Source organism: Tamlana sp. 2_MG-2023, assembly GCF_030548465.1.
Lineage (GTDB): Bacteria > Bacteroidota > Bacteroidia > Flavobacteriales > Flavobacteriaceae > Pseudotamlana.
Genome location: NZ_JAUOSF010000002.1, coordinates 115343 through 230685 on the forward strand (window position 1 = coordinate 115343; position 115343 = coordinate 230685).

The following is a 115343-nucleotide window of genomic DNA, read 5'->3' on the forward strand; positions in this document are numbered from 1 at the left end:
ATTAAATAAATATATTGAAACCAGTAGTATCGTTAGTTTAGTAAGAGGCAAAGGCCTGCTAAATGCGATCGTGATTAATGATGATGAAGATAGTGATACCGCTTGGAATGTTTGCATGTCACTGAAGGAAAACGGCTTGTTAGCAAAACCAACACATGGTAACATTATCAGGTTTGCACCACCATTGGTGATGACTAAAGAACAATTGTTGGATTGTGTAAATATTATAACAACAACATTAAAGCAGTTTGAGGTTTAGTTTTTAAACACAACCTTAAATTGAGTAGGAACAAAAAATCCAGTGAATAGCGTTCACTGGATTTTTTTATGTTTATTGTCTAGTCAATGTAGCTACGATGTAGTTTCACTTTTAAACGAGTAACTTACCAATTAAGAGTCAAGACAACAAAGGAGGAGTAAGCCTCATACTTCAAAAAATAGAATAATTATTATTATTAATCAGTTATTATATTGAATCAGTATTAAAATTTAGCGCAACCTACTATTTGCATCTGTACTTACAAACATGGCATTTTTATCTTCAGAAATAATTTCAATAAAACGCTCGTAATGCTTTATAACATCGGAAATGAGTTCATTTTTAGTAAATAAGTATACATTATAACCATCTCGGCCATCATTAAAATAAGTCATAGGTATATAAGCGGTGTCATTTTCTATACCGCTAAAATTATCATCGTTTACTAAAAGTTCGGAAACAGATTTTGATTCCTTCTTTACACCATAAAGAAAATTGTTAACCATATCGTGTTGAATTTCAATTTCGACACGTGTAGGGTTTTCAAAAGCACTTACTTTGGCTTCAACATCATTGTTTTTAAACTCCTCTTGGAGTTCAACAAAGGCTTTGTGTACGGTGCTTTCAATAAATGTATTGGTAGATTTCTTGTCTTCATAGGTTATGACTTGCTGTAGCCTATTTTTCCATAAAGTACCAGACCATGACGTTGTGGCTATTGAATACTCCGTGTCGTAATAATTTTTGTCTAAAACAAGTGCTTTTACCAAGCAAATAATAAACAGTAAAACGATAATCGAAAAAGGTAGCGCTGTGATAAGCGTCATGCTTTGTAGGGCTTTAAGTCCACCCGCATTGAGTAAAACTAAAGCTAAAATAGCTAATAGAATACCCCAACTTGCGGTCTGCCATTTTGGAGAAATTTTAGCATTTTTTGTAGAAATACTATTCATAACAAACATGCCTGAATCTGCTGAAGTTACAAAAAAGATTATGATAATAGCAATAACTAAAAAGCTCATTAATTCGGTTAAGGGCAGGTAATCTAAAAACTCAAACATTAAAGCGTCTGGGTTTCCAGATAAAAGTCCAAGAGCACCATCAGCAATGTTCATATCTAGCCATATGGCACTGTTTCCAAAAACAGTCATCCAAATAAAATTGAATAGGGTAGGTACAATAAGTACAGCGGCTATAAATTCACGTATGGTTCTTCCTTTTGAAATTTTAGCTATAAATATACCAACGTAAGGAGACCAAGAAATCCACCAAGCCCAATATAAAATGGTCCAATCATAAAACCATTGTTGGGTAGATGCTTCATACACATGCGTATTAAAGGTGAGACTAAAGAAATTTGTGATATAATTACCTAAACCTTCGGTAAAACTTCCTATTAAATAAACCGTAGGTCCTAAGAATAAAACGAATAGAAGTAGTAAGACGACACCTATGATATTAATGCTGCTTAATAATTTTACACCTTTATCTAATCCTGATACAGCTGAAATAATGGAAAGTGATACTAAAACGGTCACTATTATTATTTGAATGGTAATATTATGGTCTTGAACAACATTTAAAGTTTGTAAACCTGAATTTATTTGTACTACACCAAAACCTAGTGTTGTTGTAATGCCGAAAAAAGTGCTGCATAATGCAAATACATCAATGGCGTTTCCCCATTTACCTTTTATTTTATCTTTTAAAAGCGGATATAAACAGCTTCGTAATGAAAGCGGGAGTTTGTAACGGTAGGTGAAATAGGCAAGAGATAAGCCTACCATACCGTAAATGGCCCAAGCGTGTATGCCCCAATGAAAAAAGGTGTAAAGTTGTGCGTCTTTAGCACGTTGTATTTCATCTTTAGCCGAAAACACTTCATTTGTAAAATGTTGCATGGGTTCAGCGACACTAAAATACATGAGTCCAATTCCCATACCAGCAGCAAAAAGCATAGAAATCCATGAGAAAAAAGTGTACTCAGGCTTACTGCTGTTACTGCCTAGTTTTATGTTTCCGTATTTGCTAAACATTAAATAAACTAAAAAGATTACAAATAATGTCACAGACCAGACATACACCCAGTTTAAATTTATGAAAATGAAAGATTTTATCTGATTTAAAAGATTTTCAGCAAGGGTAGGGTAAATGGCAGAAATTAAACAAATGACTAAAATGAATATTAAACTAGGAATTGTTATTCCTTTATTGAGGGTGGTTTTTATATACATAATCTATTGTTGGTTAACATGAAAATCTCATGAAAAGATACACATTCATAATGTTTATATAAATTATGAAGGGATAAAATTTCGTACTATGTTATAAATAAGTGGATTAATGATGGTTTTAATTGCAAAAAAAATCCAGTAAAAATAATTCACTGGATTTTTTATAAGATTTTTAATTTTGCTTTATCAACCATAATGCTGACGATGTTTCAGCAGTTTGAAGTGTTTATTTTAATTATCTTCCAAGCTAGCGGTAATGCTGCTAACAATTTCAAGCGTTTTTGTGAGTTCGTCGTTGTTTACAAAAATCTCCTGAAAACCAGGAAAAGTTCCTCCACCAAAGCCTGCAAGTCGTGCAGATTCTGTTTGATCTTTTACAATCGGACTAATATTTTCATTTTCCAATTCGGAAACAATACGTTTTACAATAATAAAATCGCCAGTATATACTTTTGTGAAATTTGAATCAGACATGATATTAGGTTTTTGTGTTCTATACTAAAGATACGAAATATTATTAATAGTGGATAGTAGCTAGTTGTATTGTTTTAAGTTGAAATTTGGGTAGAATATCTGGTCGAGACTCACTTCGAAAATTTTGAAAAACGTTGGAACTCATCGCTAAAGTTGATGAGAACCTGAATCGAGTTCAGGTTGACGAATAGCCTAAAAAGCAAAAAAGCCATATCAACATTAATGATACGGCTCTTTCTTTATAAATAGTTTTAATAGCAATCTATCTCAGTTCAGCTCCTAATTGTGTTTCAAAAGTAGTTTGAAGCTTCTTCATAATTTTATCAATTTGCTTATCGTTAAGCGTTTTGTTTTCATCTAAAAGTGTGAAACTAACCGCATAACTCTTTTTTCCTTCTGGTAAGTTTTTACCTTGATAAACATCAAACAAATTTACGTCTTTTAAAATTTGCTTTTCACTTTGTTTTGCAAGTTTGTAGATAGCTTCAAACGTAACGTTATCATCTAATAACAGGGCGAAATCGCGACGAACTGGTTGGAATTTAGGTATGGCCTTAAACTTAATGTTGTTATGTTTAACAACGTCTAAAATAGCATCCCAATTAAAGTCAGCATAAATAACCTCTTGTGATATATCGAAATGTTTCAGAATAGGTTTCTTTACAATTCCGAAATCAACTAATTTATTTTTCCCTAAGCTAATGGTTAATCCTTCAGAAAATAAATCGTTAGAAATAGGAGTTTCTTTAATTCTTGAAATACCTAAACGCTCTAAAACGGCGATGGTAAGGCCTTTCATTAAAAAGAAATCACTCTTTTTATTTTGATCATGCCACTTTTCAGCACTTTGATTACCAGTTACAAAAAGAGATAAATGCTTAAACTCTTCACGTTTATCTCCGTAACCATGGTAAGTTTTACCAAATTCAAAGAATTTTAAATCACCACGTTTTCTATTGATATTAAATGAAATCGATTCTAATCCAGAAAACAATAAAGATTGACGTAAAACAGATAAATCACCACTTAAAGGATTTAACATTGTAATATTATGTTCATCTTGTAATTGTTCGCTAAGCTTAACGTAATTAGGTGTGGTTAACGAGTTTGAAAGGATTTCATAAAAGCCTTGAGACGCTAATTGGTTCCCAATAATATTTTGAATTTTATAATCTTCAAAACGAGAGGTTGTCGCGATAGAAGCATTTAATTTCTTAGTGGTTTTTACGTTGTTATAACCGTAAACTCTAAGAATTTCTTCTATAATATCTGCTTCACGTTGCACATCATTTCTGTATGCAGGAACGGTTAAACCTAAACCAGTTTCGGTAACGTTATTTACTTTTATTTCTAATGAAGATAAAATACGTTTAATAATTTCCTTCGGAATTTCTTCACCGATTAATTTTTTTGCATTTTCGAAGCTTAAACGAACTTCAAAATCATTTATCTTTTTCGGATAAAAATCTATAATATCGCTTGTTATTTCGCCGCCAGCAATCTCTTGAATTAGCAAAGCTGCACGTTTTAAAGCATATTCTGTAATGTTCGGGTCGATACCACGTTCAAATCTAAAAGAAGCATCGGTGTTTAAAGCATGACGTTTGGCTGTTTTACGAACACTCACAGGATTAAAGTAAGCACTTTCTAAAAAGATGCTTGTAGTACCTTCGGTAACTCCTGAATGTGCGCCTCCAAAAACCCCTGCAATACACATTGGTTTTTCTGCATCACAAATCATTAAATCATCGGCGTGTAATTCGCGTTCAACACCGTCAAGTGTTATAAATTTAGTTCCAGCGTCTAAGGTCTTAACTTCAATTTTGTTGCCTTCAATTTTATTAGCATCAAAAGCGTGAAGCGGTTGCCCTAAATCATGTAAAACATAATTGGTAGCATCAACGATATTGTTTATTGGACTTAAACCTATAGCTTTTAAACGGTTTTGCAACCAAGCCGGTGATTCCTTTACTTTTAATCCAGAAATTGTTAGTCCGCAATAACGTGGTGCTAACTCTTTATCTTTGACATCAACATCAATTTTTAGGATACGACTTCCAACATTAAACGCACTTACCGATGGGGTAATTAATTCAACATTTATTTCTTTCTGAGCTAAACCTGCTTTTAAATCCCTGGCAGTACCATAATGACTCATGGCATCGGCACGGTTTGGTGTTAAACCAATTTCAAAAACTTGGTCATTTTCAACATCATATAAATCAGCAACAGGCGTTCCAACAGCAATTGCATCATCTAAAACTAGAATACCGTCATGAGATTTTCCTAAGCCTAATTCGTCTTCGGCGCAGATCATTCCAAAACTAACTTCACCTCTAATTTTTCCTTTTTTGATGGTCCAAGCTTCACCTTCTTCAGTATAAAGCGTAGTACCAATTGTAGCTACTGGTACTTTTTGTCCAGCAGCAACATTAGGAGCGCCACAAACAATTTGTAGCGGCGAATCTTCACCAATATTTACTGTTGTGATTTTAAGCTTGTCTGCATTAGGGTGTTTTTCGCAAGTTAATACCTCACCAACAACAACACCTTCTAAGCCTCCTTTTACTGATTGAAAGGCATCTAAACCTTCAACTTCAAGTCCTAAATCTGTAAGTAATTCGCTAGTTTGTTCTGGTGTCCAATCTGTTTTTATAAATTGTTTTAACCAGTTATATGAAATTTTCATAAATATCTATCCTAATTTAAAGGCTGCAAAGATAAAATATTGAGGCAAGCATTCAAACAATGCGCTGCGATTTGTGAATATTAATTTTATTGAACCAAACGGAAGTTTTAAGTGGGAATTAATCTGTTGGATTTTGGTGTTTAAATGTTCTAAATTTAGCTTATTAAACCTTAATAAATATCTTCTTTTGATACATCCAATACCCTAAATAGCCGTAAAAGAATACTACAACAAGTGCATAAACTAAGGAAGCTAATTTCGCACTCAATAAATCTGGAAAAAATAAAGTGTTGTAAAGCCATGAATGTATGTTATGATTTTCATTCACTTTGATGCTATACATACATTTTGAAATAAAACTCGATAAGAAATATACAGTTATGGCATTGGTGCCAATATATTTGAAAATAGAACCAAATTTATATCGTTTCACATCTCTTAAATAATAAATAATAGCTAAAATAAGAGTCCCCCAGCCACTAGTTACTAGTACAAAACTGCTGCTCCAAATGGCTTTGTTGATCGGGAATAGAATACTGAAATTATAGCCTATAATTAGTAAAACAGCTGCAATTAATAAAAGTGGTTTAAAAGGAGATAAAAGGTCTAAAACCTTACCTATTAAAACGCCAATAAGGCAGGAAGCTATACTGGGAATAGTGCTAATAAGACCTTCAGGGTCGTAATCTGGCTGCCACATGTGTTTCTTTAGAATTTTTAAATCTAAATAATTGGCCCAGTTGTTTGAGGCTCTATCAAACGTTGGCAGTTCTCCTGTGTTTGACAATGGCACAAAACCTAAGAACAAATAATAGCCAATTAGTAATGTTAAGCCTATACCAAAAAGTTGTTTCCAATTGCAGTTTAAATAAAGTATAGACACTATAAAAAATACAATCCCGATGCGCTGAAGTACTCCAGGAATGCGCCAAGTTTCAAGATCAACTACAAAGGGGAAAAGTGGCGTAAACAAGTTTAGAAATAAACCTAAACCGATAAGTTTTAAACTTCTAATCCCAACTTTTTTATAAGTGCTAAGTGTGTTCGGTTTACTCTTGTAGGCATAATAAATGGAGATGCCTACAATGTATAAAAAGAAAGGAAATATCAAGTCTGTAGGAGTTAACCCGTGCCATTCGGCATGCAGGAGTGGGGCGTAAACATGGCCCCAATCTCCAGGTGTATTTACCAAAATCATGGCAATAATAGTCATACCCCGTAGAATATCTACGGATTCAATGCGCTTATTTGTAGTCATATAGCTTTTTGTTTAAGCTTTTTTTAGTCCGAGTGTATGACCGAAAAAAGCATAATAAAGAATGAACGCGTAACATGGCAATAAAATCCAATACCCGTAAGAAGCAGCTTCCGCAGTAGCGGCAACGGTATCACTTCCTAAAGCAATTAAATCTTCTTTTTTGCTATCTACCAACGCCCCATAAAGCGGCGGAATAATAGCACCACCAGAAATAGCCATAATTAGTAGGGCAGAGGCTGTTTTTGTGAATTTCCCTAAGCCTGTTAGTGCTAAAGGCCAAATAGCAGGCCACACTAAAGCGTTTGCTATACCTAAGGCAGCAACAAACAATACAGAAGTAAACCCTGTTGTGAATACAATACAAAACGATAAAAGCACGCCTAAGATAGCACTAGCTTTTAAAGCAGTTGCTTGACTCACGTATTTTGGGATTAAAAATACACCCACGGCATAGGTAGCTACCATCGCCATTAAGGTAAATAGGGTAAAAAATTTGGCGTCTTCAACAGGGATATCTAATGAAATACCATAAGAAATAATAGTATCTCCAGCGATAACTTCTACGCCTACATAAAGGAATAAGGCTAACACGCCCAACCATAAATGTGGAAATTGAAAGATACTAGACTTTGCTTTTTCACCAGTTTCGGAAACTTCAATAGGGGCAGCTTCAACATTTGGTAGCGGTGCCTTTAATATTAATAGCCCTAAAACTACTAACACCACAGCCATAATGAGATATGGTGTCACCACGCTGTCTGCCATTGTGTTTAGTAACGTTGCTTTTTCAGAAGCATCAACCAGAGTTAATTTTTCTTTTATCTCATCGATTCCAGATAATAAAATGGCTCCGAAAATCACTGAACCTAAAGCACCTGCTACTTTATTCGCAATGCCCATTATGGCAATACGTTTTGCGGCACTTTCAATGGGACCTAAAATAGTGATGTAAGGATTGGAAGCCGTTTGAAGTAAGGTCATTCCAGCGCCTTGTATAAAAATAGCAGTTAAGAACATCCAATAGGTTCTTGCTGCTGCAGCAGGAATAAATAATAAAGCCCCAACAGCCATAATAATTAATCCTAAGGACATCCCTTTTTTGTATCCTATTTTATTGAGAATATAAGATGCAGGCAAGGCCATTACAACAAAGGAAATATAAGAGGCTGAAGCCACTAAATATGATTGGGCATCGGTAAGTTCGTTAATGGTTTTCATGAATGGAATTAGGGCGCCATTGATCCAGGTTACAAATCCGAATATGAAAAATAGTCCCGCTATAATCATTATAGGAACTAAAGTGTTTTTTTCTGATGTAGAAGTAGTTGTTTGGTTATTAGACATGGTTGTTTTTTAAAATTCTTAATATTTGAGTTAGTTATCTTTATCGTCGTTTATATTGAAAATGCGTTCTTTAGCCTGTTTGGTGTAGTTTCGGCCTATAGGGATTTTTCTACTTGAAATTTCTACAGTATTGCCTTCTAAAGCACTAATTTTATTGATGGAAACCGTATAAGATCTATGAATACGCATGAAGTTAGAGTGTGGCAATTCTTCAGTAATCGCTGAGAGCGATTTGTGTACCACATGATCCCCTAGTTTCGTGATGACTTTAATGTAATCTTTTAGGCTTTCTATGTATAATATGTCGTTTAAATTGATTTTTATAAGTTTCTTATTGACTTTCAGAAAAATATGAGGTTCTTGTTGTAAGCTAGCATCAACCGCCATATTACTTACAAAAACTTGTTGGTATATTTTATTTACTGTTTTTAAGAAGCGATTAAAAGGTATAGGCTTAACCAAATAATCTAAAATATTGAGTTCGTAACTTTTAATAGCATATTCACGATAGGCTGTGGTAATAACGATAAGTGGTTTATAGCTTAGGTTATCTATAAATGCAAATCCCGACATTTCTGGCATATTGATGTCTAGAAAAATAACATCAATCTTTTCCTGTTCCAAAACACGATATGCTTTTAATGGATTGTTAAAAGTTTCAACTATCTCAATATGATCGAAGTTTTTTAAATGACTCTCAATTACCGTAATAGCAAGAGGTTCGTCATCAATAATAATGCATTTAATTTTCATTGGGTAGGTATTTTTAAATACAGTTTATATAAATTATCTTCTACTGTAGAGTACAAAACATAATTATTTGCAAACAGTAGATTAAGTCGTCGTTTAGCGTTTTGATTTCCTATGCCGCCGTTTTCTACTTTTAAAACATTGGGGTTAAAGTTATTTATAATATTAATTTCAATAAAACCAGAGTTCAAAACTTCAAAGCTCATGTTAATTTTAAGTTTATCATTCTGTTTCATACCGTGTTTAAAACAGTTTTCAACAAAGGAAAGTAAGAGTAGTGGCGGCACGCATACATCTTCAATATCTCCTGTAATGTCCATTTCGGCTTCAACACTATCATTAAACCGAATGCGTTCAATATCTATAAAGTTGTTGATATGATTTATTTCTTGAAGCAAACTGGCTTTTGAGCTTTTTACTTCATATAAAATGTATTGCATCATATCCGATAGCTTTAAAACCAGATGTGGTGCTCTATCCGATTTACTTAATGTTAAAGCATACAAGTTGTTTAATGTATTGAAGAAGAAGTGTGGCTGAATTTGAGTGCGTAAATATTTAAGTTCGGTACTCATTTGTAGTTTCGCTAAATCTTCATTAAGTCGTTTTTCAATGGACCAATCAATAACAATTTTAATGGCTGTTGTGAAACCAATCACATAAAGTTCACCTAAAACTACGGCAATAATATGATTCAGCTCCATAAAATTACCAGGTGTTTCTGCTTCTGGCCAAATTTCTTCAGTAACTAAAACATAGTTCAAGCCTGTTCTAACTAAGTAAACCATAAATAACATACTGGCTAGTGATAAAATATAAATCAGGTATTTTTTCCGAAGAATATAGCGTGGTATTAAATAATAGATATTGATATATACTATTATAATATGAATAGGGAATTCTACTAAGTTTGATTTTAGTGAATACCAATAGTCATTAAAATAACTCCCCCATCTTACAAAATTGAAAAGGAAGTAGCTCAACCAGAATACGATATGATATTTGATTGGAATGTTAACAGTCGATTTGTTATTATGTGTTGAAATAATTTTAGCTTTATGTTGATTTTGTTATTAAAATCTTATTAAGATTCAACAATTTTAGTGATATATTTATTAATTAGCAATAAAAAGACGAATACTTTGAAAGCCAATATGCACTAATCGTTTACAAAATGTTGTCTGTGTGTTAAATCGTGTCGTTTATATAAAATTTTTTAAAAGAAATTTAATATTAGATAGTTTGGCTCAACTTAAAAAAACAAAACAATCAAATTATGAAACAAAACTTACAAACATTTTTCTTGTTTTCTTTTCTATTATTTGCTGTTCAATTTTCGTTTGGACAAGAGAAGGAAATAAAGGGAACAGTAACTTCAAAGGCGGATGGGATTCCGTTACCAGGAGTTAATGTTACGGTACAAGGTACTACTAACGGTGCCCAAACAGATTTTGATGGACATTATTCACTTACAGTGAATTCAGGTGACGTTTTAGCCTTTTCTTATTTAGGAATGACAACTAAATTAATTACAGTAGGGCAGCAAGACGTAATTAACGCACAGCTAGAAGAAGATGCGGAAGAGCTTAAAGCTGTTGTAGTTACGGCTTTAGGTATTAAAAAGGAGCGTAAAGCACTTACTTATTCGGCACAAGAAGTTGGTGGGGATGAGTTAACGCGTGTTAAGCAAACCAACCCTATTAATAGTTTATCTGGTAAGTCTGCCGGACTTACAATCTCAAGAAGTTCTTCTGGTTTAGGAGGTGCTACAAAAGTAGTATTAAGAGGTAATACGTCTACAACTAATAACGATCCGTTATATGTTATTGATGGTATTCCAATGCTAAACAGTGGTAATGGTTCTAACGGAAATGAGCCAGGTACTGATATTTTTGGTAGCCAAACTGGTAACCGTGATGGTGGTGATGCGATGTCGTTAATTAACCCGGATGATATTGAAAGTATGACTGTTTTAAAAGGAGCTTCGGCTTCAGCACTTTACGGAAGTCAAGGTGCTAATGGTGTAATTTTAATTACTACTAAAAAGGGTAAGGAAGGATCATTATCTGTAAACTTTAATTCTAGTTTTACTGTTGATAATGTGATGTCATTACCTGAATTACAATCGGAATACCAAAGTGCTTCAGTAGGTCAACCAATTGCTGAAAATGGTCGTGTTGCCGATGCTAAATCTTGGGGTGCTAAAGCTAGTAACTTAAGTAATGATGCTCACGATTTCTTTACTATGGGGTATACGGCGATTAATGCATTATCATTAACTGCAGGAAACCAGAAAGCTCAAACTTATTTCTCTTACGCAAATACTTTAGGAGAAGGGGTTATTCCAGGCAACAATTTAAAGCGTAACAACTTTACTTTACGTGAAACTGCTAAATTTTTAAAAGATAAAATTGATGTTTCTGCTAACATTAATTTATCAGATCAACGTATTAGTAACAGGCCAACAAATGGTTTGTACTCGAATCCATTAACTGCTGTTTATTTACAACCTGTTGGAATTGATAGAGATATTTATAAAAATAAATTTGAATATTTCAATGCGAATTTGAACCAAATGGATCAATATGCTTCATCTTTTGATGAGAATATTCAGCAAAATCCATACTGGTTAATTAACCGCAACCCTAGTGAAGATATCGTTCAACGTGTTTTGGCCAACGTATCGGTTAAATATCAAATTACAGATGCATTCTCTTTACAATCTAGAGGAAGTTATGATAAAACATTTTTCACTTTCGATAAAAGACAATATGCAGGAACAGATCCAGTAAACTCTGGAGATAACGGACGTTATGTTTTAGAAAAAACAGAAAACACACAACAATACATAGACTTTATTGCTTCTTATAATAAAGATTTCTCTGAAGCTGTTACATTCACTGGACTTTTAGGAACTAGTTTAACAAAGTATCAAATTGGAGATCAAACATATTTAGATTCAGGTCGTGATGGCGCTGGATTAAATTACCCGAATGTATTTAATATCGCAAACTTTGCAAATACAAATAACATAAGACAGTCTGTTGGTAATAGAGAAGTACAATCTGTTTTTGGATCTGCAAACTTCGGGTTTAAAGATATGCTTTTCTTAGATGTTACAGGACGTACCGATTGGTCTTCAACATTAGTGAACACAGATTCGAATTCGTTTTTCTACCCATCTGTTGGTTTAACTGGTGTTTTAACTGAAATGTTTGATATGGGTGAAGGTATTTCTTTTGCTAAAGTGAGAGGATCTTATGCTGAAGTTGGTAAAGATATTCCAGTGTATGCGACCATTCCATTAAACACAATAAATAATACAAATACAGGGATAGGTACTGCTCCTTTTGCTCCTATAGAAGGTGAAACGCTTCAGCCAGAACGTCAAAAAGGATTTGAAGTTGGTACAGAATGGCGCTTTTTTGGAAACCGTTTAGGTCTTGATTTTACATACTATAACACAAAAACTGAAAATCAAATATTTTACATTCAAGCAGCTCCTAATCCTAATGGGTATTCTCAAAACATTGTAAATGCTGGTGAGATTTCTAGTGATGGTATTGAATTAGTATTAAACGGTAAACCAATTGTTAGTGATAACTTTAAGTGGAATACCTTTATAAACTTTGCACAAAACAATAACAAAGTGGTGGCTGTACACCCTTCATTACAAGATGGAGAAGCTATTGTTACTGCACGTGGTGTTAATGGTTACGAATATGCACTTATTGAAGGAGAAGATTTTGGTAGTATTAAAGCGCGCTCACTAGTTAGAGATGAAAATGGTACTCCAGTTATTAGTTCTACAGGAACTTTAATGTCTACAGATTTTGAAACTGTTGCACATGCACAACCAGATTTTACACTAGGATGGAACAACAGTTTCGAAATAGGAGACTTCCATGTAAACTTCTTAATCGATGGTAAATTTGGCGGAGAAGTGATGAGTGTCACTGAAGCTGTAAATGATAAATACGGTGTGTCTCAAACTACTGCAAATGCAAGAAACACAAACGGAGGTATGGTAAATGTTGTTGACGAAAATGGTGCAAGTTCACAAATAACGGCACAGCAATATTACGCTGCTATTGGAGGTAGAGATGGTATGTTAGGAGAGTATGTTTACGATGCTTCGAATGTAAGTTTAAGAGAACTTTCAGTAGGGTATAAGTTAGAATTAGGTGAAAGTGATTTTATCGACAATATTAACTTTTCAGTAATAGCAAACAACCTTTTCTTTTTCTATAAAGATGCACCATTCGATCCAAACATTGCTGCTAGTACAGGAATGGGATTACAAGGAGTAGACATTTATAACCAACCTTCAACTAGAAGTGTAGGTTTAAACATTAACGTAAATTTCTAAAGAAATATGAAAAATATACTTAAATATACAATGGCTTCAGTTGTGGCCATGAGTTTAACCAACTGTACTGGAGATTTCGAAGACATTAATACAAATCCTTATGGGATTTCTCAAGAAAGCTTAACACAACAAAACAATCATATTGGATCTAGGTTTTCACCTTTATTTTCTAATATAATACGTGTAGAACCATCTTGGAACTACCAATTACAGCAAAATTTAAATGCTGATGTATTTTCAGGATATATGACGGCGCCTACAGATTTTGCAGGTAACATTAATAATCAAACTTATGCATTGGTTAATGGGTGGAACGGATTTATTTGGAGCGACGCTTATGATGCTAACGACGGTAATGGTATTATGCCTTACGCCAGAGAGATTAAAGAGCAAGTAGAATTATCTGGTGATCCTAGTGGAATGAAGTTTGTATACCTCTCGAATATCGTAAAAGTATTAGGTATGCAACGTATTTCTGATGTGTTCGGCCCAATTCGCTACTCAAAATTTGATGATTACGACACTACTGGTGAATACGATTCTCAAGAAGAAGCGTATAAAGCATTTTTCGCAGATCTAGATGAAGCAATAGCTGGCTTAGAAAGCGATGTTGATGCTGTACAGTTTATACCATTTGATCAATCAACTTTAGCTGGAGATATTTCAAAATGGAGAACTTTTGCAAACTCTATTCGTTTACGTTTAGCGATTCGTGTATCTAAAGTAGATCCTGCATTAGCTAAAATAGAAGGAGAAAAAGCCTTATCAAGCCCGGTTGGTTTAATGACGACTGAAGACATGAAGGTAGATATGAATGGCTTTGTTCACCCAATATTCACTATAAGTAACAGTTGGGGAGATATTTTAATGAGTGCAGAAATGGAGTCTATTTTAAAAGGTTTCAATGACAATAGAATTACAAAATTCTTCAACGCACCGGCAGATCCTACTTTAGGAGACTATAAAGGAATTCGTATGGGAATTGAATTAGATACAAAGGCGCAGTATGGTAGCCACTCTACTGTTGGTGAAGTTGTAGAGGGTACACACAAAACGTGGATGACCGCTGCAGAAGTTCTTTTCTTAAAAGCAGAAGCTGCTTTAAGAGGTTGGGCTGGAGCAGGTGATGCCAAGTCTAATTATGAAGCAGGTGTGCGTGCTTCTTTTGCAGAATTAGGAGCAAGTGGTGTAGACGCTTATTTAGCTGATGCAACAAGTACACCAGCCGATTTTGTTGATGCCAAAAACCCTACTAATAATTATGCATACCCTAGTGATGTAACCATTGCGTATAACGATGCAGGAACTAATGAAGAGCAATTAGAGCAAATTATCACTCAAAAATGGATTGCCATGTTCCCTGATGGCATGGAAGCATGGAGTGAGTTTAGACGTACTGGATATCCAAGAGTTTTTCCAGTAGTAATAAACAACAGTGGTGGAGCTATCGATACAGATATTCAGATTCGAAGAATCAATTTCGTTGATGTTGAGAAAAACACCAATGGTGCCAATGTAGATGCAGCGATTAGCACATTAAAAGGTCCTGATAACGGAGGGACAAGACTTTGGTGGGATACCGGAGCACCAAATTTTTAAGTTTAGGTTGATTAAACGTTTAGTTTAGTTTGTTGATGGTAAGCAAGCGGAGAATTTCGGTTTTCCGTTTGCTTTAATAAAAAGTATTTAAAAGAAAAACAGTATATCGTGAAAATTGCAAATCATAAAAATATAGCATACACAAAAGCAGGTATGTTTGAAGAAACTCGATTTGAAAAAATACACAATGTTATTTTTAATGATTCTACAGCCGCTTCGGTTCTTGTAGCCCATGAAATAGCAGATTTAATTCGAGAAAAAGAGAAACAAAATAAGCCTTGTGTATTAGGTTTAGCAACTGGTTCTTCACCAATAAAGGTTTATGAAGAGCTCGTAAGAATGCATAGGGAAGAAGGTTTAAGTTTTGCAAACGTTGTCACGTTTAACTTAGACGAATATTATCCTATGGATAAAGGTAACCTACAGAGTTACTTTTATTTTATGCATGAACATTTATTCAATCACATTGATATTTTAGATGAAAATATAAATATCCCAGACGGTCTTGTAAGCTCTGAAGATTTATATCAATTCTGTATTGACTATGAGATGAAAATAAAATCCTATGGTGGCTTAGATTTTCAGCTTTTAGGAATTGGTAGAACGGGGCATATTGGTTTTAACGAACCTGGTTCACACTACAATTCAGGAACAAGAAGTATTACTTTAGATCATATCACGCGTGTTGATGCAGCTCCGGCATTTTTAGGTATAGAAAATGTACCGAGAAAAGCGATAACCATGGGAATTGGTACTGTTTTAGGAGCTAAACGTATTGTTTTACTAGGATGGGGAGCTAATAAAGCCGAAATTCTTAAAGAAACCATTGAAGGTGAAATCACTGCTGAAGTTCCTGCAACATATTTACAAAATCACGAGAACACTACGTTTATCATTGATGAGGCAGCTGCGTCAGAATTAACACGAGTTAAAACACCTTGGTTGGTAACTACTTGTGTTTGGGATGACGATTTAAAGTTGAAAGCTGTGGTATGGCTTAGTGAGTTAACCGAAAAACCATTTTTAAAGTTAACCGATAAAGATTATAACAATAATGGGATGTCTGGCTTGCTTACCGAAGAAGGTACAGCCTACGATTTAAACATTAAAATGTTTAATAAATTACAGCACACCATTACAGGTTGGCCAGGTGGAAAACCGAATGCCGATGATACGAATAGGCCAGAGCGTGCTACTATACCCAAAAAACGTGTTATTATTTTTAGTCCGCATCCAGATGATGATGTGATTTCAATGGGAGGTACTTTTGATAGGCTAGTGGAACAAGGTCATGAGGTACATATCGCTTATCAAACATCTGGTAATATTGCAGTTTCTGATGAAGAAGCATTAAAATTTGCTGAAATTACGCAGTCAATATGCCCAGAATGTAAGGAAACAGAAGACGTTATTAATTTCCTTAAAAACAAAACGGCGAATGATATTGATTCTGTCGAGGTTCGTAAGTTAAAAGGATTAATTAGACGCAGTGAATCTTTAGGAGCGACACGTTATTTTGGTTTAAACGATGATCACGTTCATTTTCTTGATTTACCGTTTTATGAAACAGGAACCATTAAGAAAAACAATATATCGCAAGATGATATTGATATCATGTGTAGTTTAATTTCAGATATAAAGCCGCATCAAATATATGCCGCTGGCGATTTAGCCGATCCGCATGGCACACACAAAGTATGTTTAGATGCTTTGTTTGAAGCTCTAAAAGTAATTAAAACGGAATCTTATATGGATGATTGCTGGGTTTGGTTATACCGAGGTGCATGGCACGAGTGGGAATCTTACCAAATTGAAATGGCTGTTCCAATGAGCCCAGATCAGGTTTTAAGAAAAAGACATGCTATTTTTTATCACCAATCGCAAAAGGACGGTGTGATGTTTCAAGGTGGAGATTCTAGAGAATTCTGGGTTCGTGCTGAAGACAGAAACCGTTTAACAGCTAAAAAATATAACGATTTAGGCTTGTCGGAATACGCGGCTATTGAAGCTTTTAAACGTTATCATTTTTAGAAAATAATGAAGAAATCAATCTTGATAATTTCGGCATTGGCCTGTTTTAATTGTAATAACAGAACAACTGCTAATTGTATAAATGGAACATGGAAGTTGGTCTATGCTGAAATTGTTGAGAATGATTCAACTAAAATTAAAGATTTAAAGAACACGGAATTCATTAAAATTATTAATGATTCACATTTTGCTTTTTTCAATCAAGGTATCAACGATGATACAACTTTTTATAGCGGAGCAGGAACTTACCGACGAGAAGGAGAGACGTACGAAGAGATTTTAAGTTACACCTCAGCTAAAGAAATTAAAAACCACAAATTCTCTTTTCAAATTAAAATGAAAGGAGATACACTAATCCAAACAGGACAAGAGCTCATTAAAGCAGCAGGAATTAATAGAACGATTACCGAGAAGTATATCAAGATGAATTGAGTCCTAAAACTAATCAGATGAAAAAAATTATACTATTAATAATCATAAACTTAACAGGCGTTTTGGGGTTTGCTCAAGAAAATTTGTCTACTAAGTATGATTTAATGCCTTGGCCAAAGGACATTAAAGAGCATCCAAACAAATTTGTTATAGATAGTAGTCTCACTATTTCTATTACTTCAAATCAATCAGAGCGTGTTGAACACGCGGCCACACAGTTTTTAAGACGCTTAACCAATAGAACAGGCGTGTTTTTAAATGAAGGCTTTCCTTTAGAAAACAAAAAAGGAGACATTCAAATTCAATTTGATGAGGTTTCTAAACTTGATATAAAAAACAACGAATCTTATACTTTAACTGTAGAAGATTCTACAATAAAAATTTCAGCTAAAACAGATATTGGAGCCACTAGAGCGTTGGCTACTTTGTTACAATTAGTAGATCATAATGCTACTGAATACTTTATTCCTGGCGTTACTATTTCAGATGAACCACGATTTGTATGGAGAGGTTTAATGATTGATGTTTCTAGACATTTTCAGCCTATAGATGTTTTAAAACGTAATTTAGACGCCATGGCTTCCATGAAAATGAATGTGTTTCATTGGCATTTAACCGATGATCAAGGAATACGCATTGAGTCTAAAACGTATCCGAAGTTAACAGCATTAGCTTCCGACGGACTTTTCTACACTCATGAACAAATTAAAGATGTGGTTGCTTACGCGGATAGATTAGGTATTCGTGTAATACCAGAAATTGATGTTCCAGGTCATGCCACGGCATTTTTAACAGCTTATCCAGAGTTAGGGAGTAAAGATGATTATGATTATTCTATTGAACGTTTTTCGGGGGTTTTCGATCCTACATTAAATCCAACAATTGATATCACTTATACATTCCTTGAAAACTTATTTGCTGAAATAACGCCATTGTTTCCAGATGAATATTTTCATATTGGTGGCGATGAGAATGAAGGAAAACATTGGGATGAAAGTAAAAGTATTCAGAAGTTTAAGAAGAAACATGGCTTAAAAACAAATCATGATTTACAAACTTATTTCAATGTGAAACTTGAGAAAATATTGAATAAGCAAGGTAAAAAGTTAATGGGTTGGGATGAAATTATGACGCCCGATATGCCAACATCGGCAGTGATTCACTCATGGCGTGGCGAAAATGAAGGTTTAGCCAAAGGCGGTACTTTAATTGAAGCTGCTAAACAAGGCTATCAAACAGTATTATCCAACGGGTTTTACATCGATAGAATGCAGTCTGTAGCATACCATTACACCATTGAGCCTATTGGAGATGTAAAATTAACAAACGCCGAACGTGAAAGAATTTTGGGAGGCGAAGCCACTATGTGGTGTGAGTTAGCTACACCTTTAACTATAGATTCAAGAATTTGGCCTCGAACAGCTGCAATTGCAGAGCGTTTTTGGTCACCAAAAGAAATTAATAACGTTGATAATATGAGAACACGTTTAGAAGTCGTATCCTTTAATTTAGAAGAATTAGGTCTAGCCCATATTAAAAATCGTGCGGTTATTTTAAGAGGCATGACTAACCATCAAGACATTTCTTCATTATTAAGTTTGTCTAATCTTTGTGAACCGTTGAAAATTTATGCGAGAAACTTAGATGGTATTGAATATAAAACCTATTCGCCATTCAACTTATTTGCCGATGCTTGTGTGGCTGATGCTTCCGATGCTTTAAAATTTAATAAAGCTGTTTCAAAGTTTACAAAAGGAGGAGCAAGTACTTCTGTAGCAAACTATTTACAAAAATGGACAAATGATTATAAGGCTTTTAGTCAACTTCAAAAGAATCCTAAAATCACACCCTTAGAACCGTTATTTAAGAACTTAGCTTTGGTTTCAGAATTATTATCGGAAGCCATTCAAACGAAAAAAATCTCAAAAGAAAGTATACAAACCATCGGGAACACTATGATCTTACTAAGGGAACCTGTTGCTGATGTAGAATTAATGATTGTGGATGCGTTAAATGATTTATCTCAATATTGTGAATCAAATTACTCAAGTAAATAAGTCATGGTTTTAATAGCAGATAGCGGTTCTACAAAGTGTGATTGGATTTTATGTTCAAAGGAAAATAACGCACCTATTAGAATTAAAACAAAAGGTTTAAATCCTGCAATTTTATCTAAAAAGCAATTTGAAAAAATCATTTCGAGCAGTACCCATCTTGGTAATATTAAAGAGGTTGTTACCGATGTGAAATTTTTTGGAGCAGGTTGTGGTACCAAAAGAAATCAGAAAAAAGTAAATACCATTTTAGGTAATTATTTCCCAAATGCCATCGTGTATTCTAGTGAAGACACTATGGCCGCGGTTATGGCAACAACAAAGGAGCCTGCTGTGGTATGTATTTTAGGTACAGGATCAAACTGCTGTTATTTTGATGGTAGAAATATTCATTTAAAAGCGCCGTCTATGGGCTACATGCTTATGGATGAGGGTAGTGGAAACTACTTCGGAAAGGAACTTTTAAAGAGTTACTATTACGACACGATGCCAAGTGATTTAAAAACTGCATTTTCAGAAAGTTTTAATCTGAAAGAAAAGGACGTTATAAAAGGTTTGTATAAATCGGCAAGACCAAATAAATATTTAGCTTCTTTTGCGCCATTTATGTTTCAACATGAAGAACATCCCTTTATTAAGGATTTGCTACAAAACGGTATGAATGTTTTTGTAGAAAATCATGTATTACGTTACAGAGAAACATTAAAAAGTGTGCCTGTACATTTTGTTGGTTCTATTGCTTATTTCGGGCAAGATTACATAAAAAAAGCACTTAACGCTAGAGGTATAGAAGCTGGGGTTTTTGTTAAAAGCCCGATAGATAATATTATAAAAAATCAATTATAAAGTTCTTGCAATGCCGGTGTTAGTTATGAATTTAGAAAAGAAAACAGAAGATAGTAAATCGGACTTAGAAGCCTCAAAAATTGGTGTTGTGCCTAATCTTTTCATGTATAATAAGTACTTAAATTGGGTGAGTGGAGAGTTTGAATTGTATTTGCAGGACGATTCTAATGGTTTAAAAGTGTATTTCCCCTCTGGACATTTATCAGTTCGTTTAATACAGTCTAATAGGCAGGATATCTATTTTGAAATTTATGTAAAAAGTAAAAATAGAGCTTTTGGAACCCGTATTCATAACCAAGTGATTGAAGTTTTAAATCAGATCTATAAACTTCAGAGCGTTTAGACTTTAGAAGTTATAATCACTATTTTTTCATCATTGAAATTTGTGGTAAAGAATAAATAGCGGTTACCGCCATCTTTTATTTTGAACTTTTTACGGATGTTTTGAACGGTTTCAGGGAAATTGCGAGTGGTAATATTTGCTTTTGAAACACCTAATTTCTTAATCTCTTTTTTATTGAAAGGAAAAACCTGTTCAATTTTGAAGCGTCTTCCCGGAAATTCTATTAATCTATCGTTTGTATATAAATGGGAGTGCTTGTGGAGTTTATAAATATCTAGTTGTTCTGAAACACTTTCAAAGGCTCCCGCTTTTAATACAGAGACGTTAGGTTCGTATAGAAAGGATTGTGGTTTACTATAGTTGGAGTTAGCTCGTTTTTCATCACTTAAAACAAAATTAAACACTTCATTGCTGTCTTTTTTTAGGTTTACCGTTTTAATGCTTATTTCATCAGTAAAATCTCGGTCTAAAACCCATAATAATTCCTTTACTTCATTGTTAAAAGCAACAATATGAATGGTTTTTACAAGTTTCAACTCGTTTATACCAATGGTTAAATCGAGTAGTGGAGATGTTTTTATAAGAATGTTATTGGAATGACTAAAAAGCAAATCAAGATTTTCAGGTACGTTTGGCAAACAGTCGTTTAAAAAGAATACCTTACCCTTGCTATCATGGCGTCGAGAAGGATCGATGTAAATCCAGTCAAAACGGCTTTTTGAAGTCTTTAAATACGCAATACCATCACCTGTAATCGTTGATATGTTTTCTGCTTTTAATTGTTTGAAATTATGATTTACAATCGCAGAAAGTGACGAGTTTATTTCACAATGTGTAACACATTTAAATTGTTTTGAAAAATAATAACAATCTACGCCAAAGCCACCTGTTAAATCTATTATTGAGTCTCCAGAAATAAGCTGTGCTTTATATTGGGCTGTAATTTCAGAAGAGGTTTGTTCAATGTTTAATTTATTTGGAAAGTAAATATTTTCACATTTAAACCACGTTGATAGCTTGAATGTACAGCGGTTTTTAGCCTCAATCTGCTCAACGATTTCTTTGATATCGACATCTTGGAAATCAACACCTTTTAGTAAAAGTGAAGAAACATCAGATTTCAAATGTGATGTAATGAAACTCTGAATTTCAGTATTTAGAATCTTAGGGTTCAACGTTTTAATTAAATATTTTCGGTGAATTTCTTAACGATTCTATTCTCAGACAAATATTCTTTCAAAATCACTTTTATAGCCGTATAGGCCGGAATTGCAATGATTAAACCAACAACACCAAATAAAATTCCTGTAACTAAAATGATTAAGAATATTTCTAGAGGGTGTGATTTTACGCTTTTTGAGAAAATAATAGGCTGACTTACAAAATTATCAATAAGTTGTCCAATCATAAACACAACTAATACCCAGAAAGTTTTAGGTAAAATGTATGCGAAAAACTCATGACCAATGTTGCTCGTCATGGTAAGTGTCATCATTAATATGATACTTATAAACGGTCCTACGTATGGAATTAAATTTAGTAAGGCACATAAAAAGGCAATAACAATGGGATTTTGAACGCCTATAACGAGTAAACCAGTCATGTAAATGATAAACAAGATTGAAATCTGACAAATAAGTCCAACAAAATATCTTGAGAGTAAGTTTCTAATTTTTAAAAATGAATTTCTAAACTGATTTTCTCTATGCTCTGGAACCAAAATTAAAAGCGTATTTTCTAATAAAGTACGATCTTTTAAGAAAAAGAAGCTTATAAATAATACAGAAAAAAGACCAATACTAAAGCTTCCTAAACCGCTTACAATAGAGTTAAGAACATCTGGTATAAACGAGAAATCTAGTTTTTCTAAAAACTTAATACCTTTGAAAGATTCTGCAAGTTGATTTCCTTCGAGGTTGAAATTTGAAACAAAATCAGAATAGATATGTTCCACATTGGCTTCAAGTTTTTTAATATCTAATAAAGATAAGTTATGCCCCTGTTCTACAACCAATGGAACAAATAATCCGCCAAGACCAATCATTACTCCTAATAGCATGAAGATGGTAATGATAACTGCAATGTTTTTCTCAATTTTAAGCATGCGCTCCAAAAATTGCACTAATGGCCTGCAGATTAAAGCGGTAACCGCTGCAATAGCGATATAAGCGATTACAAAACGTACCTCGTACAGGAAAAATAAAAATATACCTAATGCAACTAAGGTTAGTACAGCTCTTACAATACCGCTCGAAATAGTTTTTGATTTCAAATTATGAATTTTGATAAGGAAGTAAAACTAATCAAATAAAATAACAATAGAAAATTGTTTATTGTAATTGCTTAGTAGCTTCGTATAAAGCAATGTTTGTAGCTTGCACAACATTCATACTGCTGTTTTGTCCAAACATATCTATATGAAGAATTTGGTTAGAAATCTTTAAAATAGCTTCTGAAACACCAAAGTTTTCATCACCAATAACAAAAGCGATAGGCTGTGCTTTTGAAAATTCAAATTGATGAATGGGAACACTTTCATTCGTAATTTCAATTGAGATAATTTGATAACCTTTATTTATTAAACCTTCAACAACCGCTGTAGCCGACTCGTTAATTTCGTAAGGAACAAATTTTTCCGTAGCTCTTGAGGTTTTTGCCATTTTGCGTCCTAACGTGATATTTTGTCCGCATAAAATTATTTTTTCAACACCAAAAGCATCGGCAACTCGAAATAAACTTCCAAGGTTTGGAGCATTAGTAACGTTGTCGCAAACCAATGTGATAGGAAAAGTACGTTTTTCGAAGTTTGTATTGTAGTGGTTGAGCTGCATTTAAATTATAACGGATCTTAAATTATTAATTTTCAAAAGCATATTTAACAATATTAGCACCCATTTTTAGTGCTTTTTCACGAACATTCTCTGTATCGTTATGTACGCCTTGATCTTCCCAACCATCCCCTAAATCACTTTCATAAGTAAAAAGAAGGATTAGGCGGTCGTCTTGAAAAATACCGAAAGCTTGCGGGCGCTTACCATCATGTTCATGGATTTTTGGCAGACCATTTGGGAATTTATATTCAATATTAAAAATAGCATGATTAGTAGGGATTTCAAGCAAATCTTTATTAGGAAATACCTTTTTTAACTCCTTTGAGATGTAGGGTTGCATGCCGTAATTATCGTCGATATGAAGAAAACCTCCAGAAATTAAATAATTGCGCAGGTTTTCAGCATCATTTTCATCAAAAAATACGTTTCCGTGTCCTGTCATATGTAAAAACGGATATTGGAAAATATCCAAACTTCCTGTTTCTACGGTTTGAGGTTTCGGGTTTATTTTAGTGTTTATATTGCTATTGCAAAACTGAATTAAGTTTGGTAAAGCTGTTGGGTTACCATACCAATCACCACCGCCTTTGTACTTTAAAATAGCCAAATCCTGAGCAAAAATCCCGAAAGAAAGTAAACAGAAACTAAAAATAAAAAATAACCTCATGTTTAATTATTCGTTTGTATAAGTTACAGAATGACAGGCAACAATAGCAGCAGTTTCTGTTCTTAACCTGGTTTCTCCTAAAGTTATAGGAATAAATTTGTTTTGTAATGCTAACTCAATTTCTTTAGTCGAAAAATCGCCTTCTGGCCCAATTAAAATAGTAACATCTGTATTGGGGTTTAGCAATTGCTTTAAGGATTTCTTATTGGTTTCTTCACAATGTGCAATAAAAAGCTCGCCTGAAAAGTCTTGTTCTATAAAATCTTTAAAGTTTATAGGCGCATTTAATTGCGGTAAATAGCAATTTAATGATTGCTTCATGGCCGATTGTAAAATACGATCAAAACGCTCTGTTTTTACTATTTTACGTTCGCTATGATCGCAAATAATAGGCGTGATGCTTTCAATACCAATTTCGGTAGCTTTTTCTAAAAACCATTCGTAACGATCGTTCATTTTTGTTGGAGCAACAGCCAGGTGTAATTTGAAATCTCGTGGTTTTTGCTGTGTTTTAGAAATGATGTTGGCTGCACATTTATTAATGTTTGGTAAAGCGATTTCTGCCGTAAACAACCAACCATTTCCGTTTGTTATGTGCAAAATGTCCCCAACAGTTTTACGTAACACTTTTACAATGTGTCTGCTCTCCGTTTTATCAAATAACAACTGAGTAGTTGTTTCGTTTATTTCTGGGTTATAGAAAAGTTGCATTTTTATTTTCTTTCAGTAACTTTTAAAACTTGTAATTCTGAAATTTCTTTAGGCTCATGTGTTTTTAAAACTACGTAATATCTATTTGTTTCTGGTAAATCTACCGTGTACAGTTCGTTTAATTCATGATTGTTACCTGTAAAACTTTGTTCTAAGGCAGTATCTAATTTACCTTTAGTAAACCAACCGGTATCACCACCTTTTTCAGCACGAGCATCCATGGAATACTGTTTAACTAAAAATTCAAAAGGCGCACCATCTTTATAGTTTGCCATAATTTTAGCCCTCACTGAATTTATTTCGCTTAAATCGTACTTAGCACCATTAAGGTAAATATATGACACGCGATTATAGGTGTTACTTGTTTTACTCATGATTTTATAATAAATCTTTTCGTATTCGCGATCAACAACTTCCGTGCTACCAACATTCTTTTTAAAAAGTTTGGTGGCTAGTTCCGTTTTATGTTTTTCTTCATTAAAAGTAATTAATTTATTCTTCTTCGATTTTTTAGATTTTAAATATTCATCGGCTTGCTCAGGGTTTTCAATGTTTTTTAATTCTTTTTTAACCGATGTCTGCGCATGAAAAGATGAAATAGTAATAAAAAATAAAAGAGTAAGTAGTTTTTTAATCATAGGTTTGGGGTTTTGGGGCTAGGTTATATTATTTTTTTTTAAAGGTTTAAATTTTAAGTCTTGCTGAAGCTACAACATCTTGTTTGGCAAAGTCACTTTCTAAATATTTTAAGTAACCCACGATGGCTATCATAGCTGCATTATCGGTTGTGAATTCAAATTTTGGTACGTAGGTAGTCCAGCCAAATTTTTGTTCACCATCTTTTAAAGCTTGACGAATACCTGAATTTGCAGAAACACCACCGCCAATCGCAATATGCTTTATACCTGTTTCTTTTGATGCTAGTTTAAGCTTGTCTATTAAAATACCAATGATCGTGTGTTGAATGGAAGCGCAAATATCATTCAAGTGCTCTTCAATAAAATTCGGATTTTCTTTTACTTCACGTTGAATGAAATATAAAACAGCCGTTTTAAACCCAGAAAAACTAAAATTGAGTCCGTCAACCTTAGGCTTAGTAAATTTAAATGCTTTTGGGTTACCTAATTTAGCACGTTTATCAATTTCGGGTCCTGCGGGATAGCCTAATCCTAGAATTTTGCCGCTTTTATCGAAGGCTTCACCTACAGCATCGTCTATAGTTTCGCCTATAACGGTCATGTCAAAGTGGTTATCAACCCTAACAATTTGCGTGTGTCCTCCAGAAATCGTCATCGCTAAAAACGGGAATGGTGGTTTTTCAAAACCTTCTTCATCTATAAAATGTGCTAAAATGTGACCCTGCATGTGGTTCACATCTATTAGTGGAATATTTAAACCATAAGCCAAAGATTTTGCAAAAGAGGTTCCTACAAGTAAACTGCCCATAAGCCCTGGGCCTTTTGTAAAAGCCACAGCATGAAGTTGTTCCTTTGTAATATTTGCTTTTTTTAAAGCTTGATGTATTACAGGAACTATATTTTGTTGATGTGCTCGTGAGGCCAATTCTGGTACCACACCACCGTATTCTTCATGTATTTTTTGACTAGCAATAACGTTGCTTAAAATCTTACCGTTAACTAATACCGAGGCCGCTGTATCATCGCAGGAAGACTCAATTCCTAGTATATATATATTTTCTGAAGCCATTAATTTCTATTGGGCACAATAATTGTTAATTTTACATCGAATAAACGTTTTATTCGCAAGCACAAAACTACTCATTTATTTTTTTAATAAAAACGTAAAGAAGTATATATCGATTTGCTTAAAATTGATGTTTGCATCTGTATCTTTAGTAAGTAAAAGAGTTTATCGTTAATAAAGTTGTAATTTTATCAGTTATCAAGAAGTTTCTTAAAATACTATCTAAAATAGCAGGCATTTTTTTAATGCTATTCATCATTTTGGTGCTTATTTTATCCATTCCATATGTGCAAACACGCTTGGGGAAATATGCGACTGAACGCCTAAATGAAGAGTACAATACACATATTTATGTTAATCGGCTAAGCATGCAAATTAATGGAGATATTGAATTAAAAGATATTTATATTGAAGATTATAAGAAAAATACACTTTTTAGTGCTGCAGAATTAAACACCTCCATTTTAAGTGTTAGAAATTTATTCAATGGAAATTTAGTTTTTGGCGATGTTGATATTGAAAACCTCCACTTTAATGTTAAAACTTATGAGGGTGAAAGAGAAACGAATCTAGATATTTTTGTAAAACGATTTGAAAGAGATAATCCTGAAAAAGTACGTAGTGAATTTTTGCTTTCTTCTAGTGATGTTTCTATTTATAACTCGGTTTTTAGTTTAGCAGATGAAAACAGAGAGACTTCAAAAATGCTTTATTTAAATGATCTAAATATTAATGGTACCAATTTATTGATTGATGGTAGCAATGTAAGTACCAGAATAAACACATTATCTTTTGTAGATAGTAGAGGGGTTGTTGTAAAAAACATGATGACCAATTTCGCTTACACTTTAAGCGATATGACCTTTGCAAATCTTCAAATAAAAACAGAAAATTCAGTTCTAAATGGTGATTTGAAGTTTTTATATAAGCGTGAGGATTTACAGTATTTTACAGATAAAGTAAATATTGAGGCTAGTTTTAAAGGTTCTAATGTGCTTTTGGATGAATTGAATCGTTTTTATGATGAATTCGGACAAAACATACACGCTAAATTCGATGTTGATCTTTCAGGTACCTTGAATAATTTAAAGATGACCGGTTTAAGACTTTCTACAAGCGATAGAACACATGTAGATGGCGATATTCTATTTCGAAATTTATTTAATGCAAAGGATGATAATTTCTATATGAATGGTAAATTTAGAAGTTTATCATCAACCTACTCAGATTTAACACATTTACTTCCAGGTATTTTAGGACGCTCTATTCCGTCATCGTTCGATAGAGTAGGGATGTTTAATATTATGGGAAACACGGTAATTACTTCGAAAAAAGTGGTCGCCGATATTAAGATTTTTACAGATATCGGTTTTGTAGATTCTAACCTAGAAATAGATAAAATTAACGATATCGATAATGGTTCTTATAAAGGAAACATTATTGTAAATGAATTTGATTTTGGTTCTTTTCTGAATGCACCTAAAGTAGGGAAAGGCTCCTTAAATATTGATGTAAACGGAAAAGGTTTTACCGCCGAAAAAATTGATACACAAATAAAAGGTGATATTTTTCAATTAGAATATAACAACTACAACTACGAAGGGATTAAAATTGCAGGAAATGTTATGAATAATATTTTCGATGGTAATTTAATGATTAACGATTCTAATTTAAAAATGAATTTTTTAGGGCTTGTAGATTTTTCAGAAGAAGTAAAAAAATACGATTTCGAAGCCGTTGTAGATTATGCAGATTTACAAACGCTAAATTTTATAAAAAGAGATAGCATTTCCATATTGAAAAGTAAAGTAAATATGAATATGAATGCCGGTAGTGTAGATGATGCTTTTGGTAAAATCATTTTTAGTAATACCGTTTATGAGAATGAAAACGATACTTATGCTTTTGATAAATTTGTAGTAACCTCTAGGTTTGAAGGCGAAAAGCGCTATTTGTCTTTTAATTCTCCAGACATCATTCAAGGCGATTTAAATGGGCGTTTTGTATTAAGAGATTTGCAAAAATTATTTAAAAATGCCATTGGATACGATTATTCCAACTATACACGAGACAAGGTGGTAGAGAAGCAGTATATTGATTTTAATTTCAAGATATATAATAAAATTGTAGAAGTGCTTTATCCAGAAGTTAAACTTGCTAAAAACACCTTTATTCGTGGTCGGGTTGAGAGTGATGAAAGCAAATTTAAACTCATGTTTAAATCACCAAAAATAGAATATGATGATTATTTTGTAGATAATGTTGAACTACAAGTAGATAATGACAATCCGTTATTTGATACCTATATAGAGGCTGATAGTTTAAATACAAAATTTTATAATTTATCAAAATTTAATTTGATAAACGTGACCTTAAATGATACGCTTTTTATGCGTGCTGAAATTGTTGGAGGCAAGCGTAACGACGATAATTTCAACTTAAACTTTTACCATACTATTAATGATAAAAACGAATCGGTTGTAGGGTTTAAGAAATCAAATTTCACTATTAAAAACCATAAATGGCATATCAATGAAATAGACGATAATTTTCATAAAATAGTTTTCGATAAGAAGCTAGCCCATTTACGCTTAGAAAAATTTAAGGTAAATCACGAAGATGAAATTATTAATCTATCCGGGTTTATAAAAGATTCAACTCAGAAGGACATAAAACTAGATTTTGTAAATATAGATTTAGATAAGATTTTACCTGAATTAGACAGTTTAAAGTTTGAAGGTAGAGTTAACGGGCAACTTGAAGTTTTACAGGAAAATGGTAGTTATTTACCATCCTCAGAGATTGTTGTAAACGGTTTGAAGATTAATGAATTTGATCTTGGCTCCTTTGATGCAAAAATCAAAGGGAATGAGTCACTTACTAATTATCAAGTAGATGCCTCTATAAAAAATGATTTAGCCAAATCTTTTCACGCTCAAGGCGAAATTAGCGTGGTTAAAAAACAAGCAGCTATCGATGTTAACCTAGACTTCGATGATTTTAAATTAGACCCCTTGAATGCTTTGTTGCAAGGTGTTTTGTCAAATATTCGTGGTGAAGCTACAGGACGTGTTCAAGTGGTGGGCAATTTAAAAGAACCAGAAATTAACGGTAAATTACTATTAAATAAAGCAGGTTTAGGCATACCATATTTAAACGTGGATTACGCTTTCGCGGAAAATTCATCGGTTGGCCTTAACAATCAAACTTTTCAATTTAATAATATAAAAATTACAGATACGAAATACCAATCTAAAGGGGTGTTCAAAGGGACTATTAGTCATGAGAATTTTTCTAAGTGGAATTTAGGCCTAGATATTACGACAGATAATTTAGTAGTTTTAGATACCAAAGAGGAAGAAGAGTCCCTTTATTTCGGAACAGGGTTTCTTGGAGGTCGTGCGAGTATTTACGGGCCAACCGAACAACTGGTAATAAATGTTATAGGAGAAACAAAAAAAGGAACGGTTTTTAATATTCCTTTGAGCGATTCAGAATCTTTTGGAGATAATTCCTATATGCGTTTTATTACCAAAGAAGAGAAAATGGCAAAGGAACAGGGTGTGGAGATCGTTTTTAAAGAAATTAAAGGTTTGGAGCTTGATTTTGATTTAGACGTTACTGAAGATGCTGAAGTACAACTTATTATTGATAAAAGTACAGGACACTCTTTAAAAGGTCGTGGAAGCGGCGGTTTACTTGTCGAAATTAATACCAATGGTAAATTTAATATGTGGGGAGATTTCTCAGTGTTTGAAGGGGTTTATAATTTTGCGTATGGCGGTTTAGTTCAAAAAGAATTCATTGTACAACCTGGTGGTACCATTGCTTGGGAAGGCGACCCCTTAAAAGCTCAAATTGATATGTTGGCTACTTATAAAACAAGGGCGAACCCGTCTCCATTATTAGATACACCTATTAATAGAAGCATTCCTGTTGAATTGAATATAGCCTTAGTAGGAGACTTAGAACAACCTGAGCCAGAATTTAGTTTTGAGTTTCCTAATGTGAATTCAACGGTTAAATCGGAGTTGAACTATAGATTGCAGTCTAAAGAAGATAAACAAAATCAAGCCTTATATTTATTGTCTACAGCATCATTTTCTAGTGGTTTAAGTGATCTTAATTTCTCTGGAACCATTGCTGAAAGGTTAAATGGTATAATTAATGGTTTTTTTACAGGTGAAGACAGTAAATTAAATATTGGATTAAATTACGAATCTGGACAAAACAGACCCGATTATCAAACAGATGATCGTTTTGGGGTAACCTTACAAACTCAAATTAGTGATCGTGTTATAATAAATGGAAAAGTAGGAGTGCCTGTTGGAGGTAGTGGTGCTACACAATCTGTTGTTGCTGGTGATGTTGAAATCGCTTTTCTTCTTAATGAAGATGGAAATTTAACTGCAAATGTGTTTAATCGAGAAAATAGTATTCGAAATTTTGGAGAAAAAATTGGATATACTCAAGGTATTGGTGTAGCTTATAGCGTAGATTTTGATACCTTTAGGGAGCTCATTCAGGAAATATTAAAAAAATCGGAGTCAGTAGAGGTTGATATTGAAGCTGAAAAAGCAGAAGATAAAAAAGAAAAAGTTCTGCCAAATTACATTTCGATTAAGGAAGAATAAGACAACTAAAGTGAGTCATTTTTGGTCGTTTTGAGATTCTTATATTTTTAGTTGTCAACTAAAACGTTGTAGTTTTAATTGTATGCTAAAATGTGATTTATGTTATAGAGATATGGTTTTTGTTTCTTAATTTTACAAGAACAAATAAGAAAATGAATGCCAAATACAATTAAAAAAGTAGCCGTTCTTACCTCTGGAGGAGATTCTCCAGGAATGAATGCAGCTATACGTTCTGTAGTTAGAACGTGTGCTTACCACCATATAGAATGTTTTGGTGTATATCGTGGCTATGAAGGTCTTATTGAAGGAGACTTTTTAGAACTAGATGCTAGAAGCGTTAAAGGGATTATCAATAAGGGAGGAACGATGTTGAAATCTGCACGATCTAAAAATTTTAGAACAAAAGAAGGTCGTGAGCAGGCTTATAAAAGTTTAAAAGATAAAGGTATTGATGGTTTAGTGGTTATTGGAGGAGATGGATCTTTTACAGGAGCACTAATTTTTAATCAAGAATTTAATTTCCCAGTAATGGGAATACCAGGAACTATCGATAATGATATTTTTGGAACAACACATACTTTAGGTTTCGATACGGCTCTAAATACGGTAGTTGATGCCATAGATAAAATTAGAGATACAGCGAGTTCACACAACCGATTGTTTTTTGTAGAGGTTATGGGGCGTGATGTTGGTCATATTGCATTAAATTGTGGTATTGCTGGTGGTGCTGAGGAGATTTTAATTCCTGAAGAAGATTTAGGACTAGAACGTTTAGTCGAATCTTTAAATAAAAGTAGAAAGTCTGGGAAATCTTCCAGTATTGTGATCGTTGCTGAAGGTGATAAAATAGGTAAAAATATTTTTGAACTTAAAGACTACGTTGATGAAAATATGGAAGGTTACGATGTAAGAGTTTCTGTTCTGGGTCATATGCAACGTGGAGGCGCACCTTCGTGTTTCGATCGTGTATTAGCGAGTCGAATGGGAGTAAAAGCTGTAGAAGCCATGCTAGACGGACAGAGTAATTACATGGTAGGTCTTAAAAATGGTAAAATGGAATTAACACCATTAGATAGTGCCATTAAGGGTAAAACAAAAATAAATTTAGAATTATTGCGTGTCTCAGATATCATGAGCACTTAACATTTATATATACGATTATGTCAAAATTAAAAATTGGAATTAACGGATTTGGTAGAATAGGTAGAATTGCTTTTAGAGTTGCAGTTTCTAGACCTGATATTCAAATAGTAGGTATTAATGATTTGTTAGATGTTGATCATTTAGCTTATTTATTAAAATATGATTCTGTACACGGGCAATTTGATGGAACTATTGAAACTAAAAACGGAAATTTAGTAGTAAATGGAAATGAAATTAGAATTACTGCAGAACGTAACCCAGAAGATTTAAAATGGGATGCTGTTGAAGCAGAAGTTGTTTTAGATTGTACAGGTATCTTCACAACTTTAGAAGGCGCACAAAAGCACATTACTGCTGGAGCTAAAAAAGTAGCTATTTCTGCACCATCTGCAGATGCACCAATGTTTGTAATGGGAGTGAACCATAAGCAAATTACTGCAGCAGATACTATCGTATCTAACGCATCATGTACAACAAACTGTTTAGCTCCTTTAGCTAAAGTAATTAATGATAAATTTGGAATTGTAGAAGGTTTAATGACTACAGTTCACGCTGCAACGGCAACACAATTTACTGTTGATGGACCATCTAAGAAAGATTTCAGATTAGGTCGTGCATCTTTAAACAACATCGTGCCAGCTTCAACTGGAGCTGCTAAAGCTGTAGGTAAAGTAATTCCTGAATTAAACGGAAAATTAACAGGTATGGCTTTTAGAGTACCAACTGTTGATGTATCTGTAGTAGATTTAACTTGTCGTATCGAGAAGAGTGCTTCTTGGGATGAGATTAAAGCAGCTTTAAAAGAAGCTTCTGAAAATGAATTAGATGGTGTTTTAGGATATACTGAAGAAGGTGTAGTTTCTCAAGATTTCGTATCTGAACCAAAAACAAGTACATTCGATGTTAATGCAAGTATGGCATTAAATGATAACTTTATTAAATTAGTATCTTGGTATGATAATGAGTTTGGTTACTCAACTAAATTAGTTGATTTAGCACAACACATTGCATCAGTAAAATAATTTATATTTATTAATAATAACTCCACAGAGTTGTTGTGTGTTAGCACAGTATTCTGTGGAGTTTTTTTATCTCTAAACTTATGATTTTAATTGTTGATAGTGGTTCTACAAAATCTGATTGGATAGCTGTAGATAGTAATGGAAACCAATTGTTAGAAAAGATTCGTACGAAGGGTCTGAATCCAGCTATTTTACCCGAAAAGAAACTCTTTAAAATTATTAAAGGAAGTAAGGAGTTAAAAAAGCATAGAGAGGAAGTTACTCATGTGTTTTTCTACGGTGCCGGTTGTGGTACTGAAAATCCGAAACTTTTATTAAAAGGCGTATTGCAAGAAATGTTTACTAATGCCCAGGTAGAAGTAAATGAAGATACTTTAGCAGCGGTTTACGCGACTATTAATACACCCACAGAAGCAGCCGTGGTTTGTATTATGGGAACAGGGTCTAATTGTAGTTATTATGATGGCGAACACCTTCATCAACGTGTTAACTCATTAGGTTACATTCTAATGGATGATGCCTCTGGAAATTATTACGGTAAGCAATTAATTAGAGATTATTATTTTAATCATATGCCAGTTACTGTAAAGCATGCCTTCGATACCAAGTTTAATTTGGAGTCAGATTATATTAAATACAACATTTATAAACAACCTAATGCGAACGCTTATCTAGCAAACTTCGCAGAGTTTATGTTCTTAAATAAAGATTCAGAATACATCATTAATTTGATTAAAGATGGTATCCGATTGTTTGCAAAAAACATGATTTTTCAATTTGAAGAAGAGCTTAAAACAGTACCTGTTCACTTTGCAGGGTCAATAGCCTTTTTTGCTCAAGATGAAATTAGAGCAGTTGCAGAAGAAATGGGCTTTACAGTTGGTAACTTTGAGCGTAGACCAATTGAAGGTTTAGTACCTTTTCACACCAAAGATTTATAGGGTTATTTCATTCTTTAAAAGTAGCCTTTCAATATGTTGATACCTCATGTCTCTTTTTATATTTCTAATAAAGAAGATAAAGGTCAAGTTATTGAAAGTATTCAAAAAGGTAATTTTGATATTAATTTCAGTAACCTTAAAGGTGCGCTATTCTCTGAAATTACCTTAAATAAATTCATTCAAGAAGAAATTCGTCATGAACAGTTTGACGTTGAAACCATTCATAAAAATAGTTTAAAACAAGCTTCTGAAGGAGAACGAAAAAAAGCGCTTCTTAAACATATTATTGCGCTAAATCCCGAATATATTATTGTAGATAATGTGTTTGATAGTTTAGATGTTGAATCTCAATCGGCTATTGTACAAACGTTGCTTCAACTTAGTAAGACAATTACCATTGTTCAAATTTTAACCCGTAAACGGGACTTGCTACCCTTTATTGAAAACATTTTTCAGTTAAAGAACAAGATTTTTAAAAAGATTGAAAGTATTGAAACCGCTTCTACGAATAAAATTCTAATACAAGACTTACCAAACCCTGAAAAATTAGTAACTAAAGTTTTTAAATCTTTAGTGAAATTTAATGAGGTTACCATTAAATATGGCGAACGTGTTATTGTAAAAGACATTTGTTGGGAAATTAAATCTGGAGAGTTCTGGCAGTTAATAGGTCCTAATGGCTCAGGAAAAAGTACATTAATCACGTTAATTACAGGAGATAACCCAAAAGCATATGGACAGGATATTGTTCTATTTGGAATGCAGAAGGGGAGTGGTGAACGGGTTTGGGATATCAAAAATAATATTGGTCATTTTTCTGCAGAAATCTTGCGTGGATTTCGTCGTTTAGACTCTATAGAAAAAATGATACTTTCAGGATTTTATGATTCTATTGGTTTGTATAGGTTTCCAACAGAAAGACAAAAATTTATCGCTCATGATTGGCTTAAATTGTTAGGATTATTTGAAGTGAAACATAAAGATTTTCTTTCTTTATCAGTAGGGCAGCAACGCTTAGTTTTAATAGCACGTGCTATGGTGAAACATCCACCATTACTTATCTTAGATGAACCCACCAATGGTTTAGATGATGCTGATGCACAAATATTTTCTGAGTTAGTAAATAAAATAGCTTCAGAAAGTAAAACAGCCATTTTGTATGTTTCACACCGAAAAGAAGAATCCCTTTTAAACCCTGATTATGTTTTTGAATTAACAGCAAGTAAATTTGGATCCACGGGTAAAGTGCTGTAAATTGACTATTGACTATTGACTATTGACTATTGACTATTGACTATTGACTATTGACTATTGACTATTGACTATTGACTGTTGACTGTTGACCAAAAAAAACAAATTTCCTTAAATAGTGTTGATTATTTTTAATTCAAGAAAAGTTTAGCTGAAAACTGCGACTGCGACTGAAAAATATAAACTAAACTATAAAAAGGACTATTAACCATCACCCACCGTAAACCCTATTTTCTTGCTCATTTACTCTAATAAAAGTAGTACGTTTAGTAAGCTCTTTTAATCGAGAAGCACCAACATAGGTACAAGTACTTCTTAACCCCCCTAAAATATCTTGAATGGTGTTTTCAACTGGACCCTTATATGGAACTTCTACTGTTTTTCCTTCGCTTGCCCGGTATTCAGCTACACCACCAACATGCTTTTCCATGGCAGTAGCCGAGCTCATACCATAAAACTTTTTAAAGACTTCTCCGTTTTTTTCAATAATCTCTCCGCCACTTTCGTCATGTCCAGCTAACATGCCTCCCAGCATCACAAAATCGGCTCCAGCACCAAAGGCTTTTGCAATATCACCAGGTGTGGTACAACCACCGTCACTAATAATTTGACCTCCTAATCCGTGAGCAGCATCAGCACATTCAATAATTGCAGAAAGTTGCGGGTAACCAACCCCTGTTTTTACACGTGTTGTACACACAGAGCCTGGTCCAATACCTACTTTTACAATGTCTGCTCCCGAGATTAATAACTCTTCCACCATTTCACCAGTAACCACATTACCAGCTATAATTATCTTATTAGGAAATTGAGCTCTTGTTTTACGAACGAATGCTGTGAAATGTTCTGAATAACCATTGGCAACATCGATACAAATAAATTTTAACTCAGGTAGAACTTCAAACACTTTAGATAGCATTTCAGTGTCCTTTTCACTCGTTCCAGTGCTTACAGCAATATAGTTTTCAATACCAATTGGGGCATTTTCAGTAAAAATTTTCCAATCTTCTATTGAATAATGCTTATGAATAGCTGTGAATATGTGTTTTTCAGATAAAGCTAAGGCCATTTCAAAAGTACCTACTGTATCCATATTAGCAGACATTATTGGAATTCCAGACCAAGTTAAAGTGCTATGCAGAAATTTAAATTCGCGTTCTAGACTTACTTCCGATCGACTCTTCAAAGTTGACCTTTTAGGTCTTATCATAACATCTTTAAACCCTAATTTAATATCGTATTCAATTCTCATTCGTTAATATGTATGAAGTTTTTTACCAAAACTAAAATTAACAAATTTTAGCATACATAGTCGATTTAATAGCCATAAATCGTTTTGTTAATTTGTAAATTATAGATATGTTTGTTAAAAGCCATGTTCTATGAGGGTAGCTCCAAAATTCTTGAAATCAATTAAAATTAGGTACAAACTATCGTTTATGATTTCATTAAGTATATTGTCTATTCTTATTATTGGATTTCTTTTTCTTGAGAAAAAAATATACATAGAAAGTGCTGCTGGAATTTTATTCGTAATTGCTGTTTTTCAAGTGTTCGGACTACAATATTTTTTTAAAAATCAATTAAAAAATGATGTTGTTAAATCTAACTTAGAATTTCGTGTTGATGAGTTAAAACGAAATTTAGATATTGCAGAAACAGTCGCCGATCAAAAATCTATTTATTTGGCTAATATGAGTTACGAAATTCGTACGCCATTAAGCACAGTTTTGGGGATGTTAAACATGTTGAAGGAGGCCAATTTAGAGTCTGACCAATTAGCCGAAGTTGAAATTGCTGAATACTCTTCCCTGCATATCTCTCAGTTGGTTAACATGATTGCCGATAATGCCGTAGTTGAACGTGGGAAATTTAAGTTAAACCTTAATGCAATCGATTTAAAAGCAGATTTGTTGAAGCTTTTAAAAGTATTCGAATTTCAAGCTTTAGAAAAGGGATTGGCTTTTGAATATAAATTTCTTTCGGAAAATGACGACAAGTTTTTGGTGGTAGCCGATTCTGCTAAAATTCAACAGGTATTAATTAACCTCATTAATAATGCCATTAAGTTTACGAATTCGGGAAAGGTTACTGTTACTATTGATCAAACTATCGGAGCAGACGATAGTCTTTTTTTAACGTTTTATATTAAAGACACAGGTGTTGGTATGAGTCACGACGAAGTGAAATTCTTATTCAATAACAAAAACGATTTATCAAAATCTAATTTATTACGTGATTATAGAGGTGGGGGCATCGGACTTTCAGTTTCGCATAAGCTTGTGGAGCTTATGGGAGGAGAATTAAAAATAGAAAGTAAAGAGAATGAAGGTTCTACATTTTATTTTAGTTTACAGCTAAAAAAGACTTTAAACATTAAAAGTGACTTGGCAGAACCTAAGCCTATTATTTTAAACAAGCTAAATGTTCTAGTAGCTGAAGATAATAGAACAAATCAAAAGGTTATAAAAGCGCTTTTGGAACGACAAGGTGCCGATTGTACTTTTGTTAAAAATGGTTTAGAGGCGGTAGAGTTGTATAAAATTTTAGATTTCGATTTAATCTTCATGGATATTTACATGCCTGATATGGATGGTTATGAAGCAACAAGGCTCATAAAATCTACGAACAAATATGCCCAAAAAAACACACCTATCATCGCGGTTTCCGCAAGTGCTTTTGAGGAGGACATTATAAAGGCTAAGGAAGCCGGTATAGATGATTTTTTGGCCAAACCTATTGAAGTTATTAAACTAAAAGAATTATTAATCAGTTATTCAAATCTAAATTAGATAACTCAATTTATTGCACTACTGCTATTTGACTGCAATAACGCTAATTTCGACGTTAACGTCTTTTGGTAAACGAGCCACCTGTACTGTTTCACGGGCTGGAGCAATTTGATCATCAAAATAACTTCCGTAAACTTCATTTATTTTTTGAAAGTCATTCATATTACTTATAAATATTGAAGACTTAATGACGTTTGAAAAATTCATGTCAGCGGCTTTTAAAATAGCAGCAACATTTTTCATAACCTGTTCTGTTTCAGATTTTATATCATCTAATACAAGTGCTCCAGAAGTTGGGTTAATAGCAATTTGACCAGAAGTATATAATGTATTTCCCGTTAAAATAGCTTGATTATAAGGGCCTATAGGAGCAGGTGCGTTTGGAGTTGTAATAATAGTTTTCATATAGATGTTTTTAAAACAGTTAGGGAACGAATTCAAACAATATAATTTAACGTATTATAGGTTGATATCCGGTTGTCTACGTTTTTCGTATTTAAGATCTTGTAAGATACTCGATTTAATTCCAATAAAGAAATTCCATGATTTATAATCCCCAAAAGGTGTCCAGCTAAAATTCATACGCCAGCTTAATAAATCACGTTCAAAACGCAGTTGCGTTGGAGTGAATCCTAAGTTTTTGAAATCATAACCAGAAGATGCCCCAATAGTCCATTTGTCTGTTAACTGAATATCTCCAGAAAACATTAAGGAATGTGATGATATTTCATTTTGCCTTTGCGAATTGGAGTAGTTTACTGCGTATGCAAGCCTTAAGCTCCAAGGTATTTTATGACGATAAAATTCTGAGGGTTCCTTTTCTTCATCTTCATTATCATTAGACTTTTGTTTAGTAGCAAAATCTTCAGAAACACCGAATAAATCATCATCACGACCGCCGCCACGTAAATTTTCATCTATATTTTTATCCGTTAAACCATCTTCAGCGGCGCTTCTGCCTTTGTTGGAAAGCGACCAGCTAGCAGTTAAATTACCGCTTGTTAGTCTAAATAAGCTGCCTCCATTATCAATATTGAATTTTTCAATTCTTTTATTGTTGTTATCTAAAGCATAAGGGTCTAAAGTTGCGCCAAAGTTAATGCTAAGTTGATTTTTAAAGAGTTGCGTACCACCACTCATACGTACTGGACTCCATTTTAGAGAATCTCCTGCAACATTATAGGAGGTTGAGAAGTTTAAGTTATTTAGTAATACAACCTTTTTCGCTTCAGTAGCCGTACTGTCTTTATCACGTACCTTAGCTTCTAAATTATTAGAAAGCGTTAACCCTACAGCACTTGAAAAGGTTTTATTGGGCTGTCCAAAAATACTGTTTTCAAATCGGGTATATTCAACGTCTGCACTTGTGTTTCCATCGGCATCAACAACTTCATAAGTATCATAATATTGGTCAAAAGATGGGTTAATGTTATAGCTTATCGATGGTCTCATTACATGCCTAATAGCCTTAATTTTGCGATCTTCGCCTTCCTTTTCAAAATTAAACATACCATAAACAGTTGTTCCCATACTGGTGCTAAAGTTATAGGTTCTAAACGAGTCAAACCCATTTACATCTTCTTCAACTTCCTCTTCATTAACTGAATCGTAGTATTTGTTTACGGTTTTAAAAGTCCAAACCTCATTATAACTAGAACCAGCACTTAAACTAAAATATTTAAATAGTTTGAAATTGGTTGTTAAAGGTATGGTATGTTGAAAACCAGCTCTTGCTTCATCCCACATTTCTTTTTTGAAGAATAAAGAATCTGTTGTTTCAATTCTATTTTCACCTCGTAAATTGTACTGTAAGTTAATGTTTTGAATGATACCTTTCTTTGATCCTGATTTTGAGGCAAACGGATACATTCTACCTACACTTCCTTGAAAGGTTGGTAAAGTCATATTTATAACTTCTGTTTGCGAATTTTGGGAATGCGTGGCAGTTACACTATAATTTACTTGCGGCTCACCTTGGAAGGTTTTTGAATATGAAACTGAAGAGGATAATGTGTTGTTTAAACGATTACTTACGTTAACTTGATTATTTGATATTTGGTAATACTGACTACTACCTAAGTTAACAGAAGCTGAAAATCGAGAGCTAGGGTTGGCTTTAGAGTCTTGACTGTGCGACCAACGTAAGTTATAAATTGTACTACTTGCGTAATCAGGAAAACCACGTTCGCTTGAAATTATATTTTCATATCGAAAGCCAAAATTACCTCTATATCTATAGCGTTTCGCATAACTGCTTTCTAACCGAACCGCATAACTTCCATTCGTATAATAATCTCCTAAAACAGTTAAATCGATATAATCACTCACTGCGAAATAGTACCCCCCGTTTTGTAAAAAGTACCCTCGATCACTTTGTTCACCAAAAGTAGGAATGATAACACCAGAAGTTTGCTTGTTACTTTGAGGAAAGAAACCAAATGGTAAGCCTACAGGGGTTGGTACATCATATATAAAGATATTGGCTAAGCCAGTAATGATCTTTTTTCCAGGTACTATTTTAGCCTTTCTTAATTTAATGTAATAATCTGGATCTTCAAGATCTTGAGCTGTTGTGTATTTAGCGTCTTTCACAAAATAAACAGAATCGTTTTCCTTTTTTGTGATTTTAGAGATAACGGTTCCTTCACCTTGTTCGGTCTTGGAGTTATAAATAAGCGCTTTTTTCGATTTAGTGTTAAAAAGAATAGAATCTGGTTCAACAACATTACTACCCTGAGTAAACACTGGTTTTTGTGTATAACCACCTAGAGAATCGGTAATACCTTTAGCGTAAACGGTGTTTTTTACATAGTCGATTGTGATATCGCCTGCCGTAATGTTCATGTCTCCATAAACAATTTTAGCATCATTATACAGATATAATTTATGCTCTTTTTGGTTGAATTTAGAGTAATCTTCAGCGTGATAATTTACGATGTGTTCTAAAAAATCTTTTTTAGGTTTAATAGAATCTGTAAAGGTAGAGTCTTGGGCTTTTTCAGAAAGTTCGGTTGTAGCAAGGCTATCAATAGACACGACGGTGGTATCTCTTTCAGCAGGATCGATAACTTTACGGTCAATTTTTTGTTCCTTTTTAGGGATGTCTTGAGCGAAGCTAAACGTGTTGATAAACACTGTAAAACTTAGTGCAAAAAGTATTTTAAAGTTGTTTGTACGCAACGCTTTTAAATGTATTTTTGTAACGGAATGGCTCGGTTTTTGAAAAGCCAAAATTACATATATTTTTTTGGGATTGATTTAATTATCAATAAAAATTAAAAATTAAAAAAGGTTCTCAATTCGATTGAGCAATAAATTTAGATTTTTAATTGTTTAAGTCTAAATAAAAGACCTTGTATTTGAGTTTATTAGATATTAAATTATTATTCATTTATATGTTGTTGCCAGTTAGTAAAAATAGGATTTATCAGATGAAAACGCATAAAATATTACATTTCGTATTAATTATAATGGGATTAACATGTGCATCGTTTGTACGTGCAGATAACGAACAACCTAATAAAAAGTTTGTCGTTGTTCTAGATGCAGGACATGGTGGTCATGACCCTGGTAATATGGGGAATGGATTTAAAGAAAAAGAGATTGCTTTAAAGGTGGTACTTAGGGTAGGCGAGTTATTAGAGAAGAATCCAAATATTAAGGTTATTTACACAAGAAAGAGCGATAAATTTATCGATTTGTTTGTTCGCGGAAAAATAGCAAACGAAGCCAATGCCGATTTATTTGTATCGGTACACTGTAATGCTCATGGATCTTCAGCGCATGGAACGGAAACTTTTGTGTTAGGAACACACAGGAATAACACAAATTTTGAAGTAGCGAAGAAGGAAAACTCTGTGATTTTTATGGAGGAGGATTATGAAAAAAATTATGCTGGATTTGATCCAAATTCTCCAGAATCGGTGATGAGTATTTTATTAAGTCAAGAGGAGTATTTAGACCAAAGCATCATGCTGGCTAGTCTTATTCAAAAGGCCTTCACTAATACTTTACAAAGAAAAGATCGCGGGGTGAAGCAAGCTGGATTCATTGTATTACATCAAACAGTGATGCCTAGTGTATTGGTTGAAACCGGTTTTTTGAGTTATAAAAAAGAAGGCGCCTATTTGAATTCATCTAAAGGACAACAACAAATTTCGGAAGCAATATTTAATGCTATATTAGAATATAAAAAAGGTCTAGATAAAAGTGTACATGGTTATTTGCCGGTAGAAAATGTAATTGAAGAAGTATCTTCGCAAACCATAGAAAATAAAGAAATACCTATAATTGATTCAAGTATTGTATTTAAAGTACAAATTGCGGCGAGTTCTAAGTTTATTGAAAATCAGCCCTATAATTTTAATGGTCTGCATTCAGTTTCAAGTATAAAAACAGCAGGTTTATATAAGTATTATTATGGTAACACATCTAGTTACGAGGAAGTTAAAGGTTTTGAATCTGAAGCGAAGAAAAACGGATACCCATCTAGTTTTATTGTAGCATTTAAAGATGGAAACAAAATACCCTTAGGAGATGCTTTAAAATCAATAGGTAATTAGAGCTGTTCTTCATAAATATATACTAAATTTGTTGCACCAAATACATTAATTTTGAAGATATCAAGAGAAGTAAAAACAGCCATACTGGTAATCGTAGGAATCATCCTTTTCATTTTTGGATTCAACTTTTTAAAAGGAAATAATCTACTCGATTCCTCAAAAACTTATTATACCGAGTTTAAAAACGTTGAAGGTTTAGCCCCGTCAACTCCAGTAACCATTAGTGGTTTAAATGTTGGTAAAGTTTCAGATATCACTTTCAAAAATGATGGATCAGGAAAACTGGTTACAGAAATTTTAATTGAAAGCGATTTTGAGTTTTCAAAAAATAGTACTGCCGAACTTTATGATACAGGACTTCTTGGAGGAAAAGCCGTTGCTATAATTCCAGCCTTTGATGGTGCTGAAACTGCCGAAAGCGGTACTTTTCTAAAAAGCCGTGTAAAAGAGGGTATGATTGATTTGGTGGGCGAAAAGTTAGAACCTATTCAAGAACAAGCGAAAAAGATGATTACCAATATGAATGTATTAATTGGTAGTTTAAATGAAGTTTTGAATCCTGAAGCTAAAGAAAGTCTTAAAACAAGTATCGCAGAGCTAAGTCAAACGATGAACGCTTTAAAAAAGACTTCACAATCTTTAAATCAAATCGTATCTGGTAACCAAGAACATCTAGATAACGTTTTAAGTAACGCTGATGAAATCACGACTAATTTGTCTGGTGTAAGTAAATCGCTTGCAGATTCTGATATTGTAGGTAGTCTAGAATCTACTTTAGGGAATTTCAATTTGTTGGTGATGAATTTGCAAAACGGACAAGGTACAATGGGGAAATTATTAAAAGATGAGACCTTATATAATAACCTTGAAGCAGCAACAAGTGAGTTAGAGGACCTTATTAGGGATATTAAACTACACCCAAACAGGTATACTAGAATCTTATCTAAAAAAGAAATTCCATACGAAGAAAACGAAGAATCTAACTAATTTCATATGCAGTATTTGCCAAATATAATATTCGCGATTGCCCTTATTTTGGGGTTTGGATATTTTGCGAAAAATGTAAAAAAGCTCATCCGCAATATAAAATTAGGCCAGGATGTAGATGTTAGCGATAACAAGTCCGAACGTTTTAAAAACATGGCGCGCATTGCTTTAGGGCAAAGTAAAATGGTGCGTCGTCCAGTTTCCGGTTTTCTACATGTTATTGTTTACGTAGGTTTTATTATCATAAATATTGAAGTTTTAGAAATTATTATCGATGGCCTTTTTGGTACACATCGTATATTTTCATCTTTAGGAGCAACTTATGGCTTTTTAATTGGCTTTTTTGAAATTCTAGCGGTGTTGGTTTTTGTTTCTGTTACCATTTTTTGGATTCGAAGAAACGTTATAAAAGTGGCACGCTTCTGGAAAAGCGAAATGACCAGTTGGCCAAAAAACGACGGGAATTTTATCTTGTATTTTGAAATGGTACTTATGACTTTATTCTTGGTCATGAATGCTACCGATGTGCATTTTCAAGCCATGAATTCAGGAAATGTTATTAGTCAATTTATAGCGCCATTATTCAACGGGCTCCCAGAAACAACTTTACACTTTATCGAAAGAGGTGCCTGGTGGTTGCATATTTTAGGAATATTAGTATTCTTAAACTACCTATATTTTTCAAAGCATCTGCATATTTTACTAGCGTTTCCAAATACCTATTACGGAAAAATAAAACCTAAAGGTCAATTTAATAACCTTGAAGCGGTTACTAAGGAAGTGAAAATGATGATGGATCCAAATGCCGATCCGTTTGCTGCCCCAGAAGAAGGTGCCGACGACGAAGAACCTGCTAAATTTGGAGCCAGCGATGTTCAAGATTTGAATTGGGTACAATTATTAAGTGCTTATACCTGTACTGAATGCGGTCGTTGTACATCGGCATGTCCTGCAAATTTAACAGGAAAAAAATTGTCGCCTCGAAAAATCATGATGGATACCAGAGACCGTCTAGAAGAAGTTGGTAAAAATATCGATGCCAATAATGGTGAATTTAAAGATGACGGTAAACAGTTATTAGGCGATTACATCACTAATGAAGAGCTTTGGGCATGTACCACATGTAACGCTTGTGTAGAAGAGTGTCCTGTAAGTATCGATCCGTTGTCAATTATTTTAGAAATGCGTCGTTACTTGGTTATGGAGCAATCGGCAGCCCCAACAGAACTCAATAATATGATGACAAATATTGAGAACAATGGAGCGCCTTGGCCATATAATCAAATGGATCGATTAAATTGGACGAAAGAATAAATAAAAAATTGTTTAGGGCGCCTGCCTGACGGTAGGCAGGTTACCCGAAAAGGGTCGGGCTTTCCGCTATATCTTTTTTGCTTCTCATGGCAAAAAAGGATGCCGCTACAATCCCTAACGCAAAAGCCAACATAAAATAATATTCCTACAAAGTTTTAAAAATAGTAGGTGTTAAACTTTTAAAATCAAGAAGATGAGCGATTTACTCAAAGTGCCAACCATGGAAGAATACATGGCTCAAGGAAAACAACCAGAAATATTATTTTGGGTGGGTTCTGCGGGTAGTTTTGATGATAGAGCTAAAAAAATAACAAAAGCCTTTGTTAAAATTCTAAATACAGCCAATGTAGATTTTGCTGTACTCGGAACAGAGGAGAGTAGTACAGGCGATATCGCTAAACGTGCTGGGAATGAGTTTTTATTCCAAATGCAAGCCGTTACCAATATTGAGATTTTAAATGCTTACGAGGTTAAGAAAATAGTAACCTGCGATCCGCATTCATTCAACTGTTTAAAAAATGAATATCCAGAGTTGGGCGGACAATATGAAGTCATACATCACACACAGTTTATAAATGATCTTATAGCCTCTGGACGCTTAAAAGTAGATGGTGATTTATACAAAGGAAAGAAAATCACATTTCATGATCCCTGTTATTTAGGTCGTGCGAATAACGAATATGATGCGCCAAGAAACGTTTTAAAGGAAACGAAGGCAGATATTGTAGAAATGAAAAGGCACAAACGTACAGCCCTATGCTGTGGAGCCGGCGGAGCACAAATGTTCAAAGAACCCGAAAAAGGAGATATGGATGTTAATGTGCTTAGAACTGAAGATGCTTTGGAAACCAAACCAAACATTATAGCAACCGGTTGTCCATATTGTAATACCATGATGACCGATGGTGTTAAGGCAAAAGAAAAAGAAAATGACGTACAAGTTTTGGATATTGCAGAACTTATCGCAAATGCCCAAGGTTTGTAGTTTCAGAAGTTAAAAAAATAGTAAACGTAATTATTCATATACCATGTTAGTAGATTTCAACACATTACCAGAAGAATCTCGAGTTTGGATTTATCAAGCCAACCGTTCGTTTTCAGAGCAAGAACTTGAAGAAATTCAAGAAAAATTAAATACGTTTATCGAAAATTGGACGGCTCACGGAAGTGATCTACACGCTGGTTATACTATTAAATATAAACGTTTTATCGTATTAGGACTTGATCAGGGAGTCGCTAAAGCAACAGGTTGTTCTGTTGATAGTTCTGTGCATTTTATTCAGCAACTGGAAAAAGATTACAATGTGGATCTTATGGATAAAATGAACGTATCCTATAAGCAAGGGGAGTACGTAGCTTATAAAACACTTACCGATTTTAGAAAAATGGCCAAAGATAAAGCGGTTTCAAAAAACACTATTGTTTTCAATAATTTAGTAGCCACAGTTGCAGAATTTAATGAAAACTGGGAAGTTCCGGCTAGCGAAAGCTGGCATGCGCGCTTTGTGAAATAGTGAGATCTTCTCCTTCTGCCATTTTCAACAAGTCATTTTAACTTTTTATTAAGATTTATTCTAAATAAGTTTTGTTTTCTCACAAAAGAAAATATATTTGCACCTCTATTTATAAGAAGTCTAAATAAAAACAAACAAATGAAACTTATTTCAACCAAACTATTTTACATTTTAATTCTAGTTCTTTTTGTATCGTCATGTTCTAGTGATGATGATATGTCTGATAGTTCAGATAATGCTAAGAAATCAGAATTTATAGAAACTTACGCCAAAATTGCTTCTGCTAATTATGCAGATACTTACAATACCGCAGTAACTATGAAGGCTAAAATTGATGCCTTCCTTGCTGCACCAAGTGCTTCAACTTTAGAAGAAGCTAGAGATTCATGGTTATATGCTAGAGATTTTTATGGTCAAACAGAAGCTTATAGAGAAGCTGATGGCCCTATTGATAATGAAGATTTATTAGGAACAGAAGGACAAATTAACGCATGGCCATTAGACGAAAGTTTTATTGATTATGTTTCTGATGGTGCAGGAGGAACTGTGCAAAATGGCTTAATTGGTGATACTAGCTTTGAGTTGACCGAAGAAAACATCATTAATAAAAACGAATCTGGAAAAGACGATAACATTTCAACAGGGTGGCACGCCATTGAGTTCTTACTTTGGGGACAAGATTTAAACTACGATCCAGTTAGTGATAGTTATGATAACTATTCAGTTTCTGGAGACAGACCATTTACAGATTACACCACTGATACTTTTTCTGAAAGAAGAAAAACTTACTTACAAATTGTAACAGATTTATTAGTAAAGGATTTAAAAGATTTAAACGAAACATGGGAAACAGGTGGTTCTTACCGCGTTGCTTTTGAAAACTTAAACGAAGATGAAGCGCTAACAAATATATTAAATGGTATCGGGTTTATTTCTAACGGCGAAGTGGCGGCAGAAAGAATTTACCCTGCTATTGATGAAGGGCAAGAGAATGAGCATTCTTGTTTTTCAGATAACACCAACCAAGATATGTGGGCTAATGTTAACGGTATTAATAACATTATCGTTGGAAGTTATACTACAGAAAGTGGCTCTAAAGTATCAGGTGTATCTTTAATCGATCTTACTTATGAAGAAAACACTGAGGTGGCTACTGATTTAGAAAATAAAGCAAAAGAAACAATTTCTAAATTGAATACTTTACTTGGTTTAGATAAGAATTTCGATGAAATTATTAGTGAAGAAAGCTTAGGTTCTTCTGGGCCTGCAGGTCAATTAGCAGAAGCTTTAATAGCACAAAGTAAAGAAATTGCTGAAGCCGCTAATACTTTAGGTGTTTCTATTACTATAAACTAGAAATTATACAATCAAATTTTTTTATAAAATTTAAAAAACTGAAGTCAACATGTGTGGCTTCAGTTTTTAGGTTTAAATATTTTACCAAAAAAAACTTATGAAATACGCACTTTGTATTTTATTTCTAACCGTATTTTCTTGTCAATCAGATGAGTTTTCGGAACAAGATTATATTGATGCTACATACGAATTAGATGAAGAAAATTTAGTTTCTCATTTATCAATAGAAGGTTATACGGCGGATAAAGCTTTTGGAAGAGGAATTCCAGGCTTATCAGATTTAGAACTTTCTTTTTTCGGCATTGGAAACGCCATGTTCGATCAAAGTTGGGTGTCTTCACCTGCTACAACAACTTCCAGGGATGGCTTAGGGCCGATTTTTAACGCAAGAGCCTGTAGTGGCTGTCATTTAAGAGATGGTAGAGGTAAACCACTTCTAGAAAATGGTGCAGATTCCGAAGGATTTTTAATTCGGTTAAGTCATGGAAATAATCAAATTACAGGACCAATTTCATTGTTTAATTATGGCGGACAATTACAAGATGATGCTAACTTAGGTATAAATAATGAAGGTCAAATACAGGTTGATTTTAAAATTATTACTGGTGAATATCCAGATGGCACTACTTATGAATTAAGAGCACCTAAATACAGCATTGTTAATGAAAATTACGGAAGTCTTGGTAATGTAGAACAATCACCAAGAGTTGGTCAGCAAGTGATTGGTTTGGGGTTTATTGATGCTTTAAGTGAAGCTAGTATTTTGGCAAATGAAGACATTAATGATGCTGATGGCGATGGCATTTCAGGGAAAGCTAATTATGTTTTTAATGTAAAGCAAAATAAAAATACGATAGGGAAATTTGGATGGAAAGCAAATCAACCAACGCTCGAGCAGCAAGTGGCAGGAGCACTTCATGGTGATATGGGGCTTACAACAAGCATTTTTCCTGATGAAAATTGTCCTGATGGCATAGATTGTTCCACCTTATATAATGGTGTAAATGATGGTGACACGGTAGAGGTTCCAGACGAACAGTTTAGTAGACTTATGCTATATCAAGCAGCGATATCTGTACCTAAACGTAGAGATTTTAAAAATGCAGATGTTTTAAAAGGAAAGGAATTATTTTCTGATTTAGCCTGTGTATCCTGTCACGTCAATAACTTCACAACCAGTGAATATCCTTTATTACCACAAATAGACGATGTGAAAATTCGTCCGTATTCAGACTTTTTATTACATGATATGGGGGATGCTTTAGCTGATAATCGTAGTGATTTCTTAGCAAACGGAAATGAATGGCGTACACAACCACTTTGGGGATTAGGTATGATTGAACTCGTAAATGGTCATACTTTTCTATTACACGATGGTAGAGCGCGAACTATTGAAGAAGCTATTTTATGGCATGGAGGAGAGGCCGAACAGTCGAAGAAGGACTTCATTAATTTATCTAAAGAAGAACGTCAGCAAATATTAAGTTTTTTAAATTCTTTATAGTATGAGAAAGTGTATTTTAAGTTTATTGTTATTAGCCGTAGCCTTTACATCTTGTGATAAAGACGATTCAGTTACGAAACCTATCGAAACACTGCATGAAGATTATTATAGTAAAAATATTGAACCCGCTATAAGTAATTTTAAAATTGAAATTGAAAAACAAATTGAACTTTCAGAAGCCTTTAAAACAGACCCTTCTGATTCAAATTTCAATAAATTACAAAAGCAATGGTTTATTAGTGCCAAAGCTTTTTCAAAAACACGTGCTTATAATGTAGTGGCTGTTAAAGCTAAATATTTTGATCTTCACATTCATAATTTCCCAATAAACCCAGATCAAATTGAAAGTAATATTGAAGAAAATGGAGTTTATGATACCGCTTATTTATCTTCAAAAAGTACGGTTTCTAAAGGTTTAGGAGCTATTGAGTATCTTTTGTATAATAATCAAGATTCAGATGCAGCCTTGTTGTTACTTCAAAATGATGCTTTCAGAATAGATTATATGTTAGGGGTTTCTAAAGAAATTTTGAGACAAGCAGATTTATTAATCAGTTTTTGGGAAGATGGTTATAAAGAGACTTTTTTAAATGCCCGAAATGTGTCATGTGTAGAAAATGCACGCTGTCTTGCTTTTAATCAGTTGATAAACGTAATAGATGTAATACGCGTTACAAAGGTTGGTAAACCTTCAGGACTTGAAAATAGTAATAATGCCTCATTAGAATCTTTGGAAGCCTATAGAAGCGGAAGTTCATTGGCACTTTTACGAAGCGCTTTAAAAGAAGTGCAGTATGCTTATACGTTGAGTGATGCTAATTTCGCTAATATTATTGAGGATATTTCAGATTCTAATGCATTGACAAACGAAACAAATAATGCTTTTCAAGCTGTTTTTATGAATATCGACTCAATAGATACAAGTTTGTATGTAGCTATTTCAAATGATAATCCAAACGTTGAGTTACTTTATAATTCTCTATTCGATTTGGTGAAATATTTCTCTGTAGATGCAGCCAGTATCTTGTCTGTAACCGTTTTACCAACTGATAACGACGGTGATTAATTAATCCGTTATATTCTTATACTTTAAAATTCTATATAAAGAAGTTTGTATTGATAGGTCATGCTTTACAAACTTCTTTATAAATCTATCTTAAAGTCTTTTTATCTTCCTTTTAAAAGTGGTATTTTGGCATGGTTTTTTGTGACTACTAATCCCTTATAATTATCTCTTTTATGCGTCATATATTTTTATTCAGTATTTTTTGTTTGGTAACAGTTTTTAGTTTCGGACAAAATACTACAAATCCATTATTGTCTAAGGATGTTCAGTCTCAGAAAAAGTGGGTTGATAGTATTTATAATTCAATGACTTTAGCAGAAAAAGTGGGGCAGTTATATATGGTTCAGGTCATGTCTAATCAGAGTGAAGCTTCCAAGGATAAAGTGATTAATGATATAAAAAAGCATCATATTGGTGGGATTATTTATTCCTTAGGAGGGCCTTACAGACAGGCAAAACTAAATAATGAATTGCAGGCCATGTCTAAAGTACCGATGTTGATAGGTATGGATGCTGAATGGGGTTTAAGTATGCGATTAGATTCTACTTATGCTTTTCCATGGAATATGACTTTAGGAGCTATAAAGGACAATGAATTAGTAGAGCGTGCAGGTAAACATATAGGTGAACATTGTAAACGTTTGGGGGTGCATTTTAACTTCGCACCAGATGTAGATATTAATACCAATCCTAAAAACCCGATTATTGGTAACCGCTCTTTTGGAGAAGACCGTGATAATGTTACCGAAAAAGCAGAAGCGTTCATGAAAGGTATGCAAGGTGCAGGTGTGTTAGCAAGTGCGAAGCATTTCCCAGGTCATGGAGATACCTCTCAAGATTCACATAAAACCTTACCGACTATTGATTTCAGTGAAAAACGTATCGATTCTGTAGAGTTATATCCGTATAAAAAATTAATAAAAGAAGGATTGGCTAGTGTTATGGTGGCGCATTTAAGTGTACCAAGTTTAGAGCCAAGAGCGGATTATCCTTCTTCGCTTTCAAAGCGCATAGTTACCGATATTTTAAAAGAACGCTTAGGGTTTAAAGGCTTGATTTTTACCGATGCCCTAACCATGAAAGGAGCGGCAAACTTTAGTGAAACCGGCGATATTGATTTAGCTGCGTTTCAAGCAGGGAACGATGTGATGTTAATGTCTGAAGATGTTGGAATCGGTGTTTCTAAAATTATTGAAGCTTATAATAGAGGCGACATTACTGAAGCGCGTTTAGAACTTTCGGTTAAGAAAATACTTCAAGCAAAATATAAAGTAGGTTTAAATAATTATGAGCCCATTTCATTAACAAACTTATCAAAAGATTTAAACCGTTTAGAAGACGATATGCTTTATGAGGAGTTGATGGAAAACGCGATTACTATTGTAAAAAATGATGCTAATTTATTACCACTTCAAGAACTTGAAACAAAATCTATCGCTTATGTGAAATTAGGTGACGATTCGGGTCATGTGTTTTTTGATGAACTTAAAAAATATACTAAGGTTCACGCCATATCGGCAGATAATATTGGTGATTTATTAGGGAAACTACAGGCTTACAATACTGTTATTATTGGTTTTCATCGATCTAATGATAATCCTTGGAAATCCTATGAATTTAGTGAGGTAGAATCCATTTGGATAGACGAAATCGCAAAAAGACATACCGTTATTTTAGATGCTTTTGTAAAGCCTTATGCGCTTGCAGACTTAAAAAGCATTAATAATATTGAAGGTATCGTTGTGAGTTATCAAAATAGTGACATTGCCCAGCAAAAATCTGCGCAATTGATTTTTGGTGCCTTGGCTTCAAAAGGAAAGCTTCCGGTAAGTATTGGAAACTATTTTCCCGTAGATTTTGGTTTTCAAACACCAAATATAAAAAGGTTAGGGTACACCATTCCTGAGCGCGTTGGAATGAATTCCAAAAAATTAATGAAAATTGATTCCGTTGCCGAGTATGCAGTAAAAAAAAAAATGACGCCGGGAATACAGCTGTTAGTCGCTAGAAAAGGAAAAGTTATTTACAATAAAAATTTTGGTAAACACACCTATGAAGGTAAAGAAGAAGTAGGTTTCGATGATATTTATGATGTGGCTTCGCTAACTAAAATATTAGCAACCTTACCTTTGGTTATGGAACTTGAAGAAGAAGGTTTAATTACTTTAGACACCAAACTTTCAGAGGTTTTACCCGATTATAAAACTTCTAATAAAAAAGATGTAACCTTTAAAAGCATGCTGTCTCATTATGCACGTTTAAAACCTTGGGAGCCTTTTTATTACCATACTTTAGACGATACAAAACATCCAAGTGAAAAGTATTATAGAAAAATAAAGAGTGATAGTTTTAGAGTAGAAGTTGCTAAAAATCTTTTTATGCGTACTGATTATCAGGACTCTATTCCTGATATAATTAGAGATTCTGAGCTGTTAGACCGACTGAGATACCGTTATAGCGACTTTCCTTATTATATTTTAAAGAAATTTATTGAAGATCATTACGACAGAACATTAGAGCAATTAACGAATGCACATTTTTATGGACCTCTAGGAGCTAATTATACGATGTATAATCCCTACCATAGTATAAGTAGTAAAAAAATTGTACCTACAGAAATTGATGACTATTACAGGTACCAAACGGTACACGGTTATGTTCATGATATGGGTGCGGCTATGCAGAATGGTATAGGTGGGCATGCAGGTGTTTTTAGTAATGCTAATGATGTCGCGAAAATTATGCAGATGTATTTGCAAAAAGGTTTTTATGGTAATAAACGGTTCTTCAAAGAAGAAACCTTTGATAAATTTAATACACGATATTATTTAAATAAAGATAACAGACGTGCTATTGGTTTTGATAAACCACAATTATCTGGCAGCGGCCCAACTTGTGGTTGTGTGCCTATGAGTAGTTTTGGACATTCTGGATTTACAGGAACTTACGCATGGGCTGATCCTGAAGAAGAAATCGTTTATGTGTTTTTAGCCAATAGAACGTATCCGAAATCTGATTCGAACTTATTGTTAAGAGCGAATATAAGAACCGATATACAGCAATTGATTTACGAAGCAATTGAAGATTAATATTTAAAATTTAGGCGCTTTTCGGCAAGCTAAGCGGCTTAAAATTGAAAACATGAAAATAGGTATAGTTTGTTATCCAACTTTTGGAGGTAGTGGTGTAGTAGCTACAGAATTAGGTATTGAGTTGTCTAAACGCGGACATGAAATTCATTTTATAACTTATAATCAGCCTGTTCGCTTAGACCTACTAAGTAACAATGTACATTACCATGAGGTTAACGTTCCTGAGTATCCTCTATTTCATTATCAACCTTATGAGTTGGCGCTATCAAGTAAGTTGGTAGACATGGTTAAGCTTCATAAAATTGAAATTCTACATGTGCATTACGCTATCCCACATGCATATGCTGCATATATGGCTAAAAAAATGTTACAAGAAGAAGGTGTTAACGTGCCTATTGTAACAACTTTACATGGTACAGATATTACCCTAGTTGGGAGTCACCCTTTTTACAAGCCCGCGGTAACCTTTAGTATTAATAAATCAGATGCGGTTACAGCAGTGTCGCAGAGCCTTAAAGAAGATACCTTACGTTTGTTTGATATAAAAAACGAAATCAACGTGGTACCTAATTTTATAGACTTAGAGAAATATAAAGTACATGGTATGCCGGATTGCCAACGTGGTATGATGGCCAAAGAAAATGAAAAAATAATTACGCATATTAGTAACTTAAGGCCAGTAAAACGAGTTCATGATGTTATAAGCGTATTTAATAATATTCAGAAAGAAATGCCCGCGAGGCTCATGTTTATTGGTGAAGGCCCTGAAAAAGAAAGTATAGAGCAACAATGCAGAGAGTTAGCCATTGCTGATAAGGTGGTGTTTTTTGGAAAGAGTAACGAAATCGATAAGATTTTATGCTTCAGTGATTTATTCCTTTTACCATCGCAAACCGAAAGTTTTGGTTTAGCGGCATTAGAAGCCATGGCTTCCGGAGTGCCAGTGATTTCCAGTAATTCAGGAGGAATTCCTGAAGTTAATATTCACGGGAAATCAGGTTATTTAAGTGATGTTGGAGATGTAGCCGATATGACGAAAAATGCCATTCATGTATTAAAAGATGAAAAGCGCTTAAAAACATTTAAAGAAAATGCTAGAATAGAATCTTTAAAGTTTGACTTGCATACTATTGTACCTAAGTATGAGGCTATTTATCAGGATACTTTAGCTAAATTTTTGGTGCAATAGACTTGAATAATACTATTGAATAGGTTGTTGTGTCTTATAATAATTTAACAGCTTTTTCAATAAGTACATCATAAACATAACCTGCTCCAAAGTCTTTATTTAAAATAACGGTGCCTTTTATAGTGACAACTTCTCCTATTTTGAATTCATCATTAGTAGTAATCGTAATATCGTATTGACCATTTCCTATTGAGCCATCTTGTAAATGCACAAAATTAACTTGCATGATGCCGTTGTTTACTTTTACAACTTCCCCTTTGATAATAATTTCTTTGTTAGAGTAAGCTTCAGGGTTTTCAAAAAGTTCAGCAATTCGGATGCCATTAGGTGCTTTTTCTATATTATCTACGCTTAGCTTTCCTTTTTGAATATTTCTATTTTCAACTTGCTTAACCTTATTAATTTGATCTCGAATACCTTCAGCAAAAATAACGTTCTCAAAAGTTCGGTTTAATGTTTTGCTTTCAAAATTTTTCATCACCATGCCTCCATCATAATAATATGTAGCACCTATTTCTATTTGTCTATCTGGTATGGACATCCAATATTCTTCTTCATTTTCCTTAACTTTAAGATATATATAGCCTCCAGATGAAATCTTTTCAGTTACAATAATTTTATGTGTGTTTTCAGAAGCTAAGTCCTCTGTTTTATTTGTTTTAATAACATCTTCATATGAATTTTGTTCTTTCTTTGGTGTTGTTTTTTCTGAATCTTTACAACTTACTAAAAGGCATATTGTGGTTAAAGAAAGTGCAATAAATTTTTTCATTATGATGATGTTTGATTAAGTGTAAATTTAATTAAATCATTTAACGTACACGTTGTGAAATATACTTTTCTAGTACTTTTTATATTGAAGTATTTATAAAGAAAACTAGCTGTTGCCTCGTTTAGGATTAGCTGATTTTTTAAGCCTTAAAGTTGCCGAGTAGAGCAAACGTTTCTTATGAAGGTGCTTAGCATCTAAATATGCTGGTCAATTAAAATAGTATTACCATCAGGATCGGTTAAAATGATGTTTGCGGGTCCTGTTGTGTTTACATCAGCTTCACTATTTAAAGCAATGTTATTCTTTTTCAAATGGTCTTGAATGGTTCTAATGTCATCAAAATCGTCTAAAGTATTTGTGTTTTCATCCCACCCAGGGTTAAAGGTCAAAATATTATTTTCGAACATGCCTTGGAATAACCCTATTAAAGCATTGCCATTTTTCATTATAAGGTAATTCATTTCTAGACGACCAGCAAAGACAGAAAACCCAAGGTTTTCATAAAAGGCCTGTGATATTTTGAGATCTTTTACGTTTAAACTTATAGAGAATGCGCCTAGTTTCATGGTGTTTAGATTTTTATGAGTTATAAAGGTAATTATTTAAAGTTAAATTTAGAACACAAAAAAAGCGCCAGTAATTTGGCGCTTTTTTTGTGTTAAGTGTTCTTTATTAGAATTCTGAAACGTTAGTCATTTCAAAGTTTTTACCAGCTTCACCATTTACTAACCTGTAGATCACTTGTTTAGAGCCTCTATCTGTAGGGAAACGTTGTGCTAGAGTGTTTTCAACTAAAGAAAATTCATCTTGCCCTTTATATCCTTCATTGATTTTAGTGTTTTCGCTAGTAGGAGGAAAGTACACTGGGATTATCGAGTTCTTTTTAAGAGTAGAAAAGGCTAAAACATTACCGTAACCATTAGATTCGGTATAGACAACCAGTTCTGGAGAACCGTCTGAATCTAAATCTTCCACTTCGGCATCAACAACATCGCCTTTAAAAGTTACAACCTGTGGGTTACCATGGTTTTCTTTTAAACCAAAAGCATTTACGGTTAATTCAGTTTTGCCTTTTTTATCAATTGCAGAAATATTAAAACCAATATCCTGTAAAATTAATACTTTCGAATATAAAGTTTTGTCGATTTGAGAAGCATCAAGATCTCCATTCAATTTAGAATAATCTCCGGCAAAAGTTGCTCCTCCAGAACAGTAGAAGAAAAGCGCAGCTTCATCGGCTGGATTTTCAGTAGTGATATTTATAATACCTTTTTTAAAAGTAAATAGCACCGTTTTTCCACTAATATTTGCGGCATAGGCTGTATCATCTTTTTTATTAGCTCTTGTATCGAAAGTACATGTGCCTCTTTTTTTGTCTGCTCGAGATCGAACTTTCACACTAATCGCATTATCACTAATTTGATTAACTATTATAGCCACCCAATCGTGGCCTTCACTTCGTTTATTATAGTCGTCTGTAACGTAGTTTCCGGAGACATCAATGTTGCTTGCCGTTTCTGTAGGTTCTGTTTTAGTAACGGTGCTTGCTTCTTCTGCTACTTGATTTTGTCCTTTATTATCTTTACAACACGTTAAAGTTATAACGGCTAATAATAGAATCAAAAATTTGTTTGCATTCATTGTTTTTATATTTAGAATAGTAATTAAATATAGAAATATTTAACAATATGGTAGGTTATTGGACTGTAGTTTTTAGAATTTTGTTTTATTAAAAAGTATTTTTTTAGGGTATAAAGGAAAATATAGCACAAAAAAAAAGACTACATTAAAAATGTAATCTTTTTATTCGATTGTTATCAAATTATAGTTTCATGGTGACCCCAATAGCAGGTAGAACACCTACAATGTTACCACCACTTAATTCTGCGTAAACACCCCATTTTTCGTTCCAGAACCATCGTCCTCCAACTTGTAAACCAACATCAAAATTGCTGTGGTCATGGTCATGATCATGACCAGTGTAAAAAGCATAACCGGCATTAGCTCCAGCATATACATCCCAAGCATCATCAGTGATCCCAAAAAGGTTGTCAAAATAGTAATTACCTCTAACCCCGAGGTTTATCCAGTCTAAATCAAAATCGGTAGCTACCGCGGGTGCAATTGTGATGTCTTTATGTACAGGGATCTCATAATTAACGCCAATTAAGCCAAAGTTTAATTCTTTTCTCGCTTGTCCAAATACGCTTGATGCGGTTAGCACCAGGGTAAAAACAAATAGTAATGTAAATTTTTTCATAAGTTCTTAAGTTTAATTAATTAAGATAAATATACTTAATTTCAGTATATTTCTTAACTGTTATACGTAATTCCTTGCCTATATAGCTTTGAGTTTCTCGTTGTAATGACACTATATTTTATATCTATATGACATTAAGTACTTTAAAAGCGGAATTATCCGGAGAATTGTTTTTTGATGATTTAATTAAGGCCATTTATGCTACCGATGCTTCTGTATATAGACGATTGCCCCAAGCGGTCGCTTACCCTAAAAATGCTAATGATATTAAAAAACTCATTGCTTTTGCAAAAGAAACAGGTACTACTTTAATTCCTAGAACAGCAGGAACATCTTTGGCCGGACAATGTGTTGGTGATGGTATCGTGGTTGATGTCTCAAAACACTTTACTAAAATTATAAGTGTTAATGAAAAAGAAAAAACGGTAACTGTCCAACCTGGAGTGGTTAGAGATGAATTAAACTTGTTTTTAAAATCTTACGGATTATTCTTTTCTCCAGATACATCTACCTCAAATCGATGCATGATTGGTGGTATGGTTGGAAATAATTCATCGGGAACAACCTCCATACAATTTGGTGTTACGCGCGATAAAGTTTTAGAATTAAAAACCATTTTAAGTAATGGAGATGATGCCATTTTTGGAGAATTAACAGCTCGAGAGTTCAAAGAAAAACAAGCATTAAAATCTTTAGAAGGAACCATTTATAAAACAATTTATAAGGAATTATCAGGGGAAGCCGTTCAAAAGCAAATACATGACAATTTTCCAAAACCAGAAATACACCGAAGAAATACAGGCTATGCTTTAGATATGTTGATTGATTCTGAAGTTTTTGAAGCTTCTAATGAACCATTCAACTTCTGCAAACTACTATCAGGAAGTGAAGGCACGCTTGCTTTTACAACCGAAATCACTTTAAAATTAGACGTTTTACCACCAAGTGAACGCATTATGGTGGCAGCACATTTCAAGTCTATTGAAGATTCTTTAACCGCTGTGACTACCTGTATGAAGCATCATTTATACATGTGTGAAATGATGGATAAAACCATTTTAGATTGCACAAAAAACAATTTGAAGCAGCAAGAAAACAGGCAGTTTATAGTTGATGACCCCGAAGCCATTTTAATGTGCGAGCTTAAAGCTAATAACCGAGAAGATGTTTTGGAAGCCGCAAATCGTTTAATGGGTGATTTGACTAAGGAAGGCTTAAGTTATGCGAACGTCATTCTTTTTGACGAAGACATCGATAAAGCCATTGAACTTAGAAAAGCAGGCTTAGGATTACTCGGAAATATTATTGGAGATACAAAATCTGCTGCCTGTATTGAAGATACCGCAGTGACTTTACCTGATTTTGCCAATTATATTAATGATTTCACGGCCATCATGGATGGTTATAATCAAAAGGCGATTTACTATGCCCATGCCGGAGCAGGGGAGCTGCATTTACGACCTGTTCTGAATTTGAAAGTGAGTGAAGATGTAAAACTCTTCAGGAAAATTACTACCGATGTGGCACATTTAGTAAAAAAATACGGCGGTTCCATGTCTGGAGAGCATGGTGATGGCATTGTTCGTGCTGAATTTATTCCCTTAATTATAGGTGAGGAAAATTATAACATTGTAAAACGTATAAAAACCGTTTTCGATCCTGAGAATATATTTAACCAAGGTAAAATAGTAGATGCTTTTCCTATGGATGAAGCTTTACGATACGAAACCGATCGCAAAGAACCAGAAATTGAAACCCTTTTAGATTTTTCACATTCAGAAGGTATTTTACGCCAAGCGGAAAAATGTAACGGAAGTGGTGATTGCCGAAAATCTCCAGAAATGGGAGGAACCATGTGTCCGAGTTACAGAGCTACTCTAAATGAAAAAGACAGTACCCGTGCACGTGCCAATGCCTTGCGGGAGTTTTTAACGAACACCGAAGCTGGTAAAAACCCTTTCAATCATGAGGAGTTAAAAGAGGTTCTCGATTTATGTTTGAGCTGTAAAGCGTGTTTGAATGAATGTCCGAGTACGGTGGATATTTCAGTGATGAAAGCAGAGTTTTTATACCAATATCAAAAAGAAAACGGCACAGATTTACGTACCAAATTGTTTGCATATAACAATAGAGTGAATCAATATGCTTCTCGATTACCAAGTTTAACCAATTTCTTTTTTAAAAATAAGTTCACGTCAGGTTTAATAAAAAAGACTTTAGGAATTGCAGCAGATAGAAGCATGCCTTTATTAGCGTCTAAAAGTTTAAACAACCATATTAAAAACCTTGAACCAGCGTCATCAACAAAAAAATATATCAAAACGGTTTACTTATTTGTTGATGAGTTTACCAATTTTTTAGAATCTTCAATTGGTGTAGATGCTATTGCTTTATTAGAAGCATTAAACTATAAAGTTCAATTTGTAAAACATGACGAATCTGGTCGTGCTTTCATTTCAAAAGGATTTTTAGATCAAGCAAAACAATGTGCTATCAATAATGTTGCTGCATTTAAAGATTTAATATCAGAAGAAACGCCTTTACTAGGTGTAGAACCTTCAGCTATTTATACCTTTAAGGATGAATATTTAATGCTGGCCAACGATGTTGAATCAGCAAAAAAGATAGCTAAACACACTTATATTATTGAAGATTTTCTACTTCAAGAACTTGAAAAAGGTCATTTTTCAGTAAAACAATTTAAATCAGATTCTAAAACAGTTAAAATTCATTCACATTGTCATCAAAAAGCGTTGAGTAATCAATTGTCAACCTTCAAATTATTAAATCTTCCAGTAAATTATAAAGCAACAATAATTCCAAGTGGTTGTTGTGGTATGGCTGGTAGTTTTGGTTTCGAGAAAGAGCATTACGAGGTAAGCATGAATGTAGCCGAACAAACCTTGCTTCCAGCAGTTCGAAAGGCTTCAGCAGATACTATTATTGCGGCAAATGGTACCAGTTGCAGACATCAAATTAAAGATGGCGCCCAACGCGAAGCCAAACACCCAATAACGATTTTAAAAGAAGCTTTGATTTAAAGTTACAATTTTACCTTTTGTTCTTGACCAACAATAGTAATGGCTGCAATGAGGTCTTTAACTTCCATTTCAGCAAAATCATCGTGAACAATAAACGGGGCCAGTTTATCTTGACTAAAATTGTAAATTTTCCAACGTTTAAATTGATATTCTAAAGCTGTGAAGTTTTCTACCCAATCACCAGAATTTAAATAGGTAGTGTTTCCAAGTTTTGTTTCTATGTAAGACATTTTTGGCTGGTGTATATGTCCGCAAATCACGTAGTCATAACCATTTTCAATAGCAATTTCGGCAATCACTTTTTCGTAATCATTAACATATTTAATGGCGCCTTTTACGCCGTTTTTCACTTTTTTAGATAACGAATAACGTTCCTTGCCACGTTTTTCTAAATACCAGTTTACCATTTTGTTAAGTAAGGTGAGTAGGTCGTAACCGTACCCGCCAAGTTTAGCGAGCCATTTGGCGTTCTGGATTGAAATATCAAACACATCACCATGAAAAAACCAAGCTTTTTTTCCGTCAAGCTCTAATACCAATTTATCAACAATAGAGATGTTTCCAATCGTGGTATCGCTAAATTTTCTAAGCATTTCATCATGATTTCCAGTAATATAAATCACTTCAACACCGTTAGCGGCCATAGACATGATTTTTTTAATTACCTTTAGATGTGGTTTAGGAAAGTAACGTTTACTAAACTGCCAAATATCAATAATATCACCATTAAGAATAAGTTTCTTAGGTGCTATACTGTTCAGGTAAGTCAATAAGTGTTTGGCGTGACAACCATAGGTGCCTAAATGGACATCTGAAATAACTGCAATCTCTATTTTTCTTTTAATAACCAAGGAGTTTAATTTATTTACATAAATAAAACACTTTAGTGTTACTTAGGTATTACCTCACAATTACCTAATTATGAGAATATTGTTAAATTATCGTTATGTGAATTTTTACTACTAATGCTTATCCAATTGCTTTTTAGTTTTCGTATTTCTAAGAATAGATTTACTTTAGCAAAAAATATTTATTATGGCTGGAAATTCCTTCGGAAAACTATTTAACCTAACCACTTACGGTGAATCTCACGGACCTGCATTAGGCGGTGTTATTGATGGCTGTCCTTCTGGAATCGAATTAGATTTAGAAGCGATACAAAATGAGTTAAATAGACGTAAACCAGGGCAATCTGCCATTGTTACACAACGTAAAGAGCCTGATACGGTAAAATTTCATTCAGGAATTTTTGAAGGCGTTACCACAGGAACTTCAATTGGTTTTGTGATTGAGAATACCAATCAGAAATCTCACGATTATTCACATATAAAGGACAGTTACCGTCCGAGTCACGCCGATTATACATACGATAAAAAGTACGGTATTCGTGATTACCGTGGTGGCGGACGCAGTTCTGCGCGAGAAACTGCATGTCGCGTCGTTGCTGGTGCCATTGCCAAACAAATGCTAAAAAACATTGAGTTTACAGCCTATGTTTCTGGTGTTGGTGCTATGAAATTAGACAAGCCATACAACGCGTTAGACCTTACAAAAGTAGAATCCAATATCGTGCGTTGTCCAGACCAAGATATGGCTGCTAAAATGGAAGGTTATATCAAGGAAGTTCGCGGAAAAGGGGATACCGTTGGTGGTATTGTAAGCTGTGTGATTAAAAATGTTCCTGCAGGTCTTGGCGAGCCTGTTTTCGATAAATTACACGCCGAATTAGGAAAAGCTATGCTTTCAATCAATGCGGTAAAAGGTTTTGAGTACGGAAGCGGATTTGAAGGAAGCACCATGTACGGAAGCGACCATAACGATAAATTCAACAACGACGGTTCCACAAAAACGAACTTTTCTGGTGGTATTCAAGGTGGGATAAGCAACGGTATGGATATTTATTTCAACGTAGCATTTAAACCCGTTGCGACACTTATTCAGAAATACGAAACCATCGATAAAGAAGGAAACACTGTTGAAATGCAAGGTAAAGGACGTCATGACCCATGTGTTGTACCACGCGCCGTGCCTATTGTTGAAGCTATGGCAGCCTTAGTGATAGCCGATTTCTTCTTAATTAATAAGATGTATCATTAGAAGCTATTTCCCGCTTTACACTATATCTTTTTTGTGCTGATTTTGTTTATTACTAGACTTCATGTGTCTGCTAATATCTAAAATCAGTACTTCATTCGAGTTTCGGAATAGGCACAAAAAAGGATGCCGTTTCAATCGGGGCTAGGCTTGTTTGCGAATTTTGAGCCTTAAGCCACGTTTTTGCTATCGTGCTGTTTGATGTCGTTTAATACCACTTGTTTTTTAAGCTGTTCTTCTTCAATATCATAATCATCTTGAAGTCCGAGCCAGAATTTAGCTGAATTACCAAAATATTTACTCAGGCGCAATGCTGTATCGGCGGTAATTCTTCGTTTTCCTTTTATAATTTCCGAAATCCTGGTTTGCGGTATTTTTAAATCTTTTGATAGGCGGTAAGCCGAAATTTCAAGAGGTTCAAGAAATTCAAAGTTCAAAATCTCGCCAGGATGTATGTTATTTAGTTTTTCCATGTTTTTTTTAGAGATTGATAGTTTTTGTACGCTTTAAGTTAAAAAAAATCTATAAATATTAGGTTGTTGATTAATAGATAATTATATCATTTTTGTGTGACCCTGAAACGAGTTCAGGGTGACGTTTGTACTGATAACAAGACTTAGCGATTATTCTTTACGTTTAATTACTTTTTGTTTTTATAATTAATAGGTAAATTAAACCTAATTCTTCTTTCAATTTAAAATCAATTCAACCCAAATTCATAGATTTATAAGGTTTAGAATTCTAAAATTTTCAAAAATACTTATCTTGGCAGTTGATAAACCACCAAAATAGCATATGAAAAAATTAGCACTGCACTGGAAGATTATAATTGGAATGTTTTTAGGAGTCATTTTTGGCTTTATCATGAATTCCATTGATGGCGGTAAAGGTTTTGTAACCGACTGGGTTGCGCCTTTCGGGACCATATTTATAAATCTTCTTAAACTCATCGCAGTACCTTTAATTTTGGCGTCTTTGATTAAAGGGATTTCAGATTTAAAGGATATTTCCAAAATAAGATCAATGGGTTTACGCACCCTCGGAATTTATATAGCAACCACTTTAGTGGCTATTGTTATCGGTTTGAGTATCGTAAACCTGGTAAAACCAGGAGAAGGTATGCCACAAGACACCATTGAAAAAATTAAGCTGAAATACGAAAATGATGCAGGTGTTACCGATAAGTTAATGAAAGCCAATGCTCAAAAAGATGCTGGTCCATTACAAGCGCTAGTTGATATTTTTCCAAGTAATATTTTTCAATCTTTTGCAGAAGCTTCTATGCTTCAAATTATATTTTTCGCATTATTTGTGGGTGTTTGCTTGTTGTTAATTGGAGAAAAGAAAGCCAAGCCTTTGGTAGATTTCTTTGAATCGCTAAACGATGTGGTCATGAAAATGGTTGATTTAATCATGCTTTTTGCGCCTTATGCCGTATTTGCATTATTAGCAAACGTTATTATTGCTTTCGACGACGTGGAAATCCTGATTAAACTTGTTTTATATTCTCTTTGTGTTATTGGCGGATTATTACTTATGATTTGTTTCTACCTCCTTTTAATTGGTGTTTACGTAAAAAAATCGCCAATGTGGTTTTTAAAACAAATAAGTCCGGCGCAATTATTAGCCTTTTCTACAAGTAGTAGCGCAGCAACCTTACCTGTAACTATGGAACGTGTTGAAGAGCATTTGGGTGTAGATAAAGAGGTGTCTGGGTTTGTTCTGCCTGTTGGCGCAACAGTAAATATGGATGGTACGAGTTTGTATCAAGGGATTGCTGCAGTTTTTATTATGCAGGTTATTTGGCCTGATGGTTTAACTTTTTCTAATCAATTGGTGATTATCGCAACGGCGTTATTAGCTTCTATTGGAAGTGCTGCAGTACCAAGCGCAGGTTTAGTAATGTTAGTGATTGTGTTGGAATCTATAGGCTTTCCTGCAGAATTATTACCAATTGGAATCGCATTAATTTTTGCCGTCGATAGACCTCTAGATATGCTAAGAACGGTGGTGAATGTTACTGGTGATGCTACAGTGTCTATGTTGGTAGCGAAATCTTTAGGGAAATTACATGACCCGAAGCCTGAAAATTGGGATGATGGGTATGAGGCTGTTAAGTAGTGGAGTAGCTGTGTGGAGAGAAGTGGTTAAGTAGTGAGGTGGCTGTATATAAAAGTAGAATAGTAGTTAAGTAGAGCGGAGTGAAAAAGTAGCTAAGTGTTAATACGTTAAATTATGTCTGATAAAATAAATATTGTAGAACCTGTTGTTTCTGTAGAATGGTTATTTCAAAATAGGGATGCTTCTAATCTTATTATTTTAGATGGTACCATTGCCAAGGTTTTTGATGAAACTTCAGAACAAATTCCAAAAGCTCGATTTTTTGATATTAAACAGAAGTTCAGCAATGTGGCTGATCCTTTTCCTAGTGCGTTTCCTTCTGAAGCTCAATTTCAAGAGGAGGCGTGTCAGTTGGGCATCAATAATGACTCGGCTATTATAGTTTATGATGATAAAGGGATTTATTCAAGCGCCCGTGTTTGGTGGTTGTTTAAAGCTTTTGGATATGAAAATATAGCGATTTTAAATGGTGGATTCCCTGAATGGAAAAAAGCCAATTATGTTTTGGAAAAAGCAACTGCATACAAAGGAGGGTTAGGTGATTTTAATGCAGAATTACAACCTGGTTTTATGCAGTTTTTTAAGAATGTTAAAACGGCTTCAGAAAACAAATCGCATACCATTATTGACGCTCGGGCTTCCGAAAGATACCAATGTAAAGTTCCTGAACCTAAAGAGGGTTTACGTATGGGTACCATTCCTAATTCGGTGAATTTACCATTTACAGATTTACTTTCCGAAGGGAAATTAAAATCTAAGGCAGACATAGAAAAAGCATTCCAAAAACTAGCTAAAAAAGATGAGCCTATTATTTTCTCATGTGGCTCGGGTATTACGGCCTGTGTTTTGGCATTAGGAGCTACTATTTCAGGGTATAATAATATTTCGGTTTACGACGGCTCATGGACCGAGTGGGGGAGCTTGGTAAGAGAATAAGTTACTCTAAGAATTTACTTTTTAATTTTGGCGTAGGAATCATACAAGCCTCCTTTTTATCATACCACTTATAACGGTTTTTGGCTATAAAGTCATAAACCCAATTTCTGACAAATGCGGGAACGATTAAAAATACACCCATTAAATTTCTAGGAAAACCAAGTTGTGTAGCGATTTTTAAGGCTGCCGTAGATTTATATTTAATACCATTTTCGGGAGAATACAGTAAAATGGAATCGGTTTTATTCACATCGATATTATAGGCTTCAATAATTTCTTTACCAACAGCGCTTTGTAACGCGGTAAACAAAAACTTGTTTTGATGGTCGTGTTTTATAACATATTGCACTGAACTGTCGCAAAGGTTGCAAACCCCATCAAAAAGTATCAGTTGTTTATGTTTTGGTAAATCGATCATTTTTTTGCTTCAACCAGTTCGAGTTGATCCATGCTTACATTAGTCGTAAACATACCGTAATTCACAACAGCTTTGTTTTTTTCAATCTTATCTATAGTACCAATGGCGCGGCCGTCTTCCATGCGAACACGGTCTCCAAGCTTTAAAGTAGGCTTAGGTTTAGGAGCGGCAATAGCTTTTTGTTTCGCTACTTTTTTCTTTTCACGAATCACTTCAACCTTCTTTTCAGCTTCTTGTTTTACCTTTTGTTCTTTGGCTTTAATAACCTTTTTCTGCTTAGCTGTAACCTTTTTGCGTTTTGAGTTTTCTATCTGAACCACTTTAAAAAGCTCCGACATGAGTTCACGCTTTTGTTTGTTTTCGAAATACTTTTCAGCAATATCATTAACTTTTTGTCCGAGATAAATCAAGCGCTGATTACTATCATACAATTCTTGATAGCTTTCAAGTTTCTTCTGAATTTTAGCGTTTATTTCTTCTAACTTATCGGCTTCTTCAAGTTTCTTCTTTTCGTTTTGCTTTAAAGATTGTCCTGTTTTTTCAAGTTTAGAGCGTTCTTTCTGAAGTTTAGCAATGGTAGCGTCAAAACGGACTTTACTACGTTCAATCTTCTTTTTAGCACGGTTTATTAAGCCGTAAGGAATGCCGTTTTTCTGAGCAACTTCAAAGGTAAAACTACTTCCGGCTTGACCGATAACCAATTTAAAAAGTGGTTCTAGGGTACGTTCATCAAAAAGCATGTTCGCGTTGAGCATGTGCGGCATTTCATTAGCCAGAATCTTCAAATTGGAGTAGTGGGTTGTAATAATTCCAAAAGCTTCACGATGATAAAATTCTTCTAAAAAAGTCTCCGCTAAAGCACCACCAAGTTCAGGATCAGATCCTGTTCCGAATTCATCAATTAAGAAAAGAGTGTTCTTGTTACATTTTCTTAAGAAATAATTCATCTGTTTTAAACGGTAGCTGTAGGTACTTAAATGATTTTCAATGGATTGATTATCACCAATATCACTTAAAACTCTGTCGAACAAACAAACCTTACTGCGTTCATGCACAGGAATTAACATGCCACTTTGAAGCATCACTTGCAATAAACCTACCGTTTTTAAGGTGATACTTTTTCCTCCGGCATTTGGACCAGAAATAACAATAATTCTACTGTTTTCCTTTAATTCAACCGTTTGTGGAAATGTTTTTTGTCCTTTTTCTAAGTTGTTCAAATATAGAATAGGATGATAGGCATCTCGTAAATACATGCTTTTTTCTTCAGACAATTCAGGAAGAATAGCATTCATGGATTGTGCGTATTTCGCTTTCGCGGAAACCACATCAATATTAATTAAAAAGTTTTGATAGTCTTCTAATAAAGGTAAAAACGGACGAATATAATCGGTTACCTCCTTTAAAATACGAACAATCTCTTCATGCTCTTCGTATTCTAAATTATTGAGTTCACGGGTATGCTGTAAAGTGGTTTCAGGTTCAATATAAACGATGCTCCCTGTTTTACTGCCTCCCATAATAGCACCTCTAACTTTACGGCGATACATGGCTTTTACGGCTAATACACGTTTGTTGTCTACTACAGATTCTCTAATATCATCAAGATATTCTAGACTGTGATAGGTGTTTAAAGCGGTGCTGAAACTCGCATTAATTTTACCTTTTACTTTATTAAGAGACTGGCGTAATTCAAATAATAGAGCCGATGCGTTGTCTTTAATATCTCCAAAACGATCAACAATAGCGTCTACTTTTTCAATTAGAAGTTTAGTAACTTCAATGTGTGAAGCAAACTGATATAGATTCGGGTAATATTCTTCAAATTTCTTTAAGAAAATCGCAATGTCATTCACAGTTGTAGACATAGCAACTATTTTCTTTAAACCATGAACTTCTAAAAAAGTGTTTTCAATGTTTAAAAGCTGTAGTTCTTTGGTAATCGCATCAAAACCATGGTTTGGTATACGGTTATCATTATAAAAAGAAGCCACATATTCGTGGGTCAATTGCAATGCAAAAAGAAGTTCTTCTTTCTTTTTATATGGTGAGATTTCAAGGGTTTTTTGATGGCCAAGTGGCGTAATGCAGTGCTCGCTAACTTGTTGTAAAACCGTTTGAAATTCTAAATCTTGTAATGTTTTTTGATGAATATGAATCATGCTTTAATATAGCCTCTAGGATTTGAGAATTGCAAAGTTAATCATTCTCTTTGAGATGGATTGGAAGAAAAGAATGCGTTGTTAGCTATATTTATTTACCACAGCATTTTTTGAATTTTTTACCACTATTACAGGGGCAGGGGCTATTTCGTTGTGTTTGATACACTTTCTTTTGTAAGTTTCTGGATGCCATATCTTGATTGAATATTTTTTCCAAAAGGGCATATAATTCCGGGTGTTTTCTTTTAAGTAGTTTAGGTCGTTCAAAAAAGTATTCACTAGTTACAGAAAAAAATTCGGCTCTATTGGTGCCGCCGTAAGGGTTTATATCTGATGTACCTTTATAAATCTCTTCAATTTCTTTGTTGATTAAGTCAATCCACGGGATGGCAAACTGTTTTTCCATAAGTACCGATGGAACACCATCAATTGGGCCTCCTGTTTTATCAATTAAATGGACAAACTCGTGGATGGCCGTGTTTTTCTTGTCTGTATCGTTTTTAAAACCAAGATGTAAGGCTTGTTTTGAAAGAATCATTATGCCGTTCATAGAGCCTGTGCCAACCATGCCTAAAACAAATCTATTTTCACCTTCTATTTTATAATCTTTATTAAAGGAATTCGGATAAATAAGTACTTCATTTATATTGGTATAGGTCCAATGGTCAAAGCCGAAAACAGGAATAACAGCACTTGAAGCTACAAGTATTTTATCGGTGATATTAACTGTTGTTTTTATACCGGTTACTTTGCAGTTTAGTAAGAATTCTTGAACTTGGTATTCAAATTTTGTTTGCTCAGTAGTGCTTAGTGTGTTGTAAAAATTTACTTTTTCAATTAATATAAATCGCCATGCTTCAGGAAATGATTTTGTTGGTTTTTTCCATTTATTATTGTTTTTATGTTTCCAGATAAAAAACAGGAGGGTAGAAATCAAAACAATAGAAGTTAGTAGAATCATATAAAACGAACTGTTTTTAATAGGTTAAAAAGATATAATTACCCATGAATCGTTTCGCTTTTGCCATAATTCTGAATCACCTTGGCTTCAAAATCAATAAGTTCCTTCCAACGTGTATCAACATCCACATCTTGACCGTATTGACGCGCAAATTTTAAAAACGTGGTGTAATGTCCAGCTTCACTAATCATTAAATCATGATAAAATTTAGAAAGTTCAGGGTCTTTAATTCTTTTCGAAAGTAGTTTAAAGCGTTCGCAACTTCTGGCTTCAATCATGGCGGAAAATAATAGCCTGTCAACCATACTTTGTACGCGGTTTCCACCTTTATTCATGAATTTATAGAGCTCGTTAACGTAGCTGTCTTTGCGTTCTCGACCTAAGGTGTAACCACGTTTTTTAATGATATCATGTACCATCTGAAAATGCTCCAATTCCTCTTTGGCTAGTTCAAGGAGCTCCGTAACTAAATCGGTGTGTTCAGAGTTTAAGGTAATTATGGTTATCGCGTTGGTGGCTGCTTTTTGTTCGCACCACGCATGATCTGTAAGGATTTCTTCAATGTTAGATTCTACAATATTTACCCATCTTGGGTCTGTAGCTAATTTTAAACCGAGCATGTGTTTTTATTTTTTTGTAAAAGTAGTTATAAACGCTGTATTTGAGGAATTAGCTAATGTAATTCCAAATGTTTTTAAACTTGGTAAGTTGTTTATAGGTGTTTAAAACAACCTGATGATCTGCTTGTACTAGCTTAGGATCTATTTTTAGTATGTTTTTAGCATGATATCTAGCGTGTTGGAGTATATCATTATCCTTTATAATATCAGCTATTTTAAGGTTTAATACACCGCTTTGTTGGGTCCCCATAATGTCACCCGGACCACGTAATCGCAGGTCAACTTCAGCAATTTCAAAACCGTCGTTTGTTTTGGTCATGGTTTCTAAGCGGGTTTTACTATCAGTACTTAATTTATGGCTAGTCATTAAAATGCAATAACTTTGTTCGGCACCACGACCCACACGGCCTCTTAATTGGTGTAGTTGCGATAAGCCAAAGCGTTCGGCGCTTTCAATAATCATGACTGAAGCATTTGGGACATTCACGCCCACTTCTATAACGGTAGTGGCGACCATAATTTGAGTTTCACCTTTTATGAAACGCTGCATCTCAAATTCTTTGTCTGCTGGTTTCATTTGTCCGTGTACAATTGAAATTTGATATTCAGGCATAGGGAAGTCTCTAGAAATGCTTTCGTAGCCATCCATTAAATCTTTATAATCCATTTTTTCGCTTTCCTGAATTAACGGATAAACGATATACACTTGACGGTCTTTTGAAATTTCATCGCGAATAAATCGGAAAACATTTAAGCGGTTTTTATCATAGCGATGCACCGTTTTTATAGACTTCCTTCCGGGGGGTAATTCATCGATTATTGAGATGTCTAAATCACCATAAACCGACATGGCTAAAGTACGCGGAATTGGTGTTGCCGTCATCACGAGAATGTGGGGTGGGATGGAAGCCCCTCCGTTGGAGGATTGAGGAGGGCCTTTCTTCCACAATTTACTTCTTTGGGCAACCCCAAAACGATGCTGCTCATCGATAATAGCGAGGCCTAAATTTTTAAATTTCACCTTGTCTTCAAGGATGGCATGTGTACCAATTAATATCTGTAATTCACCATTTTCGAGTGCTTCGTGAATTTTTCGTCTTTCTGAAGTTTTACTTGAACCAGTTAATATTGAAATACTGATACTCAATTTATTACACATATCAAGTAATCCGTTATAGTGCTGGACTGACAAAATTTCAGTAGGCGCCATTAAACAGGCTTGAAAACCGTTGTCAAGCGCCATGAGCATTGACATGAATCCTACAATGGTCTTTCCAGAACCCACATCACCTTGCAAAAGGCGATTCATTTGGGCATTGCTTCCTAAATCGGCACGAATTTCTTTTAAAACACGTTTTTGTGCACCTGTTAAATTGAAGGGTAATTGCTCTTTAAAAAAGGTGTTAAAATAGTTTCCCACTTTATTAAAAGGCAGTCCTTTTATCTTCGATTTATGAACTAAATTTTTAATAATTAATTGCAGCTGAATATAAAATAATTCTTCAAATTTTAATCGAAATTGTGCTCTGGAAAGCAGCTCCGGACTCTTCGGAAAATGCACGTTAAAAAGTGCCGAAGATTTGCTAATTAATTTCAATTCTGAACGTAAACTTTCAGGCAAAGTTTCAGCAAAATTTCCACCAGAATCTATAAATAATTGCTGCATGATTTTACTTAAAACTCGATTGCTAATTCCTCGGTTTGCTAATTTTTCAGTAGAAGGATAAATAGCTTGTAAAGCCGATCGTAAATTCTTTTCATGGTCCTCTAGCAATTCTACATCAGGGTGTGCGATGTTAAATTTTCCGCCAAAGGAGCTAGCTTTTCCAAAAACCACATAGGGTGTATTTCCTTTTAAGCGCTCTCGAATCCATTTTTGACCTCGAAACCATACCAATTCCATGGTGCCAGTGTCATCTTGAAAAGTAGCAACCAAACGTTTACCGCGTTTTTGAGCCACTTCTTTAAACCCTGTAATTTTACCAATAATTTGAACATCAGCATTATTAGGCTGCAATTCGTTGATTTTGTAATAACGCGTACGGTCTATATATCTGTTTGGAAATAAATTGATTAAATCTTGATAAGTGTGAATGCCCAGCTCCTTGCGTAATAAATCCGCTCGACTTGAGCCTACGCCTTTTAGATAATCTATGGGAGTTTGTAGGTTAATAGACATAATGGGCGAATTTAATCATTTTCATTAAAAATAAAACGTTTATTGAATTCTTAATATCTCCTTTGGTTTTGAAAATTATTAACGATAATTGGCAAGTCTTTATAAAATTTAGCTAAAAGCATTAAGTTTTAGTTAATAATTATATTGCAATGGTTAAATTTGTTGTTCTTAAAAATAGACGATTTTAAAGTTATATTGATTGATGAGAAAACTCAACGAATTTATATGGGAAACGCATGGTATTCATGCTGGTACCGAACAAGATCATGTTAAGCATGGTATCGATAAGTTAGAAGATATTATTGATAAAGCCATAGAAGCGAATAATCCGAGTATTACTTTTATTATTCACTCGCCACGTTTAACAAATTTTAGATATACTGCTGAAAAGGATACGAATGTAAAATTTATTCGCGGTAACAGATCGTATTTAAATTACCCAAAGCGTATTGCTAATTTGCGCAAAAAATATGCAGGGAAGATTAACATTAAATTTGGTGTTGAGCTAGAATGGATGGGGCCTGAAATAGGTTTACAATGGAGTCGCTCTAAGATTTTTCAAGCTGAAGATGCCGATTATGTTATTGGTTCAGTACATTTTGCTCCTGAAGGATTACCATATGACGGCTCTAAGGAGGAAGCGCAAGAATTACTGAAATTAAGAGGTAGTTTGGAAGCGTATTGGGATGGTTATTTCAACGAAATGATCCAAATGATTGAAAGTTTTGGAGATATGATTCAAATTATTGGTCATATTGATTTACCAAAACTAAATGTTGATATGCCTGAAGCTTTGGTGAATTTTGAAACGAGTTCACACCCATTGGCTAATAAATTCAGAACACTTTTAGAGCTTATTGCCGATAGAAACTTGTCTTTAGATGTTAATATGGCTGGGAAGTTTAAAGGTGTTGGCGTGTATCCGGTGCAGAGTATTTTACGTCGCGCGCATCAGCTTCAAATTCCAGTTTGTGTTGGAACAGATACGCATCACGTGCGTTATTATGGATTAAACTACAAGGAAAGTTTAGAGTATATTCAGGAAGCTGGTTATGAAAGCTATGTGAGTTATTCGAAATTAATTCCTGAAAACCGTACCATTTATGACGATCATGAATTAAAAGTAAAATATACGGTTTTAAATAAAGGGATTGAGTTGTTAAATCAGCGTTTAGATGAAACTGAAAGACGTATTATTCCAGACTTTTCGTTTGGAGGATCTTTTTTAGAGTTTGTTGATTTATATAAGAATTCTACCGGAATGGGTGATTATAACGCCATTCGTATCAGAAAATGGGGTAAATCGATAACGGTAACGGATGAAATTCCTAAAATGTCAGGAAGAAAGGTGAATGGGTTATTTTCTGAGCATTTAGATCAGCCAGGAGTGATTTCTTCGCTGTTTAATACATTAGCTTCGGAAGGGATTAATGTGGAAACGGCCCGTTTAAGATCAAATAAAAACGGTACTGCAGAAGCTTTTTTATCACTTAGCGAAGACAACGGAAATGTTAAAAGCGCTATTGATTTTATTAATGGAACCGATTCAGGAGTCTTTAGTAAACTTATATACCAAGAGAATGCTGAATTGCCAAACTATTACAGTCAAGGTGTTTATTTATTAGAAATGGATGGCGTTGCTTTAAACTTGGCTTTAAGTGAAAAAGTGATTCTTACTAAGCATAGAAATTCACCTGGAGTTTTACTGATTTTACTTTCAGCATTAGCTTCTAAAAACATCAATATCGCCGATTTAAGATTAGGGAAACTTAATGATATTGGGTATTCAGCTATAGCGGTAAAAGGAGATAGTAACGTGATTAAAAACTTGTTAACCAGGCTTGGTGATCAATACTTTGAAGCGAATTTAATTGAGTTTCATAGTTTTTAAGGCTTGTTCAATATATTTTAGAGGACATCTAACACTTCTACAAAAACACTTTCATCAAATTGAAAAATGAGATGGAAGTGTTTTTTTTTTTTTTGTTTTAATAGGTTTCTATGTTATTTAAGTTAACGTAATGAAACCCTTCAGGTTTTCAAAACCTGAAGGGTCTGACTAAACGTTCTAAAGTTTTTTTAAGGAGGTATCAGCTGTTTAATACATCTCCTTAATATTCCTAAATTTTATGTATTTTGGTATTTCTTTCAGCCTTCAAATTTATGAACAGAATCCTACTTATTATTGTTTTGTTAAGCACGGGCTTGACTTTTTCTCAGCAAACAAGTGTTGTTGACTTTAAAAGGGCTCAGGCTGAAATTTCTTTTGGAGATTTATTAGCTAAAGAAGTAAAAGGTGTGGTTGCTTACGAATTTGACGTTTTAAAAGATGTTGATTCTGTGTTTTTAGATGCTCAAAATTTTGAAAACATAACGGCTATTTTAGATGAAAATTTAGAAGTAGGCGATTACAATGGAAAACAACTAATTATCAAGAATGCTTTTAAAGCAAATACTTCTCATAAATTAGAAATCACTTGGGAGACAAGTCCGAAAAAAGCCCTTTATTTTATAGACTGGGAATATCTTGGGGGTAATCGTCAGATTTGGACACAGGGTCAAGGGAAATACACTAGTAATTGGCTGCCTAGTTTCGATGATATGACCGAGAAGGTGGAGTTTGATCTAAGCATCACTTTCGATAAAGCTTATGAGGTTATCGCTAACGGAAAACTAATAAATAAAATCATTTCTGGAGAAAAGGCTACTTGGGAATTTGATATGCGAAAACCCATGTCTAGCTATTTGGTCGCTTTTGCAATTGGTAAATATGTAAAAAAAACAACGCTTTCTCGTAACGGGGTGCCTTTAGATATGTATTATTATCCTAATGAAGATGGTAAATTCGAGCCAACATACAGGCATACGCAACGCATTTTTGATTTTCTTCAGAAAGAGATAGGAGTGCCTTATCCATGGCAAAATTATAAACAAGTGCCTGTAAAAGATTTTCTTTATGCTGGGATGGAAAACACGAGTGCAACTATTTTTTCAGATGCCTTTTTAATTGATGAAACTGCTTTTATTGATAAAAACTATGTAAACGTGAATGCGCATGAATTGGCGCATCAGTGGTTTGGTGATTTGGTTACTGAAACTTCAGGAACACACCATTGGCTTCAAGAAGGATTTGCGACTTATTATGCATTGTTAGCGGAGCGCGAAGTATTTGGTGAGGATTATTATCAATACAAGCTTTACGAGTATGCTCAAGAGTTGCTAGATCAAGATAAAGCAGGAAGAAGCACAGCGCTTTTAGATCCGAAATCGAGTAGTACCACATTTTATAAAAAAGGCGCTTGGGTGCTCACGTTGTTGTATGATAAAGTAGGGGAGAAAGACTTTAAAAAGGGTGTGAAAAACTATTTGGATAAATACCAGTTTAAAAATGTTGAAACAAACGATTTTATTAGTGAAATTGAAGCCTCTAGCGGCAAGAATTTGTCTGATTTTGTTGATGTTTGGCTTAAATCTGAAAAATTTCATTATGAAATTATTGAAACCTATTTAAGAAAGAACTTTAAGGGCTATAAAGCATTTTTAAAATTAGATTGTCAAGCTTCGAAGGTGAACTGTCAAGAATTTTTAGAATCTTCGGAAAACCCATATATCAATACAGAAGTAATTAGGCAGTTAGAAGGAAATGTTCCTAAATCGGTTTTTAACTTAAAATCAATTAAGGAACGACAGGCAATAGCGCAGTCTGTATCAACGATACCTTCAGGAATGAGAATAGATTACGAATCTTTACTTCAAGATAAATCCTATGCTACAATTGAAGCGGCATTGTATAATTTATGGAGTAATTTTCCGAATGATAATAAATTGTATTTAAAACAAACCAAAGGTGTTGAGGGGTTTAATGATAAAAATGTGCGCATTCTTTGGTTAACACTTGCTTTAATTACCGAAGATTTTGAACCTGAAAACAACACACGTTATTTTGAAGAACTCACTGAATATACGAGTCCGAAATACGGTTTTGAAATTCGTCAGAATGCGTTTGCTTATTTAAATCAAATTCGAGCTTGCAAGGCTGCGTGTCAGAAAAACTTAAAACAAGCTGAAACGCATCACAACTGGCAGTTTTCTAAGTTTGCAAAACAGCTGTTACAGGCAGAATAAGTTTCTTTATTTCAATCATAATTTTATATTTACAAATAAATAGTTCAATTTGAAAGCATTAGTAATTTCTGGAGGAGGTAGTAAAGGCGCATACGCGGGTGGTGTGGCAGAGTATTTAATTAAGGAAGAAAAGCGTAATTACGATTTATATCTTGGTACATCTACGGGTAGTATGCTTATTCCGCATTTAGCCGCTGGCAAAATTGATGAAATTCATGAGGTATTTACTAACGTTAATCAGAGCAATATATTTAGTGTAAACCCTTTTGTAGTGCGTAAAAAAGGCGATCGTGAGTTTGTATCTATAGATTTTATAAACTCCTTATGGCAATTTATTAAAATGAAGCGCACCTTTGGGGAAAGTAAAGCTCTAAGACGTTATTTCAGAAAGCATTTCACGGAAGCGTATTACGACCAAATTAGAGCAACTAAGGAAGATGTTGTTGTAACAGTTTCAAATTTATCTAAAAATATAGTTGAGTATAAGTCGATAAAAGATTTCACTTATGAAGAGTTTTGCGATTGGGTTTGGATTTCCTGTAACTATATTCCGTTCATGTCCTTGGTGAAAAAAGACGGCTTTGAATATGCCGATGGTGCCTTTGGCTGTGTAGTGCCTATTCGTGAAGCGATTTTAAGAGGCGCCACAGAGATTGATGCGATTATACTAGAATCGGAAAACATGCAATACAATAAAGTTCTGGGTAAAAACCCGTATTCATTGATGTTGAATCTGTTTGGGCATTTGCTAGACCAAGTAGAACGCAGTGACATCCTAATTGGTAAATTAGCTGCTAGAAATAAAGATGTTAAACTTAATTTGTATTATACACCTTCAAGACTTACTGAAAACTCACTAATTTTTAATAAAAAACTAATGACCGACTGGTGGGATAAAGGGTATAACTATGCTAAGGAAAAGTGTAAAGAAGCAAGATCCAACGAACTTCGAATGGATAAGTAGTTTTTTTATTTTGACTATTGGGGTTTATGTTAAGGTTTGGCCTCTAATTTGTTAACTGTTTATTTGTTTAACCGTGTAACTGAGACTGAAAACTGCGACTCAATTTGAAACTTTAACTAATTTCTAACCTTTAATATTTAACTTTTTCAACCATCAACTAACAACCAAAATAAACCAATATCTACCACAAATCAGAAACTTCACTTTTTATAAATGAAAGCGCAGCATCACTAGGCGATGGACGTTCCATCATTTCAGTTAAAATAACTTCTCTTAGCTTGTTTGCAGAATCTACTTTTTCAGACATATTCGCTTTTCTAATCAGTTGAATCGTCGCATTTTTAGCTGTTGAAATGATATTCCAGCATTTGTCACTAATATAAATTTGTTGCGATAAGTTGTGCTCAAACTCCTGTTCAATACTTTTTATAAGTAACGATTCGTAATCTTCTTTACTAGTGGTTATTGGTGTTGTTCTAACTAATAAATTAGAAGGTGAAATACGTTCTAAAAAGAGTGCCATACGCTCATAAGCTTGTAAACGTAAAGGCATAGTTTCTATCTGTAAATCTTTTTTTAGCAGAAAACGCCTTCTTCCATCTTCGTTTTTTGTGTGTTCTTTAAAAAAGTAATACGCAATACATCCTGTAATAATTGAAGGAATAGCAAATAAAAATAGGTCGATAATTCTTGAGACTTCCATAAGATGTGGTTAGTTTTTATGTTGTGATTTAGGATGATTGCCCAAATATAAACAATCTTTTAAATTTTGCATCCCTAAAAAAGGAACAGTGGTTTTTTCATAGGCAAATGTAGAGTGCAGCTTATTGGAAAGACTGTGGTCATCTATATTCATTTCAATATCACTCATAGTAAATTGGCAAGGATGCTCATACCCTGCGGCATGTGAAATTTCTATCAGTTCCTTTCTAAAAGTTTTAAAATACTGCGCCAGACGTTCTGATTTTAAAGGTGGATTGATGCCACTTTGCAGCCATTTACTTTGTGTTGCTACACCACTAGGGCAGCGATTTGTGTGGCATACTTGTGCTTGAATACAACCAATACTCATCATAGCTTCTCTTGCAACGTTAATACAATCAGCCCCCATAGCGAAGGCCATAGCGGCTTTGGCAGGAAACCCTAATTTCCCACTGCCAATAAATACAAGTCCTTCAGAAAGTCCTTTGTTTTGAAATAATTTATATAAGTCGCTAAAACCATAAACCCATGGTAATGAAACGTGATCGGCAAAACTAGGAGGTGCTGCACCAGTGCCACCTTCACCACCGTCTACAGTAATAAAATCTGGGCCCTTTCCGGTGGTAATCATTACGTCGGCTAATTCTTCCCATTGTTCTAGTTTTCCAATAGCCGCTTTTATACCTACTGGTAACCCTGTGGCTTCAGCAATTTTTTCAATAAAATCAACCATTTCAGGGATGTTAGAAAATGCTTTATGGTTTGGAGGAGATAGCACATCTTTTCCAACAGGTACGCCACGAATATCCGAAATCTCTTGGGTGATTTTAGCACCTGGTAAAACACCGCCTTTTCCGGGTTTAGCACCTTGAGAAAGTTTCACTTCAATGGCACGAATAAACGGATTGCTCTCAACCAGCTTTATCATTTTTTCCATAGAAAATCCGCCATGTTCATCACGAACGCCAAAATAACCAGTTCCAAAATGAAAAATCACATCACCTCCATGGCTGTGATGTGGCGATAAACCACCTTCACCGGTGTTGTGGTAAGCGCCCGCGATTTTAACGCCTTTGTTTAAGGATTCTATCGCTTTCGCGGAAAGAGAGCCAAAACTCATTGCAGATACGTTAATCACAGAAGCAGGTCGAAAAGGTTTACGTCTTTTATGAAATTCTCCTATGACTTTAGCACATGGTAAAAAAGTTTTATCTACATGGTTAGGGTGGTCTTCAGGAAGTTTAAACGCCATCATGGCATTATTGATGAAAATATGCTGATGCTTATAAATATCACGATCGGTACCAAAACCTTCATAGTTGTTTTCTTTTTTAGCTGAAGCATAAATCCAACTGCGTTCAATGCGGTTAAAAGGTAGTTCTTCACGGTTGTTGGCAACAAAATATTGACGCATTTCGGGGCCAATACTTTCCAGAAGATAGCGTAAATGACCAAAAATAGGGTAGTTGTGACTTATGGTGTGTTTCTTTTGAAAAAAGACATCGCGTATGGCAACTAGAGCAAGAATTATAAATAACCAGCCCCACCAGCTTAGGTTTGAAAAAAAATCTAAAAATGAATTCATTGTAAAAATACTATTTAAATCGTGTAAAATTTGTCTAAAAAGCTGTTCTCAAAGTTGTTTTTTATAATAGACTAATAATGAGAACTATAAATATATTTAGTGTATTTATCATGTTTTTTGTTTTTAAAGGTATTTAAAATTATTGTTTTTCATATGAATTGAATATATATCTTTATATCATGAAATTTAAATATATCGTACTCTTAGTGTTTGTCGTTATTTTAGTTATTATAGCGATACCTGTTTCTAATTACATAGTAAAAGGAAAAATAGAAAAGGGATTAGCTAATTTACCAGATCATGTGAGTGTTGAAACGGAAACGATTTCTGTAGATGTGACTTCGGGGACTGTTGAATTTAAGGATATTACTATTTCGGTAAATAATAAAGTTTCAAAGAAAACAGACTTAACGCTTAGCCTAAATTCAGTTTTAATAGAAGATATTGATTATATAGATTTTGTTTTTAGTAATAAGCTTAACATTGATGAGGTGGCTTTAGACGGACCACAAGTTACTTATTACAAAGCTGGTAAGAAAAAGAAACCGGAAGGGGAATACAGCATATCTGAAACACCAGAAGTTAACATAAAGGTCGTTAAAATTTTAAATGGACGTGCCCAAGTATTGGATCAGAACAATGACTCACTTTTGTTTGCAGTGAAACATTTTAAACTCAATATAACAGATGTTACGCATAAACCAAACATAAAGCATAGAATACCAGTAACGTTTCATGATTTTGATGTTATAGCTGATTCTATACAGCTTAATGTAGGGGAGTTTGATCGTTTATACATAGCAGATGTACACTTTAAAGAGCATGCTGCGCATTTCAAAGACTTGCATTTCAAAACGAAATACACCAAAAAGGAACTGTCTAAACGCCTTAAAAAGGAAAAGGATTATTTCGATTTAAAACTCGATTCGTTAAGGCTGGAACAAATTGATTTTGGTTATAAAAATGATTCTGTTTTTTATTTTCACACCGAAAAAACAAAACTACACAAGCTCGACTTAGTAGTTTATAGAGATAAATTGGTAGCTGATGATCTTACTACAAAACCTCTGTTTAGTAAAGTTATACGTGACTTAAATTTTGACCTTAATTTGGTTGATGTTGTTATTTTGGATGCCAAGATAAAGTATGAAGAACGTGTAAATCATGAAGGTGTTCCAGGAGAAATTTATTTTACAGATTTTAATGCCAATTTGACTAATGTTAGTAATACCTACTCAGAAGGAGAAAAAACGGTTATTAAAACAACTTCAAAGTTTATGGATGAAGCGCCGTTAGAAACCGATTGGGAATTTGATGTCAACAATATTTATGATCGTTTTCTGTTTAAAGCAGATTTAGGACCTTTCCATGCTGTAAATATAAATCAGTTTTTAGTGCCTAATTTAAACGTGAAGTTTGAAGGTGTTTTACATCAGACTTATTTTACGATTGATGGAACAGCATCTCATTCGTCTGTAGATTTAAAAACTAAATTTGATGGACTTCGTGTGGAGGTACTCAGAAAGGATAAGCACGAGAAGAATAAATTCTTATCGGCTATTGCTAATGTTTTCGTGCCAAAAACAACAAATAAAGGTGAGAGTTCTTTTTCTGAAGCGGTAAGACATGATATAGAGCGAGATAAAACAAAATCTATTTTCAATTTTATTTGGCTTAATATAAAAGAAGGTTTAATACACGCTAAAAATTAATTTGTTCATAATTATTCATTATTTCAGCCTATAAAAAGCCTAACAATGGTTAATTTCACGGCGTAAAATTGATGATGATTTGGAAAAATATTTAAGCCAGTTAAACGAAGCTCAATTAGAGCCTACAATACAGATTGACGGACCCATGATTGTGATTGCAGGCGCTGGTTCTGGAAAAACAAGAGTGCTTACTTACCGTATTGCTTATATGATGAGTAAAGGTATAGATCCTTTTAATATTCTATCGCTAACCTTTACCAATAAGGCAGCCAAAGAGATGAAAGAGCGTATCGCCTCTATTGTAGGGGCAAGCGAAGCAAAGAACTTGTGGATGGGAACATTTCACTCCATTTTCGCTAAAATATTACGTATTGAAGCTGATAAAATTGGTTTTCCGAGTAACTTCACAATCTATGATTCTCAAGATTCCGATAAGTTAATTGGTGCAATTATTAGAGAAATGCAGCTTGATAAAGATGTATATAAGGCCAAACAAGTGCGTTCTCGAATTTCTTCTTACAAAAATAGTTTAATCACGGTTCGTGCTTATTTTCAAAATGCAGAACTTAAGGAAGCCGATGCTATGGCTAGGCGACCAAGATTAGGAGATATTTATAAGGAGTATGTAGACCGTTGTTTTAAAGCGGGGGCAATGGATTTTGATGATTTATTGTTAAGAACCAATGAATTGCTAACGCGTTTTCCAGAGGTTTTAGCAAAATATCAGAACCGATTTAAATACATTTTGGTAGATGAGTATCAGGATACCAACCATTCGCAGTATTTAATTGTACGCGCTTTATCTGATAAGTTTCAAAACATTTGTGTGGTTGGTGATGATGCCCAAAGTATTTATGCCTTCCGTGGAGCAAATATTAATAACATTCTGAATTTCCAAAAAGATTATGACGATGTGAAAATGTTCCGTTTAGAGCAAAATTACCGTTCTACAAAAAACATTGTAAATGCGGCAAACTCTATTATTGACAAAAACCAAACGAAGCTTGAAAAAATTGTTTGGACAGCCAATGATGAGGGCGGAAAAATAAAAGTACACCGTTCTTTAACAGATGGTGATGAAGGGCGTTACGTAGCAAGTACCATTTTAGAGAATAAAACGAGTCAGAATTTAAATAACAGTGATTTTGCGATTTTATACCGTACCAATTCACAATCACGTGCCATGGAGGAAGCCTTGCGTAAACGCGGTATCCCTTATCGCATATACGGTGGTTTATCATTTTACCAACGTAAAGAAATTAAAGACGTCTTGTCTTATTTGCGTTTAATTGTAAACCCTGCTGATGAAGAAGCTTTAAAACGTGTGATTAATTTTCCGCCTAGAGGAATTGGTCAAACCACATTAGATCGTTTAGTGGTCGCAGCAAATGGTTATAAACGGACTATTTTTGAAGTGATGAAAAACATCGATAAAGTCGATATTAAAATCAATTCAGGAACAAAAAATAAACTTCAAGACTTCGTCACCTTAATAGAAAGTTATCAGGTTTTAAACCAAACAGCCGATGTTTTTGAACTGGCTGAGTATGTCACTAGAACCAGTGGCGTACTTAAAGAGTTTGGTAAGGATACCACCCCAGAAGGTGTAACACGCGTAGAGAACATCGAAGAACTCATTAATGGTATGAAGGATTTCGTGGAAGGTCAAATTGAAATTGCTGATGCCACAGGTTCTTTATCTGAATTTTTAGAAGATGTAGCGTTATCAAGTGATTTGGATAATGAAACCGAAGATGATGATGAGGTCGCTTTAATGACCATTCACTTAGCAAAAGGTCTTGAGTTTTCTAATGTATTTATTGTGGGCTTGGAGGAAGATTTATTCCCAAGTGCTATGAGTATGAACACTCGAAGTGAACTAGAGGAGGAGCGTCGTTTATTTTATGTAGCTTTAACACGTGCTGAAAAACAAGCTTATTTAACCTATGCGTTATCCCGTTACCGTTGGGGAAAACTCGTAGATTCAGACCCGAGTCGTTTTATAGAAGAAATAGACGAGAAGTATTTGGAAGTTTTAACCCCTATTGAAGAACGTCGTATTAACCCAATGCTTTCTGCTGATATTTTTGGAGATACCGAACCAAATAAAATTCGTTACAAACCAGCTAAGCAGCCAACTTTTGCTAAAAACAAAACGCCTAAAAAGGAACCTGAAAAATATGTAGCACCAACATCTAAAAACTTAAAGCCCGTAGCCAAAACGGCAGGGAGTGCTGCAAATTTATTTGATAGTAAATTAACCGTAGGTAATACGGTAAAACATATTAGATTTGGTACAGGTGAAGTTTTAAAAATAGAGGGTACAGGCGCCGATGTTAAAGCAGAAATAAAATTTCAACATGGCGGAACTAAAAAACTATTATTACGCTTTGCAAAACTTGAAGTTGTAGGTTAGAAACGAGGTTTTGAATGCATCGTCTTTCATAATTAGAAATTTAACGTTTAATTTGTATTACGAAGCATTACCTAAGTGACTATGGCTGATTTTATTAGAATATACGAAGAAAACCCCAATCCTAGAGAAATTGACAAGGTTGTAAAGGTTTTAAAACGTGGCGGACTCATAATCTACCCAACCGATACCGTTTATGGTTTAGGTTGTGATATTACGAACGTAAAAGCCTTAGAGCGTATTGCTAGAATTAAAGGGGTGAAACTAGAAAAGGCTAACTTTTCTTTTGTTTGTCATGATTTAAGCCATTTAAGCGATTATGTTAAGCAAATTGACACCGCTACATTTAAAATTTTAAAGCGTGCTTTACCTGGGCCTTATACGTTTGTATTACCTGGTTCAAAGAATTTGCCAAACCCATTTAAGAAAAGAAAAACCGTTGGTATTCGTGTGCCTGATAATGCCATAGCTTCAGAAATAGTTAGGCAATTAGGAAACCCAATCATTTCAACGTCTATTCGAGATGAAGATGAGGTGTTAGAATACACCACAGATCCAGAACTTATTTTAGAAAAATGGGATAACCTTGTTGATTTAGTGATTGATGGTGGTTATGGTGATAATGAAGCTTCTACGGTTATCGATTTATCTGAAGATGAGCCGCTCATTATAAGAGAGGGGAAAGGGAGTTTGGAGATATTCTAAATAGTTGTTAGTTGCTGGTTTTTGGTGCTTACTCGTGCGGGGTTGTTACATAGGAGCTACGCTGAGGTTTCACTGAGATGCACATAGAGGTTTTTAGACACAGATTTTTACAGATTATACGTATTAACAAAAAAAAGAGGCTGTCTTTTTCAGACAGCCTCTTTGAAATTTTATAAAACGTGCTACTTAATTACCAGCAGAAAGGTTTTTCATTTCTTTTTCAATCATGTCATAAAACTGATCGATTTTTGGTAATACCACGATACGTGTACGACGGTTTTTAGCTCTGTTTTCAGCAGTATCATTATCTACTAATGGAACATAGTCAGCACGTCCAGCAGCTATTAATTGAGCAGGGTTTACATCAAGTGTTTGTAATACTCTAATAATTGAAGTAGAACGTTTAACACTTAAATCCCAGTTGTCTAATAAAACACCGTTACCTTTATAAGGTACACTATCTGTGTGACCTTCAACCATACATTCGAAATCTGGTTTGCTGTTTACTACTTTTGCAACTTTCGCTAAAACTTCTTTAGCTTGAGCTGTTACATTGTAGCTACCGCTTTTGAATAATAATTTATCAGCAATAGAAATAAATACAACACCCTTTTCTACATTGATTTCAATGTCTGGATCGTTAATTCCAACTTCACGTTTTAAACTTGTTACTAAAGCTAGCGTTACACTGTCTTTTTGAGTTAAAGCATCTTGTAAGCGGTTAATTTTAAGCTCTTTTTCTTTAATGCTTTCTAATGTTTTTTCAATATTACTAGCACCCTTTGAAGATAACATAGTTAAATTATCATTGTTTTTACGCAAATCTGCTACTTGTTCTTCTAAGGCTTTTGCTCGCGCTGTAGATGTTGCTCTATCTTCTAAACAAGAGTTTAACTTAACGGTTGCAGAATTAAGCAAATCCTGAGTTTCCTTTTGTTTTGCTTGTAAGTCTGTAAATTGTTTTTTTGATACACATGAGCTTAGTATAAGCATTGCAGATGCACTAAGTAATAAGATTTTCTTCATAATAATGTTAGGATTAACTTTCTAAATTGTTAAACAAAAATATATAAAATTCGGCTGACATATACAATTTAACAAAACTTTTACTAAACACCTATAAACTAGTATAATTCTTTTTTTTACGTATGTAATAGTCAAAAACAATTGATGTTCTTGTGAAATATTTCATACGATGTTTAGTGGTCTTTCGCTGTTTTAACAACCGATTCAATTGCTTGTAATAACTAAAATGTGCTTTAATTATTGCAAGAGTGTGTTTTGGTTTTAATTCAGCAAGAAATTTTATGCCTGCTATGCCATCCAGACACATTCGAACAAGTATTATGCCAAACAAAAAGCCTTTTGCGTTTTTTGTTAACATGAATAGACTGTTTCTAAAATTAAGATAAGTTTTTTTAGGGTTTTGGTTGTTCAAAGTAGCTCCACCTACATGATAAACTTCAGAAGCTCCTACGTATTTAATTGAGTATCCTTGATTTTTTGCACGCCAACATAGGTCAATCTCCTCCATATGAGCAAAAAAATGTTCATCTAAACCATTAAGTTTGTTAAAAACACTAGACCTTATAAATAAACAAGCTCCTGTGGCCCAAAATATATTTGAATTATCATTATATTGACCTAGATCTTTTTCTATGCTTTCGAAAATTCGGCCTCTGCAATAAGGGTAGCCATATTTATCAATAAATCCACCAGCGGCACCCGCATATTCAAAATATGCTTTATTCTTAAAATCTAATATTTTGGGTTGTATAATTGCTGTAAACTCATCTTGAGAGAAAGCTTTCATTATAGGAGGTAGCCAGTTCTTAGTCACCTCAATATCACTGTTTAATAAACAAAAAACATCGGCCTTAATATGTTTTAAAGCATCATTATACCCTTTTGCATAGCCCCCATTCTCTGTATTCACAATTATTTTAATACTAGGGAAGTTGTTTTTTACAAAAGAAATAGAATCATCTGTTGATGCATTATCTGCAACATAAATCTGGGCTTCTTCAGAATATGCAATGATTGAAGGTAGGAATTGTTCTAGCAATGACTTTCCGTTCCAATTTAATATAACAACAGCTATTTTCATGAGATGTAATTAGGGATGTCTTCTAAAAAATTATAACATTCATTTTTAAAATCCATTTGACAATAATAATGATTAAGTCCGTTTGTAACCATTAAATAAGTGGCGTTTAATTCTAAATTATAACGTGAAATTTGATCGAATGTAGTTTGGTTTATAGTAATTTTTGGTGCTTTGCACTCTACAATAAGGTGAATACTTCCATCGGCATTAAAAACGACAATATCATAGCGTTTTTTTAAAGTATTGATGGTGAGCTCTTTTTCAACATTAATAAGCGATTTCGGGAATTTTTTAACGACAATTAGATATTGAACACAGTGTTGTCGCACCCATTCTTCAGGTTGTAAAATCACAAATTTTTTACGAATAGGATCAAAAATAGATACTTTATTTTCTTTATTTTTGAATCGAAACGAATATTCTGGAAAATTAAGTGCTTGCACAGTGTTTTGTTTGTTTTCAAAGTTAAGCTACAATATAGAAATACCAAATATCCAATCGTAATTGTTGTATTTGGTTATTTTTTAATCTGAAATTTTATTGATTTGGACGAAGTCAAACAATTAGTAACTGATATAAAAAAGGGGAATTTAAAACCTATCTATTTTTTAATGGGTGAGGAGCCTTATTATATTGATAGAATCTCCGATTATATAGAACAAACGATTCTGTCGGAAGAAGAGCGTGGTTTCAATCAAATGGTATTATACGGAAGGGATGTGAGCGTTGAAGATGTCGTTGGAAATGCAAAACGTTTCCCAATGATGGCTGAACATCAAGTGGTTATTGTAAAAGAAGCTCAAGATTTATCTCGAACCATTGAAAAATTTGCTACTTATGCTGCTAACCCACAGCCAACCACAATTTTAGTAATTAATTATAAATATAAAAAGTTAGATAAGCGAAAAGCACTTTATAAGGTCATTAATAAAGTAGGTGTGGTTTTCGAGAGTAAAAAACTTTATGAAAATCAAGTTTCAGATTGGATTAGACGTGTGTTAGCTTCTAAAAAGTATACCATTACGCCAAAAGCAGCACAGATGTTAGTTGAGTTTTTAGGAACCGATTTGAGTAAAATAAATAATGAATTAGAAAAACTTCAAATCATTCTGCCCAAAGAAACTGAAATCACGCCAGAACATATTGAAGAAAATATAGGTATTAGTAAAGATTATAACAATTTTGAATTGCGTAAAGCTGTAGGCGAGCGTAACACCATTAAAATTTATAAAATTGTGAAATACTTTGCCGAAAACCCAAAGGATAACCCCATGGTTGTTACCGTGTCTTTGATGTTTAACTTTTTCTCTCAACTTCTACATTTTCATGGTTTAAATGATAAATCACCACGTCATGTAGCTCAAGCCCTTAAAGTAAACCCGTACTTTGTGAATGAATATATTACTGCTGCAAAAAACTACCCGATGAGAAAAGTTAGTGCTGTTGTTGCGACTTTAAGGGAGTTTGATGTAAAAAGTAAGGGGGTAGGTTCCAATGCGGTTCCCCAAGGAGATTTGTTGAAAGAACTCATGGTTAGAATTCTAAATTAATTTTTAAAAGTTTATGATTGCAGAAATTCATGAAAGCTGGAAACCGTATTTAGAGAACGAATTTGAAAAGCCGTATTTCAAAGATTTAATGACTTTTGTAACTTCTGAATATGAAAATAATCAATGTTTTCCGCCAAAAGATCAAATTTTTAGTGCTTTTGACTATTGTACTTTTGAAGATTTAAAAGTGGTAATTATCGGTCAAGACCCTTATCATGGTTTCGGACAAGCAAATGGTTTGTGTTTTTCTGTAAATGATGGGGTTAAACATCCACCGTCATTAGTTAATATATTTAAAGAAATTGAAACTGACTTAAGCGAAGCTTATCCAATAACAGGTAATTTAGAACGCTGGGCGGAACAAGGGGTATTACTTTTAAACGCGACCTTAACTGTGAGAGCCCATGAGGCTGGAAGTCATCAAAAACAAGGTTGGGAAACTTTTACCGATGCTGTAATAAAAATAGTAAGCGAAAAAAAGAAAAATACAGTATTCTTACTTTGGGGAGGTTATGCTAAGAAGAAAGTCAAATTGATAGATGTTGCTAAACACAAGGTATTTGCTTCAGGACATCCGTCACCTTTAAGTGCTAATAGGGGGTATTGGTTTGGGAATAAGAATTTCAGTAAAACAAATCAATATTTAAACGAAGTAGAAAAAAAATCTATTCAATGGTAATTATTGCATTTTAAATATTTTGTGAATTGTTATTTTTTTCTGTTCTTTAAGCAAAAAAGAACATTATACCAGAACAAACGATATCAGTTAGAATTAACTTCCCGTAGCGGCTAACCTAGGAGCAAGTGTATTTATAGATCGCTCTGTCCTTAGAATGATAGGTTTTCTGTTTTTATGAGATGCTTTCTTAACTTTGTTGCAGCTAAATTTTAATAGTAAAAAATTAATGGCTACTAAACTAGAAATAATGATTGTCGTTGTAAGTATCATAGATAACTGAATTTAAACTTATTACAAAGCGCTGAAATTTACTATTTTGGGGCAGTAGTTGTTATAAGTTTTTGTCTGATGCAAAATTAATCAATAAAAGACTACACAGCAATACGTAGTTATACCTATTTATTTTTTTTGGGAAGTATTTAAAATTAAAGTTAAATATTTAGCATAATCTTAGAATATTAATTTTTTTTTGAGAATAGATATTTACTTTAAACCTGATTATTGCACTATGTATGTCAGAAAAAAAGTATTCTTTTGTGAAAACGTTAACAATTCCCCTCCTCCTCAGTGCTATTTAGTCTTATTTTCTTCTAGTTCTTAAATTAAATTTGTTGATTTCTAGCTTTTCTTCAGTTATAGGGTTTACAGTAAATACTAATTTGTATGTTCAATTTATTCATTCTGAATCAGAAAGCATTTACGCGTAATAAAAGTCATTTTTATTTCTGAAATATGTGTTTTAAGGAAATAAAAATTATTTTTGAACAAAATTAATGACATGGAAGAACCTAAATGGGTTACAGTTAAAGAATATGAAGACATTACTTATAAAAAATGTCATGGCGTTGCTAGAATCGCCTTTAATAGACCGAATGTTCGAAATGCTTTCCGTCCTAAAACAACAAGTGAGTTATACGATGCATTTTATGATGCTAATGAAGACGTAAATATTGGTGTTGTTTTACTTTCTGCAGAAGGACCTTCTACAAAAGATGGTGTTTATTCATTTTGTAGCGGAGGAGATCAAAAAGCACGTGGCCATCAAGGTTACGTTGGTGAAGATGGCTATCACCGTTTAAATATATTAGAAGTTCAACGTTTAATTCGCTTCATGCCAAAAGCAGTTATTGCAGTAGTTCCTGGATGGGCTGTTGGTGGCGGACATAGTTTACACGTGGTTTGCGATCTAACTTTAGCTAGTAAGGAACATGCTATATTTAAGCAAACAGATGCAGATGTTACAAGTTTTGACGGAGGTTACGGTTCAGCATATTTAGCTAAAATGGTCGGACAGAAAAAGGCTAGAGAAATCTTTTTCTTAGGTAGAAATTATTCAGCGCAAGAAGCATTCGAGATGGGTATGGTGAATGCTGTGATTCCTCATGATGAATTAGAAAGTACTGCTTACGAATGGGCGCAAGAAATCTTAGCAAAATCACCTACCTCAATTAAGATGTTGAAATTCGCAATGAATTTAACCGACGATGGTATGGTTGGTCAGCAAGTTTTTGCTGGTGAAGCTACACGATTAGCTTATATGACTGAAGAAGCAAAAGAAGGGCGTAACGCATTTCTTGAAAAGCGAAAGCCTAATTTTGATAAAAAATGGATTCCATAATGGAGAATGTTTCTACGTGGATTTCCGCGATGCGTTTAAGAACACTTCCTTTATCTGTTTCAGGAATTATTTTGGCTTCTTGTTTAGCGCAATACCATCAAGTTTTTAGCTGGAGTATTTGCATTATCGCCATTTTAACTACTTTAAGTTTACAGATTTTGTCAAATTTAGCGAATGATTATGGTGATGGCATAAAGGGTACCGATAATGACGATCGTATTGGTCCGCAACGTGCTATTCAATCGGGTAAAATATCACCCAAACAGCTTTTAAATGCGATTATAATTAATGTGATAATTGCTCTATTTTTAGCAGTATTGTTAATTTTTACGGCATTTGGCTCTGATAATTTTCTGCTTTCATCACTTTTTTTAGTTATAGGAATAGCCTCAGTCGTTGCAGCTATTAAATATACTGTAGGTAGCAGTGCTTTTGGTTATAAAGGCTTAGGAGATATCTTTGTTTTTATTTTTTTCGGACTCGTTAGTGTTATGGGGTGTTATGTGCTATATGCCAAAAACATAAGTGTTATAACGGTTTTACCAGCCATTACAGTGGGGCTTTTAAGCACAGGGGTTTTGAATCTTAATAATATGAGAGACAGGATTTCAGATAAAAAATCAAATAAAATTACTCTTGCTGTTAAATTAGGAGAAAAAAAAGTAAAAGTTTACCACAACATTTTAATTGTATCAGCTATTATTTTATCGGCCTTATTTGGTGTTTTATATTATACATCTATTTTTAATTTAATCTATTTTATAGCATATATTCCTTTAATTATTCATTTAAAAACGGTAAATAATAATAAAGATTTAGCGTTATTGGATCCAGAATTAAAGAAATTGGCATTAACGACTGTTTTATTAGCATTGTTAATGGGAATAGGACAATTGTTATAGAATTTTTGTAATTTAATCTTCTAATTTTAATAAGATGAAAATAACATTTTACGGTCATGCAAGTTTAGGAATTGAAGTAGACGATGTTCATATTCTTGTTGATCCATTTATTTCAGCAAACCCTAATGCTTCAGAAGTTGATATTGAAAACCTTAAAGCAGATTATATCCTTGTAACGCATGCGCACCAAGATCATATTGTTGATGTCGAAGCCATAGCAAAGCGCACGGGAGCTGTAATTGTTTCAAATTTTGAAATTGTTTCATATTATGAGAAATTAGGTATTGAAGGACATCCAATGAATCATGGCGGTAAATGGGATTTTGAATTTGGTACCGTAAAATATGTAAATGCCATTCATACATCTTCCTTCCCTGATGGCACTTATGGAGGTCAACCAGGAGGGTTTGTTATTGAAGGCGAACGTAAAAATATTTACATCGCTGGAGATACAGCTCTAACTTACGATATGAAATTAATTCCGCTTCAAACCAAATTAGATTTAGCGATTTTACCAATTGGTGATAATTTCACCATGGGTGTTGAAGATGCTATTTTAGCTAGTGATTTTATTGAATGTGATAAAGTTTTAGGTTATCATTATGATACTTTCGGATATATTGAAATTGATCATGAGGATGCTAAACGTAAATTCTTTGAAAAAGATAAAGATCTAATGTTACTAGGAATAAATGATTTTATAGAGCTATAACGCACATATTTAGCCTTCATTTATGTATCAAAAAATAAAATTGTTTTACTTCTTGGCCTTTTTAATTGCTATTCAATTCCCATTGAATGCACAAGAGAAAAAGCCAAAAGTTGCACTTGTTTTAAGTGGAGGAGGCGCTAAAGGAATAGCACATATTCCTGTTCTTCAAAAATTAGATTCTTTGGGTATTGTTCCTGATTTAGTTGTAGGAACTAGTATGGGGAGTGTGGTAGGTGGTTTATATTCCATGGGCTATTCTGGTAATGATATTGCCGAAATGATCACAGAACTAGATTGGAATCAATTATTAGGAGGCAGTGTAACCTTAGCCTTAGTAGGTAATGAGGAAAAAAGTGAGTTCAACAACTACTTAATAGGTTTAAATTGGAAAAATAAAAAACCTTCCATAAGTACAGGAATACTTAACGATCAAAACCTTCGAGAACTTTTAGCATTGCTTACGTATCCTGTGTATAGTATTCATGATTTTGACAAATTACCTATTCCATACCGAGCCATTGCAACTGATATTGTAAGCGGAAATGAAGTTGTAATAAAAGAAGGATCTTTACTAACAGCTATGCGTGCCAGTATGTCGATTCCTTCTATTTTTAAACCTGTAGATTATAAAGAAACTTTACTGGTTGATGGTGGTATTTTAAATAATTTCCCAACAGATGTCGCTAAGCAACTTGGCGCAGATATTATTATTGGTAGTGATGTAGGTGGTGGATTAAAAACTAAGGAAGAATTGAACAATATTGCTACAATTTTGTTTCAAACGAGTATGTTAGTCAGTAGTATTAAAAATCCAGAGAATCGTAAACTATGTGATGTTTTAGTAGATCATACACCTAATTTAACCTATTCGACAGGTGACTTTAATAGAAGTGCAGGGATTTATGAAGAAGGAAAGATCGCAACCAACGAGCAAACCGATCCGCTTTCAGAATTAGCCTTTAAATTAAGGAATTACGAGCAAAGACAAGTTAAAGTACCCGAAGTACCTGAACAGTTTGTATTAGATACGATTGTATATAAGTCTATTAGTAAAGGTAATTTAGAGTTGGTAAAATCTCGTGTAGATTTAGAGGAAAATAAGGCGTACGCTCCAGACGATGTTGTAAATGGTGTAAACAGACTTATGGGAACCAATCTATTCAATCAAATAGTAGTGATTCCTAAAGTTAAAGATAGTGTTTTAGGTTTAGAAATAAATGGGGTTGAAAACTCGAAGCATCAATTAAAATTGGCGCTTCATTATGATACTTATAGAGATCTTGGAGCCATTATAAATTATACAGGTAGAAATGTAGTAGGTGAAGCTTCTCGTACCTTATTCACGCTTGATGTTTCGGAGCAACCTAAGTTAAGGGTGCAGCACCAAAAAATATTTGGCAAAGAACACAAATGGTGGTGGCGAACAGAGTTATTGTGGTTAAAACTTAAGCAAAAAGTGTATTTTGATGGTTTTGGAGTGGATGGGATGAAATATAAGTCTCTAGCTTTTGACTTTCAGTTTAATAGAAACCTTATTGTAAATAAAAGTTATATTGGTTTAGGCTTGGCTTCTAATACGGTAAATTTAGAACCTCAAATTAGTCTTGCTACAGAAGATTCTTCAATTTTAGAAAACTATAAGTTTAAAGATATTGGTTTAGATTTTCACTTTAACTACAATAGCTTTGATGAAGTTTTTTACTCTAAACGTGGGACTTTTGTCCATGCTTCCATCGAGCAGTCTTTAGTTCATAAAGTGGATTTAAACTTTTCAGATGAAAGTGAAAACCTAAACGGTAACACTAATGGTTTTACTAAGGCAAATGTTGTTTACGAAAGACGTATACCTCTTAATGGGCTCTTTTCTATTATAGTTGGGGCGCAAGGCGCATTCACTTTTCAGCAGGATTTAACTGGTGATGATATTAGTTTTAGTGATTTTGGTTATGGTGCTAAATACTTTATAGGTGGAAATGTAACACGACCTATGCGGGATACTTTTGTTTTTGCTGGTTTAGATGAAGATGAGTTAACAGCAACTCAATTCTTGGCTTTTAATTTAGGAGTGCAATACCATCCCTTTAAAAAAGTATACATTCAACCACATGGAAGTTTAGCATCAGTAGGGTTTGACGAGTTTAGTAATTATGTAGATCATGCTTTTTCGCCTAAAGGTAACTGGGATGAAGCTCAAGAAACTAGTGCTGTCTTATCGGTGGGTTCAACATTTTCATACAACTCCTTATTAGGGCCTATAAATTTAGACGTTTCCTATGTGAATGGTTTAGATCGGTTTCGTGTGTTTCTAGGTATTGGTTTTCAATTTGGTAAATCTAATTAAGGTATATGACAGCTAATTATTATAAATATATTTTAGACTTCAAACAAGCTAGCGGAACTTCTCGAGGGGTTTTAAAACAAAAGGAAACGTGGTTTATAGTCGTAGAAGCTGAAAACAATCAAGGTGTTGGAGAATGTGGTGTTTTTAGAGGTTTAAGTATTGATGATACGCCAGATTATGAAAGTGTTTTAAAATGGACATGTTCAAATATTCACTTAGGTTTAGACATTTTACTTGGTAAACTTACCGAATACCCTTCCATTCAGTTTGGCGTAGAAATGGCTTTTAAATCTTTAGAAGCTGAAAATAAATTTGAATTGTTTCCTTCGGAATTCATAAAAGGAAATAAAGGAATTGCTATAAACGGCTTAATTTGGATGGGAAGTGAAGCTTTCATGAAACAACAAATTAAAGACAAAATTGAAGCTGGTTTTAAATGTATTAAAATGAAAATTGGAGCTATCGATTTTCAAACCGAAATCAAGCTTTTAAAGTCGATTAGAAAAGAATTTTCATCAAAAGATATCGAATTACGTGTAGATGCGAATGGGGCATTTCATCCTTCAGAAGCCTTAGAAAAATTAAAGGTTTTATCTGAACTCGATTTACACTCCATTGAACAACCTATTAAACAAGGACAAACAGAAGCCATGTCACAATTGTGTAAGGACACACCTTTGCCAATTGCTTTAGATGAAGAATTGATAGGTGTGTTTTCAGAAGAAGAAAAAAGGAGTTTGCTAAAAACTATAAATCCGCAATACATCATACTAAAACCAAGTTTGATTGGTGGTTTCCGCGGAAGCGATCAATGGATTAAAGCCGCAGAAAATCAAAACATTGGTTGGTGGATAACAAGCGCTCTAGAAAGTAACATAGGTCTGAACGCCATTGCGCAATACACTTATATGAAAAATAGTGAATTACCCCAAGGATTAGGTACTGGCGGATTATTTACTAATAATTTTGAGAGTCCACTACAAGTTAATCACGGTCATTTAAAATATAGCAAAACGATAAACTGGAATTTTAATTTAAAATAATATGTACATAGAACAGGCTTTTAAAGGTTTACACGAGTGGTGGCGCTATATAGTTGGTGTTTTAATAATTTTTTGTTCTTGGCAAATTATTGGAATGCTACCCTTGGTTGGTGCTCTAGCGGTTAAAACTATTGTAAGCGGAGGCGAAGCAAATATCTCTACCATACCAGAAATGATCGATTTACTTGGAAACAATATGTTTTTGTTTTTCATGCTGTTTTCATTTGCTGTTGGTTTGTTAGGCGTTTTTATTACAAGCGTGGGTTTTCATAAGTTGCCAATTGTAAGTTTAACAACTGTTAGAAAAAAGATTGATTGGTCTCGATTTTGGTTCGTATTTGTGCTTTGGGGGATAATTTCTACGGGGTTTATTTTTTTAGAATATTATTTAGCTCCAGAAGATTATCAGTGGAATTTTCAGTTGCAACCGTTTTTAGTATTATGTGTAATTAGCGTAATTTTTATTCCATTACAAACCAGTTTTGAGGAATATTTTTTCCGTGGATATTTGATGCAAGGTTTTGGCGTGATTTTTAGAAACAGATGGATGCCATTATTAATTACCTCAGTAGGTTTTGGGCTCTTGCATATTGCCAACCCAGAAGTAGAACAATTGGGGTATGTAATCATGATTTATTACATAGGAACAGGTTTGTTTTTGGGAGTAATGACTTTAATGGATGACGGTTTAGAGCTTGCTTTAGGCTTTCACGCAGCCAATAATTTGTTTACAGCACTTTTGGTTTCAGCAGATTGGACAGCCTTCCAGACCGACTCCTTATTTAAAGATTTATCAAACCCTTCAGAGGTCGGATTTATTGAAATATTTGTTCCTGTTTTTATTGTGTTTCCAGCGTTACTTTTTGTATTTTCCAAAAAATATAATTGGACTGATTGGAAAGGCAAACTATCAGGAAAATTAATAGAACCAGAGATAGAGAATAATATAAAAATGAAAAGTTATGATGCCGAATTATAGAAATGTACACAACAAGTTTAAGTTAGATAATGTAAGTTATAAACATGAAGATTTAATGGAGGTAGCTTATAGCTATGTCAAGGAAGGTCTGCCATTTCAACAAGAACTCGGACTCTTTTTATTAGATTGGTTAGATGATTATGATTATGTAGAAGTGCAGACTTCAGGTTCTACCGGGAAACCCAAAAAACTAAAAATTAAAAAACAAGCTATGGTAAATTCGGCCATTGCTACAGGTGATTTCTTCGATTTAAAGCCTGGATATAAAGTTTTACACTGTTTACCTTCAAACTTTATTGCAGGAAAAATGACGATTGTAAGAGCCATTATTTTAGGCTTAGAGCTGGACATGGTTCAACCTTCTGCTTTTCCTAGAATTGATTACGAAAAAGACTACGATTTTTGTGCTTTTACTCCAATGCAACTTAAAAACTTTGCTAAAGACTTAGAAAGTATTAAAGCTGTTATTGTTGGTGGAGGTATGGTTTCTAAGCATATTGTTGATCTCATTAAAGACAAAAAACCAATGGTTTATGAAACCTATGGGATGACTGAAACAGTATCTCATATTGCTGTAAGAAAACTTAATAATTTAGATGAAACTGAAAGAGTAGCTTACTTTAGAACCCTTCCTAATGTTAAAATTTCTACAGATGACCGTGATTGTTTAGTGATTGAAGCTCCGGCAATTTCAGATGAGACGATTGTAACTAATGATATTGTTAAAATTCACACATCAGACAGTTTTGAATGGTTAGGACGTTACGATAATGTGGTAAATTCTGGAGGAATAAAGCTATATCCAGAGCAAATTGAACGAAAATTACAAGGTAAAATAAAGGAAGATTTTTTCATTACTTCAAAACCTGATGATACTTTAGGTGAAAAATTAGTTTTAGTTGTACAGAGTGAAAGTAATAATTTAAACAACGATGTTTTTGCAGAATTAGGGAAATATGAAAAACCTAAAGAGATCATTCATGTAGCGAAATTTACTGAAACGTCTTCTGGGAAAATTCATCGTCAACGTACTTTAGAATCTGTTCAATAGTAAACTGTAACAAATTTCACTTTTTTTATACTTACAAGTAAATATTAATACATGAGCTTTATTAAACGCGTTTTATCAACATTAACAGGCATTATTTTATTTTGTATGTTATGTGTTATTGGATTAGTTATTATTGGACTTATTGCTGGTTCGGGATCAAGTGAAACCGTACAAGTGAAACCAAATTCAGTTTTAAATTTAAAGTTAGATTTTCCTGTCAAAGATTATGCAGGAAAAGTGGAATTTAAAGAATATTCATTTTTAAACGAGTCTAAGAAAAACGGCTTATTTAATATTATTGATGCTATTAAATACGCTGCTACAGATGACAATATCAAGGGGATTACAATTGAAAACAATTTTGTTGATGCTGGAATTACACAGGTAAAAGCTTTACGCGGCGCATTATTAAAGTTTAAAGAATCAGGAAAATTTGTTGTAGCTTATTCAGATGTATATACGCAAAAAGATTACTATCTAAGTTCTGTTGCCGATACTGTTTTTATTAACCCAGCAGGTATGATGGAGTTTAAAGGATTGTATTCAGAACGCCTGTATTTCAAAGATTTTCAGGAAAAATCTGGAGTTAAAATGGAAGTGGTACGCTTAGGGAAATATAAAAGTGCAGTTGAGCCCTTTTTAACCAATGAAATGAGCGATAATAATAGAGAGCAAATTACGGTTTACTTGAATTCTCTTTGGAAAGATATGAAAGCAGACATTTCGTTAAGTCGTCATGTTTCTGTTGAAAAACTTAATGTTATAGCTGATAGTTTGTTAGCTAGAAATCCAAAATTAGCAAAAACCTCAGGACTTGTTGATAAGATCGCTTATTATGATGAATACGTGAATGGTATGAGAAAAGCGATTGGAGTTAAAGAAAAGGAAGAACTTGAATCTGTTTCCATTTTAGATTATTCAAGATATGCTTCGACTAAAATAAAAGATTATTCAGCAAAAGATAGAATTGCAGTTATTTATGCGCAAGGTAACATTATTTATGGTGAAGGTGATGAAAATAGCATAGGTCAAGGGGCAATGAATAAATCATTAAAAGAAGCACGAGAAGATGATAAGGTAAAGGCTGTAGTGCTTAGAATTAATTCTCCGGGAGGATCGGCTTTGGCTAGTGAACTTATTTGGAGAGAAATAGAATTGACTAAAAAAGTAAAACCTGTGATTGTTTCTATGGGGGATTTAGCGGCTTCTGGTGGTTATTATATCGCTTCGAATGCTAATAAAATTATTGCAGAACCATCAACAATTACAGGAAGTATTGGCGTTTTTGGAATGTTACCTAACGGAAAGCAGTTGTCTGAAAATATGGGTATCAATGCTGAACAAGTAATTACAAACAAAAATGCTGTAACTTATAGTTTTTTCGAACCTTTAAATGAAGAACAACGCGCCTTTATTAAAGAAGGCATTATTGATATCTATGATTTGTTTTCTACTCGTGTAGCAGATGGAAGAAATCTTACTAGAGAGCAAGTTGAAGCAATTGCGCAAGGTCGTGTTTGGACAGGTGCTGATGCTATTTCTATTGGTTTAGTGGATGAATTAGGAGGTCTGGATTTAGCCTTAAAACGTGCCGCTGAAACTGCTGAGATTGAAAAATACAGAATTGACGAATATCCTGTTTTTGAAAAAGATTTAGATAAAATGCTACGCGAATATGGTTTGGTAAAAGCCAAAGAAACCATTCTAGAAGAAGAACTGGGTACAGAGAATTATAAGATGCTAAAAGAAATTAAAGCTATGACCGAGAAAAAGGGCGTACAGTTATTATTTCCTTTTAGTACAGAGATTAAATAAAGGGTTTAAAACTTGCCATTTTATTTTTTATACATTCATTTGCTGCATGCGTGAAACTATATGTAGGCCAATTAAAAACTACACATAAAGCGTATTCGAGAATTACTTTAAAATCAAAAAAAATGAAGTTTATGAATAATAGACATTTATTAAAAGTAGTTAAGGATAACTCAAAGTTGTTTGCAGACAAAGAAATTGTTTTTCACAAAAATGAAAACCGAAACAGCTGGGAAGGGTTAACTTGGAGTGCATTTAATCATCAAGTAGAGCAAGTTTCGAAGGCCTTAATCAATTTTGGAATACATGAGCAATCTAATATTGGAATATTTGCTCAGAATACGACAGAATGGATTATGGCCGATTTCGGTATCATGGGAATTCGATCAGTTACTGTACCGATATACGCTACAAATTCAAAAAAAGAAGCCGAATACATTATAAATGACGCCCAAATAAGTGTACTCTTTGTTGGTGATCAAGAGGAATTTGAGAAAGCGCAACAAATATCTGAAAACAATAAATTTTTAAAATTGATTGTTGTTTTAAGTCAAAAAGTAGATTTAAAAAATTACAACAACGCGGTTTATTTTACTGATTTTATTAATGCGAAATTTCCAAGTAGTATTGAAAAAGAATTAGAAAAACGTCACGTTAATTATCAATTAACAGATTTAGCCAGCATAATTTACACGTCAGGAACTACTGGAGAGCCTAAAGGAGTGATGTTGGACCATGGTAATTTCGCATCGGTTATAGAAGCTCATATTAAAGAGTTGGATGTCAATAAAAAGGATGTGTCTTTAAGTTTTTTACCCTTAAGTCACATTTATGAACGTATTTGGGTGTTTTTCTGTTTACATCAAGGTATTCAGGTGTATTTTAACGAAGACCCGAAGAAGATAGCTGATGTTCTTAAAGAAGTGAAACCAACCTTAATGTGTACGGTGCCGCGAATTTTTGAGAAAATTTTTAACGCCATTCAAGATAAAAGAAAGGAAGCTTCTCCAGCCAAAATGAAGCTCGCCAGTTGGGCATTGGGCATCGGGAATACGTATCATAACAAATGCCTTAGATTAAACAAAAAAGTACCTTTATCTATAAAAATCAAGTTTAAAATTGCCGATAAATTAGTACTTAGCAAATTACGTGATGTATTTGGTGGTAATATTAAATTCATGCCTTGCGGTGGTGCGCCTTTAGCTCCAGATATGGTGTCCTTTTTTCATTCATTCGGACTCAATGTGAAATGCGGTTACGGACTAACAGAAACCACCGCGACTGTTTCACTGTATGGCGATCAGTTTTTTGAGTTTAATTCTGCTGGCAAAATAATTAATGGTACTGAAGTTAAAATAGGTTCAAACAACGAAATTTTAGTGAAGGGGCCAGGAGTGATGCGAGGCTATTATAAGAAACCAGAAGCTACAGCTGAAGTTTTTGAAGATGGTTGGTTTAAAACCGGTGATGCAGGAAAAATGGATAAATACAATAATTTAATCATTACCGACAGAATTAAAGATTTAATGAAAACCTCTGGCGGAAAGTATATTGCACCTCAAAAGCTAGAAACCACTTTGGTTGGTGATGCTTTTATTGAACAAATAGCAGTAATAGGAGATCAACAAAAGTATGTCACGGCATTGGCGGTACCAAGCTTTGAAAATATTAAAAAATACGCCGAAGAGCACAAAATTAGTTTTAAAAACATAGAAGATTTAATTGCCAATACGCAAATTAAAGCCATGTTTGAAAAGCGCTTTGAGGACTTGCAAAAAGAGTTTTCAAGATTTGAAAAAATCAAAAAATTTACCCTACTACCAAAAGAGTTTAGTATTGAAGCTGGCGAAATTACTGCAACTTTAAAACTAAAACGAAAAGTCATTCAAGAAAAATACAAAGAGCTTATTGATAAAATGTATAAGGAGTAGTTTGTATTTATGTTATTATAACTCATCCGAAACAATCAATTTATATTCATTTTGACCTTTTAAGGTTAAATAAGGAAAAATGGATTGCATTAAAACTACCGAATATGTTGAGATTGATTTCTTTGTTAGTTTAGAGTGAAAAATTTCAGCATCAGCTATCCAAAAATCACTTAAAAGCTGAAGACGTTTATACAAATTTTTATATTCGTTAGGTAAAATTTCTTCTCGAATTAAATCGTTTTCAATTAATAAATTAAAAAGCATTGAGAATTGTTGCTCTCTTTCAGTAATTAATTTTGAATAATGAATTTTAATTTTTTTGTTCTCACGCATAATTTGAACAAAATCAAGTAGAAAAAAACGATATTCATAAAAATTATTCATCATTGTTTGAGAAATACTGACCAGTGATTTGAAAGGGTTTTTAAACTCTTGCATACTTGACATACTATTATCAATGCTTTTCACTAACTTAAAATACAAAGCTTCAATAATATCTTCCCTTTTTTTAAAATGATAATTTAAATTCCCTTGACTTATTTCCATTTTATTCGCTATTGTTCTAAGCGTTACGTTAGACAAGCCAAGTGAATTAAATAACTCTAAAGAGTTTTCTAAAATTATTTCTTTAGTCTTTTTCATTTTACAAAGATAAAAAATTAGTAACATTGACCTAATATTGAAACAAATTAGTACTTTTGACCTAATTTAAAATTAACTAAAAATGAATACTGAAAAAATTAGTAGTAAAATTGCGAGTTGGTCCTTAATGTTTGTTGGTATTGGGCATACAATAACAGATTTAACAAGCCGAAAAACGTCATCGCAAAATGACTTTATCATAAAAATGAAAGAGTTTCCTATTGAAGTGTTAGGAAGCAATGCAACTATTTTTTCTTTCCATCAAGGTTTCAGTTTAATGATGGGGTTATTACTTTTTGGCTATGGATTATTAAATATATTGATTTTGAGAAACAATCAAACATCACCAATTCCAGTCAACATTGTTTTCTTTAACATTGTAATTTGCTTAATTTCACTCGTTATATCTATTAAATATTTTTTCATAGTGCCAATTCTATTTATTGGTATTGCCTTTTTAGGATTTACAATTTCGTTAATTACAAAACGTATAAAATGAAAATTTCAATAATAGGAGGCGGAATAGGAGGCTTAACCACTGCAATTGCATTGAAACAAAAAGGTTTTGAGGTAGAAATATTTGAACAATATAAAGAAATTAAGAAAGCAGGTTCAGGTATAAATTTGGCAATTAACGCAATGCAAATCTATAAAAGATTAGGTATTTATGATGAAATCGCATCTTTAGGTAGTTACACAAATGCCTTATTTATTTCAGATGAAAAATTCAACATACTTTCTGAAATAAAGCTATTAAAAACAGAACAGGAATTTAAGACAAAAGCTTTTGCAATTCACAGAGCAGTTTTACATACCATTTTAGTAAATAAATTAGATGGTGTAAAAATTCACTTAAATAAAAAGTTAAAATCGTTAAGTCAGACAAATAATGAAGTGATTTTTGATTTTGAAGATGGAACAACATATAGCTCAAACATATTAATTGGAGCAGATGGAATTCATTCTGTAGTTAGAAAATCAATCATTGATAACACTGAATTACGAATGGCGAAACAAGTTTGTTGGAGAGGTATCGTGAAAACAGCTATTTCTAATAAATATGAAACCGAATTAAATGAATTATGGGGAAAAGGAAAACGTTTTGGTTTTGTTAAAATTAATAAAAATGAAGTGTATTGGTATGCATTAACAAATTACAAAATAGACTATAAAGTAGAATTTAGTAATGCAAATTTGGAAGAATTATTTTCAAATTTTAGTCCTGTAGTAAAACAAATAATATCAAAAACAGAGAAAAGAAATATCATTTTCAATGAAATGATGGACTTAAAACCAATGTCAAGCTGGCATCATAAAAATGTATGTTTAATCGGAGATGCATCTCACGCCACAACACCGAATTTAGGACAAGGTGCTTGTCAAGCTATTGAAACTGCTTTTGTAATTGCAGAATGTCTATCAACTGAAAATAATATAAATTTAGCATTTGAAAAACTGGAAAAAATAAGAAAAAAGAATGTCAAAAAAGTTATAAATACAAGTTGGATAGTGGGAAAAATAGCTCACTTAAATAACCGAATTGGAATCTTTTTGAGGAATAACATTATGAAACTAATACCCAAAAAAATCACTGAAAAACAATCGACTTCTTTATACAAACTGAATTATTGAAAATAACTCCAGAGTACACCGTGTAAAAAAACATAACTAAATTAGGCTTTCCAAGAGATTTTTGCTTGTTTACCAAATCCACCAAATTTTTAATTGGGCTTTTAGGTTTGACAAGTTAAAAACAAAATTAAAAATTTAGCTCTTTTTTATCCTTAAAAACAATTACCTTTTTACGCGCTACGTTCTATACACATAAACCGTTGGGCTTAATGTAAAAAAACATTTGGGAAATTGACAGAATTACAGAAATATATTACTTCCTACTTTGGAATCACAAACCGGAATATGGACAAAATAACATCCTTGTTTACGGAATCTGAACTGAAAAAAGGAGAATTTTTTACGAAATCTGGTCAATATTGCGAAAAACTGAGTTTTGTGCGAACTGGTTTTATACGAGTTTTTGCAAACGCTAATGATAAAGAAGTTACCCAATGGATTTCTACCAAAGGATATTTCATAACCGATTTGTATAGTTTCACTTTCAAACAGCGAGCAAAATGGAATATTCAAGCCTTAACGGACTGCGAGCTTTACACAATCGATAAATTGAATTACAAACTTTTGAACAATGTAGTTCCGAATTGGGCGGAAATGGAAAAACAATTTATTGCAGGTTGTTTCATTCAATTAGAAGATAGGGTTTTTAGTCATTTATCGCTTAATGCCGAAGAACGTTATGATAAACTTTTTGAGAACAACAAAGAGCTTTTTAACCAAGTTCCCTTACAATATCTCGCTTCAATGCTCGGAATGTCGCCAGAAACGTTCAGCCGAATAAGAAACAAAAAAAATTCTTGATTTTTGTCAAGAGCAAGAATTTGATTTGAATCGAACTTTGTCAGATAAATTAAAAATTATGGCAAAGCAAATTAAAACATCGATTACGATAAACGCAAGTAAAGAGAAAATATGGAAAATACTTACAGACTTTGAGAAATATCACGAATGGAACTCATTTATTAAGTCGGTAACTGGAGAAGTAAAAGTTGGAAACCAAATTAAAATAAAACTACAAGGAATGGCCTTTAAACCAATCGTATTGACTTTAAAAGAAAATACAGAATTAAAATGGCTTGGTCATCTTTGGTTCAAAGGACTTTTTGACGGAAAACATAAATTCAAACTGACCGACAACGGAAACGGAACGACTAATTTTGAGCAGAGCGAAATTTTTAGCGGAATATTAGTTAAATTATTTACCAAGAGTTTGGACAAGGACACGAAGAATGATTTTGATCAAATGAACAAGGAATTGAAATTACGTGCAGAAAAACACTAAGCACAACAACTGAGATAGTTCATAGCTAATTAGTTGCTTAATCGATGTTAAGGCATATATGAAAAGTCGCCAAATTTTTAAATTTGACGATTTCCACTAAAAAAGATAAATAGTAAAATTTAAAAACCTGGCTTGTGCTCAACCGAAAAATAAAAGCTATTTTAGACGCTACATTCCATATAGAGCAAGGTTACTCACAATAAAAAAAATCAAAAATGTTTAGATATATTATCAAAAAAAATGGAAAACATGGCTTTATAAATCAAGAAGGCCAAGAGGTTATTAAACCCATATTTGAAATGGTGTCGGAGTTTAATGAAGGGCTTGCTTGGGCTGTAATTGAAAAAAACGGAAAATGGTTTTCAGGTTTTATAAATGAAATAGGAGATTGGGTTATTGAGCCTACATTTTCTGGTTACGGCTGGTCTATGAACGAAACAAGTCTTTTTTCAGAAGGATTGGCGCCCATACAAGCCGATAACAAAAAAATGATGTTTATTAATAAATTGGGCGATCAAGTTACCGACCCAATATTTGATAATGCATATCATTTCTCTGAAAATCGTGCATTGGTGTCTATAAATGGCTTATTCGGCTATATAGATGCCTTAGGCAATCAAGTTATAAATTGTAAATATGGTGTAAATTCCGTTTTTGCACAAAACAGTAGATTTTCACAAGGACTTGCTGCTGTTCGCTTTAGTAGAGATAAAAACGGAAAGAGAAGTGAACATACTTTCGGTTATATAAATAAAAATGGAGATGTTGTTTTTGAGCCTGAAAATTATAAAGCTAATGCTTTTTCAGAAGGCTTTGCCATGGTTCATGATGGTTATGATTATTATTTTATAAATTTAGACGGAGAAGTGCCGTTTGAAAGAACATCTCAAACCGAAACAAGTTTCTCTGAAAATCTTGCCAATATTTATGACAATGAAACGGAATGTTTCGGTTATATAAACACAAAAGGCGCATGGGTTATTGAACCAAAATTCGTATCATGCTTTAGGTTTACAGAAGGATTAGCAGTTGCTAAAAGACCTGGTATGAAAACCACAGGTTATATAAACAAAACTGGCGAAATGGTGATTTCTGAAAAATTTAAAATAGCACTACCTTTTAAAAATGGACTTGCTTATGTTAAGGATAAAAAAAGAGAAGGTTACATCAATAACTTGGGAGAGTTCGTTTGGAAATCAAAATAGGCTTGATTAATATAAAACCCACGCATTCATCGTGTCAAATTAATAGCTAATTAGAGTCTGTTTTCATAAAACCTCGCGTCCCGATGGCTATCGGGATTCTATTAGCTTTGTACATGCCTGTCGGCAGACAGGTTTGTTAAATTAGGTGTTTATAAATAAGCAACAAGGCCTTAACTCATTAGCAATAAAAAAAATGAAAAAATATTTAATAACTATTTTACTTGTCATCTTAACAATTCAATTAGGAAAAGCGCAAGCAGACAAATTACAATGGTTAGATATTGAATTATCTAATTACGAATATCCTTTTCCTGTTAAAACGCTCAATCTAAAAATACAAGAACAAGATTTGATAATGGCTTACATGGATGTTAAGCCAGATAATTATAACGGTAAAAACATTGTGCTTTTCCACGGAAAAAACTTCAATGGGGCCTATTGGGAAACTACAATTGAAGCCTTAACAAAAGAAGGTTTTCGTGTAATCGTGCCAGATCAAATAGGTTTTGGGAAATCGTCTAAACCTCAACATTTTCATTACACCTTTCAGCAATTAGCTAAAAACACCAAGACTTTACTAGATACTTTGAACGTAAATAAAACAGCAGTTTTGGGGCATTCTATGGGCGGGATGTTGGCGACTAGGTTTGCCTTAATGTATCCTGGCATTACTGAAAAATTTATTTTAGAAAACCCAATTGGTCTTGAAGATTGGAAATTAAAGGTGCCTTATAAACCAGTAGAGTGGTGGTATAAAAATGAGGTTAAAAAAAGCTATGAAGGCATAAAGAAATATCAACTGGTTAATTATTACGACAATAATTGGAAGCCTGAATATGACGAGTGGGTAAATTTACTTGCTGGTTGGACATTAAATTCAGATTATAAAACCATAGCTTGGAATAATGCTTTGACTTACGATATGATTTTTACGCAACCGGTGGTTTACGAGTTTAAAAATATTACCGCACCAACATTACTAATTATCGGTACTAGAGACCGAACAGCATTAGGCAAACCCTTGGTTACAGAAGCAGTAAGAAAAACAATGGGCTTATATAACGAATTAGGTAAAAAAACTCAAAAGGCTATTCCTGATTCAGAACTGGTAGAAATAGAAAATGTTGGGCATTTACCTCATATCGAAAAGTTTGAAAGCTTTATAAAACCCTTAATCAAGTTTTTGAAAAATTAATTATTCTACTGCTGCATCTTCAAATAATAATCAGCAGAATTTTTACCAGAACCATACACTAAAAAGAACCCGCATATTAAAAGAGCTGAAATAGCTAAAAGGAGGTTATTTATATGCATTTCACCAGCAAAATTAATAAGGATAGCACCAATTAGTATTGGTAGTTGCGCCATGATTGCCCAGCGAGTTAGGAGTCCGAAAGCAATTAAGATGCCTCCAATTAAATGTGCAGGAGCTACATAATGAAGCACTAGCATACTACCAGCAAAGTTTTGAACAGGTTCAAAAAGTTTCATGAGCATTTCTGTATTCGACATAAAGTTTATGCCCTTAAAAAATAGAAATACACCTAAAGCAACACGAACCATATCTAGAGGCAGATAGGTATGTGCGTTAGCCCATTTGTTTAATGATTTTATCGTGTCCATGACTAAATTTGTTGATATTCAGTATATAAGATACGAAAAAAAGAGCAGTTTTAAAAATTAAACTTGTAGCACCCCCATGTTAAAAGGTTTTTCAATAGGGGCGTGATTGGCAGCTTCAACCCCCATGCTAATCCATGTTCTGGTATCTAAAGGATTGATAATGCCATCAGTCCAAATACGTGCCGCCGCATAATAAGGCGACACTTGATTATCGTAGCGATCTTTAATTTTGTTGAATAGTTCAGCTTCTTTTTCTGGCGTGATTTTTTCTCCAGATTTCTCTAAGGAAGCTTTTTCAATTTGAAGTAAAACTTTTGCTGCAGAATTTCCACTCATTACAGCAAGCTCGGCACTTGGCCAAGACACAATCAATCTTGGATCATAGGCTTTTCCGCACATAGCGTAATTGCCTGCACCATAACTATTTCCGATGATAATCGTGAATTTAGGAACCACCGAATTACTAACGGCATTAACCATTTTAGCGCCATCTTTAATGATACCGCTATGTTCACTTTTACTACCTACCATAAATCCTGTAACATCTTGTAAAAATACCAACGGAATTTTCTTTTGGTTACAATTGGCTATAAAACGCGTGGCTTTATCTGCGCTATCATTATAAATAACACCCCCAAATTGCATTTCTCCTTTTTTAGTTTTCACTAATTTTCTTTGGTTAGCAACAATTCCAACGGCCCAACCATCTATTCGTGCATAACAGGTGATAATGGTTTGTCCGTAACCAGCTTTATATTCGTCATACTCAGAGTTATCTACTAAACGCCTAATAACTTCATACATGTCGTATTGATCGGCTCGAGATTTCGGGATAATTCCAAATAACTCTTCAGGATTTTCCGCAGGTTTTTGAGGTTCTATTCGATTAAATCCAGCTTTATCATAATCACCTATTTTTCCAACAATATTTTTAATGGTTGTTAGCGCATCTTGGTCGTCTTTAGCTTTATAATCAGTGACACCAGAAATTTCACAATGCGTTGTCGCACCTCCCAAAGTTTCATTATCTATAGATTCGCCAATGGCTGCTTTTACCAAATAACTTCCAGCAAGAAAAATACTTCCCGTTTTATCTACAATAATAGATTCATCGCTCATAATAGGCAAGTAGGCGCCTCCAGCGACACAGCTCCCCATTACGGCAGCAATTTGAGTAATACCCATACTACTCATTGTAGCATTGTTTCTAAAAATTCGTCCGAAATGTTCTTTATCTGGAAAAATTTCATCCTGTAATGGTAAATAAACTCCGGCAGAGTCTACTAGATAGATAATTGGCAGCCTATTTTCAATAGCTATTTCTTGAGCGCGTAGATTTTTTTTACCAGTAATAGGAAACCAGGCTCCAGCTTTTACGGTGGCATCATTAGCAACTACAACACATTGCTTCCCTTGGATGTATCCAATTTTCACAACAACACCGCCAGAGGGGCATCCACCATGTTCTTGGTACATGTCTTCACCTGCAAATGCGGCAATTTCAATAGACTCGGCTTTGTCATCAAGCAGAAAATCAATGCGTTCTCTTGCCGACATTTTACCTTTGCTGTGTAATTTCTCAATGCGACTTTTCCCTCCGCCAAAACTCAGCTTTACAAAGCGTCGTTTAAGGTCTGAAAGTAATAGTTTATTGTGATCTTCGTTTTTATTGAAGTTAAGATCCATGTTTGTATAGTTATAATGCTAAGGACAAAAATAGCTAATCTCACTTAATGTGTGAAAGTAAAATTGTAATCGTTTCACTCATTTTATCAATTATACCAGTTGTTTTTAAATATAATTAGCGTGTCTAATAATTTACATGGTAATATATACCTTGGTAGATAAATTATTTTTAACTATATTTGATAAATATATAATTGATTATGAAAAAAGTAATAGCATTCGCTGGAAGTAACAGTAAATCTTCAATCAATAAGCAACTCGCTGTTTATGCAGGAAGTTTGTTAGAAGGTGTAGAAGTTAATATTCTAGATTTAAACGATTTTGAATTACCTCTTTTTGGTGTTGACTTAGAAGCTGAAAAGGGAATACCTGAAAAAGCGCATGAGTTTTTGGATTTAATTAAGAACTCAGACGGAATTATTTTATCCTTAGCAGAACATAATGGAGCTTATTCAACAGCTTTTAAAAATTTGTTTGACTGGATGAGCCGAATTGAAAGCAAAACGTTTTTTGGAAAACCTATGCTTCTGATGGCAACTTCTCCAGGAGGAAGGGGTGGTAAATCGGTTTTAGAAATTGCTAGAGGCAGGTTTCCTTTCCATAATGCTCAAATAGTAGAAGTGTTTTCTTTGCCTTTTTTTGGTGATCATTTCTCAGATAATAAAATATCAGAAGCTGGCTTTAATTCAGATTTAATCAAGAAAATTGAAACTTTTAAAAATGTGTTATAAGTTATGGGAGATATTTCAAAAGATATAAAATCGAAGTTTCCAAATGCGAAAGTAAAGGCTTTAATTAATATTATTTACACGGCAAATTGGGTTAATAGCATTCAAAATGAATTTTTTAAGCCTTTCGGAATCTCCCCTCAGCAGTTTAATATTTTAAGAATTTTAAGAGGTGCAGGAGAACCTGTAAGCGTACAGACGATTAAAGAACGTATGTTAGAACGCTCACCCAATGCTACAAGACTCATGGATAAATTATGTGCTAAAAAACTAATTAATAGGCTGCCTTGTCCCGGAGATCGACGTGTGGTTCATATTGAAATCACCAAACTCGGACTTGGGTTATTAGAGGATATTGCTAAAGATTTTAATGAAGATTTATTAACGAATTTAAGCAATGAAGAAGCGACACAATTAAGTGATTTACTTGATAAAATTAGATAGAGTGTATCTAGTTTAAAATTTAAAAAGAAAAAACATGAAAAAAATAGTTCATAAAGCAGGTAGTAGAGGTTTTGCAAATCACGGTTGGTTACAGGCCAATCACTCGTTTAGTTTTGCAAGTTACCGCGATGCCAATAAAGATAATTTTGGAGCATTACGCGTATTAAATGATGATGTTATTGCTCCTAAAATGGGTTTTGGTACGCATCCGCATGACAATATGGAAATAATCACCATTCCGTTAAAAGGCGAGCTAAAACATAGAGATTCTATGCATAATTCGTGGGAATCTATACACCCAGGAGAAGTGCAAGTGATGTCTGCCGGAACCGGAATTCAACATTCTGAGATTAACGGGTCTCAAGAGGAGCACTTAGGCTTGTTTCAAATATGGGTTATTCCTGACACGCGAAATGTAGAACCGCGTTATGGTCAAAAATCTTTTAAAGAAGCGGATAGAAAAAATAAGCTTCAAACTTTGGTAACAACTATGGGAGACCATATGGAAGGGGCATTGAAAATTCATCAGGATGCCAAAATTTCACGAATTGATTTGGATGCTGGTCAAAGTTTTCAGTATAACTTAAAAAGTGAAAACCACGGTGTATATGTTATGGTCATTTATGGTAAAGCAAGCATTGAAAATGAAGTTTTAGAAACACGTGATGCCATTGGAGTGAGTGAAGTCGGTGAGTTTTCGGCGGAAGCCATAGAAGAAACAGCTCTTTTGTTAATTGAGGTGCCCATGAAATTTTAATCCGCTAGGTTCAAATAAAAAACAACTTTTATTAAGAAGCCAGTGATAAATCATTATGACGTTCATAATTAATGTATTTTTATCGTCTTTAATTGCGTTCGTTTCACAGTTTATATGGTTAAAAAACTTATCATTCTATTTTTATTGATTTCAAGTGTTGGGTATGCGCAGGCTCCAATTTTCAAAAAATTAGATACTTTAAATTTTGTTAAAATTGTCGATAAACTTTTTATAGATCATAATATAGATAATTACTCTTTACGTGTGTTTACGAACTATAAGTCGAAACAATTTCGGGTTAGTAATGATGATTTTAAGTCGCGTTATGTACCTAATAACCGGTATGGTGTGGGTGTGGGATTTGCTAGTAGCAAACTCTTAATTGATGTGGCTTTTAATATTAAAGGTAATGAAGATGTGACGCATCGATTCGATATGCAGGGGACAACCATAATTGGCAAGAAAAATTATGTCAATTTTTATCTTCAAACCTATAAAGGATTTAATGTTAAAAATAATTATGGGGCCGACCCTGTTTTTAGAGATGATATTAGGTCTTTTACCATGGGGGTAAATGCTTTACGTACGCTTCCTGAAATCGAATTTTCCTTTTCTAAATTAAAGGCGGGCTTGGATCATTTGGATAAAAAGTTTTATATCACTGGTGGTTTCGGGGCTTTTTGGTTTTATGATTATTTTTCGGCTGAAGATGATATTTTACCCAGTAGTGCCGAATTACTTTTTAATGAAGAAGCGCATATTAAACGGTATAATAGTACCGCATTAGGGGTGTTAGGGGGTGTTTTAACAGTTATTAAATTACCGTATGATCTCACTCTATCATGTAATCTGATGCCTGGAATAGGTGGCGTGTATAAGCATGTTACCTTGCAGGGCGGTACTTATAAGCCAAAAAACCATTTACTTTTTAAAGCCGATTATTCTATAGCCTTGGGGTATAATGTAGAACGTTATTATTTGAGCTTAATCTATGGTGGCGGTATCTATTCTACAGATTTAGGTTACGATAATAATTATAATTTCAATCTCACTAAAGCTAAATTGGCGATAGGCTATAAGTTATCAGGTCGAAGAAAAAAACAATAGTTTTAATCCCTATACAAGCAGTGTAGGTGCGATACTTTAGTCACTAACAACTACATTTTTAACACCACGACGTTTCCTTAGCACTATAATAGCAAAAGCGATTAACACACCAATACTTGCCATGGCAGCACCAACCCAATCAGCTGAAGTATAACCGTAACCCATAGCTATTGGGATCCCTGCAAAGTAAGCTCCAGAGGCATTACCTATGTTAAACGCACTTTGATTAAGTGAAGACCCTAAGGTTTCAGAACCTTTTGAAGCATTAATAATTGCCACTTGAATTGGGGTAGATAAACAAAAGGTAACGGTTCCAATTATAAAAGTCATAATTAATACAAGCACTTTATCTGAAGCTAAAAATGTATTTAGCGATAAGCATAAAACCATGCAAATAAGTGTGATGATAATGGCGTTAATAGGTGAGAATTTTTCAGCTAACTTGGCTCCTATAAAATTACCAATTACCATACCTAAACCAGCTAAAATCATAGCGAAAGAAACCATTTCAGGTGTATGACCGGCAACATCAGTAATCAAAGGCGCAATATAGCTGTACCACGCAAAGAATCCACCAGTTCCTATGGTGGTTAGTAATATAATGAGCCAAAGTTCCAAGCGTTTGAAAATTTGAAATTCTTCGGTGAATTTTGCTTCCGAAGATTGCTTTAATGCAGGCATCCAAAATTTGATACTCAAAACGGTCAAAATTCCAACGATACCTACCATGTAAAAGGAAACGTTCCAAGAGAAATGCTTTCCAAGAAAAGTCCCTAATGGCACACCTAGTAGGTTGGCAAAAGTTAACCCGCTAAACATGATGGCAATGCCTTGGGCTTCTTTACCTTGTCGTGATAATTTTCCAGCTACAACAGCTCCAATACCAAAAAAAGCACCATGAGGTAAGGCTGCTAAGAACCTTAAAATTATAAATGAGGCATAGCTCGTTGCAAAAGCAGATAGCGTATTAAATAGTGTGAACCACAGCATTAATATTAAAAGTACTTTATGAGCAGGCCATTTACTTGCTATAACAGTAAGTACTGGTGCACCTATAACAACGCCTAATGCATAAGCAGAAATAAAATGCCCTGCTACTGGAATGCTAATATCAAAGGCTGTAGCAACTTCAGGTAAGATACCCATAATCACAAATTCGGTTAAACCAATACCAAATCCGCCAATAGCCAATGATAATAAGGCTTTATTCATTATAAATTGAATTCATTAATATAAACAAGCGGCAAATGTAAAGTTTAGAATAGAAAGATTTTTTTATTTCGTAATTAAATAAAAGTTAATTTATATATCCGTTTTGTAACCTAAATATTGTATTTACGTCATTCCGAATTTATTTCGGGATCTCATAAAGCTGATAATTAATATATTGTGATGAGAACCTGAAATAAGTTCAGGTTGACGATAACAATTATGTCACATTACGGATAATCAGAAGTTAATTAATAAGCTTCTAATTTTACTAGGATTAAGTTGTGATGTTTCTATGTGTTCTCAGTTTTATTACTAAACTCGTATCACTTACATCACTAATTTCGCTTTATTTAAACTTCAATATCATAATCTTCATGTAAATTATTAAAAAATACTACTAAAAATGCGATATTTGTTTTTCAAATTTACGCAAGGACACGAAAGAATATCCAATTTAATTTAAAAGATAGGATCAGGAACTATAACGTTTTGTAACTTTATAATATAGCTAAGCGTTTAAACAGAAAATATATTATGGCAATGAATAAAAACACTGTGTTAGCATGGGCAACATGGATTATGATAATTGTAGGACTAGCTTTAATTGCTCTTGGAGCTTTTAGGTATAATGATGTAGCCGGCTGGGGATTTGCAGCAGTAGGAATTGGCTTTTTTGCAGTAGCATGGGTATTTAATGCGTTAAAGGGACGCGTTTAATTTGATTTAATAATTCAGTAAAATTTACAATTATAATGAGTGACGATAAAAAAATAATTTTTTCAATGTCTGGGTTAACCAAGACATTTCCTAGTGCTAATACACCTGTACTTAAAAATATATATTTAAGTTTTTTCTATGGAGCCAAAATTGGGATTTTAGGTCTTAATGGTTCTGGAAAATCTACACTTTTAAAAATTATTGCAGGAGTTGATAAGAATTACCAAGGTGACGTGGTTTTTTCGCAAGACTATTCAGTTGGGTATTTAGAGCAAGAACCTAAGCTTGATGATGATAAAACCGTAATGGAGGTAGTTCGTGAAGGTGCTGCTGAAACGGTTGCTATTCTTGATGAATACAATAAAATTAATGATAGTTTCGGTTTGGAGGAAGTGTATTCTGATGCTGATAAAATGGAGAAATTAATGGCACGTCAAGCTGTTCTACAAGATCAAATTGATGCTGCAAATGCCTGGGAATTAGATACCAAATTGGAAATCGCCATGGATGCCTTAAGAACTCCAGATGGCGATAAAAAAATTGGCGTATTATCTGGTGGTGAAAAACGACGAGTAGCACTTTGCCGTTTACTTTTAAAGGAACCAGATGTATTACTTTTGGATGAGCCTACTAACCATTTAGATGCAGAATCTGTACATTGGTTAGAGCATCACTTGGCACAATATAAAGGAACCGTAATCGCTGTAACGCACGATAGATACTTTTTAGATAATGTGGCCGGTTGGATTTTAGAGTTAGATAGAGGAGAAGGTATCCCTTGGAAAGGGAATTATTCATCTTGGTTAGATCAAAAATCTAAACGTATGGCGCAAGAAGGTAAATCGGCATCT

General features: G+C 33.8%; 94 protein-coding genes (2 of these 94 running past the window's edge). 57 read left to right on the forward strand and 37 right to left on the reverse strand.

Going from position 1 to position 115343, the window contains the following annotated elements:
- Window positions 1-259 carry the 3' portion of an ornithine--oxo-acid transaminase gene (rocD, locus tag Q4566_RS03605; RefSeq protein ID WP_303418334.1) on the forward strand. Its footprint begins 986 nt before the window's first position, so only the last 259 of its 1245 coding nucleotides appear in the window; the start codon falls outside the window, past its left edge; it ends in the stop codon at window positions 257-259.
- A 230-nt stretch (window positions 260-489) separates the two neighbouring features.
- Here rocD and Q4566_RS03610 read toward each other — a convergent pair whose 3' ends face one another.
- The 7 genes from Q4566_RS03610 to Q4566_RS03640 all read right to left on the reverse strand — a co-directional run bounded on the left by Q4566_RS03610 (window position 490) and on the right by Q4566_RS03640 (window position 9796).
- Entirely contained in the window at window positions 490-2493 is a 2004-nt protein-coding gene (locus tag Q4566_RS03610) for a BCCT family transporter (RefSeq protein ID WP_303418337.1), read from the reverse strand.
- Window positions 2494-2724: 231 nt separating this feature from the next.
- Complete coding sequence (locus Q4566_RS03615) at window positions 2725-2967, reverse strand: putative signal transducing protein (protein ID WP_303418339.1); 243 nt, start codon at window positions 2965-2967, stop codon at window positions 2725-2727.
- Window positions 2968-3229: 262 nt separating this feature from the next.
- Window positions 3230-5656, reverse strand: coding sequence for a phenylalanine--tRNA ligase subunit beta (pheT, locus tag Q4566_RS03620; protein ID WP_303418341.1), 2427 nt, complete (start codon window positions 5654-5656; stop codon window positions 3230-3232).
- Between the two features lie 163 nt (window positions 5657-5819).
- On the reverse strand, window positions 5820-6914 hold the full coding sequence (locus Q4566_RS03625) for an acyltransferase family protein (protein WP_303418342.1): 1095 nt from the start codon (window positions 6912-6914) through the stop codon (window positions 5820-5822).
- Between the two features lie 12 nt (window positions 6915-6926).
- A complete protein-coding gene (locus Q4566_RS03630) occupies window positions 6927-8258 on the reverse strand; it encodes a sugar MFS transporter (RefSeq protein WP_303418344.1) in 1332 nt (443 codons plus the stop codon).
- 30 nt (window positions 8259-8288) lie between these two features.
- The gene (locus Q4566_RS03635; RefSeq protein ID WP_216068607.1) at window positions 8289-9011 is read right to left on the reverse strand and encodes a LytTR family DNA-binding domain-containing protein; all 723 of its coding nucleotides are present in this window, start codon (window positions 9009-9011) and stop codon (window positions 8289-8291) included.
- Window positions 9008-9796, reverse strand: coding sequence for a sensor histidine kinase (locus Q4566_RS03640; RefSeq protein ID WP_303418348.1), 789 nt, complete (start codon window positions 9794-9796; stop codon window positions 9008-9010). The genes Q4566_RS03635 and Q4566_RS03640 overlap by 4 nt, the downstream gene beginning before the upstream one ends.
- 488 nt (window positions 9797-10284) lie before the next feature.
- Between Q4566_RS03640 and Q4566_RS03645 the strand changes: the two genes are divergently transcribed.
- The 7 genes from Q4566_RS03645 (at window position 10285) to Q4566_RS03675 (ending at window position 20682) form a co-directional block, all read left to right on the forward strand.
- Window positions 10285-13377: a SusC/RagA family TonB-linked outer membrane protein gene (locus tag Q4566_RS03645; protein ID WP_303418350.1), complete on the forward strand. Its 3093-nt coding sequence runs from the start codon at window positions 10285-10287 to the stop codon at window positions 13375-13377.
- Between the two features lie 6 nt (window positions 13378-13383).
- Window positions 13384-14976, forward strand: coding sequence for a RagB/SusD family nutrient uptake outer membrane protein (locus Q4566_RS03650; RefSeq protein ID WP_303418351.1), 1593 nt, complete (start codon window positions 13384-13386; stop codon window positions 14974-14976).
- A 153-nt stretch (window positions 14977-15129) separates the two neighbouring features.
- Window positions 15130-17007: a glucosamine-6-phosphate deaminase gene (gene nagB / locus Q4566_RS03655; RefSeq protein ID WP_408056942.1), complete on the forward strand. Its 1878-nt coding sequence runs from the start codon at window positions 15130-15132 to the stop codon at window positions 17005-17007.
- Window positions 17008-17013: 6 nt separating this feature from the next.
- Window positions 17014-17439 carry a hypothetical protein gene (locus Q4566_RS03660; protein WP_303418354.1) on the forward strand — a complete coding sequence of 142 codons (426 nt, stop codon included), beginning with the start codon at window positions 17014-17016 and terminating at the stop codon, window positions 17437-17439.
- Between the two features lie 17 nt (window positions 17440-17456).
- Window positions 17457-19496, forward strand: coding sequence for a beta-N-acetylhexosaminidase (locus Q4566_RS03665; protein ID WP_303418355.1), 2040 nt, complete (start codon window positions 17457-17459; stop codon window positions 19494-19496).
- Between the two features lie 3 nt (window positions 19497-19499).
- Window positions 19500-20339: an N-acetylglucosamine kinase gene (locus Q4566_RS03670; RefSeq protein ID WP_303418356.1), complete on the forward strand. Its 840-nt coding sequence runs from the start codon at window positions 19500-19502 to the stop codon at window positions 20337-20339.
- A gap of 25 nt (window positions 20340-20364) precedes the next feature.
- Entirely contained in the window at window positions 20365-20682 is a 318-nt protein-coding gene (locus tag Q4566_RS03675; RefSeq protein WP_303418357.1) for a hypothetical protein, read from the forward strand.
- On the opposite strand, the gene Q4566_RS03680 is transcribed toward Q4566_RS03675, so the two are convergent.
- Genes Q4566_RS03680 through tsaD form a run of 7 tightly spaced genes read right to left on the reverse strand, consistent with a single transcriptional unit; the run spans window position 20679 to window position 26598 of the window.
- Complete coding sequence (locus Q4566_RS03680) at window positions 20679-21857, reverse strand: THUMP-like domain-containing protein (RefSeq protein WP_303418359.1); 1179 nt, start codon at window positions 21855-21857, stop codon at window positions 20679-20681. The two genes, Q4566_RS03675 and Q4566_RS03680, sit on opposite strands and share 4 nt — an antisense overlap.
- An 8-nt stretch (window positions 21858-21865) precedes the next feature.
- Complete coding sequence (locus tag Q4566_RS03685) at window positions 21866-22954, reverse strand: AI-2E family transporter (RefSeq protein WP_303418361.1); 1089 nt, start codon at window positions 22952-22954, stop codon at window positions 21866-21868.
- Between the two features lie 58 nt (window positions 22955-23012).
- A complete protein-coding gene (locus tag Q4566_RS03690) occupies window positions 23013-23513 on the reverse strand; it encodes a TrmH family RNA methyltransferase (RefSeq protein WP_303418363.1) in 501 nt (166 codons plus the stop codon).
- 25 nt (window positions 23514-23538) lie between these two features.
- On the reverse strand, window positions 23539-24180 hold the full coding sequence (locus tag Q4566_RS03695; RefSeq protein WP_303418365.1) for a DUF4159 domain-containing protein: 642 nt from the start codon (window positions 24178-24180) through the stop codon (window positions 23539-23541).
- 6 nt (window positions 24181-24186) lie between these two features.
- Complete coding sequence (locus Q4566_RS03700) at window positions 24187-24891, reverse strand: 16S rRNA (uracil(1498)-N(3))-methyltransferase (RefSeq protein WP_303418367.1); 705 nt, start codon at window positions 24889-24891, stop codon at window positions 24187-24189.
- Window positions 24892-24893: 2 nt separating this feature from the next.
- The gene (locus tag Q4566_RS03705; RefSeq protein WP_303418369.1) at window positions 24894-25529 is read right to left on the reverse strand and encodes a peptidylprolyl isomerase; all 636 of its coding nucleotides are present in this window, start codon (window positions 25527-25529) and stop codon (window positions 24894-24896) included.
- A 46-nt stretch (window positions 25530-25575) separates the two neighbouring features.
- Window positions 25576-26598, reverse strand: a complete 1023-nt coding sequence (gene tsaD / locus Q4566_RS03710) for a tRNA (adenosine(37)-N6)-threonylcarbamoyltransferase complex transferase subunit TsaD (protein ID WP_303418371.1) — start codon at window positions 26596-26598, stop codon at window positions 25576-25578.
- A gap of 242 nt (window positions 26599-26840) precedes the next feature.
- On the opposite strand from tsaD, the gene Q4566_RS03715 reads away from it, so the two are divergent.
- The 5 genes from Q4566_RS03715 (at window position 26841) to Q4566_RS03735 (ending at window position 35589) form a co-directional block, all read left to right on the forward strand.
- The gene (locus Q4566_RS03715; protein WP_303418373.1) at window positions 26841-31229 is read left to right on the forward strand and encodes a translocation/assembly module TamB; all 4389 of its coding nucleotides are present in this window, start codon (window positions 26841-26843) and stop codon (window positions 31227-31229) included.
- A 156-nt stretch (window positions 31230-31385) separates the two neighbouring features.
- On the forward strand, window positions 31386-32372 hold the full coding sequence (gene pfkA / locus Q4566_RS03720; RefSeq protein ID WP_303418375.1) for a 6-phosphofructokinase: 987 nt from the start codon (window positions 31386-31388) through the stop codon (window positions 32370-32372).
- Between the two features lie 17 nt (window positions 32373-32389).
- On the forward strand, window positions 32390-33394 hold the full coding sequence (gene gap, locus Q4566_RS03725) for a type I glyceraldehyde-3-phosphate dehydrogenase (protein ID WP_303418377.1): 1005 nt from the start codon (window positions 32390-32392) through the stop codon (window positions 33392-33394).
- Window positions 33395-33474: 80 nt separating this feature from the next.
- A complete protein-coding gene (locus Q4566_RS03730; RefSeq protein ID WP_303418379.1) occupies window positions 33475-34335 on the forward strand; it encodes an N-acetylglucosamine kinase in 861 nt (286 codons plus the stop codon).
- Between the two features lie 33 nt (window positions 34336-34368).
- On the forward strand, window positions 34369-35589 hold the full coding sequence (locus Q4566_RS03735) for an ATP-binding cassette domain-containing protein (protein WP_303418381.1): 1221 nt from the start codon (window positions 34369-34371) through the stop codon (window positions 35587-35589).
- 208 nt (window positions 35590-35797) lie between these two features.
- On the opposite strand, the gene Q4566_RS03740 is transcribed toward Q4566_RS03735, so the two are convergent.
- Complete coding sequence (locus Q4566_RS03740; RefSeq protein WP_303418383.1) at window positions 35798-36838, reverse strand: GMP reductase; 1041 nt, start codon at window positions 36836-36838, stop codon at window positions 35798-35800.
- 187 nt (window positions 36839-37025) lie between these two features.
- On the opposite strand from Q4566_RS03740, the gene Q4566_RS03745 reads away from it, so the two are divergent.
- Window positions 37026-38378, forward strand: coding sequence for a response regulator (locus Q4566_RS03745; protein ID WP_303418385.1), 1353 nt, complete (start codon window positions 37026-37028; stop codon window positions 38376-38378).
- A 24-nt stretch (window positions 38379-38402) separates the two neighbouring features.
- On the opposite strand, the gene Q4566_RS03750 is transcribed toward Q4566_RS03745, so the two are convergent.
- Together Q4566_RS03750 and Q4566_RS03755 are read right to left on the reverse strand one after the other, a co-directional pair.
- The gene (locus tag Q4566_RS03750) at window positions 38403-38783 is read right to left on the reverse strand and encodes a RidA family protein (protein ID WP_303418387.1); all 381 of its coding nucleotides are present in this window, start codon (window positions 38781-38783) and stop codon (window positions 38403-38405) included.
- A 54-nt stretch (window positions 38784-38837) separates the two neighbouring features.
- A complete protein-coding gene (locus Q4566_RS03755) occupies window positions 38838-41609 on the reverse strand; it encodes a putative LPS assembly protein LptD (RefSeq protein WP_303418389.1) in 2772 nt (923 codons plus the stop codon).
- Between the two features lie 200 nt (window positions 41610-41809).
- Here Q4566_RS03755 and Q4566_RS03760 point away from each other — a divergent pair, with 200 nt between their 5' ends.
- The 10 genes from Q4566_RS03760 (at window position 41810) to bshA (ending at window position 54962) form a co-directional block, all read left to right on the forward strand.
- Window positions 41810-42940 carry an N-acetylmuramoyl-L-alanine amidase gene (locus Q4566_RS03760; RefSeq protein WP_303418390.1) on the forward strand — a complete coding sequence of 377 codons (1131 nt, stop codon included), beginning with the start codon at window positions 41810-41812 and terminating at the stop codon, window positions 42938-42940.
- 51 nt (window positions 42941-42991) lie between these two features.
- Window positions 42992-43927: an MlaD family protein gene (locus Q4566_RS03765; RefSeq protein WP_303418393.1), complete on the forward strand. Its 936-nt coding sequence runs from the start codon at window positions 42992-42994 to the stop codon at window positions 43925-43927.
- Window positions 43928-43933: 6 nt separating this feature from the next.
- Window positions 43934-45241, forward strand: a complete 1308-nt coding sequence (locus Q4566_RS03770; RefSeq protein WP_303418395.1) for a (Fe-S)-binding protein — start codon at window positions 43934-43936, stop codon at window positions 45239-45241.
- A 193-nt stretch (window positions 45242-45434) separates the two neighbouring features.
- The gene (locus Q4566_RS03775; RefSeq protein WP_303418397.1) at window positions 45435-46226 is read left to right on the forward strand and encodes a (Fe-S)-binding protein; all 792 of its coding nucleotides are present in this window, start codon (window positions 45435-45437) and stop codon (window positions 46224-46226) included.
- Between the two features lie 43 nt (window positions 46227-46269).
- Window positions 46270-46755, forward strand: coding sequence for an ABC transporter ATPase (locus tag Q4566_RS03780; protein WP_303418399.1), 486 nt, complete (start codon window positions 46270-46272; stop codon window positions 46753-46755).
- Window positions 46756-46893: 138 nt separating this feature from the next.
- Entirely contained in the window at window positions 46894-48111 is a 1218-nt protein-coding gene (locus tag Q4566_RS03785) for an imelysin family protein (protein ID WP_303418402.1), read from the forward strand.
- A 97-nt stretch (window positions 48112-48208) separates the two neighbouring features.
- Complete coding sequence (locus Q4566_RS03790; protein ID WP_303418404.1) at window positions 48209-49615, forward strand: di-heme oxidoredictase family protein; 1407 nt, start codon at window positions 48209-48211, stop codon at window positions 49613-49615.
- A 1-nt stretch (window position 49616) separates the two neighbouring features.
- Entirely contained in the window at window positions 49617-50681 is a 1065-nt protein-coding gene (locus tag Q4566_RS03795; RefSeq protein ID WP_303418406.1) for an imelysin family protein, read from the forward strand.
- 173 nt (window positions 50682-50854) lie between these two features.
- A complete protein-coding gene (locus tag Q4566_RS03800; RefSeq protein WP_303418408.1) occupies window positions 50855-53770 on the forward strand; it encodes a glycoside hydrolase family 3 N-terminal domain-containing protein in 2916 nt (971 codons plus the stop codon).
- Window positions 53771-53822: 52 nt separating this feature from the next.
- Complete coding sequence (gene bshA / locus Q4566_RS03805; protein WP_303418410.1) at window positions 53823-54962, forward strand: N-acetyl-alpha-D-glucosaminyl L-malate synthase BshA; 1140 nt, start codon at window positions 53823-53825, stop codon at window positions 54960-54962.
- A gap of 34 nt (window positions 54963-54996) precedes the next feature.
- On the opposite strand, the gene Q4566_RS03810 is transcribed toward bshA, so the two are convergent.
- From Q4566_RS03810 to Q4566_RS03825, 4 genes are all read right to left on the reverse strand, one after another.
- On the reverse strand, window positions 54997-55734 hold the full coding sequence (locus Q4566_RS03810) for a hypothetical protein (RefSeq protein ID WP_303418412.1): 738 nt from the start codon (window positions 55732-55734) through the stop codon (window positions 54997-54999).
- A gap of 194 nt (window positions 55735-55928) precedes the next feature.
- A complete protein-coding gene (locus tag Q4566_RS03815) occupies window positions 55929-56300 on the reverse strand; it encodes a VOC family protein (RefSeq protein WP_303418414.1) in 372 nt (123 codons plus the stop codon).
- A gap of 106 nt (window positions 56301-56406) precedes the next feature.
- On the reverse strand, window positions 56407-57375 hold the full coding sequence (locus Q4566_RS03820; protein WP_303418416.1) for a hypothetical protein: 969 nt from the start codon (window positions 57373-57375) through the stop codon (window positions 56407-56409).
- A gap of 181 nt (window positions 57376-57556) precedes the next feature.
- Window positions 57557-57994: an outer membrane beta-barrel protein gene (locus Q4566_RS03825; protein WP_303418419.1), complete on the reverse strand. Its 438-nt coding sequence runs from the start codon at window positions 57992-57994 to the stop codon at window positions 57557-57559.
- A gap of 128 nt (window positions 57995-58122) precedes the next feature.
- On the opposite strand from Q4566_RS03825, the gene Q4566_RS03830 reads away from it, so the two are divergent.
- Window positions 58123-61035, forward strand: a complete 2913-nt coding sequence (locus tag Q4566_RS03830) for an FAD-binding and (Fe-S)-binding domain-containing protein (RefSeq protein ID WP_303418421.1) — start codon at window positions 58123-58125, stop codon at window positions 61033-61035.
- A 2-nt stretch (window positions 61036-61037) separates the two neighbouring features.
- Here Q4566_RS03830 and Q4566_RS03835 read toward each other — a convergent pair whose 3' ends face one another.
- A complete protein-coding gene (locus Q4566_RS03835) occupies window positions 61038-61886 on the reverse strand; it encodes a UDP-2,3-diacylglucosamine diphosphatase (protein WP_303418424.1) in 849 nt (282 codons plus the stop codon).
- Window positions 61887-62070: 184 nt separating this feature from the next.
- Here Q4566_RS03835 and aroC point away from each other — a divergent pair, with 184 nt between their 5' ends.
- Window positions 62071-63132 (forward strand): chorismate synthase, encoded by a 1062-nt coding sequence (gene aroC, locus Q4566_RS03840; protein ID WP_303418426.1) that lies wholly within the window; start codon window positions 62071-62073, stop codon window positions 63130-63132.
- A gap of 167 nt (window positions 63133-63299) precedes the next feature.
- Here aroC and Q4566_RS03845 read toward each other — a convergent pair whose 3' ends face one another.
- The gene (locus tag Q4566_RS03845; RefSeq protein ID WP_303418428.1) at window positions 63300-63602 is read right to left on the reverse strand and encodes a HigA family addiction module antitoxin; all 303 of its coding nucleotides are present in this window, start codon (window positions 63600-63602) and stop codon (window positions 63300-63302) included.
- A 322-nt stretch (window positions 63603-63924) separates the two neighbouring features.
- On the opposite strand from Q4566_RS03845, the gene Q4566_RS03850 reads away from it, so the two are divergent.
- Together Q4566_RS03850 and Q4566_RS03855 are read left to right on the forward strand one after the other, a co-directional pair.
- The gene (locus tag Q4566_RS03850) at window positions 63925-65250 is read left to right on the forward strand and encodes a dicarboxylate/amino acid:cation symporter (protein ID WP_303418431.1); all 1326 of its coding nucleotides are present in this window, start codon (window positions 63925-63927) and stop codon (window positions 65248-65250) included.
- Window positions 65251-65364: 114 nt separating this feature from the next.
- Window positions 65365-66186 carry a sulfurtransferase gene (locus Q4566_RS03855; RefSeq protein ID WP_303418434.1) on the forward strand — a complete coding sequence of 274 codons (822 nt, stop codon included), beginning with the start codon at window positions 65365-65367 and terminating at the stop codon, window positions 66184-66186.
- A gap of 1 nt (window position 66187) precedes the next feature.
- Here the strand turns inward: Q4566_RS03855 and Q4566_RS03860 are convergent, their stop codons facing one another.
- The 5 genes from Q4566_RS03860 to recG form a co-directional block, all read right to left on the reverse strand.
- On the reverse strand, window positions 66188-66604 hold the full coding sequence (locus tag Q4566_RS03860; RefSeq protein WP_303418437.1) for a thiol-disulfide oxidoreductase DCC family protein: 417 nt from the start codon (window positions 66602-66604) through the stop codon (window positions 66188-66190).
- Window positions 66601-68766: an endonuclease MutS2 gene (locus tag Q4566_RS03865; protein ID WP_303418441.1), complete on the reverse strand. Its 2166-nt coding sequence runs from the start codon at window positions 68764-68766 to the stop codon at window positions 66601-66603. The genes Q4566_RS03860 and Q4566_RS03865 overlap by 4 nt, the downstream gene beginning before the upstream one ends.
- A 91-nt stretch (window positions 68767-68857) precedes the next feature.
- Entirely contained in the window at window positions 68858-69727 is an 870-nt protein-coding gene (locus Q4566_RS03870; RefSeq protein WP_303418443.1) for a zinc-dependent peptidase, read from the reverse strand.
- A gap of 38 nt (window positions 69728-69765) precedes the next feature.
- Window positions 69766-70347, reverse strand: a complete 582-nt coding sequence (locus Q4566_RS03875; RefSeq protein WP_303418446.1) for a tRNA-(ms[2]io[6]A)-hydroxylase — start codon at window positions 70345-70347, stop codon at window positions 69766-69768.
- A gap of 49 nt (window positions 70348-70396) precedes the next feature.
- Complete coding sequence (gene recG, locus Q4566_RS03880; RefSeq protein WP_303418449.1) at window positions 70397-72526, reverse strand: ATP-dependent DNA helicase RecG; 2130 nt, start codon at window positions 72524-72526, stop codon at window positions 70397-70399.
- 202 nt (window positions 72527-72728) lie between these two features.
- On the opposite strand from recG, the gene Q4566_RS03885 reads away from it, so the two are divergent.
- The 3 genes from Q4566_RS03885 to Q4566_RS03895 all read left to right on the forward strand — a co-directional run bounded on the left by Q4566_RS03885 (window position 72729) and on the right by Q4566_RS03895 (window position 77615).
- Window positions 72729-74417 (forward strand): histidinol-phosphatase HisJ family protein, encoded by a 1689-nt coding sequence (locus Q4566_RS03885; RefSeq protein ID WP_303418452.1) that lies wholly within the window; start codon window positions 72729-72731, stop codon window positions 74415-74417.
- Window positions 74418-74689: 272 nt separating this feature from the next.
- Entirely contained in the window at window positions 74690-76651 is a 1962-nt protein-coding gene (locus Q4566_RS03890) for a M1 family metallopeptidase (RefSeq protein ID WP_303418455.1), read from the forward strand.
- Between the two features lie 49 nt (window positions 76652-76700).
- Window positions 76701-77615 carry a patatin family protein gene (locus Q4566_RS03895; RefSeq protein ID WP_303418456.1) on the forward strand — a complete coding sequence of 305 codons (915 nt, stop codon included), beginning with the start codon at window positions 76701-76703 and terminating at the stop codon, window positions 77613-77615.
- A gap of 181 nt (window positions 77616-77796) precedes the next feature.
- Here the strand turns inward: Q4566_RS03895 and Q4566_RS03900 are convergent, their stop codons facing one another.
- Window positions 77797-78318 (reverse strand): hypothetical protein, encoded by a 522-nt coding sequence (locus Q4566_RS03900; RefSeq protein ID WP_303418458.1) that lies wholly within the window; start codon window positions 78316-78318, stop codon window positions 77797-77799.
- Window positions 78319-78327: 9 nt separating this feature from the next.
- Window positions 78328-79902 (reverse strand): FMN-binding glutamate synthase family protein, encoded by a 1575-nt coding sequence (locus tag Q4566_RS03905; protein WP_303418459.1) that lies wholly within the window; start codon window positions 79900-79902, stop codon window positions 78328-78330.
- A gap of 179 nt (window positions 79903-80081) precedes the next feature.
- Here Q4566_RS03905 and Q4566_RS03910 point away from each other — a divergent pair, with 179 nt between their 5' ends.
- From Q4566_RS03910 to Q4566_RS03920, 3 genes are all read left to right on the forward strand, one after another.
- Window positions 80082-81614, forward strand: coding sequence for a hypothetical protein (locus tag Q4566_RS03910; protein WP_303418462.1), 1533 nt, complete (start codon window positions 80082-80084; stop codon window positions 81612-81614).
- 79 nt (window positions 81615-81693) lie between these two features.
- On the forward strand, window positions 81694-84030 hold the full coding sequence (locus Q4566_RS03915; RefSeq protein WP_303418465.1) for an ATP-dependent helicase: 2337 nt from the start codon (window positions 81694-81696) through the stop codon (window positions 84028-84030).
- An 81-nt stretch (window positions 84031-84111) separates the two neighbouring features.
- Window positions 84112-84732 carry an L-threonylcarbamoyladenylate synthase gene (locus Q4566_RS03920; RefSeq protein ID WP_303418468.1) on the forward strand — a complete coding sequence of 207 codons (621 nt, stop codon included), beginning with the start codon at window positions 84112-84114 and terminating at the stop codon, window positions 84730-84732.
- Between the two features lie 186 nt (window positions 84733-84918).
- On the opposite strand, the gene Q4566_RS03925 is transcribed toward Q4566_RS03920, so the two are convergent.
- The 3 genes from Q4566_RS03925 to Q4566_RS03935 all read right to left on the reverse strand — a co-directional run bounded on the left by Q4566_RS03925 (window position 84919) and on the right by Q4566_RS03935 (window position 87282).
- The gene (locus tag Q4566_RS03925) at window positions 84919-85758 is read right to left on the reverse strand and encodes an OmpA family protein (RefSeq protein ID WP_303418472.1); all 840 of its coding nucleotides are present in this window, start codon (window positions 85756-85758) and stop codon (window positions 84919-84921) included.
- A gap of 91 nt (window positions 85759-85849) precedes the next feature.
- A complete protein-coding gene (locus tag Q4566_RS03930) occupies window positions 85850-86839 on the reverse strand; it encodes a glycosyltransferase family 2 protein (protein WP_303418475.1) in 990 nt (329 codons plus the stop codon).
- Window positions 86836-87282 carry a type I restriction enzyme HsdR N-terminal domain-containing protein gene (locus Q4566_RS03935; RefSeq protein ID WP_303418478.1) on the reverse strand — a complete coding sequence of 149 codons (447 nt, stop codon included), beginning with the start codon at window positions 87280-87282 and terminating at the stop codon, window positions 86836-86838. The genes Q4566_RS03930 and Q4566_RS03935 overlap by 4 nt, the downstream gene beginning before the upstream one ends.
- A gap of 102 nt (window positions 87283-87384) precedes the next feature.
- On the opposite strand from Q4566_RS03935, the gene holA reads away from it, so the two are divergent.
- The 11 genes from holA to Q4566_RS03990 all read left to right on the forward strand — a co-directional run bounded on the left by holA (window position 87385) and on the right by Q4566_RS03990 (window position 101457).
- Window positions 87385-88389 (forward strand): DNA polymerase III subunit delta, encoded by a 1005-nt coding sequence (gene holA, locus Q4566_RS03940; protein WP_303418481.1) that lies wholly within the window; start codon window positions 87385-87387, stop codon window positions 88387-88389.
- 13 nt (window positions 88390-88402) lie between these two features.
- The gene (locus Q4566_RS03945) at window positions 88403-89068 is read left to right on the forward strand and encodes a uracil-DNA glycosylase (protein ID WP_303418483.1); all 666 of its coding nucleotides are present in this window, start codon (window positions 88403-88405) and stop codon (window positions 89066-89068) included.
- A 778-nt stretch (window positions 89069-89846) separates the two neighbouring features.
- On the forward strand, window positions 89847-90686 hold the full coding sequence (locus Q4566_RS03950; protein WP_303418486.1) for a 1,4-dihydroxy-2-naphthoyl-CoA synthase: 840 nt from the start codon (window positions 89847-89849) through the stop codon (window positions 90684-90686).
- A complete protein-coding gene (gene menA / locus Q4566_RS03955) occupies window positions 90674-91588 on the forward strand; it encodes a 1,4-dihydroxy-2-naphthoate octaprenyltransferase (RefSeq protein ID WP_303418488.1) in 915 nt (304 codons plus the stop codon). Before Q4566_RS03950 ends, menA begins: the two co-directional genes overlap by 13 nt.
- A gap of 34 nt (window positions 91589-91622) precedes the next feature.
- Window positions 91623-92300 carry a metal-dependent hydrolase gene (locus tag Q4566_RS03960; protein ID WP_303418491.1) on the forward strand — a complete coding sequence of 226 codons (678 nt, stop codon included), beginning with the start codon at window positions 91623-91625 and terminating at the stop codon, window positions 92298-92300.
- A gap of 22 nt (window positions 92301-92322) precedes the next feature.
- On the forward strand, window positions 92323-94641 hold the full coding sequence (locus Q4566_RS03965) for a patatin-like phospholipase family protein (RefSeq protein ID WP_303418494.1): 2319 nt from the start codon (window positions 92323-92325) through the stop codon (window positions 94639-94641).
- Window positions 94642-94646: 5 nt separating this feature from the next.
- Window positions 94647-95684: an o-succinylbenzoate synthase gene (locus tag Q4566_RS03970; RefSeq protein WP_303418497.1), complete on the forward strand. Its 1038-nt coding sequence runs from the start codon at window positions 94647-94649 to the stop codon at window positions 95682-95684.
- A gap of 1 nt (window position 95685) precedes the next feature.
- A complete protein-coding gene (locus tag Q4566_RS03975) occupies window positions 95686-96663 on the forward strand; it encodes a CPBP family intramembrane glutamic endopeptidase (RefSeq protein WP_303418500.1) in 978 nt (325 codons plus the stop codon).
- Window positions 96647-97714 (forward strand): AMP-binding protein, encoded by a 1068-nt coding sequence (locus tag Q4566_RS03980; RefSeq protein ID WP_303418502.1) that lies wholly within the window; start codon window positions 96647-96649, stop codon window positions 97712-97714. The genes Q4566_RS03975 and Q4566_RS03980 overlap by 17 nt, the downstream gene beginning before the upstream one ends.
- A gap of 51 nt (window positions 97715-97765) precedes the next feature.
- Entirely contained in the window at window positions 97766-99529 is a 1764-nt protein-coding gene (gene sppA, locus Q4566_RS03985; RefSeq protein ID WP_303418505.1) for a signal peptide peptidase SppA, read from the forward strand.
- A 131-nt stretch (window positions 99530-99660) separates the two neighbouring features.
- On the forward strand, window positions 99661-101457 hold the full coding sequence (locus Q4566_RS03990; RefSeq protein WP_303418508.1) for a long-chain fatty acid--CoA ligase: 1797 nt from the start codon (window positions 99661-99663) through the stop codon (window positions 101455-101457).
- Between the two features lie 15 nt (window positions 101458-101472).
- Here Q4566_RS03990 and Q4566_RS03995 read toward each other — a convergent pair whose 3' ends face one another.
- Window positions 101473-102099, reverse strand: coding sequence for a TetR/AcrR family transcriptional regulator (locus tag Q4566_RS03995; protein WP_303418511.1), 627 nt, complete (start codon window positions 102097-102099; stop codon window positions 101473-101475).
- A gap of 82 nt (window positions 102100-102181) precedes the next feature.
- Here Q4566_RS03995 and Q4566_RS04000 point away from each other — a divergent pair, with 82 nt between their 5' ends.
- The 6 genes from Q4566_RS04000 to Q4566_RS04025 all read left to right on the forward strand — a co-directional run bounded on the left by Q4566_RS04000 (window position 102182) and on the right by Q4566_RS04025 (window position 107413).
- Window positions 102182-102598: an LIC_13387 family protein gene (locus Q4566_RS04000; protein WP_303418514.1), complete on the forward strand. Its 417-nt coding sequence runs from the start codon at window positions 102182-102184 to the stop codon at window positions 102596-102598.
- Window positions 102595-103731, forward strand: coding sequence for an FAD-dependent monooxygenase (locus tag Q4566_RS04005; RefSeq protein WP_303418518.1), 1137 nt, complete (start codon window positions 102595-102597; stop codon window positions 103729-103731). Before Q4566_RS04000 ends, Q4566_RS04005 begins: the two co-directional genes overlap by 4 nt.
- A 285-nt stretch (window positions 103732-104016) precedes the next feature.
- Window positions 104017-104532, forward strand: a complete 516-nt coding sequence (locus Q4566_RS04010) for a Crp/Fnr family transcriptional regulator (protein ID WP_303418520.1) — start codon at window positions 104017-104019, stop codon at window positions 104530-104532.
- A gap of 58 nt (window positions 104533-104590) precedes the next feature.
- Window positions 104591-105013: an SRPBCC domain-containing protein gene (locus Q4566_RS04015; protein WP_303418523.1), complete on the forward strand. Its 423-nt coding sequence runs from the start codon at window positions 104591-104593 to the stop codon at window positions 105011-105013.
- A 215-nt stretch (window positions 105014-105228) separates the two neighbouring features.
- Entirely contained in the window at window positions 105229-106218 is a 990-nt protein-coding gene (locus Q4566_RS04020; protein ID WP_303418526.1) for a WG repeat-containing protein, read from the forward strand.
- Window positions 106219-106411: 193 nt separating this feature from the next.
- Entirely contained in the window at window positions 106412-107413 is a 1002-nt protein-coding gene (locus Q4566_RS04025; protein ID WP_303418529.1) for an alpha/beta fold hydrolase, read from the forward strand.
- Window positions 107414-107418: 5 nt separating this feature from the next.
- Here Q4566_RS04025 and Q4566_RS04030 read toward each other — a convergent pair whose 3' ends face one another.
- Window positions 107419-107841 carry a DoxX family protein gene (locus tag Q4566_RS04030; RefSeq protein ID WP_303418532.1) on the reverse strand — a complete coding sequence of 141 codons (423 nt, stop codon included), beginning with the start codon at window positions 107839-107841 and terminating at the stop codon, window positions 107419-107421.
- 57 nt (window positions 107842-107898) lie between these two features.
- Entirely contained in the window at window positions 107899-109527 is a 1629-nt protein-coding gene (locus tag Q4566_RS04035; RefSeq protein ID WP_303418534.1) for an acyl-CoA carboxylase subunit beta, read from the reverse strand.
- A gap of 200 nt (window positions 109528-109727) precedes the next feature.
- Between Q4566_RS04035 and Q4566_RS04040 the strand changes: the two genes are divergently transcribed.
- The 4 genes from Q4566_RS04040 to Q4566_RS04055 all read left to right on the forward strand — a co-directional run bounded on the left by Q4566_RS04040 (window position 109728) and on the right by Q4566_RS04055 (window position 112563).
- Window positions 109728-110258 (forward strand): NADPH-dependent FMN reductase, encoded by a 531-nt coding sequence (locus Q4566_RS04040; protein WP_303418537.1) that lies wholly within the window; start codon window positions 109728-109730, stop codon window positions 110256-110258.
- 3 nt (window positions 110259-110261) lie between these two features.
- Window positions 110262-110699, forward strand: coding sequence for a MarR family winged helix-turn-helix transcriptional regulator (locus Q4566_RS04045; RefSeq protein WP_303418540.1), 438 nt, complete (start codon window positions 110262-110264; stop codon window positions 110697-110699).
- Between the two features lie 34 nt (window positions 110700-110733).
- Window positions 110734-111456, forward strand: a complete 723-nt coding sequence (locus Q4566_RS04050) for a pirin family protein (protein WP_303418543.1) — start codon at window positions 110734-110736, stop codon at window positions 111454-111456.
- Window positions 111457-111570: 114 nt separating this feature from the next.
- Window positions 111571-112563 (forward strand): DUF4421 family protein, encoded by a 993-nt coding sequence (locus tag Q4566_RS04055; protein ID WP_303418547.1) that lies wholly within the window; start codon window positions 111571-111573, stop codon window positions 112561-112563.
- Window positions 112564-112599: 36 nt separating this feature from the next.
- On the opposite strand, the gene Q4566_RS04060 is transcribed toward Q4566_RS04055, so the two are convergent.
- On the reverse strand, window positions 112600-113775 hold the full coding sequence (locus Q4566_RS04060) for an MFS transporter (protein ID WP_303418550.1): 1176 nt from the start codon (window positions 113773-113775) through the stop codon (window positions 112600-112602).
- Between the two features lie 534 nt (window positions 113776-114309).
- Here Q4566_RS04060 and Q4566_RS04065 point away from each other — a divergent pair.
- Together Q4566_RS04065 and ettA are read left to right on the forward strand one after the other, a co-directional pair.
- A complete protein-coding gene (locus Q4566_RS04065) occupies window positions 114310-114492 on the forward strand; it encodes a CAL67264 family membrane protein (protein ID WP_067148219.1) in 183 nt (60 codons plus the stop codon).
- 35 nt (window positions 114493-114527) lie between these two features.
- On the forward strand, window positions 114528-115343 hold the start of the coding sequence (ettA, locus tag Q4566_RS04070; protein WP_303418558.1) for an energy-dependent translational throttle protein EttA. Its footprint extends 876 nt past the window's final position; the window shows 816 of its 1692 coding nt (coding positions 1-816); it begins with the start codon at window positions 114528-114530; its stop codon lies beyond the right edge, outside the window.

What these genes read in the sequence shown, in the direction of transcription:
- Q4566_RS03610 (WP_303418337.1), bottom strand. Translation starts at nt 2,493, where the DNA reads ATGTATATAAAAACCACCCTCAATAAAGGAATAACAATTCCTAGTTTA.
- Q4566_RS03615 (WP_303418339.1), bottom strand. Translation starts at nt 2,967, where the DNA reads ATGTCTGATTCAAATTTCACAAAAGTATATACTGGCGATTTTATTATT.
- pheT (WP_303418341.1), bottom strand. Translation starts at nt 5,656, where the DNA reads ATGAAAATTTCATATAACTGGTTAAAACAATTTATAAAAACAGATTGG.
- Q4566_RS03625 (WP_303418342.1), bottom strand. Translation starts at nt 6,914, where the DNA reads ATGACTACAAATAAGCGCATTGAATCCGTAGATATTCTACGGGGTATG.
- Q4566_RS03630 (WP_303418344.1), bottom strand. Translation starts at nt 8,258, where the DNA reads ATGTCTAATAACCAAACAACTACTTCTACATCAGAAAAAAACACTTTA.
- Q4566_RS03635 (WP_216068607.1), bottom strand. Translation starts at nt 9,011, where the DNA reads ATGAAAATTAAATGCATTATTATTGATGACGAACCTCTTGCTATTACG.
- Q4566_RS03640 (WP_303418348.1), bottom strand. Translation starts at nt 9,796, where the DNA reads ATGGTTTACTTAGTTAGAACAGGCTTGAACTATGTTTTAGTTACTGAA.
- Q4566_RS03645 (WP_303418350.1), top strand. Translation starts at nt 10,285, where the DNA reads ATGAAACAAAACTTACAAACATTTTTCTTGTTTTCTTTTCTATTATTT.
- Q4566_RS03650 (WP_303418351.1), top strand. Translation starts at nt 13,384, where the DNA reads ATGAAAAATATACTTAAATATACAATGGCTTCAGTTGTGGCCATGAGT.
- nagB (WP_408056942.1), top strand. Translation starts at nt 15,130, where the DNA reads ATGTTTGAAGAAACTCGATTTGAAAAAATACACAATGTTATTTTTAAT.
- Q4566_RS03660 (WP_303418354.1), top strand. Translation starts at nt 17,014, where the DNA reads ATGAAGAAATCAATCTTGATAATTTCGGCATTGGCCTGTTTTAATTGT.
- Q4566_RS03665 (WP_303418355.1), top strand. Translation starts at nt 17,457, where the DNA reads ATGAAAAAAATTATACTATTAATAATCATAAACTTAACAGGCGTTTTG.
- Q4566_RS03670 (WP_303418356.1), top strand. Translation starts at nt 19,500, where the DNA reads ATGGTTTTAATAGCAGATAGCGGTTCTACAAAGTGTGATTGGATTTTA.
- Q4566_RS03675 (WP_303418357.1), top strand. Translation starts at nt 20,365, where the DNA reads ATGAATTTAGAAAAGAAAACAGAAGATAGTAAATCGGACTTAGAAGCC.
- Q4566_RS03690 (WP_303418363.1), bottom strand. Translation starts at nt 23,513, where the DNA reads ATGCAGCTCAACCACTACAATACAAACTTCGAAAAACGTACTTTTCCT.
- Q4566_RS03695 (WP_303418365.1), bottom strand. Translation starts at nt 24,180, where the DNA reads ATGAGGTTATTTTTTATTTTTAGTTTCTGTTTACTTTCTTTCGGGATT.
- Q4566_RS03700 (WP_303418367.1), bottom strand. Translation starts at nt 24,891, where the DNA reads ATGCAACTTTTCTATAACCCAGAAATAAACGAAACAACTACTCAGTTG.
- Q4566_RS03705 (WP_303418369.1), bottom strand. Translation starts at nt 25,529, where the DNA reads ATGATTAAAAAACTACTTACTCTTTTATTTTTTATTACTATTTCATCT.
- tsaD (WP_303418371.1), bottom strand. Translation starts at nt 26,598, where the DNA reads ATGGCTTCAGAAAATATATATATACTAGGAATTGAGTCTTCCTGCGAT.
- Q4566_RS03715 (WP_303418373.1), top strand. Translation starts at nt 26,841, where the DNA reads ATGCTATTCATCATTTTGGTGCTTATTTTATCCATTCCATATGTGCAA.
- pfkA (WP_303418375.1), top strand. Translation starts at nt 31,386, where the DNA reads ATGCCAAATACAATTAAAAAAGTAGCCGTTCTTACCTCTGGAGGAGAT.
- gap (WP_303418377.1), top strand. Translation starts at nt 32,390, where the DNA reads ATGTCAAAATTAAAAATTGGAATTAACGGATTTGGTAGAATAGGTAGA.
- Q4566_RS03730 (WP_303418379.1), top strand. Translation starts at nt 33,475, where the DNA reads ATGATTTTAATTGTTGATAGTGGTTCTACAAAATCTGATTGGATAGCT.
- Q4566_RS03735 (WP_303418381.1), top strand. Translation starts at nt 34,369, where the DNA reads ATGTTGATACCTCATGTCTCTTTTTATATTTCTAATAAAGAAGATAAA.
- Q4566_RS03740 (WP_303418383.1), bottom strand. Translation starts at nt 36,838, where the DNA reads ATGAGAATTGAATACGATATTAAATTAGGGTTTAAAGATGTTATGATA.
- Q4566_RS03745 (WP_303418385.1), top strand. Translation starts at nt 37,026, where the DNA reads ATGATTTCATTAAGTATATTGTCTATTCTTATTATTGGATTTCTTTTT.
- Q4566_RS03750 (WP_303418387.1), bottom strand. Translation starts at nt 38,783, where the DNA reads ATGAAAACTATTATTACAACTCCAAACGCACCTGCTCCTATAGGCCCT.
- Q4566_RS03760 (WP_303418390.1), top strand. Translation starts at nt 41,810, where the DNA reads ATGAAAACGCATAAAATATTACATTTCGTATTAATTATAATGGGATTA.
- Q4566_RS03770 (WP_303418395.1), top strand. Translation starts at nt 43,934, where the DNA reads ATGCAGTATTTGCCAAATATAATATTCGCGATTGCCCTTATTTTGGGG.
- Q4566_RS03775 (WP_303418397.1), top strand. Translation starts at nt 45,435, where the DNA reads ATGAGCGATTTACTCAAAGTGCCAACCATGGAAGAATACATGGCTCAA.
- Q4566_RS03780 (WP_303418399.1), top strand. Translation starts at nt 46,270, where the DNA reads ATGTTAGTAGATTTCAACACATTACCAGAAGAATCTCGAGTTTGGATT.
- Q4566_RS03785 (WP_303418402.1), top strand. Translation starts at nt 46,894, where the DNA reads ATGAAACTTATTTCAACCAAACTATTTTACATTTTAATTCTAGTTCTT.
- Q4566_RS03790 (WP_303418404.1), top strand. Translation starts at nt 48,209, where the DNA reads ATGAAATACGCACTTTGTATTTTATTTCTAACCGTATTTTCTTGTCAA.
- Q4566_RS03795 (WP_303418406.1), top strand. Translation starts at nt 49,617, where the DNA reads ATGAGAAAGTGTATTTTAAGTTTATTGTTATTAGCCGTAGCCTTTACA.
- Q4566_RS03800 (WP_303418408.1), top strand. Translation starts at nt 50,855, where the DNA reads ATGCGTCATATATTTTTATTCAGTATTTTTTGTTTGGTAACAGTTTTT.
- bshA (WP_303418410.1), top strand. Translation starts at nt 53,823, where the DNA reads ATGAAAATAGGTATAGTTTGTTATCCAACTTTTGGAGGTAGTGGTGTA.
- Q4566_RS03810 (WP_303418412.1), bottom strand. Translation starts at nt 55,734, where the DNA reads ATGAAAAAATTTATTGCACTTTCTTTAACCACAATATGCCTTTTAGTA.
- Q4566_RS03815 (WP_303418414.1), bottom strand. Translation starts at nt 56,300, where the DNA reads ATGAAACTAGGCGCATTCTCTATAAGTTTAAACGTAAAAGATCTCAAA.
- Q4566_RS03820 (WP_303418416.1), bottom strand. Translation starts at nt 57,375, where the DNA reads ATGAATGCAAACAAATTTTTGATTCTATTATTAGCCGTTATAACTTTA.
- Q4566_RS03825 (WP_303418419.1), bottom strand. Translation starts at nt 57,994, where the DNA reads ATGAAAAAATTTACATTACTATTTGTTTTTACCCTGGTGCTAACCGCA.
- Q4566_RS03830 (WP_303418421.1), top strand. Translation starts at nt 58,123, where the DNA reads ATGACATTAAGTACTTTAAAAGCGGAATTATCCGGAGAATTGTTTTTT.
- aroC (WP_303418426.1), top strand. Translation starts at nt 62,071, where the DNA reads ATGGCTGGAAATTCCTTCGGAAAACTATTTAACCTAACCACTTACGGT.
- Q4566_RS03845 (WP_303418428.1), bottom strand. Translation starts at nt 63,602, where the DNA reads ATGGAAAAACTAAATAACATACATCCTGGCGAGATTTTGAACTTTGAA.
- Q4566_RS03850 (WP_303418431.1), top strand. Translation starts at nt 63,925, where the DNA reads ATGAAAAAATTAGCACTGCACTGGAAGATTATAATTGGAATGTTTTTA.
- Q4566_RS03855 (WP_303418434.1), top strand. Translation starts at nt 65,365, where the DNA reads ATGTCTGATAAAATAAATATTGTAGAACCTGTTGTTTCTGTAGAATGG.
- Q4566_RS03860 (WP_303418437.1), bottom strand. Translation starts at nt 66,604, where the DNA reads ATGATCGATTTACCAAAACATAAACAACTGATACTTTTTGATGGGGTT.
- Q4566_RS03865 (WP_303418441.1), bottom strand. Translation starts at nt 68,766, where the DNA reads ATGATTCATATTCATCAAAAAACATTACAAGATTTAGAATTTCAAACG.
- Q4566_RS03870 (WP_303418443.1), bottom strand. Translation starts at nt 69,727, where the DNA reads ATGATTCTACTAACTTCTATTGTTTTGATTTCTACCCTCCTGTTTTTT.
- Q4566_RS03875 (WP_303418446.1), bottom strand. Translation starts at nt 70,347, where the DNA reads ATGCTCGGTTTAAAATTAGCTACAGACCCAAGATGGGTAAATATTGTA.
- recG (WP_303418449.1), bottom strand. Translation starts at nt 72,526, where the DNA reads ATGTCTATTAACCTACAAACTCCCATAGATTATCTAAAAGGCGTAGGC.
- Q4566_RS03885 (WP_303418452.1), top strand. Translation starts at nt 72,729, where the DNA reads ATGAGAAAACTCAACGAATTTATATGGGAAACGCATGGTATTCATGCT.
- Q4566_RS03890 (WP_303418455.1), top strand. Translation starts at nt 74,690, where the DNA reads ATGAACAGAATCCTACTTATTATTGTTTTGTTAAGCACGGGCTTGACT.
- Q4566_RS03900 (WP_303418458.1), bottom strand. Translation starts at nt 78,318, where the DNA reads ATGGAAGTCTCAAGAATTATCGACCTATTTTTATTTGCTATTCCTTCA.
- Q4566_RS03905 (WP_303418459.1), bottom strand. Translation starts at nt 79,902, where the DNA reads ATGAATTCATTTTTAGATTTTTTTTCAAACCTAAGCTGGTGGGGCTGG.
- Q4566_RS03910 (WP_303418462.1), top strand. Translation starts at nt 80,082, where the DNA reads ATGAAATTTAAATATATCGTACTCTTAGTGTTTGTCGTTATTTTAGTT.
- Q4566_RS03920 (WP_303418468.1), top strand. Translation starts at nt 84,112, where the DNA reads ATGGCTGATTTTATTAGAATATACGAAGAAAACCCCAATCCTAGAGAA.
- Q4566_RS03925 (WP_303418472.1), bottom strand. Translation starts at nt 85,758, where the DNA reads ATGAAGAAAATCTTATTACTTAGTGCATCTGCAATGCTTATACTAAGC.
- Q4566_RS03930 (WP_303418475.1), bottom strand. Translation starts at nt 86,839, where the DNA reads ATGAAAATAGCTGTTGTTATATTAAATTGGAACGGAAAGTCATTGCTA.
- Q4566_RS03945 (WP_303418483.1), top strand. Translation starts at nt 88,403, where the DNA reads ATGATTGCAGAAATTCATGAAAGCTGGAAACCGTATTTAGAGAACGAA.
- Q4566_RS03950 (WP_303418486.1), top strand. Translation starts at nt 89,847, where the DNA reads ATGGAAGAACCTAAATGGGTTACAGTTAAAGAATATGAAGACATTACT.
- menA (WP_303418488.1), top strand. Translation starts at nt 90,674, where the DNA reads ATGGATTCCATAATGGAGAATGTTTCTACGTGGATTTCCGCGATGCGT.
- Q4566_RS03960 (WP_303418491.1), top strand. Translation starts at nt 91,623, where the DNA reads ATGAAAATAACATTTTACGGTCATGCAAGTTTAGGAATTGAAGTAGAC.
- Q4566_RS03965 (WP_303418494.1), top strand. Translation starts at nt 92,323, where the DNA reads ATGTATCAAAAAATAAAATTGTTTTACTTCTTGGCCTTTTTAATTGCT.
- Q4566_RS03970 (WP_303418497.1), top strand. Translation starts at nt 94,647, where the DNA reads ATGACAGCTAATTATTATAAATATATTTTAGACTTCAAACAAGCTAGC.
- Q4566_RS03975 (WP_303418500.1), top strand. Translation starts at nt 95,686, where the DNA reads ATGTACATAGAACAGGCTTTTAAAGGTTTACACGAGTGGTGGCGCTAT.
- Q4566_RS03980 (WP_303418502.1), top strand. Translation starts at nt 96,647, where the DNA reads ATGATGCCGAATTATAGAAATGTACACAACAAGTTTAAGTTAGATAAT.
- sppA (WP_303418505.1), top strand. Translation starts at nt 97,766, where the DNA reads ATGAGCTTTATTAAACGCGTTTTATCAACATTAACAGGCATTATTTTA.
- Q4566_RS03990 (WP_303418508.1), top strand. Translation starts at nt 99,661, where the DNA reads ATGAATAATAGACATTTATTAAAAGTAGTTAAGGATAACTCAAAGTTG.
- Q4566_RS03995 (WP_303418511.1), bottom strand. Translation starts at nt 102,099, where the DNA reads ATGAAAAAGACTAAAGAAATAATTTTAGAAAACTCTTTAGAGTTATTT.
- Q4566_RS04000 (WP_303418514.1), top strand. Translation starts at nt 102,182, where the DNA reads ATGAATACTGAAAAAATTAGTAGTAAAATTGCGAGTTGGTCCTTAATG.
- Q4566_RS04005 (WP_303418518.1), top strand. Translation starts at nt 102,595, where the DNA reads ATGAAAATTTCAATAATAGGAGGCGGAATAGGAGGCTTAACCACTGCA.
- Q4566_RS04010 (WP_303418520.1), top strand. Translation starts at nt 104,017, where the DNA reads ATGGACAAAATAACATCCTTGTTTACGGAATCTGAACTGAAAAAAGGA.
- Q4566_RS04015 (WP_303418523.1), top strand. Translation starts at nt 104,591, where the DNA reads ATGGCAAAGCAAATTAAAACATCGATTACGATAAACGCAAGTAAAGAG.
- Q4566_RS04020 (WP_303418526.1), top strand. Translation starts at nt 105,229, where the DNA reads ATGTTTAGATATATTATCAAAAAAAATGGAAAACATGGCTTTATAAAT.
- Q4566_RS04025 (WP_303418529.1), top strand. Translation starts at nt 106,412, where the DNA reads ATGAAAAAATATTTAATAACTATTTTACTTGTCATCTTAACAATTCAA.
- Q4566_RS04030 (WP_303418532.1), bottom strand. Translation starts at nt 107,841, where the DNA reads ATGGACACGATAAAATCATTAAACAAATGGGCTAACGCACATACCTAT.
- Q4566_RS04035 (WP_303418534.1), bottom strand. Translation starts at nt 109,527, where the DNA reads ATGGATCTTAACTTCAATAAAAACGAAGATCACAATAAACTATTACTT.
- Q4566_RS04040 (WP_303418537.1), top strand. Translation starts at nt 109,728, where the DNA reads ATGAAAAAAGTAATAGCATTCGCTGGAAGTAACAGTAAATCTTCAATC.
- Q4566_RS04045 (WP_303418540.1), top strand. Translation starts at nt 110,262, where the DNA reads ATGGGAGATATTTCAAAAGATATAAAATCGAAGTTTCCAAATGCGAAA.
- Q4566_RS04050 (WP_303418543.1), top strand. Translation starts at nt 110,734, where the DNA reads ATGAAAAAAATAGTTCATAAAGCAGGTAGTAGAGGTTTTGCAAATCAC.
- Q4566_RS04055 (WP_303418547.1), top strand. Translation starts at nt 111,571, where the DNA reads ATGGTTAAAAAACTTATCATTCTATTTTTATTGATTTCAAGTGTTGGG.
- Q4566_RS04060 (WP_303418550.1), bottom strand. Translation starts at nt 113,775, where the DNA reads ATGAATAAAGCCTTATTATCATTGGCTATTGGCGGATTTGGTATTGGT.
- Q4566_RS04065 (WP_067148219.1), top strand. Translation starts at nt 114,310, where the DNA reads ATGGCAATGAATAAAAACACTGTGTTAGCATGGGCAACATGGATTATG.